The organism is Verrucomicrobiia bacterium (genome assembly GCA_036268055.1).
GTDB lineage: Bacteria > Verrucomicrobiota > Verrucomicrobiia > Limisphaerales > Pedosphaeraceae > DATAUW01.
In genome coordinates, this window is sequence record DATAUW010000018.1 from 115,343 (window position 1) to 230,685 (window position 115,343).

General features: G+C 54.8%; 79 protein-coding genes and 2 tRNA genes (2 of these 81 running past the window's edge). 47 read left to right on the forward strand and 34 right to left on the reverse strand.

The annotated features are described in order from the left end of the window. Window positions 1–1,047 carry the 3' portion of an NTP transferase domain-containing protein gene (locus VH413_13105; GenBank protein ID HEX3799629.1) on the forward strand. Its footprint begins 252 nt before the window's first position, so only the last 1,047 of its 1,299 coding nucleotides appear in the window; its start codon lies beyond the left edge, outside the window; it ends in the stop codon at window positions 1,045–1,047. 9 nt (window positions 1,048–1,056) lie between these two features. Further along, window positions 1,057–2,643, forward strand: a complete 1,587-nt coding sequence (locus VH413_13110; protein ID HEX3799630.1) for a hypothetical protein — start codon at window positions 1,057–1,059, stop codon at window positions 2,641–2,643. 36 nt (window positions 2,644–2,679) lie between these two features. On the opposite strand, the gene VH413_13115 is transcribed toward VH413_13110, so the two are convergent. Further along, window positions 2,680–3,873, reverse strand: coding sequence for an alginate lyase family protein (locus VH413_13115; protein ID HEX3799631.1), 1,194 nt, complete (start codon window positions 3,871–3,873; stop codon window positions 2,680–2,682). Window positions 3,874–4,084: 211 nt separating this feature from the next. Between VH413_13115 and VH413_13120 the strand changes: the two genes are divergently transcribed. The 6 genes from VH413_13120 to VH413_13145 are packed head-to-tail and all read left to right on the forward strand — an operon-like array spanning window position 4,085 to window position 11,044. Then, window positions 4,085–4,357, forward strand: a complete 273-nt coding sequence (locus VH413_13120; GenBank protein HEX3799632.1) for a WXG100 family type VII secretion target — start codon at window positions 4,085–4,087, stop codon at window positions 4,355–4,357. 4 nt (window positions 4,358–4,361) lie between these two features. Continuing rightward, a complete protein-coding gene (locus VH413_13125; protein HEX3799633.1) occupies window positions 4,362–4,913 on the forward strand; it encodes a hypothetical protein in 552 nt (183 codons plus the stop codon). Further along, entirely contained in the window at window positions 4,910–5,122 is a 213-nt protein-coding gene (locus VH413_13130) for a hypothetical protein (GenBank protein ID HEX3799634.1), read from the forward strand. The genes VH413_13125 and VH413_13130 overlap by 4 nt, the downstream gene beginning before the upstream one ends. Next, on the forward strand, window positions 5,115–9,002 hold the full coding sequence (locus VH413_13135; protein ID HEX3799635.1) for an FtsK/SpoIIIE domain-containing protein: 3,888 nt from the start codon (window positions 5,115–5,117) through the stop codon (window positions 9,000–9,002). Before VH413_13130 ends, VH413_13135 begins: the two co-directional genes overlap by 8 nt. 33 nt (window positions 9,003–9,035) lie before the next feature. Further along, a complete protein-coding gene (locus VH413_13140) occupies window positions 9,036–10,865 on the forward strand; it encodes a hypothetical protein (GenBank protein HEX3799636.1) in 1,830 nt (609 codons plus the stop codon). A gap of 23 nt (window positions 10,866–10,888) precedes the next feature. Then, on the forward strand, window positions 10,889–11,044 hold the full coding sequence (locus VH413_13145; GenBank protein HEX3799637.1) for a hypothetical protein: 156 nt from the start codon (window positions 10,889–10,891) through the stop codon (window positions 11,042–11,044). 11 nt (window positions 11,045–11,055) lie between these two features. Here the strand turns inward: VH413_13145 and VH413_13150 are convergent, their stop codons facing one another. The 6 genes from VH413_13150 to VH413_13175 all read right to left on the reverse strand — a co-directional run bounded on the left by VH413_13150 (window position 11,056) and on the right by VH413_13175 (window position 15,381). After that, window positions 11,056–11,586, reverse strand: coding sequence for a hypothetical protein (locus tag VH413_13150; protein HEX3799638.1), 531 nt, complete (start codon window positions 11,584–11,586; stop codon window positions 11,056–11,058). 77 nt (window positions 11,587–11,663) lie between these two features. Beyond that, a complete protein-coding gene (locus VH413_13155) occupies window positions 11,664–12,092 on the reverse strand; it encodes a YraN family protein (GenBank protein HEX3799639.1) in 429 nt (142 codons plus the stop codon). 3 nt (window positions 12,093–12,095) lie between these two features. After that, the gene (locus VH413_13160; protein HEX3799640.1) at window positions 12,096–12,797 is read right to left on the reverse strand and encodes a ribonuclease HII; all 702 of its coding nucleotides are present in this window, start codon (window positions 12,795–12,797) and stop codon (window positions 12,096–12,098) included. 116 nt (window positions 12,798–12,913) lie between these two features. Further along, the gene (locus VH413_13165) at window positions 12,914–13,978 is read right to left on the reverse strand and encodes a tRNA-dihydrouridine synthase family protein (GenBank protein HEX3799641.1); all 1,065 of its coding nucleotides are present in this window, start codon (window positions 13,976–13,978) and stop codon (window positions 12,914–12,916) included. Next, window positions 13,975–14,493: a dual specificity protein phosphatase family protein gene (locus tag VH413_13170; protein HEX3799642.1), complete on the reverse strand. Its 519-nt coding sequence runs from the start codon at window positions 14,491–14,493 to the stop codon at window positions 13,975–13,977. The genes VH413_13165 and VH413_13170 overlap by 4 nt, the downstream gene beginning before the upstream one ends. A 30-nt stretch (window positions 14,494–14,523) precedes the next feature. After that, entirely contained in the window at window positions 14,524–15,381 is an 858-nt protein-coding gene (locus VH413_13175; GenBank protein ID HEX3799643.1) for an MnmC family methyltransferase, read from the reverse strand. A 225-nt stretch (window positions 15,382–15,606) separates the two neighbouring features. Here VH413_13175 and VH413_13180 point away from each other — a divergent pair, with 225 nt between their 5' ends. Further along, window positions 15,607–17,010, forward strand: coding sequence for a sigma-70 family RNA polymerase sigma factor (locus tag VH413_13180; GenBank protein HEX3799644.1), 1,404 nt, complete (start codon window positions 15,607–15,609; stop codon window positions 17,008–17,010). Between the two features lie 23 nt (window positions 17,011–17,033). Here VH413_13180 and VH413_13185 read toward each other — a convergent pair whose 3' ends face one another. From VH413_13185 to VH413_13195, 3 genes are all read right to left on the reverse strand, one after another. After that, window positions 17,034–19,091 carry a carboxypeptidase regulatory-like domain-containing protein gene (locus VH413_13185; protein ID HEX3799645.1) on the reverse strand — a complete coding sequence of 686 codons (2,058 nt, stop codon included), beginning with the start codon at window positions 19,089–19,091 and terminating at the stop codon, window positions 17,034–17,036. Window positions 19,092–19,243: 152 nt separating this feature from the next. Then, on the reverse strand, window positions 19,244–22,675 hold the full coding sequence (locus tag VH413_13190) for a leucine-rich repeat protein (protein ID HEX3799646.1): 3,432 nt from the start codon (window positions 22,673–22,675) through the stop codon (window positions 19,244–19,246). A gap of 368 nt (window positions 22,676–23,043) precedes the next feature. Then, the gene (locus tag VH413_13195; GenBank protein HEX3799647.1) at window positions 23,044–23,859 is read right to left on the reverse strand and encodes a hypothetical protein; all 816 of its coding nucleotides are present in this window, start codon (window positions 23,857–23,859) and stop codon (window positions 23,044–23,046) included. A 38-nt stretch (window positions 23,860–23,897) separates the two neighbouring features. Here VH413_13195 and VH413_13200 point away from each other — a divergent pair, with 38 nt between their 5' ends. From VH413_13200 to VH413_13225, 6 genes are all read left to right on the forward strand, one after another. Next, window positions 23,898–24,041, forward strand: a complete 144-nt coding sequence (locus VH413_13200) for a hypothetical protein (protein ID HEX3799648.1) — start codon at window positions 23,898–23,900, stop codon at window positions 24,039–24,041. Between the two features lie 127 nt (window positions 24,042–24,168). After that, a complete protein-coding gene (locus VH413_13205) occupies window positions 24,169–24,747 on the forward strand; it encodes a CbrC family protein (GenBank protein HEX3799649.1) in 579 nt (192 codons plus the stop codon). A 2-nt stretch (window positions 24,748–24,749) separates the two neighbouring features. After that, window positions 24,750–25,100: a hypothetical protein gene (locus VH413_13210; protein HEX3799650.1), complete on the forward strand. Its 351-nt coding sequence runs from the start codon at window positions 24,750–24,752 to the stop codon at window positions 25,098–25,100. Beyond that, window positions 25,090–25,392 (forward strand): contact-dependent growth inhibition system immunity protein, encoded by a 303-nt coding sequence (locus VH413_13215; GenBank protein HEX3799651.1) that lies wholly within the window; start codon window positions 25,090–25,092, stop codon window positions 25,390–25,392. Before VH413_13210 ends, VH413_13215 begins: the two co-directional genes overlap by 11 nt. Before the next feature lie 72 nt (window positions 25,393–25,464). After that, the gene (locus VH413_13220; GenBank protein ID HEX3799652.1) at window positions 25,465–26,619 is read left to right on the forward strand and encodes an acyltransferase; all 1,155 of its coding nucleotides are present in this window, start codon (window positions 25,465–25,467) and stop codon (window positions 26,617–26,619) included. Window positions 26,620–26,663: 44 nt separating this feature from the next. After that, complete coding sequence (locus VH413_13225) at window positions 26,664–27,401, forward strand: GDSL-type esterase/lipase family protein (protein HEX3799653.1); 738 nt, start codon at window positions 26,664–26,666, stop codon at window positions 27,399–27,401. Between the two features lie 68 nt (window positions 27,402–27,469). On the opposite strand, the gene VH413_13230 is transcribed toward VH413_13225, so the two are convergent. Continuing rightward, complete coding sequence (locus tag VH413_13230) at window positions 27,470–28,558, reverse strand: aminotransferase class V-fold PLP-dependent enzyme (protein HEX3799654.1); 1,089 nt, start codon at window positions 28,556–28,558, stop codon at window positions 27,470–27,472. Window positions 28,559–28,733: 175 nt separating this feature from the next. Here VH413_13230 and VH413_13235 point away from each other — a divergent pair, with 175 nt between their 5' ends. Continuing rightward, window positions 28,734–30,011: a TIGR03790 family protein gene (locus tag VH413_13235; GenBank protein ID HEX3799655.1), complete on the forward strand. Its 1,278-nt coding sequence runs from the start codon at window positions 28,734–28,736 to the stop codon at window positions 30,009–30,011. A gap of 16 nt (window positions 30,012–30,027) precedes the next feature. Here the strand turns inward: VH413_13235 and hpnA are convergent, their stop codons facing one another. Further along, the gene (hpnA, locus tag VH413_13240) at window positions 30,028–31,035 is read right to left on the reverse strand and encodes a hopanoid-associated sugar epimerase (GenBank protein HEX3799656.1); all 1,008 of its coding nucleotides are present in this window, start codon (window positions 31,033–31,035) and stop codon (window positions 30,028–30,030) included. Between the two features lie 126 nt (window positions 31,036–31,161). Between hpnA and VH413_13245 the strand changes: the two genes are divergently transcribed. The 5 genes from VH413_13245 (at window position 31,162) to VH413_13265 (ending at window position 34,389) form a co-directional block, all read left to right on the forward strand. Next, on the forward strand, window positions 31,162–31,578 hold the full coding sequence (locus VH413_13245) for a hypothetical protein (GenBank protein HEX3799657.1): 417 nt from the start codon (window positions 31,162–31,164) through the stop codon (window positions 31,576–31,578). A 43-nt stretch (window positions 31,579–31,621) separates the two neighbouring features. Then, window positions 31,622–32,737: an S-methyl-5-thioribose-1-phosphate isomerase gene (mtnA, locus tag VH413_13250; protein HEX3799658.1), complete on the forward strand. Its 1,116-nt coding sequence runs from the start codon at window positions 31,622–31,624 to the stop codon at window positions 32,735–32,737. Between the two features lie 74 nt (window positions 32,738–32,811). Then, window positions 32,812–32,886, forward strand: a tRNA-Cys gene (locus tag VH413_13255). A 172-nt stretch (window positions 32,887–33,058) separates the two neighbouring features. Further along, on the forward strand, window positions 33,059–34,108 hold the full coding sequence (locus tag VH413_13260; GenBank protein ID HEX3799659.1) for a tyrosine-type recombinase/integrase: 1,050 nt from the start codon (window positions 33,059–33,061) through the stop codon (window positions 34,106–34,108). Between the two features lie 14 nt (window positions 34,109–34,122). Then, window positions 34,123–34,389, forward strand: coding sequence for a hypothetical protein (locus VH413_13265; GenBank protein HEX3799660.1), 267 nt, complete (start codon window positions 34,123–34,125; stop codon window positions 34,387–34,389). A gap of 8 nt (window positions 34,390–34,397) precedes the next feature. Here VH413_13265 and VH413_13270 read toward each other — a convergent pair whose 3' ends face one another. Genes VH413_13270 through VH413_13280 form a run of 3 tightly spaced genes read right to left on the reverse strand, consistent with a single transcriptional unit; the run spans window position 34,398 to window position 37,864 of the window. Next, window positions 34,398–34,736, reverse strand: coding sequence for a hypothetical protein (locus VH413_13270; protein ID HEX3799661.1), 339 nt, complete (start codon window positions 34,734–34,736; stop codon window positions 34,398–34,400). After that, window positions 34,675–37,524, reverse strand: coding sequence for a MobF family relaxase (gene mobF / locus VH413_13275; GenBank protein HEX3799662.1), 2,850 nt, complete (start codon window positions 37,522–37,524; stop codon window positions 34,675–34,677). The genes VH413_13270 and mobF overlap by 62 nt, the downstream gene beginning before the upstream one ends. A 25-nt stretch (window positions 37,525–37,549) precedes the next feature. Continuing rightward, window positions 37,550–37,864, reverse strand: a complete 315-nt coding sequence (locus tag VH413_13280) for a hypothetical protein (protein ID HEX3799663.1) — start codon at window positions 37,862–37,864, stop codon at window positions 37,550–37,552. Between the two features lie 1,396 nt (window positions 37,865–39,260). Between VH413_13280 and VH413_13285 the strand changes: the two genes are divergently transcribed. The 9 genes from VH413_13285 (at window position 39,261) to VH413_13325 (ending at window position 55,234) form a co-directional block, all read left to right on the forward strand. Further along, window positions 39,261–40,976 (forward strand): DNA cytosine methyltransferase, encoded by a 1,716-nt coding sequence (locus VH413_13285; protein HEX3799664.1) that lies wholly within the window; start codon window positions 39,261–39,263, stop codon window positions 40,974–40,976. A gap of 27 nt (window positions 40,977–41,003) precedes the next feature. After that, window positions 41,004–43,625, forward strand: coding sequence for a DrmE family protein (locus VH413_13290; GenBank protein ID HEX3799665.1), 2,622 nt, complete (start codon window positions 41,004–41,006; stop codon window positions 43,623–43,625). A 1-nt stretch (window position 43,626) separates the two neighbouring features. Next, complete coding sequence (locus VH413_13295; protein ID HEX3799666.1) at window positions 43,627–45,399, forward strand: NERD domain-containing protein; 1,773 nt, start codon at window positions 43,627–43,629, stop codon at window positions 45,397–45,399. Continuing rightward, window positions 45,396–48,800, forward strand: coding sequence for a helicase-related protein (locus VH413_13300; protein ID HEX3799667.1), 3,405 nt, complete (start codon window positions 45,396–45,398; stop codon window positions 48,798–48,800). The genes VH413_13295 and VH413_13300 overlap by 4 nt, the downstream gene beginning before the upstream one ends. Before the next feature lie 3 nt (window positions 48,801–48,803). Then, window positions 48,804–50,693 (forward strand): DUF1998 domain-containing protein, encoded by a 1,890-nt coding sequence (locus VH413_13305; GenBank protein HEX3799668.1) that lies wholly within the window; start codon window positions 48,804–48,806, stop codon window positions 50,691–50,693. 4 nt (window positions 50,694–50,697) lie between these two features. Continuing rightward, the gene (locus tag VH413_13310; GenBank protein HEX3799669.1) at window positions 50,698–51,111 is read left to right on the forward strand and encodes a very short patch repair endonuclease; all 414 of its coding nucleotides are present in this window, start codon (window positions 50,698–50,700) and stop codon (window positions 51,109–51,111) included. 422 nt (window positions 51,112–51,533) lie between these two features. Further along, entirely contained in the window at window positions 51,534–53,543 is a 2,010-nt protein-coding gene (locus VH413_13315; protein ID HEX3799670.1) for a hypothetical protein, read from the forward strand. Window positions 53,544–53,546: 3 nt separating this feature from the next. Beyond that, window positions 53,547–54,176, forward strand: a complete 630-nt coding sequence (locus tag VH413_13320; GenBank protein ID HEX3799671.1) for a hypothetical protein — start codon at window positions 53,547–53,549, stop codon at window positions 54,174–54,176. Window positions 54,177–54,178: 2 nt separating this feature from the next. Next, window positions 54,179–55,234, forward strand: a complete 1,056-nt coding sequence (locus tag VH413_13325; GenBank protein HEX3799672.1) for a hypothetical protein — start codon at window positions 54,179–54,181, stop codon at window positions 55,232–55,234. On the opposite strand, the gene VH413_13330 is transcribed toward VH413_13325, so the two are convergent. After that, a complete protein-coding gene (locus VH413_13330; protein HEX3799673.1) occupies window positions 55,206–56,483 on the reverse strand; it encodes a hypothetical protein in 1,278 nt (425 codons plus the stop codon). The genes VH413_13325 and VH413_13330 overlap by 29 nt on opposite strands. A gap of 95 nt (window positions 56,484–56,578) precedes the next feature. On the opposite strand from VH413_13330, the gene VH413_13335 reads away from it, so the two are divergent. Continuing rightward, complete coding sequence (locus VH413_13335) at window positions 56,579–56,923, forward strand: hypothetical protein (GenBank protein ID HEX3799674.1); 345 nt, start codon at window positions 56,579–56,581, stop codon at window positions 56,921–56,923. Window positions 56,924–56,975: 52 nt separating this feature from the next. Here VH413_13335 and VH413_13340 read toward each other — a convergent pair whose 3' ends face one another. Genes VH413_13340 through VH413_13355 form a run of 4 tightly spaced genes read right to left on the reverse strand, consistent with a single transcriptional unit; the run spans window position 56,976 to window position 60,669 of the window. After that, window positions 56,976–57,824 carry a plasmid partitioning protein RepB C-terminal domain-containing protein gene (locus VH413_13340; GenBank protein ID HEX3799675.1) on the reverse strand — a complete coding sequence of 283 codons (849 nt, stop codon included), beginning with the start codon at window positions 57,822–57,824 and terminating at the stop codon, window positions 56,976–56,978. Between the two features lie 23 nt (window positions 57,825–57,847). Continuing rightward, complete coding sequence (locus VH413_13345) at window positions 57,848–58,735, reverse strand: ParB N-terminal domain-containing protein (GenBank protein HEX3799676.1); 888 nt, start codon at window positions 58,733–58,735, stop codon at window positions 57,848–57,850. Next, window positions 58,732–60,279, reverse strand: coding sequence for a recombinase family protein (locus VH413_13350; GenBank protein HEX3799677.1), 1,548 nt, complete (start codon window positions 60,277–60,279; stop codon window positions 58,732–58,734). Before VH413_13350 ends, VH413_13345 begins: the two co-directional genes overlap by 4 nt. Window positions 60,280–60,312: 33 nt before the next feature. Further along, window positions 60,313–60,669, reverse strand: a complete 357-nt coding sequence (locus tag VH413_13355) for a hypothetical protein (GenBank protein ID HEX3799678.1) — start codon at window positions 60,667–60,669, stop codon at window positions 60,313–60,315. 172 nt (window positions 60,670–60,841) lie between these two features. Between VH413_13355 and VH413_13360 the strand changes: the two genes are divergently transcribed. Continuing rightward, the gene (locus VH413_13360; protein ID HEX3799679.1) at window positions 60,842–61,753 is read left to right on the forward strand and encodes an EamA family transporter; all 912 of its coding nucleotides are present in this window, start codon (window positions 60,842–60,844) and stop codon (window positions 61,751–61,753) included. A 56-nt stretch (window positions 61,754–61,809) separates the two neighbouring features. Next, window positions 61,810–62,895, forward strand: a complete 1,086-nt coding sequence (locus VH413_13365) for a hypothetical protein (protein HEX3799680.1) — start codon at window positions 61,810–61,812, stop codon at window positions 62,893–62,895. Window positions 62,896–62,905: 10 nt separating this feature from the next. Here VH413_13365 and VH413_13370 read toward each other — a convergent pair whose 3' ends face one another. Next, window positions 62,906–65,368 carry a hypothetical protein gene (locus VH413_13370; GenBank protein HEX3799681.1) on the reverse strand — a complete coding sequence of 821 codons (2,463 nt, stop codon included), beginning with the start codon at window positions 65,366–65,368 and terminating at the stop codon, window positions 62,906–62,908. 96 nt (window positions 65,369–65,464) lie between these two features. After that, window positions 65,465–66,403, reverse strand: coding sequence for a tyrosine-type recombinase/integrase (locus VH413_13375; protein ID HEX3799682.1), 939 nt, complete (start codon window positions 66,401–66,403; stop codon window positions 65,465–65,467). Between the two features lie 572 nt (window positions 66,404–66,975). Here VH413_13375 and VH413_13380 point away from each other — a divergent pair. From VH413_13380 to VH413_13390, 3 genes are all read left to right on the forward strand, one after another. Further along, window positions 66,976–67,200 (forward strand): helix-turn-helix transcriptional regulator, encoded by a 225-nt coding sequence (locus VH413_13380; GenBank protein HEX3799683.1) that lies wholly within the window; start codon window positions 66,976–66,978, stop codon window positions 67,198–67,200. A gap of 283 nt (window positions 67,201–67,483) precedes the next feature. Beyond that, complete coding sequence (locus VH413_13385; protein HEX3799684.1) at window positions 67,484–67,837, forward strand: helix-turn-helix transcriptional regulator; 354 nt, start codon at window positions 67,484–67,486, stop codon at window positions 67,835–67,837. After that, complete coding sequence (locus VH413_13390; GenBank protein HEX3799685.1) at window positions 67,834–69,141, forward strand: HipA domain-containing protein; 1,308 nt, start codon at window positions 67,834–67,836, stop codon at window positions 69,139–69,141. Before VH413_13385 ends, VH413_13390 begins: the two co-directional genes overlap by 4 nt. Window positions 69,142–69,633: 492 nt before the next feature. On the opposite strand, the gene VH413_13395 is transcribed toward VH413_13390, so the two are convergent. The 3 genes from VH413_13395 to VH413_13405 all read right to left on the reverse strand — a co-directional run bounded on the left by VH413_13395 (window position 69,634) and on the right by VH413_13405 (window position 72,027). Next, a complete protein-coding gene (locus tag VH413_13395; protein ID HEX3799686.1) occupies window positions 69,634–70,716 on the reverse strand; it encodes a zonular occludens toxin domain-containing protein in 1,083 nt (360 codons plus the stop codon). 110 nt (window positions 70,717–70,826) lie between these two features. Further along, window positions 70,827–71,378, reverse strand: a complete 552-nt coding sequence (locus VH413_13400; protein ID HEX3799687.1) for a hypothetical protein — start codon at window positions 71,376–71,378, stop codon at window positions 70,827–70,829. Window positions 71,379–71,388: 10 nt separating this feature from the next. Continuing rightward, window positions 71,389–72,027, reverse strand: a complete 639-nt coding sequence (locus VH413_13405) for a hypothetical protein (GenBank protein ID HEX3799688.1) — start codon at window positions 72,025–72,027, stop codon at window positions 71,389–71,391. Between the two features lie 94 nt (window positions 72,028–72,121). On the opposite strand from VH413_13405, the gene VH413_13410 reads away from it, so the two are divergent. Continuing rightward, the gene (locus VH413_13410; GenBank protein HEX3799689.1) at window positions 72,122–72,589 is read left to right on the forward strand and encodes a hypothetical protein; all 468 of its coding nucleotides are present in this window, start codon (window positions 72,122–72,124) and stop codon (window positions 72,587–72,589) included. Between the two features lie 206 nt (window positions 72,590–72,795). On the opposite strand, the gene VH413_13415 is transcribed toward VH413_13410, so the two are convergent. Then, entirely contained in the window at window positions 72,796–73,668 is an 873-nt protein-coding gene (locus VH413_13415) for a nucleotidyl transferase AbiEii/AbiGii toxin family protein (GenBank protein ID HEX3799690.1), read from the reverse strand. Beyond that, the gene (locus tag VH413_13420; GenBank protein HEX3799691.1) at window positions 73,665–74,279 is read right to left on the reverse strand and encodes a type IV toxin-antitoxin system AbiEi family antitoxin domain-containing protein; all 615 of its coding nucleotides are present in this window, start codon (window positions 74,277–74,279) and stop codon (window positions 73,665–73,667) included. Before VH413_13420 ends, VH413_13415 begins: the two co-directional genes overlap by 4 nt. Window positions 74,280–74,400: 121 nt before the next feature. Here VH413_13420 and VH413_13425 point away from each other — a divergent pair, with 121 nt between their 5' ends. The 3 genes from VH413_13425 to VH413_13435 all read left to right on the forward strand — a co-directional run bounded on the left by VH413_13425 (window position 74,401) and on the right by VH413_13435 (window position 76,831). Further along, window positions 74,401–74,769, forward strand: a complete 369-nt coding sequence (locus VH413_13425; GenBank protein ID HEX3799692.1) for a hypothetical protein — start codon at window positions 74,401–74,403, stop codon at window positions 74,767–74,769. A gap of 106 nt (window positions 74,770–74,875) precedes the next feature. Next, window positions 74,876–76,381 carry an SDR family oxidoreductase gene (locus VH413_13430; GenBank protein ID HEX3799693.1) on the forward strand — a complete coding sequence of 502 codons (1,506 nt, stop codon included), beginning with the start codon at window positions 74,876–74,878 and terminating at the stop codon, window positions 76,379–76,381. A 362-nt stretch (window positions 76,382–76,743) separates the two neighbouring features. Then, window positions 76,744–76,831: transfer RNA gene (locus VH413_13435), tRNA-Leu, on the forward strand. A gap of 350 nt (window positions 76,832–77,181) precedes the next feature. On the opposite strand, the gene VH413_13440 is transcribed toward VH413_13435, so the two are convergent. Both VH413_13440 and VH413_13445 read right to left on the reverse strand, forming a co-directional pair. Further along, window positions 77,182–78,198 (reverse strand): AraC family transcriptional regulator, encoded by a 1,017-nt coding sequence (locus VH413_13440; GenBank protein ID HEX3799694.1) that lies wholly within the window; start codon window positions 78,196–78,198, stop codon window positions 77,182–77,184. Window positions 78,199–78,252: 54 nt separating this feature from the next. Then, entirely contained in the window at window positions 78,253–79,134 is an 882-nt protein-coding gene (locus tag VH413_13445; protein ID HEX3799695.1) for an oxidoreductase, read from the reverse strand. 505 nt (window positions 79,135–79,639) lie between these two features. Between VH413_13445 and VH413_13450 the strand changes: the two genes are divergently transcribed. The 4 genes from VH413_13450 (at window position 79,640) to VH413_13465 (ending at window position 89,065) form a co-directional block, all read left to right on the forward strand. Continuing rightward, window positions 79,640–82,915, forward strand: coding sequence for a sugar-binding protein (locus VH413_13450; GenBank protein ID HEX3799696.1), 3,276 nt, complete (start codon window positions 79,640–79,642; stop codon window positions 82,913–82,915). A 19-nt stretch (window positions 82,916–82,934) separates the two neighbouring features. Further along, on the forward strand, window positions 82,935–84,014 hold the full coding sequence (locus VH413_13455; protein HEX3799697.1) for a substrate-binding domain-containing protein: 1,080 nt from the start codon (window positions 82,935–82,937) through the stop codon (window positions 84,012–84,014). 894 nt (window positions 84,015–84,908) lie between these two features. After that, window positions 84,909–85,787, forward strand: a complete 879-nt coding sequence (locus VH413_13460) for a type II secretion system protein (GenBank protein ID HEX3799698.1) — start codon at window positions 84,909–84,911, stop codon at window positions 85,785–85,787. A gap of 50 nt (window positions 85,788–85,837) precedes the next feature. Next, entirely contained in the window at window positions 85,838–89,065 is a 3,228-nt protein-coding gene (locus VH413_13465) for a LamG-like jellyroll fold domain-containing protein (protein HEX3799699.1), read from the forward strand. Window positions 89,066–89,467: 402 nt separating this feature from the next. On the opposite strand, the gene VH413_13470 is transcribed toward VH413_13465, so the two are convergent. Beyond that, window positions 89,468–90,682, reverse strand: coding sequence for an aminotransferase class V-fold PLP-dependent enzyme (locus tag VH413_13470; protein HEX3799700.1), 1,215 nt, complete (start codon window positions 90,680–90,682; stop codon window positions 89,468–89,470). Between the two features lie 190 nt (window positions 90,683–90,872). On the opposite strand from VH413_13470, the gene VH413_13475 reads away from it, so the two are divergent. Continuing rightward, window positions 90,873–94,415 (forward strand): protease pro-enzyme activation domain-containing protein, encoded by a 3,543-nt coding sequence (locus tag VH413_13475; protein HEX3799701.1) that lies wholly within the window; start codon window positions 90,873–90,875, stop codon window positions 94,413–94,415. A 752-nt stretch (window positions 94,416–95,167) separates the two neighbouring features. Here the strand turns inward: VH413_13475 and VH413_13480 are convergent. Next, window positions 95,168–96,079: a type II secretion system protein gene (locus tag VH413_13480; protein HEX3799702.1), complete on the reverse strand. Its 912-nt coding sequence runs from the start codon at window positions 96,077–96,079 to the stop codon at window positions 95,168–95,170. A gap of 113 nt (window positions 96,080–96,192) precedes the next feature. Beyond that, window positions 96,193–100,956 carry an immunoglobulin domain-containing protein gene (locus tag VH413_13485; protein HEX3799703.1) on the reverse strand — a complete coding sequence of 1,588 codons (4,764 nt, stop codon included), beginning with the start codon at window positions 100,954–100,956 and terminating at the stop codon, window positions 96,193–96,195. A gap of 341 nt (window positions 100,957–101,297) precedes the next feature. On the opposite strand from VH413_13485, the gene VH413_13490 reads away from it, so the two are divergent. Beyond that, window positions 101,298–104,726, forward strand: a complete 3,429-nt coding sequence (locus VH413_13490) for a glycoside hydrolase family 76 protein (GenBank protein HEX3799704.1) — start codon at window positions 101,298–101,300, stop codon at window positions 104,724–104,726. A gap of 249 nt (window positions 104,727–104,975) precedes the next feature. Next, window positions 104,976–113,285, forward strand: coding sequence for a lamin tail domain-containing protein (locus tag VH413_13495; GenBank protein HEX3799705.1), 8,310 nt, complete (start codon window positions 104,976–104,978; stop codon window positions 113,283–113,285). Here VH413_13495 and VH413_13500 read toward each other — a convergent pair. Together VH413_13500 and VH413_13505 are read right to left on the reverse strand one after the other, a co-directional pair. Beyond that, the gene (locus VH413_13500) at window positions 113,282–114,709 is read right to left on the reverse strand and encodes an FAD-dependent oxidoreductase (protein ID HEX3799706.1); all 1,428 of its coding nucleotides are present in this window, start codon (window positions 114,707–114,709) and stop codon (window positions 113,282–113,284) included. The genes VH413_13495 and VH413_13500 overlap by 4 nt on opposite strands. A 34-nt stretch (window positions 114,710–114,743) precedes the next feature. Next, window positions 114,744–115,343, reverse strand: partial view of a protoglobin domain-containing protein gene (locus VH413_13505; GenBank protein ID HEX3799707.1) — the 3' portion only. 12 nt of this gene lie beyond the right edge of the window; the window shows 600 of its 612 coding nt (coding positions 13–612); its start codon lies off the right edge, out of view; its stop codon occupies window positions 114,744–114,746.

The window sequence follows — 115,343 nt, forward strand, 5'->3', positions numbered from 1 at the left end:
TTCAACGAAATCCAGAGCACCGATGCCGACATCTGCGTGATGCTTCTCTGCACTTCACCGTTCATTCAGCAGAGCACCATCGAGAAGGCGATTGAGATTCTCAAGACCGACTCGCGCTACGATTCCGTCGTCGCCGTTCGCAAGGAAAAACAATATCTCTGGCAGCAGGGCCACCCGGCGTATTCGCTCGACCGCATTCCCAACAGCATTGATTTGCCGGACACGACCGTTGAAACGATGGGCCTCTACGTCATGCGCCGCGATGCCGTGCTGCAACTCAAACGCCGCATCGGCAACAATCCTTATCTGCTCGAAATCGAACCCATCGAAAGTGTGGATGTGAATTGGCCGCGCGATTTTGAACTTGCGAATCTTATCGCCGTCGGCCTGCGCGAACAGGAACGCCGCCTCTTCAACAACCTGAAATTGCAATTCAATAGCCCGCTGCTTTCCGACGTGCTGGACGATCTTGGCATTGACGGCGTGCTCTCCAAGGATTTCAAACTCAACCTGCCGCAATCGAAAGTCCTTGGCCGCGCGAAGACGATGCAGATTGACAGTTGCAAGGACGACGAGGATTTCAAAAAAATTTACGACAGTCTCGCGCTTTACGATCACGTGGTCTCGAATGATGTCGTCGTCGTCGCGAATCACGCGCCGAACTTTGCTTTCTTTGGTGAACTCAACGCGAATCTGGCCATTCGCGCCGGTGCGGTCGGCGCCATTATTGACGGCGTCACTCGCGATACGCGCGATACGGTTGGCATGGGTTTTCCCGTGTTTGCCAAGGGACACTACTGCAAGGACACGCGCAAACGTGGCGTCGTCACTTCGCGCAATCGCACGGTGTTGATTGATGAAATCAGCATCCACAAGGACGACCTGATTTTTGGCGATACCGATGGCATCGTCGTCATTCCCAAGCAGCACGAGAAGGCCGTGCTTGCCGAAGCGCTCAAGCGCCGCAAAAACGAATCGTCCATCCTGCTCGCCATTGCCGAAGGCATGGAGACAAATCAGTTGGTAAAAGAATTCGGCCTATTTTAATCCAATAAAGTGACGCCGAACATTTGCCTGGCCTTCAATTATCTCTTGTGGACTGAGCCCACGCGCCAGATGTGGACCAACCTCGCGCGTCATCTCGAGGAATTCGATTTTCAACTCGTTCTGCTAAGCACCGCTCCGGTGGAAAGCCCGCTGCCTTTTCCCGTGCTGCCTATTCCATTTTTGTTGCGCGATTATGCCACGCAATTTCCCGGCGCGACCGTCGAAGGTGGCCACTATTCGCCCGGCGATTGGGACATCGCCTGCGCGGACAGCAGCCGTTCTCATGGCGCTTACCCGCCCGCCGAAGCAATTCCCGGCTTGCAAGTTTGCCGCAGCGTCCTGCGAACCATTTTAAAAACTTTGCAACCCGGCTTCGTGCTGACGTGGGATTCCACCTCGCCACTCGCGCGCGTTGCACATGGCCTTTGCCTCGAAGCGGGCATGCCCGTGCAAAGCCTTGAACGCGGTTTGCTGCCCGAGACTTTGATGATTGAAAGTCGCGGCATTCAGGGCCACTCGGACTTGCGGACTCACTGGCTCGCGCAGGAAATTTCCGCCGCCGAGCCTTCCGCCTACGAGCGCGTGCGCAGCTTCTACGTGAATCGCAAGCCGCAGAAATATCAGCAACCGGAATTCAACGGCGGCGGCGCGCAGTTGCGCGAAGAATGGAAACTCGGCGCGAAGAAAGCGGTCATGTTTTTCGGACACTATGATCCGTGCGGATTAACGCCCGCCGACGGCGCGCAACGCCGCTATCATTCGCCCGCGTTCGCGTCCACGGAAGATTTGCTGATGAGCCTCGGCGCGCTCCTGAAAAATTCCACGGACTGCGCGCTCATTTTCAAGCCGCATCCGCTTGATAAAAATCCCTACGCAGCCGCCGCAGCGCAAGGCACGCGCATCGTCAACGATGTGAATGTGCATGCATTGATGGACCTCGCCTCCGTCGTGGTGGCGCAATTTACCACGCTGCAATTTGAGGCGGCGCTTTACGAAAAACCAGTTCTTCTGGCTGGCCGTAGCGCGTGGTGGGGCCGGGGTGCTACTTACGAAGTGGCGCGGCGCGAAGATTTAGGCTCGGGGCTGTTGGCGGCATTGCGCGGCGAGGATTGGGCCGCGCGCTCCGCGAATGCCCGAGTCTTTCTCACCTGGATCATGGAGCACTGGCTCATTGGCTGTTCGAGTGTCGTGCCGGCGCGGCGCAATCTCTCCGAGTTGGCAAAATTTTTAGCAACGACTTCGCTCGAAGCGAACGCCGACACTTCCGCTGAAAAACGGGTGGCGTCGGCGCAAAAACAATTTGAATCGTGGCGAACCATTGCCATTGCATCCACGCCGGTTGCTTCCGAAAGTTCCGAGGTTCTTCGCGAACGCGCCGAAGTGTTGCGCCAGCTTGCTTCATGGGAATCCGCCGCGGAAATTTATCGCACGCTCTCCAATCAATTTCCCGACGATTTGGAAATCTGGCAAAAACGCATTGAATGTGCCACGCGCGCCGGCCAAAAATTCGTCGCCGGACTTCTGCGCGGCGATGCCCTGCGCGCGCATCCTGAATGGGCGGACAAACTGGATAACGTCATTCCGACTCGCGGATAATCGGCGATCCAATCCGCGACTTCTGCGGCTTAGTAATTACTTAGAATTTCCGATCCAGAGTATCGGCTGAGTAATGGCAATGTTGCGTTGAACTTCTGCGTTGGTGGGGTCCGGCGGCAGTTTTTTCCACAGCGTCAAATATTTTTCCTCGTCGAGTTTCAATCCGGCAAAGAGCAGACACGGTTCGCGCGACGGCCAGCTATCCCACGCCATCACGTCCGGCTTGTAGGGCCACGCAGATTTGTCGGCGAGATACGGATAAAGAAACGCCACGGCCTTCGCGATGCCGCGTCCGTCCGGCAAGCTATATAGCCAGAGATCTTCTTTGCTGGTCGAAAGCACCTGGCAAAGCGTGGCCATATTATCCAGTTGAAAAATCGAATAGGCATAAGGCTTCGTGCGTTTGAGTTCCGCCGGAAAACTTCCATCCGCCGCCATTTGTTTCGCCACGAACGCCTCCTTATACTTCTGCCGGCATTCCGTCATTTTTTCCTCGTCGCCCACAAATTTCGAGAACACCGCGAGTTGGAGATAGAAGGCCACCGCGTGATTGTTGAGCGTGTTCGCCTCGTCATGGCCATTTTTGCTCGTGGTCATCCACGTGCTGTAATCAGTGAACCAGCTTTTGAGCCCGTCCAAAACATCCCGTGGAAATGCCGGTGACGCGCTCAAAGCCTCGATGGCCACCGGCACCTCGATCAGATGCAGTGTATCAATAATGCCGATGCCGCGCCCGGTGGAAACACCCGGTATCGCCTGCGCATAATTCAAACTCGGATTCATGCGCGTTTTTGGATCGATAAAAAACACCCGCAGCAACGCCGCCGCCTTCGCCGCGTAACGGTCGTCGCCCGTGATCTTGTAAGCGGCTCCCAGCGCGGCCACGGCGTCGCGCAACTGCATAACGCATTTCCGATGCTCGATAAAATTTTCGGGATTCGATTGCCCGTCGCGCTGAATGTACGGCAATCCATTCGACTTTGACGGGTCGGGCCACCAATAATCGCCATTGGAATAAAAGTCGTTCGACCCGCCCTGGCTGAGCTTCGCCGGGAACGCCGTAATAGTGATCGGCTCCAGCGCGAGGGCATTCGTGGCGGCGGCAAGGATGCGCGCGCGTTCGATGTCCGCCACGTTCAATGTCGGCAGCGCGGCCCGTGTCATTGGAGACGCCAGCCAAAAAAACAAAATGCAGCCCAGCAGACGCGCAACCTTTGAGAATGACTTCATAATTATTAAACTATCATTGGATGGGAATGGTTGGCAATCGTACATGTGCCGTCCTCATCGCGAATGCCGCCCAAGGCAGCCCTGCACGGCAAATTTTAAACCGAGAAAATGTGGGAAACGGTTTGCGCAGCGGCCAAAAAGCGGGCAAGTTAAGGCAAGCCGGAGACGCGATAGCAGGCAAACGCTTTTCCGGCAAAGAGAAAGCATTATTATGGCGCAGGCAATAATGGATCCGGAGGAGGTGCGGCGGTTCGCCCAGGAATTGAAAAAATTCAACGCCGATTTACAAAATGGCATGGCGTCATTGCAGGCGCGGTTTTCCGCCCTCGGCGATACGTGGCAGGACCAGGAGCAAGTCCGCTTCGCCGACGAATTCAAGACGACAATGAAGGCGTTAAAAAAGTTCATCGAGATTTCAAATCAGCAAACCCCCTTCCTGTTGCGCAAGGCGCAGCGCATTGAGGAATATCTGAACCAGCATTAGCCGCATGGCCACGCGCGTCAATGTCACCTCGGTCGAGGCCATCGAAGATTTTCGAACGAGCCTGATCATCTATTTGAGCAAGGCGAAGCCCGCGCTGGAAGAAGTCGCCGCCGAGGTGGGCCGCACCCGCGTCTGGGTGCAATACACGCAACGCTCGCATTGGGACGGAATTTTTAAACGCAACGCGCGCGAGTTGGAGGAGGCAAAGGCGGCGTTGTTCAGCGCCAAGATGTCCAACCTGCGCGAAGTTTCCACCGCGGAACAAATGATGGTGGTTAAGTGCAAACAGCGGATGGAGGCGGCTGACATCAAACTGCGCGTGTTGAAAAAATGGGACCGGGATTTCGATACGCAAACCGAACCGATCTCGCGACAGTTGGAAAAACTACATTCCATGTTGCATGAGGATTTGGTCAATGCGGTCGCGTATCTCACCCAAACCATCGCGACACTTCAGGCTTACGCCGACATGGTTGCGCCCACATTGGATGGCCCGCCGCCGGAAACAAAACCTCCCGGCGAAAGCGGATCGGGCAGCGAAGGAGGCCTCGCATGAGCTTGCGAAATAACGGCACGAGTCTGGCGATGATGACGAAAGAATTGATCGGCCGCTGGAAAACCACCCGGGAATATTGGAAGGACGCGAAGAGTGAGGAGTTCGAGAAAAAGTACATCGAGGAGTTGCAGGCGAGCGTGGACAATGCCGTCGTCATCATCGAGCAGCTCGACAAGATCATAAACAAAATCAGGAAAGACTGTGAGTAACCATCAAGGGGTAAAAAAGACACTGGTGCTGGTGGAAGACCTGAAAGCCGTGGTGAGCGATTTCGCGGCCCGCGAGGAAAAGCTCGACCGCGATCTGCGCGTGAAATCTGGCCGCGAACGCCAGCACAATGAAGAAGAGGCTGCCGAGGAGGCGCGCCAAACCGCCGCCGAACGCGACGCGGCGGAATCGGAATTTCAAGCGGAGAAAGATGCGATCGAATCGCGTTACACCCAGTGGAAGGCGCGCATCAACCGGGCGCGCAGTTCGAGCAAGGAGCAAACGTCCGAGCGCATCGAGAACCGCACCGGCACGCGCAAGTATGAGCTGCAAAAATTGCTGATGGAGACGGAGCGCAGCCGCGACGGCGCGTTCGCGCAAACCGCCGCGCGTTTCCAGGATTTCAATACGAATCTCGCGACGGAGTTGGTGAATTTGGAAGCGCTGGAGCGGCGCGCGCGAAATTCCTTGCGCAGTTATTTCAAGTTTTCCTTCATGCTCGCGCGCGCGAAAGAAAAAGCGGAAGTCAATCTCGCGCCGGATGAGGAACAGTTGTTCGCCGAGATGCGCGCGTTGCTGGCGAAAGCGTCGGAAGATTTGAAACGGTTTCGCTGGCAGCCGTTTTCAATATTGTTTCGATATTTGCCGGTGTGGCTGTTGCTGCCGTTGTGTGCCACGCCAATGGTGTTGCAGCGTTTCGGCATCGGTTCGCTCACGCACGACGGGGCGATGGGCGCGTCCATCGGCGCGGCGGTGGTGGTGCTGGTGCTTTATTTCGTCGGGCAAAGCCAGGGTGATAAACTCGCCAGCGGAATCGCGACCGCGCTGGGCAAGGCGCGAAAATTATACGCCGCGTGCCTCGAAAAGTCCGACACGCATCATCAAAGCGAACTTGAGCGGTTGCAAGGCGAGTTCGAGGCGGCGACGCAGATGATTGACGATGATTTGAAACGGACGTTGAAAGAGGCCGGCAGTTTGCGCGGGACGTTCCGTGAAAAAATTGATGACAAAACCGTGCGCATCACGGCGACGAATGAGCGCATCCGCAAAGCCCGACTGGCGAAAGCGGAAGACAAGCACGCGCATCGGGTGGAAGTGGTGGAGAAAACCATCGCCGCGCGCGAAGGCGCTTTTGGCAAAATGATGGATGTGCGCAACGCCGGTTCCAGCGCCGAGCAACAACGCATCTGGCAGGAGTTGGAAAAGGAATGGCTTGAGCGGACACAACCGATTTACGCGGCGCTCGCGGATTTAAAGGCGGACTCGGAAAATCTATTTCCGCCGTGGCAGGAAAATTGGCTGAAGAATTGGACGCCGCCCGCAAAGTTCGAGCACGCCGCAAAATTCGCGGACCTGCAAGTGGATGTCGAAAAATTGAGCGGCGCGATTCCGAAAAACAAGCGGCTCGCGCTGCCCGGCCCGGCCCGTTTTGATGCGCCCATGCTGCTTACATATCCAGACCAGGGTTCGGTGTTGTTCGAGACCAACGGCGGCGGCACCGCCAAGGTCATTGACGCGCTGAATAATATTATTTTGCGTCTGCTCGCCTCCGCACCTCCGGGGCGATTGAGCTTCACGATCATTGACCCGATCGGCCTTGGCCAAAATTTTGCCGGCGCGATGCATCTCGCGGATTACGGCGAACATCTCATCAACAGCCGCATTTGGACGCAGCCTTCGCAGATCGAGCAACGCCTTGGCGAGTTGAACGAGCACATGGAAAAAGTGATCCAGATGTATTTGCGCAACGAATATGAAACCATCGCGCAATACAACGAAGCCGCCGGAAACATTGCCGAGCGTTACCAGATTTTGGTGATCGCGGATTTCCCGGTGAACTTCAGCGAGCTGGCGGCGAAGCGGTTGATGAGCATTGCCACGAGCGGCGCGCGTTGCGGGGTTTTTACTCTGATTCATTGGGACCATCGCCACCCGGCCTTGCAGGATTTTATGCCGGACGAATTGCGCCGCAACAGCGTTTGCGTGACGGTCAAGGGCAACGATTTATTTTTCACGAACAAACCATTGCCGGGAACGAACCTTCAACTCGACGTTCCGCCGCCCGCGGAACTGGCGACCGAATTTATTCACACCGTCGGCAAAAACAGCCGCGACTCCAGCCGCGTGGAAGTTCCATTCTCGCAGGTCGCCCCCACCGACGACAATTTGTGGAGCGAAGACACGACGAGCGAGATGCGCGTGCCCATCGGCCGCACGGGCGCGACGAAATTGCAATATGTCGCCATCGGGCGCGGCACGCGGCAACACGCGCTTATCGCCGGTAAAACCGGTTCCGGCAAATCCACGTTGTTTCACGTGATGATCACGAATCTCGCGTTGTGGTGCAGCCCGGAGCAGGTGGAATTTTATCTCGTGGATTTCAAGAAGGGCGTCGAGTTCAAATGTTACGCCGCGAAACGATTGCCGCACGCGCGCGTAGTGGCGATTGAGAGCGATCGCGAATTTGGCCTGAGCGTTTTGCAACGCGTGGATGACGAATTGAAACGGCGCGGCGATATGTTCCGCAAACTGGGTGTGCAGGACATCGCCGGTTACAAGCGCGCGGGCGGAAAAGAACCGGTTCCGCGCTCGCTGCTAATGATTGACGAGTTCCAGGAATTGTTCGTCGAGGATGATAAGATTTCGCAGAGCGCGAATCTGTTGCTCGACCGCATCGTACGCCAGGGCCGCGCGTTTGGCGTGCATGTCATTTTGGGTTCGCAAACTCTCGGCGGCGCTTACACCGTGGCGCGCACGACGCTTGGGCAAATGGTCATCCGCATCGCGCTCATGTGCAACGAGGCCGACGCGTATCTTATCATGGACGACAGCAATCCCGCGCCGCGCCTGCTCACGCGTCCCGGCGAAGGCATTTATAACGACATGGCCGGCGCGCTTGAAGGCAACAGTCCGTTCCAAACCGTGTGGCTCTCCGATGAAATTCGCGACAGCTATCTCGAAAAAGTGCGGCAACGCGCGGTGCAGGAAGGCATGGGGCACATCGGGCCCATCGTGTATGAAGGCGATGCGCCGGCGGACATCCGCGAGAATCGTTTGCTTCAGCAATTGCTCGAAGTTGAGGCCGTCAAACCGCCGTCGTCGCCACGCATCTGGCTCGGCGCGCCCAATTCCATCAAGGGTCCGACCGAGGCCGTGTTCCATCGCCAGAGTGGAAATAATTTATTGATCGTCGGCCAGCGCGAGGAAGCGGCGCTGGGAATTCTCTCGCTTGCGCTGGTTTCGCTCGCGGCGCAATATCCCGTGGGCGCGGCGAACTTCATCGTGTTCGACGGCACGACGCCGGGATCGCAACAGCGCGAATTTTTGGAACGCATCACGCGGGCGATTCCGCATCAGGTGACGCTCGCCCGTGGCAGCGATCTTGGCGAAGTGCTCGGCAATCTTTCCGCCGACCTGAAAAAGCGCGTTGAGGAAGATCATGGCAGCGGCGCTCCGGCGACGTTTGTGTTTTTCCACGGGTTGCAAAAGTTCAACAAACTGCGGCGCGAAGATGACTTTGGATTTTCGTCCGGTGACGCGTCGGCAAGCCCGAGCGAATTGCTCAACGGTATTATCACGGAAGGCGCGAGCTTGGGCATCCACCTGATTGTGAGTTGCGACACGTATAACAACGTGAACCGGTTTCTCAGCAAGAAGGCGTTCAGCGAATTCGAGATGCGCGTGTTGTTCCAGATGAGCGCGAACGATTCGGCGAACCTGTGCGACAGTCCCCGCGCCAGCATGCTCGGCTTGCATCGCGCCTTGTTCTACAATGAACAAGAAGGTTATCTCGAAACCTTCCGGCCATACGCGTTGCCGGACGGCGATTGGGTTGAGCAGGCCGAGAAAAATTTGCGGCGGCTGGTGAGTTCGGTAAGCTGAGCCGGTTAGGAAAATTTCGTTTCAACACACTCTATGAGGATATTTCGAATTGTATTTTTGTGGGCTTGCGCGGCGGGCGTTTGTTTGGGCGCGGAACCCAAATCGCCGCCAAGATTTCCCCCAGTCGGAATCGCCGTGCCCGATGATGTCCGAAACGGACTGGAAACAGGCGCCGCCGCGCTTGGGAAAAATATTGAGGAATTGAAAAGTTCGCTGGTGTCGAAACCGGAGTTGCTTGAACTGTTGCCGGACGTGCAGATTTATTATAACGCCGTCAAATATGCGCTCGACGACACGATGTTTTACAAGACGAACGAATTTGGCGTCGCGAAAAAGCTGCTCGAACAAGGCGAAGAGCGGGTGCGCGATTTGCGCGAAGGCAAAGCTCCGTGGACAACCGCGACGGGACTGGTCGTGCGCGGCTATGTTTCCAGGCTGGATGATTCGGTGATTCCGTACGGGTTGGTCGTGCCGGCGACTTACCATGCAGGCGAGACGAATGGGCATCGGCTGGATATTTGGTTTCATGGACGCGGCGATCAACTGAGCGAAATCAGTTTCATCAACGATCGGCAGAGGAATCCGGGCGAATTCACGCCGACGAACACGTTCGTGCTGCATCCGTACGGGCGTTATTGCAACGGCTTCAAATTTGCGGGCGAAGTGGATGTGTTCGAGGCATTGCAGGACGTCGAGCGGCATTATCCGATTGATACGAACCGGATTTCCGTGCGCGGGTTTTCGATGGGCGGCGCGGCGACGTGGCATTTCGGAGTTCATTACGCAGGCCAATGGGCGGCGGTCGCGCCCGGCGCGGGCTTTGTCGAGACGGCGATTTTCTCGAAGGCGTTTTCGAAGAATCCGCCGCCGACCGATTACGAGCAGACGCTGTGGCATTATTATAATGCCACCGATGACGCGGGGAATTTGTTCAACACGCATGTGGTTGCTTACAGCGGCGAGATTGACGGGCAGCGCGCGGCGGCGGAATTGATGACGAAGTACATGGCCGAAGAAGGCATGATGCTCACGCATATCATTGGGCCAAACACCGCGCATAAATACGAACCCGAGGCGAAGAAAAAAGTGGCGCAGTTGGTGGATGCCATCGCGAACGAGGGGCGTGATCCGCTGCCGAAGCAGGTGAAGTTTACGACGTGGAATTTGCGCTTCAACGAAATGGATTGGGTGACGGTGGATGGGATGGAGCACGAATGGAATCGCGCGCGGGTGAATGCGGAAATTGTGGACGATAAAAAAATTGCGGTGACCACGACGAATGTATCGGCGTTCACGCTCGCGATGCCGGAGGGACTTTGTCCGCTGGCCAAGGGCGAGAAGCCGCTGGTGGAGGTTGACGGCGAAGCGATCAAAACTGTGCCGGTGCGAAACGATCTTTCGTGGACGACGCACTTTCAAAAAATGGGCGGAAAATGGGAGTTGGTAAAAAATGTGGATACGATCAGTTTGAAAAAGCGCCACGGTTTGCAGGGGCCGATTGACGATGCGTTCATGGATTCGTTCATCATGGTGCGGCCGACTGGTGAACCGATGAATGAAAAACTTGGCGCGTGGGCGGCAGATGGATTGCATCACGCGGTGGACGAATGGCATCTGCAATTTCGCGGCAACGCGCGGGTGAAGGATGATAGCGAGATCACGGCGGAAGACATGGCGTCGAATAATTTAATTTTGTGGGGTGATCCCAAGAGCAACAAATTGCTGGCGAGGATGGTGAAAAAATTGCCGATTCATTGGGATGCAAATGGAGTGCAAATTGGCGCGGCGCACTTTTCGGCGGACGATAATGTGCCGGTTTTGATTTATCCGAATCCGCTGAACCCGAAACATTACGTCTGCTGAATACGGGTTTTACGTTTTGCGAAGTGGGGCGTCCGAGCAATGCGTTGCAGGTGGCGAAGCTGCCGGATTATGCGGTGGTGGACATCAATGTGCCGATCGAGTCGCGGATTCCGAATGGGGTGAAGGCTACGGGATTTTTCGATGAGCAATGGCGGTTGCCGGCCGCCGATGCGAAGTAATCTTCTCGCGACTAAAACTGATCTTCTTTTTCTTTGAAGAGGATGTTGAAGGTCGTTAAAGAGCCGTAGCAGCGGGTGAGGTATTGTTGCATCTCGACTTTTTCGCCGTCACTCAATTTTTCGTGGGCGTTGATTTTTTGTTCGAGGACGCGGAGTTGGTTGCGGACGCCGACGATTTTGTGGAAAAAAGTTTCGAGCGGGACTTCCTTGGTTTGCAGCGTGGGATCGGATGGGTGCAGAACGAGGCGTCCGTTATGCCAGCGCGGACCTAATTGGGAGACGGAGGAATCCGATTTTTCGACGCCAAGGCGGTCGAGCGCGCGGTCAAGGATACTTTCGATAAATTGTTTGAGCGGGACTTCGGCATCGCCAATTTTCACGGTGGGCTCGGGAACGGAAATTTCGGCAAGGCGCGGATCAATGGTGCGAAGGATATTTCCAAAACGGATGTCGGCAGAGCCTTCAGAAACTTTTTCGACGATGCCCTCGCCATGATGCGGGTGGGTGATCTTCATGCCGACAGTCAAAATGGGTGTGCTCATACTTGAGAAAATAATACGCGGTTGGATGGACAGAAGCAATTTTTACCGCGGAGACGCGGAGGCGCGGAGAGAAAGAATCAGAAATAATTGTACGGCTTGGACATTGGGAAAGTATTGGGCAGGTGGCGGACTTCTTTGACGGCGCTGTTTTCGAGGACGACTTCGACGATGTCGAAGCGGATTTTTACGGCGGGATTGTTTAGCAGGCGCAGGTAATCCAGGGCGGCTTGGGAAAGGAGGCGGCGTTTGCGGGCGTTGACGGCGGTGGAGGCGCGCCCGAAGGTTTCGGAGGAGCGTGCTTTTACTTCGACGAAGACGAGGCAATCGGCGTCGCGGAAGATAAGGTCAATTTCGCCGCGGTCGGACTTAAAATTTGCGGCGAGAAATTTGAGGCCGAGTTTGCGGAGATGTTTTTTGGCGGTGCGTTCGCCGATTTCGCCGTGACGCGCACGCAGGGATTTTTCAGCTTTACCGCGCCAAAATTGGATGCGCGCGAGGATGCTCATGCTTTAATCGAGCAGAGGCGCGCCATCGAGAGCGTCGGCATCGAATAATTCCAATTCGACGGGGGTGACGCGGAAGGGGGAGAAGCTGCGGCGGTGAATCGGGCACGCACCGTGTTCGGCGATGGCGGCGAGGTGTTGCGGTGTCCCATAGCCTTTGTGCTCGGCGAAACCATACTGGGGAAATTGTGCGTGATATTCGTGCATCAAACGGTCACGCGTGACTTTGGCGAGGACGCTGGCAGCGGCGATGGAATAGCTGCGGGCATCGCCTTTGACGAGCGGGGTGTTGGGGATGCGCAGGGATTTTACGGGGCGTCCGTCAACGAGGACGTGTTGCGGCGCGGGTTGAAGTTGCGCGAGGGCCAGGTGCATCGCGCGATGGGCGGCCTGGAGAATATTGATTTGATCTATGATGTCCACTTCGACGACCGCGATGCCGTAACGAATTTCGGGATGCGTGGTGATCGAAGTGAAATATTTCTCGCGCTGTTCTTCGGTGAGTTGCTTGGAGTCGTTGAGGCCGCGGAGTTTTTTATCGAGGCCGGGCTCGAGCCATTGGTGCGGGAAGATCACCGCGCCAGCGACGACGGGACCGGCGAGCGGGCCGCAGCCGGCTTCGTCCACCCCGGCAACGAGGGTGGTGCCCTGAGACCAAAGCTCGCGCTCGAAGTTTAAACGGTTCCAAAATGTGGCGCTCTTTGCCATGAGTTTTTGCCGGTATTCAAGTTATCGTGCTCGCGAGGTGAGGCAAGTGATTTTTAACCGCGGAGGCGCGGAGATTGGAAGTGGAGGTGGATGGATTTTTTTTGGGAATTCGTGTTTTACAAATGTTCACCGGCCATGACGTCGGTGGATTTTAGGTCGAGGGCGTAGGGTTCGAGGGGCATGAGGTGATGGTGGCTGAGATGGGCTTCGCAGAGGTGGAAGAAGTCGGCTTCGGTGGTGACGCGGCGGATGTCGTGGAGGAATTTCCCGGTGGGTTCGATGCCGAGGCCGATGTAATTCAGATATTTTTTCATTTTCTGAATGTGCGAATTTTCGGTGATGCCGGCGGGGCGAACGGTTTCATAAAGTTCGCGGATGTATTCGAGCACTTGAAAACCGGTGGGGATGAAAATCTTTTCGCCGCGCTGGTGCTGGCGGATTTGCTGGAAAAGCCACGGGTTGCGGATGACGCCGCGACCGATCATCAGGCCGTGCGCGTGGGTGAGTTCCAGGACTTCTTCGGCCTTCGCGGCGGAATAAACATTGCCATTCGCGAGCACGGGGCAGGGGACGGCGGCGACGGCGCGGGCGATGTAATCGTAATGAACTTCGCTGCGATACATTTCTTTCACGGTGCGGCCGTGGACGGTGAGGAGATCAATGGAATGTTTCGCGAAGATGGGGAGGAGTTCGTCGAAGACTTCCGGTGAATCGAAACCGATGCGGGTCTTGACGGTGAACTTGATGGAGACGGCATCGCGCAAGGCGCCGAGGATGGCATCCACGCGTTTGGGTTCGCGAAGCAAACCGCCGCCGGCGCATTTGCGATAGACGACGGGCGCGGGACAGCCGAGGTTCAGGTCAACGGCGGCGATGGGATATTGCTGGAGTTCGCGCGCGGAGCGGACGAGCGAGGGGATGTCGTTGCCGATCATCTGCGCGACAACGGGGCGGCCGGTGGGATTTTTGGTGATGGACTCGACGATCCATTTTTCCAAGTGCGAAACGGCGTGGACGCGAAAATATTCGGTGTAATAAACATCCGCGCCGCCGTAACGCGCCATGAGTTTCCAGAACGCAAGGTCGGTGACATCCTGCATGGGGGCGAGCGCGAGCAAAGGCTCGGGGCGCGTGAGGAATTGTTGAAATTCGGCGATGCCGCTGGAGGGTGCGGGGTTCATGCGGCGGGCGGCGGCGGGTTGCGGGAAAGTTTTTCGAATTGTTCGAGAAAAATAATTTGCGAGGGCGTTTCGACGGCGGAAGCTTCCGTCTCACGCATGGAGGCAATGGCTTCGGCGGCAGATTTTCCGCGATGAATCAAATAGCAGGCGATCATGGTGCTGGTGCGCCCCACACCGGCCTGGCAATAAACGGCAACGGGTTCGTTGCGCGCGAGCGAGGCTTCGGTGAACACGAGAAATTCGCGGACCTGGTCGAGCGTGGGCGGATAGCCATTTTCGACGGGGAGGCAAATGAAATTGAAACCGGCGGTTTGGAAAACCGAAGCGTCGCCGGGAATATTCAGGAGGCAGACAACGGCGCGGATGCCGACGCGATGAAGCAGCAACAGCTCGTCGAGATGCGCGCGCAACGGGCCGCCGCCGTTGAGGCGCCGCTCGGGATCAATGTACGGAATTCCCATGCCGCCGATGACGTTCTCGATGGCCCACCACAAATTGGAGTAATTGGAATTCATCCGGCCGCGACTGTGCCGCGACTGGATAGCTTACTTGAACTGCGGGTGTTGGCGCAACTTTTCCCACGTGGCTTCGGCGAGGGGCGACTGGCGATAGATGGGTTCCCAAAGCGGTTCGGCGCTGGTGGATTTGCGGACGCGCGCGAGCCATTTTTGATCGAGCGGTTCGGTGATCAAAGATAGAGTGTTTGCGGCAATGGTGGTTTCTTCTTTCTCACCGGTAGCGTGGCCCGCTCCGACGTAAAAACCGGCGAGCAAAAGGGAGACGCGGACTAAATTGCTGCGGGTGTAGGTCGGCAAGGCGCAGGGGCGAATGGGATCGAGATGGCGGAATAGATTTTCGAAAAGCGGTTCGGTCCACATCGTGGGATTTTTTGCGGGCGAGAAGGCGTCGAATAAAATTGCGTGGGGCGGATTAGTGCGGAGTGCGGAATGCGGAGTGCGGAGTAAAGAGGGGAAATCGCCCAAGTGTAAGTTCCAGGTTACTTGGCGGTTGCCGTCGGTGAAGGTGTGGTGATGGTTTTTGAGAAAGGCGGCGACGGGTGGTTCGTAATCGGTGAAGTAGCCAAGGGCTTCGGCATTTTCGAGGGCGAATTGGAGCGGTTCGAGCGTGTGGTCGAAGCTGATGATGCGAAGCGGGCAATGGGTTTCGCGGGTGGCGCGGAGAACGGTGAGGACATTCGCGGCGGCGCCGAGGCCGACGTCCCAGATCACAAATTCGCCGGTGTGCGCGGTCATGCGCTCGACGAGACACAGTTGTTTTACGTAGAGCGCCTCGGCTTCGGCGGCGGGACCGATGACGGGGTGAAAGGTTTCGCGTTCGGCGAGCGAGTGGACGCTGTGGACGCCGTTGACGAGTTTGACGATGCGATAGCCGCTGGAAGACACACTTGAGGATGATTGACTCGCCCGGGAAATACCAAGCGAAAATTTTTTGAGGGGGGATGAACGCTTTGGACTCATTTATGGTGTTTAATAAAGTCACGGCTTGCGAGTACGCTCGCCCTCCCATTCAAGAATTCGGCGGTCATAGACCGCCGCTACAGGTTAAAGTTGATACGTGATTGAAATTTTTTGTTCGGTTTTGCGGCACGGCGGGGATTTACTTTGGAAATGACAATGGAGAGCCGGCAATTACTTGCGGAGTATGTGCGAACGGGTTCGGAAACGGCGTTTCGCGAATTGGTGGCGAATTATCTCGGCCTGGTGTATTCGGCGGCGTTGCGGCTCACGGGCGGAAACACGCATTCGGCGGAGGAAATCACGCAAACGGTGTTCATCGGCCTGGCGCAAAAGGCGCGAACGCTTTCGAGCGAAGTGATGCTCGGGGGGTGGCTGCATCAATATACTTTTCACGCGGCGACGAAATTTGTGCGCGCGGAGCGTCGCCGGCAAATCCGCGAACAGGAGGCAGGCGAAATGAACGCACTGACGAACGGCGCGCCGGAGGAATGGCGGAAGATCGAGCCGATTTTGGACGAGGCGATTTTGGAATTGGGCGATGAAGATCGCGCGGCGATTTTGTTGCGATTTTTTGAGCAGCGGGATTTTCGCGCGATTGGGGCATCGCTCGGCGGCAGCGAAGACGCGGCGCGGATGCGGGTGAACCGGGCATTGGATAAGTTGCAGGTGGTTTTGAAACGGCGAGGGGCGGCATTGTCGGTTGGGGCGCTGGGCGCGGTGCTGGCGGCGCACACGGCTTCGGCGGTTCCCGCGGGGCTTGCGTCGGCGGTGGCGGGCGCGGCGTTTGCGAATGTGGGCGGTGGGGTGAGCACAATCATGATTAAACTTATGGCACTAACTAAACTTCAAACGGGGATGATCGGGGCGTTGGTGGTTGCGGGCGCGATGACGCCATGGGCGATGCAACAACATGCGAAGTGGCGCGAGACAGACGCGGCGTTGCAATCGCAGAACGAAAAAATGGGAGCGCTGGTTGACGAGAATGCGCGCTTGTCGAACCAGATGGCGCTGGCGAAGGATTCGCGGGGATTGTCGCAAAAGGAATTGGATGAGTTGATGCGGCTAAGGAACCAGACGACGGCGTTGAACAAACAGTTGGCGGCGGCGAAGGTGACGCCGGTGGCGGCGGGAACAGGCCAGACGAACGTGGCGTTGAGCCCGGAAGAGGAGGAGCGGCAGAAGGCGATCGAAGAATTACAGACGATAGAGAAAATGGATAGCGCGAAGAATTGGCTGCTGGCGTTTATGATGTATGCGAACGATAACCAAAACCGGCTGCCGGGTGATTTCTCGCAGGCGACGAATTATCTTTCAAAGGACAAACAAATGGAATTGCTGCTGGCAACGAACCAGTTCGAGGTGCGTTATGGCGGGCCATTGAACACGTTGAAGGACCCGAGTTCGGTGGCAATTTTGGAGGAGATCACTTCGCCGGGGGCGACCTTGAAGACCTACGGTTTTGCCGATGGCCACGTGGAGGTAGTTAAACGGGCCGACGGCGATTTTAAAGGATGGGAGGCGCAACGCCTGACCGTGCCGCCGAGTGGGCAGTGATCGTAGTCGTGATGATTTGCAGGTTATTTTGGTTTTCGCCGCGTGCGTCCTGGCTGGCCGGAGGTGATTTTGATGACCACATTTTGGTCGCCGCCCTGGGCTGAAAGGCTTCCGAAATGTCCTTCATAAATGGCGCTAAGATGCACGGGCCCGGCACTGACTTGTTCGAATTCAAAATGACCTTCGGGATCAGTTTTGACAGAATGAGCGGTTTGGCCTTCGCCGGAAATGTAAACACTCGCGCCGGCGAGAGGGTGATCTTTTGCATCCACGACGCGGCCGGAGAGTTTTAGGTTTGCCGGTTTGAGGACCAGGTCCAGTCTGATAGCGTTGGCTTTAGTCTGGGTTTTGGTGAAATCTTGAGTTATCGAGCCGTAACCTTTCGCGGAGATGTTCAGGCCGTATTCGAGACCTTGCGGAAGAGTCGTGAACATGAATTGTCCATCGGCATCGGTTTGCATGGGGATCTTGTCAAAATCGGTTGAAGAAGTTCTAAAAGTCCCGTCAGAAGAATCGTTCATGCTGAGGGTCAAGCCGACCCGTGCGCCGGCAAGGGCGTGGCCGTGGTTATCGTTCACCTGGCCGGAAAGCGTGAGGGCCGATTTCAAAACGAGGTCTTGATTCGTGGTTGTGGGCTTGAGCATGGCGACGGCGGCCAGGTTGTTGGTCCAATCACGGGCGATCAGGCTATAAATTCCAATCGTGCCGCCGATGCCGGTGGGGTTCCAAGTGAGCTTAAATCTTCCGCGCGAGTCGGTGCGAGCCTCGCCGCCGTAGGCATCTACGGTCACGCGAATATTGGGGGCGCCGTCGCCTGATGGAGTGCGGACGACGCCGGTGAGAATTTTGGGCGGGGTTAATTCGATATGGCTGTGGTTGATTTCTGCGTTGGCGACGCGCGCCTGTTCCTGTGCGGGAGTCCACGCGGCTTTCATGGCGGAATAATGGTACTCACCCGATGGCAGCCGGAACCGGGCCAGTCCGCGCGCGTCGGTGGTGATATTGGCTTGAAAATTTCGGTTGTCGGCGGCAACTAAAGCGCCCGCGAGCGGTTTGTGATTGGATTTATCGGTTACTTTTATTTCCAAAATGCCACCTTTGACGGCGGGAATTTCAACGCTGGTTTTTTGTCCGGCCTGGACGGAGACATCCACGGCATCGGCTACCCATTTGGGCATCGGGTCACGGACAGCGCCGACGTGGGCAATGACTTGATAGGGGCCGGCGCCAACATCGCTGAAGTGGAAGGTGCCATCGGCAGCGGATTTCACGGGTTCGCGGCCCTGGTCGAATGAGTAGGTGGCTTGCTGGCGGCGGAGCCAAATGGTCGCGCCGGCCAAAGGTTGGGCGGTGGCTTGAATGAAAATTTTCCCCTGGATTTCGCCGCTGGGTTCCATGACGAGCTTGACGCCGCTTTGACCGGACTGACATTGGTTGAAGTCGAGGCTGCCGGGATCGGGAGTGGGTTCGCGCATCGCGAGGCCGGTTTTGGTGACGGTCAAGTTGGCTCCGGCGCCGGTGGGCAAACCTTCGAGGCGGAACCGTCCGTCGCTTCCGGTGCGGGTGTGGAATAATTCGTGCGCGGGCTGGCCGGAAAGAATATCGAGACTGAAACGAGCTTCGCCGAGCAAGGTTGTGCTGGTGACCTGGGACGTCCAAACGTCAGCGTCGGCGATGGGTTGATCGTGTTCGTCCACGACGATTCCCTCGATGGTCGCAGGCTTGGTGACGGTGAAAACGAGGGGAAGATCGTCGGGGTCCAATCGCCATGGGGTGCGCCAGGTGGGTGCAAGGGTTGGAGCGCGGACGAGGAGAATGCTGCCTCCGGGTGCATAAGAAAATTGGAACACGCCGTGGCTGTCGGTGTGGGTCGTCCCTTTCAATTCCAATTCGGCAGGAAGAAATGAACTGATCATTGAATGGCGATAAATTTCGATGGAGGCATCGGCGACGGGATGGCCCTGGGTATCCACGACGATGCCGGAAGCGGAGGAATTTTGCGGCACGCGGTTGGTGGTGCAGCCGCTGAAGGCAAGAACGAGTCCGAGCAGCCCTAATGGGAATAATAAACGCCAAGTCATTCTGATAATCCGACGCTTTCCAGTTTTGATTCGATCAAAAATGGGAGCGGTTGGATTGCTTATTCATAGCGTGATGGGACTCACGGCACAAACCTAATTTGGTTTGGTTTTTCTGAGAACCTGGCCGGGTGTGCGAGTCGCAATTTATGTGGTCATTGGGAAATTATGCGATAGTAGCGTCCCGGACTGTTCGTTAGCAAAGGTTCACTGAAGGAGAATGAACCGTTGGTCAGCGTGTTAGTCTGGACGGGAATCCAAACCGGGTTAGTCAGGTTAGTGGTGGCTTCGACGACGGCGGAGGTATTGGTTGCCCACGAAACGAGGAAACCAAATCCGTTGCTTTGCACGCCAAAATTCGCCGAGTTATTTAGAATGATTGGATTTGGTAGATACCACGGCGCGGTGGGGACACCCGCGTAACTATTGCTCCAACCGATGGTGCCGGGCAGGTAATAAACCGTTGTGGCGACATCGTTCGTGAAGGCCGTCGAATCGGCGACGGGAGCGTTGCCTTGAAAATCCACGGTCGTCAAGCTGAAGCAATTAGCAAAAACATCCATCGCGAGGTTGCTGATGGTTGGAGGAATGATGAGGTTGGCAAGGTTCGTGCAACCTTCGAAGGCGTCGCCAGCAAGATTATTGACACTCGCGGGAACAGTATAAGAACCGGCCAAGCCACCGGGAAATCGGATCAAGGTAGATTGATTTTTGTCGAACAGCACGCCGCCCACGCTGCTATAAACGGAATTGCTTGAATCCACATTTATCGCGGCCAAGCTGGAGCATCCGAGGAAAGCGTCCGGTCCGATGGTGGTGACACTGGCGGGAATAGAAATGGTTGTGAGGTGGCTGCAACCGTCGAAAGCCTGTTGTCCGATATTGGCAACATTCGAGCCGATTGTAATTGCGGAGAGGGCCGTGCAATCATCAAAGGCTTCCAGAGCAATGCCAATCAGGCCGGGCGGAAGCGAGACAGAACTAAGATTGCTGCAGCCTATAAAAGTTTGCTCGCCAATCACGGTGATGCCGTGGCCGATGATCGCATTAGTCAGCCCCACGCAACCTTGGAACGCGGCCTGACCGATGGAGGTAATATTGTCGGGAATGGTTATGCTGGTCAGGTTTGTGCAATTAGCTAGAGCGGTGGGACCGATGCTAGTCACGTTAATGGGAATTGAGATGCCGGCAAGACTGGAGCAAGAGCTAAATGCCGACTGGCCAATGCTGGTGACGCCCTGGCCAATGACGACATTGGTTAGCTTGGTGCAAAAAATAAACGCAGCAGCTCCGATATTGGTGACGGTATCGGGAATGTAAACGCTGGTCAGCGCGGTGACGTTTTGAAAGGCGCCAATGCCGATGCTGGTCACCGGCAAACCCGTAATCGTGGATGGAATGATCACCGCTCCACCGCTGCCAGTGTAGTGCATAATGGTGATCGTGTTTTTATTAGTCGCGAAAGTGTAGGGGTAAAACGGGTAAACGAGCGCTTTGGCAAAATAAGCGGAGGGTACACCGCCGGCGGTGGTAAAATTGCCTCCGACATAAAGCTGGCCAGAATTATCAAATATTAGAGAACCGACGGTCAGCCCACCAAAACCGGGGTTGGCACCCGCCACGCCGGAGCCCAGAGTACTCCAGGTGGAACCATTCCATTCGGCCACGGCGCTGACAGTCACTCCACCGGCTATAGTAAAACCGCCGCCAGCGTATAGATTGCCCGTGGGATCAAAAGCCAGAGCATAGACAAACCCGTTTCCGCCGGAGAGTCCAGTGCCGAGACTGGACCAGGCCGTGCCATTCCACCTGGCGATTGAGCCGGCAGTCACTCCGCCGGCGGTAGTGAAATTGCCCGCTGCGTAAAGATTCCCGTTCACGTCGAAATGCAGGGCAAAAACTCCCGCCCCTCCCGTTAATCCGGAGCCGAGAGCTGACCAATTTGTGCCGTCCCATTTGGCGATTGAATTGGCATTGGTACCATTGATCGCGGTGAAATTGCCCGCCACGTAAAGATTTCCATTGGTGTCGAATTGCAGGGAAGTCACCGAAGCAGATCCGCCGGAAACGCCGGTGCCTAAGGGGGCCCAATTTGTGCCATCCCATTTAGCAATGCCTTTGGCACTTAATCCGCCAGCAGTTGTGAAGATCCCGCCGACATAAAGAATCCCCGCCCGGTCAAGGACCAGTGCAGAAACCGGACTGCCAAAAAGACCACCTGCGACTCCTGAGCCAAGGGGAAACCAATTTGTGCCATCCCATCTGGCAATATGATTCGCGCTGATTCCTCCGACACTGGTAAAATTTCCGCCGACATACAAATTCCCCGCGCCATCCGAAACCATGACTGCATTGCTGGTATTCAGGCCGGAGGTGAACGGTGACCAGTTGGTTCCATTCCATTGCCCAAGGTAATTGGGCGATGTGGGGGTTGAAAACGTCCGGTTTCCTCCCACGGCATAAAGTATTCCGGCTTTATCGAAGAAATTCAAAGAAACTACGCCATTCACGCCGCTACCGAGAACGAAAGCGTTGGTGCCATTCCATTGCGAGAGGTTGTTAACGAGCATTCCATTGGCAAAAGAGAAAAGTCCGCCGCTGTAGAAATTGCTGGAAGCCGAAACGGCCAACGCGTAAACGGTTCCATTCAATCCGGAGCCGAAAGACGACCAACTGCTGCCATTCCATTTCGCCAATGAATTTGCCGGGACAGAGCCGGCACTCGTGAAGGCTCCTCCCACGTATAGATTGCCGGTGGCATCGCATCCCAGGGCGCTAACCCCGGCGTTAACGCCCGAGCCCAGGGCCGACCAAAAAGTGCCATTCCATTTAGCGATTCGACTCGTAAACACCCCACCCGCGGTAGTAAAAGTTCCGCCCGCGTACAGGTTTCCAGAGTTGTCCCGAGTAAGGGCGGAGACGGTCCCGTTCATGCCGGACCCGAGGCTTGACCAGACAGCGCCGTTCCAAACGGCAATTTCATTGGCGGTGGTTCCGCTGGCATTGGTGAAGGCGCCCCCGGCGTAGATGTTTCCCGAAGGGTCCGACGCCAATGCGGCCACGCTGCCTCCGCTAAGGCCAAAACCCAAGGCCGACCAGGTGGCGCCGTTCCATTTGGCAATATTGCTGGCATTCACTCCTCCAGCGAGGGTAAACGTGCCGCCCGCGTAAAGGTTTCCTGAATTATCAAAAGCCAGGGCGGATACATTGCCATTGAGCCCGGAACCAAGCGTTGACCATTTGGTTCCATCCCATTTGGCAATGTGGTTGGCACTGCTACCGCCGGCGGTGGTAAAATTTCCGGCCACGTACAAGTTGCCGTTGGAATCACAGATCGCGGCGTTGGCCTGACTGTTGAGGCCGATGGTCAAAGCTGACCATTTAGTGCCATTCCATTTAGCGATTTCGCCGACGTTGGTTCCCCCGGCGGCAATAAATGTGCCACCCACATAGAGGTTGCTGGAAGAGTCGAGCGCGAGCGCCAATACTGAGCCGCTGGTTCCCGGCGATTGACCCAGATTCACCCAATCAGCGTCAGTGAATGCGGCTCCCTGGGCAATATGAACCAGCGTTGCTTGAAAAATCAAAATGCAGAGCCAAGGGAAGGCGCGAAAGAAATACGCCGGATACCGCCGGTGTTTGGATGATAACCGAGTTGAAGCCGCCAAAACTCCTCGCAGAATTTTCATTCAGGTTAGGCTAACTAATGGGTTGGTTGAGCGTCAATTGAAATGAGGCCTGTCCCGTCAAATGTGGCGGTTATGAGACTTGGCCCATTCTTTTTGGGTCTTATCAAAGAATGGGATTGCCCGGTATTCACCACTATGCGGGAAGCCGATGAATTTGCGGCGCGCGACCAGTGTGCAGCCACTAAAGTGACGGACAAATCCAATTAATCCCAACGGATATTGTAAACGCTAAAAGCCTGACGAGTGCGGTGGAATAAATCTGCAGCTTAAAGTACGTGGCCGAAATAATCTTTGAGGTTCTTTTGGTTCACACCGTCAATCGCATTCCACCAGCAGGCGGGATAGTGCATGTCCACGAATCGGCGATCGGGAAGTTTCTGTTGGCTAACAGCAATGAACTCGTCGCTGAATCCGCGGTGCTCGGATGTTTCAAGAATTCCGCAAAAGCCGAGTATCGAAATGATTATATCACGTTCTGCCTTATTGGATTTAATTACTTTTTTGAAATGCGAATGCAGGGTGGCGCTCGTTACTTTGGGCGGCGCCGCAACGATGCTATTGATGAGATTGCGAAATATTTGAATGTCCTCCGGCGTTGGGACCGCCACATTGATCGCCAAGAAGAGATTAAGGTCGAACGCAGCATAGATCACGTCATTATGTCTGACGCCGCCCCACTTAAGCCGTTCAAAATTTAAAATATTGAGGTCTTGTTCGCGTTCGTTCAAATACAGGCCGCATAGGCCGCAGCGTTTGTCATGTTTTACCGGTTCATGAATCGGCAGATGTTGAAAGACTGCGTAGCTGCCGAGAGCGGATCGCCATTCAAGCCGCCGAGTCGAGAGGCTCGCGAGAAACGCATCAACCACGCGGCGTCGGGTCAGTTGCTTGATGGTGCTTGAAAGGTCCTCTACCAGTTTTTGATGATCACGCGTGCCCGACTCAAACATCACACCTTTAGATTTTGCGTATTTGAAATCTTCCGGAGAAACGACCCAAAGCGGCTGTGGTTTCCAGCCTTGCGGAGACCAATATGAGTCGCAGAGAATTTTCAGGGCTCGTGCATCTAAGTGGGTGTTCATGTTGATATGCGAAAAATTGTAGGCACGCGATATTATTTATGAAATGGAAAAATCCTACTGTAGCAGGCTTCTGCTGTGAGGCGGAATTTGCCGTGCAGGTATCTCAATGGGCAGGTTCAAAAGCCCTCAACCTATTGAAGGTTCTTTCGTCCCATGCGGGACTCGAATTAGAAGCGAAATAAAACCCAGCCATAAATGGCTGGGCTAAGGTCTTTCGTCCCTGCGGGACTGCGGCGGCGGCAAGTGCTTTACCTCGGGCAGTGCAAGATGCGCCCGATCGCTAAAGCCGGATGAGTTTTAAATTGAGCGATGAAATTTAAGAGACTAAATTGCGCATTGCGTGTGATGATTTTACCGTCGTTCAAATACCATCCAGATCCAATCGCCACTGGCAGCATTAGGCATTCAGAGGCTGAGTGTAAGTGCTGTCATCAGCAGCGTGGTTACATCTATGTGGGTCCAATTTTTTCGATTGAAGAGCTAGATGAGCGTATTTGTCCCTGGTGTATTGCCGACGGTTCGGCACATGTTAAGTTTGATGTGGAATTTACAGACGCCAATGGTGTGGGGGGAAATTCCAAACTGCCCGTGCCTGAATCGGTTATTGAGGAGGTCGCGTTTCGGACGCCAGGATTTTCAGGATGGCAGCAGGAGCATTGGCTGGCTTGCTGTGGCGATGCAGCGGCATTTGTTGGTCGAGCGGGTTGGGCGGAAATTGAAAGTTGGTGGCGTGATGCCGTTGCATCCATTCAGAAGGATGGCGGGATGACGGATGGAATGGAGTGGCAGATTTACCTATCTGCGCTAAATAAAGAGGGCAGTCCGACGGCATATATTTTCAAATGTTTGCATTGCGGCGGCCATCTAGGTTATTCAGATTGTCATTGAGTGTGAGCGCACTTACCGACAATGAGTCATGGATGATTGATGCGGGAGACGACGTCATTCAGAAGGAGCGGCGCACTGGCATTGCCAGCCTGTCGGCGGTAGAAAGGCTGATTGACTGCCTTTGGGTGGCGGATTGTGGAATGCGCAACGCGGGCGATTTGGAAGCGGCCCGCGATGTGGATGCTCACTTCCAGACGGAGGCGGCGCAGCTTTCAAAAGAAGCGGGTTTGCGGGCAACGCACGAGGCATTCGCGCTTTCGAGAGAGAGTTTGGAACGCGAGTATTTCGGCAGGTTTGAGGGGATTTGTGATGAGATTCGAGGCCGCATTCGACGTGATTGTGATGAAGAATAGGCCACAGAATAAAAGTACAACCACCGACTTTGTTTCTCTCACGGACATTCTCGGACCGTGGGTTGAGCCGGATTGGGACAGTGGATTGATTCGCCGTTGCAAAGAAGCGTGGAATAAACCCCTTCGCGATCTATCGAGAGAGGAACTAGCTACCTTGTTGCGACAGAGATTTGCCGTCGAACATCTTTTACCAATTGCGATAAAGAAACTAGAGGCTCAAGATGATGATAGTACTGAAATGTTTGATGGGGAGCTTTCGGAGGCGATTGCGTATGCGAGCAAACCTGCATAATAGCTCTGGAGGCCGGGGCGCAGCTTTGCTATCGAATTGACCTTCAAAGAAGGGACGTTATGCTCGGGTTGGATGAATGAATCGCAAAAAGCCGCCTGCCTGCCTTTCGCGGATTCTCCCTTTGGTTCCACTCCGAAAACAAGTGCGGTTCCACCTTCAAAGCTGATACAATCACCAGGAGACCGTTCCCTGGACCAGTGGCGCGGACTGGCTTTGGTGTTGGTTCTGATCTCTCATGGATTTCATTATCCGGTGGATCGCGTGCCCGGGGTGGGCCGCGCCGGGGTGAACTTGTTTTTTTTCATTTCCGGCATTTTGGTGTTTCGCTCGTTGAGCAAGGGTCCGGAGCACTTCTGGCAAGGCGCGAAGTTTTTTTGGAAACGCAGGTTAAAACGGCTCATTCCCGCCAAATATTTTTATTTGATTTTTATCGCGATACTGTTGCTTCTGCTGCCGGCAACTCTTGCGCCGCGTGAATTCGCGCATTCGTACTTTGATGGATTACCCAGTTCTTTCCTCTATTATCGCAATTATTACATACCCACGATGGCAGCTTACTCGCCCGCGACGCATCTTCCGGAAAATCTCGCCGGCCACCTTTGGAGCCTGGCTTGTGAAATGCAATTTTATCTCCTGGCGCCGCTGATCTTTTTCCTGGGTGGCCGCGCGTTGGCGCGGCGATTAATGGTGTTCGGACTCATCCTGATGGCGATGCTAGCGGCGGGCGCCGCAGTACTGGGGAGGTCCGATTATAATCCTTATACGTTTCAAGTGGCAGCGTGGCCGATGATGGCTGGTTTTTTTTTTGCATTTCTTCACGTCTCGTTCCCGCAATTCATTCAAAGGCTTGGGCCGGCGATGGTGGGGATCGGAATATTTTCTTTCGCAGCTCTTACGATCGCGCTTCTCTCGCACCCGGCCAGCTATACCATGCATAAACAGGTTGTAGTCCTGGCAGGCACGCTATTCGTGGCGGGATGCACGGGCTGTTATGTGACGGGAATCGCGCCACGCAATCTCTTCGGCGACATATTTCATTACCTCGGCAATCGCACGTATTCGATCTACCTTTGGCAGCAACCGCTGACCATCGGGGGGCTCATGGCTGGCGTTTTTCATCCGTGGGGGGCGCTGCTGGCCATCCCGATCGGCGCTCTTAGTTTTCGCTATTTTGAGCGGCCTTTTATGTCCAAATTTAAAAAGCCCCAGGATGCCTCCCGCCGGTGAACAAGCGCCCACACTCGCGACGGTTGCTGATTTGGACTTCAATTGTGCTCGGACTGTTGCTGTTCATTTCCGGCGTGATGAATGTGGCGCTGGTCAAAGCGGTGCGTTTTTTCTACGCGCGCGAATTGGCGGTCCGCCGCCAGCCGAGGTCATTGCGCGCAGGGGCGCACACCGGCAATCAGTCAGGAATTCGGGTGCTTTTGCTGGGCGACTCGCGCATGGCTGAGTGGCCGGAGCTGCCGGCCAATTATTACACCATCAATGCCGGCGCCCCCGCGGAAACGACTGCGCAGATCCTGCTGGGTGCGCGGGCGGTCCTCGATTCCGAGAAACCCGACGTGGTGGTGATTCAAGCGGGCATCAATGATTTGAAGGCGATTGGGGTATCCCCAGCCGACGCGGTAGAAATCAAAACCAATTGCTTTCGTAATCTCTGCGAACTGGTGGCGCTCGCCCGTGAACGCCAGGCGAAGGTGATCCTTACGCTGATACTTCCGGGCGGCAAAATTCCCATTGCGCGAAGGTTATTTTGGTCAGAGGAGGTGAATCGCGCGGTCATAGAAGTCAATCAGCAACTGTCACATCTATATGGCGGCCAGCCTGGAATCGTCATTCTGGACTTGCGAAAAGTTCTGGCTGACGACAATTCGGCCACGTCATTGTTAGACAATTATCGCGATGCGCTGCATCTCAAGCCTGAAGCATATCAAAAACTGCAAGCGGCACTTTTAGCTTTATTGGAACAGCCGCGTACGCCGGCAAAGGAACCGGCTAAGAATTAAGATTATCTCGAAACGTCATCCCTGAGTGAGCACCAAAACATCCTGGCAAATCCGAGCCTCTTATCTCTTTACAACTGCTTCATCGCATTATCCAGGGCGGCGTAGAGTTGGTTCATGGTGGCTTCGGTTTCGTCGCCCATGTTGGAGAGGCGGAAGGTTAGGCCTTTGATTTTGCCGTAGCCGCCGTCTATGAGGAAGCCTTGTTCTTTGACGAGTTTTTGGAGTTTGGCGACGTCCACGGTGCGGCCACCGGGTTTGGCGCCGTTGTTGACGCAGGTGAGGGTGACGGATTCAAAGCCTTTTTCGGGATACAGGGTGAAGCCGTGTTTGGCGGCCCACGCATGGGTCATTTGGGCGAGCTTGGCGTGGCGCGCGAACCGGGCGTCGAGGCCTTCAGCAAAGAATTCGTCGAGTTTGGAGCTGAGGGCGTAGATATGGCCGATGCTGGGGGTGCTGGGGGTCATGTGGCCTTCGGCATTTTTTTGGAATTCGATGAAGTCGAAGTAGTAACCGCGGTCTTTGACGGTGGCGGCTTTGGCCAGGGCGGCGGGTGAGGCGGCGAAGACGGCAAGGCCGGGGGGCATGGCGAAGGCTTTTTGCGTGCCGGCGAGGAGGACGTCTATGCCAAGGGCATCGAATTCGATTTTGGTGGCGGTGAGGGAGCTGACAGCATCCACGATGAACATGACGTCGGGATATTTTTGCTTGAGGGCGGCGATTTCCGCGAGGGGACTCATGACGCCGGTGGAGGTCTCATTGTGGATGAGGGTGAGGGCGTCGAACTTGCCGGTGGCGAGTTGGGCGTCCACTTGTTGGGCGCGGATGGGCGAGCCCCATTCGGCTTTGAGGCCTTCGGCCGATTTGCCGCAGCGGAGGGAGACGTCGAGCCATTTGTCGGAGAAGGCGCCGCACATGCAGTTGAGGACGCGTTTGGTGACGAGGTTGCGAATGGCGCCTTCCATGATGCCCCAGGCGGAGGAGGTGCTGAGGTAAACGAGTTGTTTGGTGTAGAACAGGGATTGCAGCTGGGGCTGCATTTTGGCGTAAAGGTCTTTGAAGCCCTGGCCGCGGTGGCCGATCATGGGTGAGGAGAAGGCGCGAAAGGTTTTTTCGCTGACTTCGACTGGGCCCGGAATATGGAGTTTAACGTGTGCCATAAGTTTGTGAAATGTTTCACAAGCGGGGATTGAACGCAAGTGATTTTCGGCGGTGGGTGAGTTTGAAGGTGTTTTGAACCGCGGAGTCGCGGAGACGCGGAGGAAAACGGCATCCCCGATTTTGGTTTTTCAAAAGTGTTGGAATGGGCGGGAGGACTGGTTAGTTTGCGGAGGAATGAGCAACCACACTTTGAAGGACAGAGGGGCGAAGATTATTTTCGCGGCGGCTTCGGTTTTGCTTTTATTTTCGTGGAGCAGCGGAGCGGCGGATGTGAAGAAGCGGACGGCGGATGAAGTCCTGCTGGTGGTGAATACGGAGAGTCCGATTTCGAAGGCGATTGCGGACGACTACGCTGGCAAGCGCGGGGTGAAAAATATTTTGTCTCTGCAATGTGCGGACTCGGCGGTGAGCCGGAAGAATGAAACGATTTCGCTTTCCAATTTTGTGCGCGAGATTGAGGCGCCAATGCGCGCGTATTTAGCGGCGCACAGCGGAATTAATTTCATTGTCTTGACGAAAGGTGTGCCGATCCGCATCACGGGTTCGCCATGGGGAAGTTGCGATGAGCATAGCCGCGAGCCGGAAAATATTCGCGGGCATCCGTCGGTGGATAGTTACCTGGCGGCGATGGACTATACGAATCTGCCCGGCGCGCTGAAGATTGACATCACGGGTTCGGGAGCGATCGGGTGTGCGTATTCAAATCGTTATTGGAATGCGACGGAACCATTTTCGCACGCGAAATTCGGCGGCTATCTCGTGACGCGATTGGATGGTTATACCGAGGCGGATGCGAAATCACTCGTGGCGCGCTCGCTCGAGGCCGAGAAAAATATCGGGGAGATTTTGAAGCAGGGAAAAGTGTTGCTGGACGTGGAACCGGTTTTTGGTTTGGGTGACAAAGCGACGCAACCGGGGCCGATCACGAATGTGGTCATCCGCACGGAATCGGCGTGGAGCGAATTCAACGCGGACATGCTGCACGCGAACGACGTCCTGACCAGTCGCGGCATTCCCGTGGAGTTGGACGTGACGAAAAAGTTCATCGCGGGCCGTTCCAATTTGCTAGGGTATTTTTCGTGGGGCAGCAATGACGAGAAGTCGTGGCAGGGAAATGAATTTTATTCGCCGGAAGCTTATCTCTCGCTTTACTTCGCGCCGGGCTCGTTGTCGGACACGGCGGTATCAACGAGTGCGCGGACATTTTTGCCGACAAAGGGCGGGCAATCGCTGATGACGGATTTGATCGCACACGGTTTGACTTGCGCCAAGGGTTATGTGGACGAACCGGAATTGCAAGGCATCGCCTCGCCGACGATTGCCCTGGGCCGCTACACGGAAGGTTACACGATGGCAGAAAGTTTTTATGCGGCGTCCCATTTTGTTTGCTGGGAGGACGTGGTGATCGGCGATCCGTTATGCGCGCCGTATTTTGGCCGCGCGGAAAAATAATTTTTCGCGGGACGAATTATTTCGCGTAGCCGTTGACACGAAACCATTCGACGGCATCGGCGAGCGCCTGACGCGGCGGAGTTTGGGGAAGGCCGAGTTCCTTGATGGCTTTGGCGGGATTAAAATACATTTTGTAAAATGCCATGCGCACGCCCGCGAGCGGAGCCTTGGGCGCCTTGCCGGTCAATTTGGAAATGCCCTCGTCCACGTATGCCGCGCCGAGAGCGACGCCATAAGGAATCTGCCATTTCGGAGCGGCAATGCCGGTGAGTTGGTTAAGAATCGCGAAGGCTTCCTTCATGCTGAGATTCCCTTCCGCGTGGCCAAGAATGTAACGCTCGCCCGCGCGGCCTTTTTCCGCGGCGAGAATATGGCCGATGGCGACATCGCGAACGTGAACCCAATTCAATCCCGTGTCCAGATACGCGGGCATCTTGCGATTCAGAAAATCCACGATGACCTTGCCGGTGGGCGTGGGTTTCACATCGCGCGGGCCGATGGGCGCACTGGGATTGACGATGACGATGGGCCAGCCCTGCGACGCGAGTTTGAGCGCAATTTGTTCAGCGCGCCATTTGGAAATTTTATAGTGATTGGTTAATTGCTTTTCTTTGACCAGCGCCGTCTCGTCAGTGGGAGCGCCTAACTGACCGCGAAATTCCCTAGGCAGGCCCACGCATCCGACCGTGCTCGTGTAAACGATACGCGAGCAACCGGCGCGAATCGCCGACTCGAGAATATGCCGCGTGCCGTCCACATTTGCCGCATACATCGGCGCGTAATCGCGAAGCCAAAGATGATAGCTTGCGGCAACGTGAAAAACCCAATCGCAACCTTTCAGTGCGTCCACATAAGTATCAGGCTGGCTGACATCGCCGGTAACGCGCTCGAAATCCACTCCATTCAGGCCGCGCAAATCCGCATTGGGCCGCAACAATGCTTTCACGCGATGCCCGCGCGCGGCTAATTCGTGAACGAGATTCGCCCCGACAAAACCCGAGGCGCCAGTGACAAAACAATTCATAAATCAATTCGGCATTTTGGGAACACTACGAAAATATTAAAGCGCAAGCTGCGGGCGAAGGCGAATGAATTTGAACGGATGCGACCTTGACTTGCGTGGCGGAGTTGAGAAACATCGCTTTGATTTATGCCCGAGAAAAGCCGTGCGAAAAAAAAGTTGAGCCGCAATGAACAGCGCGAACTGGACATCCGCATCGGTTTCATGGAAGGGGTGGTCAAGCGCGATCCGGGTTACGTCGAGGCGCTGCAAATTTTGGGGGACGATTACACCAGGCGCGGAAAATTCGTCGCCGGTTTGAAGGTGGACGAGCAGCTCTCGCAACTGCGGCCCGTGGACCCAATGGTGCAATACAATCTCGCTTGCAGTTATTCGCTCACCGGAAATTTTAACCAAGCCGTCGCCGCGCTCGAGAAAGCGTTGAACCTCGGCTATCGTGATTTCAAATGGCTCGCGCAGGACCCCGACTTGAATGACCTCCGGCTGCATCCGCTCTATAAAAATATCCGCGCCAAAGTCCGCCGTCTGCAAGCCAAACGGGATTGATTTTTAACTTATTTAATTTGATGAAGAACCAAGGATCACGTTCATGAATGTCGCCATTCGTGGACGCACGCAACATTATCGCACCGTCGCATTCGACGCGGAAAAAAATCAAGTGTTGTTGATCGAGCAACGCCTATTGCCGCATGAATTTAAGATCGTGGCGATGCGCGATTTTCACGAAACCGCCGCGTCCATCAGAGACATGATCGTGCGCGGCGCGGGCGCCATTGGTGCCACGGCAGCATACGGTTTGGCGCAAGGCGTACGTGCCTTTCACGGAAAAAATTTGCGCACCTTTCAACAACACACGGAAAAAGTTTATCAGACATTGAAGAACGCGCGGCCCACCGCCGTTGATCCCGTAAACGCAATGAATGATGTGCGGCGCGCGATGTCCGCCGGCCAAAGCGTCGAAGAACAGCAGGCCCTCGCGCTCGCCGCGGCGGAGGAATTCGCGCAAGACGATGTGCGGCATTGCGAAGAGATCGGCAAACACGGCGCGTCGCTGGTGCGTTCCGGGATGCGCTTGCTGACCCATTGCAATGCGGGCTGGTTGGCGTTCGTGGACATCGGCAGTGCGACGGCTCCGATGTATGCCGCGCAGGCGCAAGGAAAAAAATTTCACGTCTATTGCGACGAGACGCGTCCGCGTTCCCAAGGCGCAACCCTCACCGCATGGGAACTCGCGCAACAAGGCATCTCACACCAGATTATTCCAGACAATGCGGCGGGACATTTGATGCAACGCGGCAAAATTGATTTAGTCATCGTCGGCAGCGATCGCACGCTGGGACGCACCGGAGAAGTTGCAAATAAAATTGGCACCTACACCAAGGCGGTGTTGGCCAAGCGGCACGGCATTCCATTTTACGTGGCGATTCCGTTATCCACCATTGATTGGAATATCCGCAGCGGCTTCGACATCCCGATCGAGGAACGAGACGCCAGCGAAGTGCTCGGCGCCTGGGGCCTGACGCGCGGCGGACACCGCGAATACGTGCGCGTGGGAAATCCCGGCAGCGGCGCATTCAACGCGGGCTTCGACGTGACCCCGGCGGAATTGATCACGGGAATTATTACGCCCGCAGGAATTTTCAAACCGCGAGAATTGTGGAAACAGCGAAAGAAACTTGGATTCAGTGAAAAACGTGGAGCGTGAGACGACCACGCGCTCGCAGCAGAAAAAAGTTAGACTTGCGTGAACGCGCGGCTCAATTATCTTAGCGCGAGGCGGGCGGGGTAGCCAAGTGGTAAGGCACGGCTCTGCAAAAGCTGCATTCGTCGGTTCGATTCCGACCCTCGCCTCCAATCTGAACCGCGTGTGCGGCAAGGATTTGGAAATCTTCCACACGCGAGTGCCAGCAGAAGTGCCAGCAAAAAAGTATCCGGGCAGCTTCTGACATATCAGTGGTAACTCGCCCACTACCCGCTAACCGGGTCGTCATCAATCGTCGTAAACTCATCGCTGCGAAAAACAGTTATGAGACAACGATACAGACTCTATCGCCGAAAAAACGGTGGACGCTACTACGTCCACGACGACGTGACCGGCAAACAGGAAAGCCTCGGCACCAGTGATCGGGCCACCGCCGTCAGGCTGTTCCATTCCAAAAACGAGGCGGTTCAACAGCCAGCAGTAAATTTGCAAATCGCCCGCGCCTATCTTGTCGCCAGCGATCCGCAGATTGCCACCCGCAACTGGCAGTTCGTCATGGATGAAATGGTCAAACTCAAAAAAAATGAGACCCAGCACCGCTGGCAGACCGCCATCAAGGACAAGGCGTTCAATATCATCCGGCATCTGCCAATTTTGGAAACGAGGCCGGAACATTTCTTGCGCGTGCTCGAAACCGGAAAAGTTTCAACCAATGTCTATTTGCGGCGTATCCACAACTTCGCCCTGGACATGACGTGGCTGCCGTGGCCGGTCATTGTGAAACGGCAGTGGCCGAAAGTTCAGTTCAAGGACAAACGCGCCATCACTTGGGAGGAACATCAGGCCATCGTCGCCCGCGAACTGAATCCTGAACGCAAGGCGTTCTATCAACTCGCGTGGCATCTGGGCGCATCACAAACCGATCTGGCGTGTCTCGAAGCGGAAAATATTGATTGGGAACACAACGCCATCAGTTTCGCGCGCAGGAAGACCGGCTCCATTGCCATCATGCGTTTCGACGACGACATGGCGGAAATTCTCCGGGATCTGCCGGGGAGCGGTCCACTGTTTCCGTATTTGCGCACGGTTCGTTCCGGCGACCGAGCAACGGAATTTCACCAGCGTTGCGCTGGTTTGGGCATCAAAGGTGTCACCCTGCATTCATATCGGTATGCGTGGGCGGAACGCGCCAAGAAAGCCGGTTATCCTGAACGGTTCGCGCAAGAGGCGCTGGGACACAACAGCAAGGCCATCCACCGCGCGTATGCACGTCGGGCGCAGGTGGAACTGCCGCCATTGAGCGAGTTTGAACGGATGCGCACCAAGTTCGCGGAAATGTCCAAAGCCCTTGAGCCCATTATGGCCAAGGCATAACCAGAGGAAATCACATGAATTTGAATCCTAAAGTGCTCGACCCCGTGTTCCAGTTTCTCGATGGGATCATCGCGGAATATGGAGACTATCTTTTTCTCGCGTTCGTCTGGCTGTCCCTGCTCGTGCTGGCCTGGGTGTTCAGCGGCGGGTTGCGCCGGAAATTTCCCAACCAGCCGCATGTTAGGGCTGGCATCGGCATCGTCATACAGCCACCGGGACCACAACTAACGCCAATCATATTTCACGAACACCATTCGGATTGTGATGACAGCGATGTTTAGAAAACTGTTTAACCAACGCCATCTCGTTCGGCATCTTTTACTATGATTTCCAGAACGACCGGTTGACCTTCCGTGATGAGACTTCGATAGCTGCTTGGCAACTTGGTGAGCAACGACAATTCCATCCGCTGCATGACCGTCTCAATCCGCCGTAAATGGTGCCCGCGAATCGAAACCTCGTGAGCGGCGAAGACCAGCTTGAGAATTTGCTCGCCTCCACCACTGGTCAACTCCGCGAACATGAACTGATCGTGCGGTAACAGCAGCGAACGCTCTGGCGTAACCTCAAGGCGTAATGCCTCGGCTTGTGGGTCGCTGGCCCAACATTCGGGTGACTTTGTGCTCATGTTTGTGCTTGGGTTGATGACGGCGGGCCAGTTTCAGACGACAAATATTGTCGGCGGCTCGACGACCAAAACGAAGAAGATAACCATGCAATCTATTCCAAAGCAGAAGACGTCCTGGCGGAACAGAACCGGCCGCAAATTCCATCGCCAGTGGTCGGTGCCCGGAGCGGCGGATGTTTTCGCGAAGCTGTTCCTTGTCCGGTGTGAAAATGCGAATGCCCCGCCGCCCGCGTGAAATGCTGACATACCATTGCTGGGCATTCGTGGCGGCCTTGATCGTTGAGTCCGAGAACAAAACATAATCCACGGTCTTGCCTTGCGAACCGTAGGACGTGACGGCATAGCCGGGCAAAAATTCACGGTAGCTGGCATCCAGCACCCGCCCATCGGCCAATTTGATTTTCCCATCCGCGCCGACTGACTTGACCGTGACCAGTTCACCATTGGTCACGCGGCCACCAGATGCCAGCTTGCGATGAGCTTTCAGATGCAACCGGTCGTTTTCGGCCACCTTGGTATCCTGTGGACGGCAGACGGTGATTTTGTCGAGCACCTTGTCTATGACCGTGACAAACCGCCCATCCACTTCCACCAGCAGGCTGGTCTTCACGATGCCGCGTAATTTTCCGATGGCACCAGCCTGGGCTTCACGCACCTTTTGATTGAAGACAATCACGGCATCGGACGGGTAAAACTTTTCGTCCCGTTTCTGCGCTTTGGTCAAATCAATCTTTTCAAATGTTTGAACCGTCACATCATTCGGGCCGACCAGTCCCTTCGATTTCAGTTTGTCCCGCACCTGTTCATTGACGCGGTGGACCTCGGCCCAGGTCTGTGACACCACCACGGCGGAAACATTTTTCTCCGCCAGGCCAAGATATTCATCCGCCAACTTGTCGGCTTGGTCACCGACACTGCATGACACCACCACGCCCATTTTGTCGAGTTGTGAAAATGACTCATCGAATTTGCCGGATGCGGCCAGTTTGACCGCTTGCCGGTATTGTTTGATATGCTCGCGTTCATCCACGGTCTGACCTCGTGCCGGGTCCTGCCGGCGGATGTTGTGCAACTCGACTGGCCTGCCGCCCGCATATCGCTCAATGGCCAGCAACGCATCCGAAGCCTCGACCGCGCCGTGCTGGCGCGTGTCGCCCGACAGAATCAGCCTCGCATTCTGCTCACGCACCAGCCGGATCAATTCCAGCATTTGCTTCCCGCCAATCTGACCGGCTTCGTCCACGATGACGGCAGCGCCTTCGGCCAGTTCACGTTGCATCAGGAAATTAGCGACGGTCGCCGGTGACGGAAAGCCCGCCCGCTCCATGTCCACGACCTGCTGGCGTTGGGGCGCGAGCACCACCACCTTTCTGCCCGCATCCCGAATCTGATCGGCCAGTTCACGTAGAACGAAACTTTTGCCCGTGCCAGCGCCGCCCCGAAAAATTGACACCCGGTTGGTGTTGGAAACCAACGCACCCAATGCCTGGCGTTGTTCCTCATCCAGTTGAGGATTGACCGGACGCGGATGCCAGATCAGAGGATGACAGTCACCAAAACCGTCCTTCGCGATTTGGATTATTTCTCCTTCACGCATTAGATGCTCTTGCGTCGTAACCTTGCCGGGATGCTCGTCGGAGCGCAGATAATCGCGACGGCTCGTAAAGGCTTGAATGTCCGCAATCGCGACCTCCCGGCCTCTGGCGTGTTCCAGTGCGTGACGCCATAGCTCATGCTCGTGGACGACCGACCGCCGCTCAAATAGATGTTCTTCGGCCCAAGCCACGGACTTTTCGGCCAGATTTTCAGCCGCATCGGTAACGACCGGCTGGCTGCCGGTGAGACGGCGAAGCGATTCTTTTTCCGGTGAACTCATCTGGCCGTCCCAGATTGCTTGCAGCTTTTCCAAACCGATGTCCCGAATTTTTCGCGCCCGCTCCTTGTGCGCGATGTTCTCACGAATCGCCGCTAGGTTGCCATCGGCCTTTTCCGGTTCATGCTCCAGTAGTTCGCTCGTTTTCCGGTCAATCTCGTTGTGCCGTTTGGAAAACTTGTTGAGCAGCTCAGGCGAGATGCCCTTGATTTCAAAATCACCACGCGGCTTGTTTTCGATTTGATAGCCGAATTTAATCAGCGAGCGCGCCAGTTCATGGTAATAGACGTTTTCCACAAACTTTTGGGCCATGAGCATTTCGTAATTTTGCAACGCCTTCCATTTTTTCTCGACCGGGTCGAACGTGGCGTTGAACAGGATGCAGTGACTATGCAGGTGCGGGTCCAGCGCCCGCGAAGTCTCGTGCTGGAATACCGCCGCCACGATGTTGCCGGTGAGCCGATCACCGCATTCACCATTTTTGCGCACCCGTGTCGCGGCGAATGATTGCACCTGACGCAATGCCTCATTCACCGCCTGCTCATGCGCTTCCACCATCCGGGGATCGTCGCCCGCCAGTGCCGCGATGGAAACCGACTTGGCCGGTGAAAAGGTGAAATCATAAAACACCCGACGGTTGCTGTTCTCATGTTCCTGCCCATCGTGTCCGATGTCCGTGCGCGTGGTGTTCTGGCGCATCGTCAATTTCTCGCCCGTCTTTGGATGCAGATTTTCACACAGGCGAACGAACTCTTCCAGGTGGGTTACGCCACTTAGCCCCAGGTCTTCCGCTCCCTGTCCAAACCAATGTCCAGGCACCTGCTGACCTTCAGTATAATAATCGCCGACGGACAGATGCTCTTTGAAATACTGCCTGGCATCTTTCAGGCTGAATTGGGGTTTGATGGCGAGCATTGCAAAAAACGGGTTCTGGCCCGCGTCACGATTCTTGCGCTGTCAAAGCTGCCCGGTTCGAGTGGCGGCATTTGCGATTGTTTTTGTCATTCCAGTGCTGGCAGATGTATAGCGTCGCGCGTGATAGCCACGTTTCATCCTGCCGTAGTACAGCCAGCTTCACGGCGGCAAAATACTTGTCGCTATTCGGTTTTGGACGGCCCAGCGGTTTGAGCAGACCCGCCTTGATCAGCAGCGTGATGTGGTCCGGCTCAAAGCCGAGATAATCAGCGGTCTGCGAGCGGTTCATCCGAGCCGGCAGCGTGGCGAGGTTTAATAGTTCTTTGCATTCGTTGTTCATACGGGCGCGATGGTTAAATTCCTTGGGGCACAGGCAGCCAGTGTGCCGCACATTGGAGGTCCCAGTGGTGATTGAAAATAATCATTGAGGGCAGGTTGGCAGAATATTGCTGGGTGCGGGTGTATGTGATACACGAAATGCGTTTGGCCGATGTTTTTTCATCCGGCAACCAGCTTGACCTAAAAAGTTCCCCGTTTTGTGCAATCATTGAACAAAATACAACCCCACTATTTGTCCAGAAAACGGTGTAAACACATTGATTTTATTGGCGATCCCCGCTTATAACCCGGCAGAATTTGAATTTTGCGTCACAGTTTCAGCAGCGCAATCCTGCTGACCGGCGCTTTGACTGGCCGGCTTTCCTGCGGCACTCGGAAACCGGCCAGACAAATCGCCGCAATGCAAACCTAGACGGTCGCGCACTCAACAGGCGTTCTAAAACCGCGCTCAACTCCGCCGTCGTCCGTTCATGCCACTCCCGACCCGCTCCGTTTCGCTACCGGTTTCAGAACGCCCGTTCAGTGCTTGGTCATCGCGAACCACAGTCCGCCACAGCAATTTTCCATCAGGTACGAGATGCACACCTTCGTGCTTTCAGGACTGCAAACTCTCATGCGAGCCACGATGCCAACCATGCCGCCAACTTTCGTACTTCGTCAGACGCTTCGTACGGTGCCAAGTGTATGTAAACTTCCTCGTCAATCATCGTGTCGCTCGCAATTACGCAGGTTCATGCCAACTCAAGTGCCCACACAATTTTGTGCGGGTTTGAGAGTGGACGCCTCACCCCTTGCTTCGACAAGGCGACCGTATCCGCCGAAAATCCGACTAATCGCCACGGAATGTCCGCTTATCAGCCGCCGGAATTTCCGCGCCACATCCGGCGGTATGTCCGGCGAAATATTCGCCCAATTGCCGGTTAAAAATCCCGGCATTGTCTCGGCAGACACCGGGCCAATTACCGGCAGCGTTCGAGCTATGTCCGGGCAGAATCCGGCTATCACCGGAAGGCTATCCGGTAATGTCCTAGATGCGGCCGGGAGAATGCCAAGCTGTGTCCGGGCAACTGCCGGGCAATGTCCCGGCGTTGACCGCGCTTCAGACCGCACAAAGGCCACGAATTTTCCGTGTCCACGATTCGTCCCTGTTCGCATTCGCGTCTTGGCTTCGGTCAGCCCGCGACCACGCCCGCAGTCAGTCCATGTCCAGTCCGCGACCTGACCGCGACCGCGATTTTGTCCGTGGCCACGTCCAGTCCACGTTCGCGACTTGACCGTGACCGCGAACCGACCACCGTCAGCCCATGTTCTTGAAATGTCCGCGTCCGCGAATCCGCCACGGACCATGATTATCCACGAAATTTCGTTGTCCGCATTGAGTCCGCCGGAGGTCAAAATTGTGCCTGGCAACCAGAATCGGCTTTGGTAGTATGTTGCCAACCTATATCATAATGGAATCCATGCGTCCGAAAACAGCCAGCCGATTGACCAGTCTCGATCTGTTTTGCGGCTGTGGTGGGTTCAGCCTTGGGATGCAGCGCGCCGGTTTCCAATGTCTGGCGGCGATAGACTTCAACCCGGAAGCCGTTACCGTTTTCAAACATAATTTCCCGTCAGTGCCGCAGGTCTTGGAAAAAGACCTGACCAAATTTCCCCCTGCACATCTGGCAAAACTTCTCAGTGTAAATCACGTTGATGCGATTGTGGGAGGTCCGCCCTGCCAGGGCTTCAGCACAGTGCGACAGGTGGACGGCGCAAACAACGGCGTCCGGCTCGTCGAAGACCCGCGCCGTTATCTTTATCAGGAGTTCCTGAAATATGTTGAGTTTTTCCAGCCCAATGTATTCGTGATGGAAAATGTTTTGGGCATCCGTTCGGCATCCGGCGGCGAATATTTTATCCGGGTGCAAAAAGAGGCGCGGGCGATCGGATATCGCGTTCATGCCCAGGTTGAAGATTGTGTTGAACTCGGATTGCCTCAAAAGCGCCGCCGTCAACTTTTCATCGGGACACGCCTCAATCTGCCGGATTATTTTCATTCGGCCATCAAACCTGCGCCGCGTGCCTGCGACCATCCGCCGTTGTGGGAAGCCATTGGTGATCTGCCGCCGCTCAAGGCCGGCGAAGGCGAGGAAACGACCGAATACGACATGGAGCGTCGCAAAGCTCATGTGGAGCGATATGGCAGGCGGTTTCTTTATGAAGTGCTGGAAGTGCAGCGCACGACGAAACTAACCGCCCACCGCGCCCGCCCGCACAGCGAGCGCGATCTGCGCGACTTTGCCTTGCTCAAGGAAGGCGAAAACTCCAAGGAGGCGATGGAACGCGGCATCGAGTTTGAGTTTCCATACGACAAGGAAACATTCAAGGATCGTTACACAAGGCAACATCGCAACGAATCTTGTTCAACCATCGTGGCACACTTGAGCAAAGATGGCCTGATGTTCATTCATCCGACGCAGAACCGCTCGTTGACGCCGCGTGAAGCCGCGCGAATTCAGAGTTTCCCGGATTGGTTCGAGTTTCCCATCGCGCGCACGCATCAGTTCCGCGTCATCGGCAATGCCGTGCCACCGCTGGTCAGCGAAGCCATTGGTATCGCAGTAAAAACCTACTTGGAGAATGCCATGAAAAAGACAAATCAAATCAAATTCCTCATCGAACCGTTGCCGAAGGACGACAAGCAAGCGCTGGAGTGGTTGCTGCGTCTCGTTCAAGCGACAGACAATAAAACTTTACGCAAAGTTACAACGGACGAGTTCAAGCGCGGGTGGTATTCCGTCGGTTTTCTCTATCCGGGACTTCATCCGGATGGAGCGCTGGAGCACGGCGCGGAAACATCGAGCGAAATTGTTAATCATGCTGAGACTCGCAAGATCGAGCCTCGCCTGATTGCGCCTTATTATGTGGAAAGCGGCTGGCCCGTTGTTCTAGCGCCAGTTGTCAAAGAAGCTTGGCGACGATTCGAGGCCGAAGAACTCAAGGACGACGAGTTTTATTGCAGCGAGGCAGTCGCCGCCGGAATGGTTTATCGGTGTCCCGATTTGGCAGACGGGGTTCGCGAAGAACGAGACCGCCTCAGTCGGGAACATGGAAAGGCGACAGCGGCCTGAACCAGCCAATCCAAATGGGACACGGAGATGGAGGAAATAATCAAACAACTTTGCGAAAGATTTCCTCTTCTCTCTCGGCTAACCGTCACCCAAGCTGGAAATAATTCCATCCCGGAGTCGCTGCCGCCGTTCCTCGGCTTCCTGCTGGCGGTCATGGATACTCCCCCTAGCCAGCCTTTGTGTTTCGTCCTTCCACGGCGCGGCGATGTGGCGCGACTTGGCATTGTGCTTTTTGCCTTGCATCGTTTCATCAGGAAACAGAAGCAACTCACCCATGCTTATGGAGCGACAAATTTCAGCAAAGGCGACAATGTTCGCGTCCACCCAGGCAAGCAGGTCTTTCGCTACGACGGTTTTGACGAAATTTCTCCTGAGTTTATCTGGCTCAAGACGGTGGATGGGACTGGCCGATGGCAATTTCGAGCCACTGAAATTATCCCTCGCCTCGAAAGGACAACTCGGAAGACACCGATTGGCCGTCTCAATTCGCCAATTCCGTCCCCGCCGCCAGCACCACTGGACGTCTTGTTGGAAACCTCGACTTTTGGGAATCTCAGTCTCCTCCAAAATGAAGTGGTGCTCTTGGATTCTCAAAGCGGTTTCGCCGATTTCGCCGATACCGTTGCATTTCAACGGGCGTCGTTAATGCCCGACATGCCTTCGCTCAAGGCTTTGTTGCCATTCGGTGAACTATCGCCACCGTTTTCATCTAAGCAAGCATGGCTGAAGAAATGGGACGACCGAAATCCCGCCGGAGAGCCGCTGGTTGCGATAACACATTCCGCAGAATTGTTGGCGAACTACTGCATTGACGCTCCTGCCAAATCGAAACTCGTGGTGATTAACGGGCTTTCCCGGCTAAAGCATCGTCAGTCTTACGATGACGCCGCCGAGAGCCAGAGGCTGGTCTTATTTGCCAGCCAGGATGAGGAAGAGATGATAAATACCTTGGGGCAAGCGCCAATCCCCTGCAAATTCTGGTGGCTGTCCGCTGCCGAAATAAACGCCGGCGGTGGGTTGGCTGGTGCAAATGGTTCACCCGGTCTGGTCAACAAGGTTGTGCGTTGGGCGAACAACCACGAACGATTGGATATAGAATCTGTGCCGTGTGAGAATCAGGAGTTGGAGACGGTCTGCATCCGGTTGGAGGAATTACGCGGGCAATTGAGCGATGACGAGAATGATCCTTTGACGAAACTGACTTCCCTGGCGTGGCGCATGCTGAACGACGCATCCGCCATCGTTCGGCCTCTCACCGTTCTCGAACAAAAGAGATTTGCAACTCAGGTTGGGAGTCTGCGCGCCGAACTTAAAAACAATGTCTGGCTGAAGCCCGAGAGTGCGAAAGTTCTCAACGACATTGCCAGTGCGATTGAAGCGAGCCTTTTGGCCGATGCAAAACTTGGACTCAGTAAAGGTGCAGCACTTTATCGGGTTGTGAGAGAATCGCAGACAGCACGATTGAAGTGTGCCCTGCTCGCCCGCAACGAGAACCAGATTGAAGAACTCAAACTGTGGATGCGTCAGCGCAGCATCTCCCTGGAGACATATTCGCCCCGCACATTGCCGGAAGACAGCGTCTTTGACCGCCTAATCTGTATATCGTGGCCTGGTTGGTATTCTCTAAAACAGATCGCTGATATACTCGTTGCCCCACGCATCACCGTCCTCGCATATCCATTTGAAGGCCGTTGGTTGAGTCAGTGTAAACGCCGTCTGCGATTGTGCCCGGACGTCCCCACAGTTACCGCAGCGGAAAAAACGGTTCTGGTTGCCACTGACAAGAGCACTCCCGCAATCTGGCTGGAAGACAATGCGACGAAAGCGTCACCGCCCTCAATGGTTTCGACAGACACGGGAATCTGGCATTTTGAGCAACGACTTCGCGCGGCTCGGAAGGGGATTGCGGCCTCTCCTGCGGTTGTAACTGATACTGTTCCGGCTCGCTATGTAAGTTTTATTGGAGACTGTTACGCCTTCCTGACCGAATCCCATAAGTTGCCTGTTGCCACGGCCTTGGTTTCCGGTAGTGCCCGCGCCAATCAAAAACTCCCCGAGCGCACCGTTCTCGACATCAAGCCCGGCGACTTCATCGTCTTTCCAGAATCAGGCAACCGTGAGTTCGTTCTGGAGGTCGCCGACAAGAGAATCGGCCCACCCGCATCAAAACTCAGAAAACTTGCCCGCAAATGGAAGGCCGCGCTCCAAAATAGCGGCCTGTCACCCGAACAGTTTTATCAGCAAGCCAAGAGCTTCAACCGCCCTCGTCATATCGCAACAATCCGCTATTGGTTTGCTGATAATTCTCAAATAGGCCCGCGTGAAAAGGACGACTTGGTGTTGATTGCTCTCGTTACCGGCGATAAAGAGCTTGAATCAGAAACCGACGATGTCCGGCTGGCAATCGAAAGCTTGTGGAGCGCTCATCAAAGTGCCGGAGTTAAATTGCGCGATGCGTTGCTACAAAAACTGCCGCAGGTGATGGGGCAAGTGGAAGAAAACGGAACGCAAGTGGATCTCGACGAGCTTGGCTCTGCCTGGATTGTCCAAGTTGATGCCATTGCATCTAATGACGAACTGCGAGGCCGCAGTGAAATAAATCGGCTGCTCCGGGAGCGGCCAACATTCAACTCAGTTCTGCTCGTTTAACATGGCAAAAATGCTGCCTGCACAATTCGACACTTCGACTGCCAGCGCAGCCGAGCGCAAATTGTTCGACTTGTTAAAAAACGATCCTGACACAAAAGACTGGATTGTATTGCACTCGCTCGGACTGTCCCGACGGGGGAAGAAGCCATACGGAGAAATTGATTTTGTCGTGTTGATTCCTGCCGAGGGGGTTTTTTGCTTAGAAGTCAAAGGTGGACGGATTGCATGTCAGAACGGTGAGTGGGCGACAACCAATCGTTTCGGCCAGACGGAAAAACTCAATCGCAGCCCGTTTCTTCAAGCGCGCGAAGGAATGTTCGCACTTCGTGACGCTGTCCTGAATCGCGCTCCAGCCGGTTTCCCGACAGGACTTGTCTTTGGTTATGCAGTGGTGATGCCTGACGTATCTTTTTCCGCTCAATCGCCCGAATGGGAATTATGGCAGGTGATTGACCATGACGTTTTGAAGAAATCCATTTCCGGTGCGCTTCGCCGTGTCGCTGGCGAACAACGCAAGCTCCACCCGAAAGCACCAGCCACAGAACCAAATGCTGCCTCACTTCGCGTCCTGCAACAACTATTGAGGCCGGATTTTGAAGTCGTTGTAACGCGCGGCACGCAGATCGAGGAAACCGAACTGCAATTGCTTCATCTCACCGAGGAGCAGTTTGTCATACTGGATACGCTTGCAGATAATGAACGCTGTCTCGTTGAAGGAGCGGCGGGCACAGGCAAAACAATGCTGGCATTGGAATACGCACGCCGTTCCGCCATCGCCGGGCGCCGCACGCTCCTGATTTGTTTTAATCGCCTGCTCGGTGACTGGCTTGATCGCCAGGTCGCTGAATCCGGGCACGCGAAAAATCTCACCGCCGGACGTTATTTCAAACTGTTGCGAGATGTCATCGTTCATTCGTCCCTCGCATCCGAATTTCAAGATCAAGAAAAAAGCGGACAAACGGCGCAGCTTTATGAAAATACTTACACTGATTACGGCAGGCTGGCCGTAGAGGAACGTAACGAGCCGTTTGACGTGATTGTAATGGACGAGGCGCAGGATTTACTGCGCCCCGGCGTGCTCGAAGTTTTGGATTCGTGGATCAAAGGCGGGTTGGTCGCCGGATGTTGGGTAATTTTTGGTGATTTTCAGCGCCAGGCAATTTTCAGTTCAACAACTGGTGACGAACTCAAGGGGTTGGTCAAAAAATCTGCACCCGAATCCGCCAGGGGGCGGCTTATCCTGAATTGCCGTAATACGAAAAACATCGGCGAGGAAACGGCGTTGCTGTCCGGGTTCACATCGCCACCCTATCGCATGGGACAAATCGCAGGTTTGCCGGTTGATTATCGCTATTACCAAACGGCAGAAAGTCAGAAAGCGGCTTTGGCCGAAGTTCTGAAACGGTTGCTCGCTGATGGAATCAAAGCATCGGACATTGTGGTGATCTCGCCATTGAAACTTTCAAACTCTGGCGTGGCGGGTGTTAACGGCGGCGATTATTTTCGTGTCATCGAAATCGGCGAATTACCTGCCAAATCAAGAATTCCGGTGATACGCTTTGCCACAGCGCAGGCTTTCAAAGGAATGGAAAGCACTGTCGTCGTATTGTGTGACGTTGAGAAGATTGGTGATGCAGAGCCGCAATCGCTACTTTATGTGGCGATGTCCCGCGCCCGGTCGCAACTCACGGTGCTTGTGCATGAACAGGCCAAACCGTCCATCAGTGAATGCGTGCGCCGCAAATTACAGGAAGGCTGGAATAAAAATCCATGAGCAACACCGCCCAGGTGCGTTCCGATATTGTCAGCTTTCTCCGACGCGAGCTGATCGGGCCAGACCCGCGCCCCGAACATGCACACCTAAACGTCGGCGAGGAAATTTTGCGACCTCAAGACCCTCCTCGACTCCGATATAGTGCAGGCGTCCTGTTCCCCGGCACTGCTCGGGTTGAATTGCAGGATAACGCCAGCCCTGACGAGGTCGAATCAGCCACGAGCGGTCCGCCTGAAGGGCCGGAAGATGAGGAATCCAAAGACGCGTCATCAAGCGGGGTTTCGGCTGATGCCGATAGCACGACTGAACACGAAGTCAATCGGGCCAATGAGTTTCTGCCGAGTGCGATGGGGTTGACGGCTTTGGTGCGCCTGCCGAGGCGGTTAAAAGTGACCGCGCGTGCCGGAAGTTATGAGCGAAAGGCGCAACCGGAACTTGGAAAACAGGACAAGGAAGGAAAGTGGCAGCCTCATCACTGGCGGAAACCGGTCGTCCCCGAAGCTGTGGAGATTGACTGTTCCACCTTGAATCCCACCAAGCCACTGACGAAAGAATTTCCATTGGCGATTGATAATCCTGATTTGAAGCTTTCACTCCACATTTACAGCCGACCTTACGCACATGCCGAGGATGCCGCGAGGGATCGCATCGTCACCTTTACCCTCATTAACCGGACACAAATGTCCGGCAACAGTCCCAAAGACAGCGAATGTTTTTTTCAGTGCGAATTTACCGTCGAGGATGCGGATGGCGGCTCATGCTTTCTCGAATATCCTGAACGGGAAGGTCTGGAAGACGACAAAGAAGACCAGTCGCTTCGACTGCTATACCGGCATCGCAAGACTTTCGCAGTTGGTCACGGCTGCGCAGCATTGTGGCCGGACATTGGAGCGGCGGCAGTCAACCAGATCAAAACCGACGCACTGCCCACCTACGAAATAAAACCCATCCTGCCGCGCGCGATTGCTGACCTTGAACTTTCAATGCAGCAGCTTTCAGACAAGGACGATCCGGCTGTCGCTCAAATCTGCGGACGGCTTGCCGAAGAATACAAAAAGTGGATTGAGCAACAAAACACCGCTGTGCAGGCGGCGGATTTTCCGACGGAGTATCGGCCGGCCGCCCTCAAACACCTGGAGGTTTGCCGCCAATGTCATCAGCGGATCGTTGATGGCATTGAGTTGCTGCAAACGGACGCGGACACGCGGCTGGCTTTTGCCTGGATGAACAAGGCCATGTTGGAACAACAGCTTCATTACGACCTTGCGTCAAACCAACGCCGCACCTGGGTCGCAAATGCTGGAGTGCTTTCCCTGGAAAAGTCTTACACCCCACCCAACGCTAATAATCCACCAAAAGGCAAAGGTCTGTGGCGACCCTTCCAGCTTGCGTTCATTTTGATGAACCTTCGCTCCATCGCACAGCGCGAGAGTTCAGAGCGCGACATCGTTGACCTGATTTGGTTTCCGACCGGCGGCGGCAAAACCGAGGCGTATCTCGGTTTGACAGCATTTACGATTTTTCGCCGCAGGTTGCTCAATGTTCACGATTCAGGAACAACCGTGCTGATGCGCTACACATTGCGGCTGTTGACAACTCAACAGTTTCAGCGCGCAGCCTCGCTCATCTGCGCTTGTGAATTGATCCGACGAAACAACGAAGCGCGTCTTGGTGTGACGCGTATCTCGATTGGCTTATGGGTGGGACAAAGCGTAACTCCGAACAAGAACGCGGAAGCGGTGTCGGCGCTGAATACACTGCTGAAGAACGGAAAGCCAAACCCGTTTGTCATTCTGACATGCCCGTGGTGCGGAGTTGAAATGGGGGCGGTTGAGCTTGGTAATTCGTATCGCGGGAAAGGCTATCGCAAGGACGGAAATCAGGTTGTGTTCCGATGCGAAGACCCGAATTGCGAGTTTCGCGATTCGCGCGGCCTGCCATTGCTCGTTGTAGACGAAGCGATTTATGGCGAACGCCCGACACTCCTCATCGGCACAGTGGATAAATTTGCCATGCTGCCTTGGAATCCCGACGCGCGCAGATTGTTTGGCCTCGACAATTTGATGTACGTCTCGCCCCCCGACCTCATCATCCAGGACGAACTTCATCTGATTTCGGGTGCGCTCGGTTCAATGGTTGGGATGTATGAGGGTGCAATTGATGCACTTTGCCGCCACGAACATAACGGCAAGCGGTTGCCTGCCAAAATTGTTGCGTCCACTGCGACGATTTGCCGCGCTCCGCAGCAGGTTCACTCACTTTACGCACGGGACGTGTTTCTGTTTCCGCCGCAGGGATTGCGGGCGGGCGATTCATTCTTTGCCGAGGAAGTCAAAGAACGCGAAGGCAGACTTTATGTGGGCGTTTTTGGTTCGGCCCTTTCGTCTCATGTGACCGCGCAAGTCCGCGTGATGTCGGCCTTGCTTCAAGCTGTCAAATGTGTTCCTGCGCCGTCGCCCGATGCGCTCAATCCTTATTGGACGCTCATGGCTTACTTCAACAGTCTGCGCGAACTCGGTCATGCCGCCACACTCATCCGTGCTGACATTCGCGAACATCTCAACGCCGTCTGGGACAGACTGAACATCCGCAAACCGGCAAAAGAATCGAACAACCCGGATTTGCGACGATTCATCAATCGAGATTTGGAACTGACGAGCCGTATTCAAAGCAGCGAAATTACGAACGTACTGCAACAACTTTTCAATCCGTATCCGGGCACGGACGAGCGACACCCCGTTGACGTCTGTCTTGCCACGAACATGATTCAGGTCGGTCTTGATGTGCCGCGCCTTGGTTTGATGACCGTGGTGGGGCAGCCGAAAACCACTTCGGAATACATTCAAGCCACGAGCCGTGTCGGTCGTGATGTGAAAGGACCGGGGCTGGTTGTGACGGTGTTCAATCCAGGCAAGCCCCGCGACCGTTCGCATTTTGAACATTTTCGTTCATACCATCAAAGCATTTACCGCTGGGTCGAGCCTACGAGTGTTACACCGTTCGCCGTGCCGGTGCGCGAGCGTGCATTGCACGCGCAGCTTGTGACACTGGCGCGCTATTGGGGCGATAAGGCAATGCGCGAAAATCCCAACCCGCCCCCGAATGATCCACTATTCAAACGGATTCGTGACATTCTGATTCACCGCATCGAACAAGTGGATGCAGGTGAAAGCGCCGCCGCTGATTTAATGCTCACAGAACTGATCGAACGCTGGCGTCGGATTCAACCGCCGATTTACGGACACTTTGGTTCGCCACCACAAGAGACGCCCTTGATGTATCCGAGCGGCACAGAGCCACGCGCCATTTGGGCGAACCGTTCCAAAGCTACGCCGTCCTCGATGCGCAATGTAGACTCCGGTTGCGACGCCGAGGTCATCTCTCAATTTCAACAACCCTGAACCATGCCAGCCTTCAAACCCATCCGCCGCAGTCAGCTAATCTCTCCATTCGGCATCGGAGCGATGGTGGATTTTCCGAAGGACGAATCCCTCATGCCTGCTGGTCTTGATGCCTGGCCGCGCGCAAAGGAGGAATGCCCGCCCGAATCGGGCTGGCTAATCCGCGAAGAACGTCTTGAAGCGCGTCTGAGCAGGCCAGGGCAACCCATCACTCACTTTCGGATGCCGCCAGATCATCGTGAGCCGGATGGCGGCGCGCAATTTGCGAATCAGAATGTGCCGTTCGTGCGCTTCCCGCGCTGGCAGTATTGTCATCATTGCGGTGGGATGGAAATGCTTTCGCCATTTTCATCCACACGCCAGCGATGCAGTGGCCGACCATACGAGCATCAAAGTTGTGAAAAAAGAGTGCCGAACCGGCGACCTTTTCTGATTCCGGTCCGCTTCCTTGCCGTTTGTGACTTGGGACACGTTCAGGATTTTCCATTCATGGAGTGGGTGCATCGGGACACGCCACCCAGCGCAGATTGCAGGCTTCGTCTCCGAGCGGGTCGTTCATCGGCAGGACTGTCAGGCATCACCATTGAGTGTTCCTGTAAGCAGAAGCGCAGTCTGGGTGACGTGTTTCGATTTGATGATAAAACAGGAGGGCCGCTTTCGACGCAAATCAACTCGCTCTGTAAAGGACTGCGCCCCTGGCTGGGCGACATGGATGCGGGGAGCACGCCGTGCGGCCACCACCTTCGCGTTCTTCAACGCGGAGCGAGCAACGTCTATTTTTCGCACATCGTCAGTTCGATCTATCTGCCTCTTTGGGCGGAGGAAATCAGCGGGGACATCACAGCCGTGCTGGAACAGCCACATTTCTGGGCGCTTTTCCAACAAAGAACTGTGGGCGGGAAAATTGATCCGATTGTCTGTCAGACCGTGGCAAGTATTACGGGCGTAGATTCCGCCAAACTGGGAATTGCAGCTGAACGCAAACTCCAAGGCGGCATAGAAGCGCGCGCATCCAGCGCCACCGGAGATGAAGAAGATTTCCGCCGTTCAGAGTATCAGGCCATCTGCGACGGGAAAGTCGGCCCTCAAAGCGAACTTTACGTTGAATGCGCAAAACTCACGGACTACGAGCCGGACGTCACAAAATTCTTCTCACGCATCCGGCTTGTCCATAAACTCCGCGAAACTCGCGCGCTCGCTGGTTTCACCAGAATTCTTCCTCCCGACGGTAATCTGGCCAGCGACCGCCTCCAAGGACTCAAGCTCGACCAGCAAATTGACTGGCTGCCGGCCATCAAGGTTTATGGAGAGGGAATCTTTCTGGAGGTCAATCCGGATGAAATTACAAAATGGATAGCAACCGTGCCAAGCTTGCGCCCAGAATTTGTCCGACTCGTTGCCCATTACAACGCGGCGCGCACGGCACGACTTCAACCGAATCGCAACATCACCGCAAAGTTCATGCTGCTTCACACACTGGCTCACGTGCTCATCAACCAATTGAGTTTTGATTGTGGCTACGGCAGTGCGTCACTCCGTGAGCGCCTTTACTGCGATTTCAGCGATCCTTCCCGGCCAATGCACGGATTTCTGATCTACACCGCGTCCGGCGACTCCGAGGGTACAATGGGCGGATTAGTGCGACAGGGAAAACCAGGGCGACTCGAAACCACACTTCGACGGGCGCTCAAGCATGCAGCATGGTGTTCTTCCGACCCTGTATGTATCGAGAGCAAAGGCCAAGGGTCTGATAACTCTAATCTCGCCGCCTGTCATGGGTGTTGCCTTTTGCCCGAAACCTCATGCGAAGAAGGCAATCGGCTTCTTGATCGCGCTCTGTTGATTGGCACTCCCAACCAACCGGCTCTGGGATTTTTTAGCAAACTGCTTTAGGACGATGGCTGACGTTTTCACCAAAGCCAAACGCTCGCAAGTCATGTCCTGCATTCGTGGGCGTGGAAACAAGGAAACCGAAATCGCGCTGGCTCGACTGCTCCGGCAAAATCGGATTCATGGCTGGAGGCGACATTTTTGTATATTCGGCAGACCGGACTTCGCTTTTCCAAAACAAAAACTAGCAATGTTTGTTGACGGCTGTTTCTGGCACGCCTGCCCGAAACATTTCAACATGCCGGTTAACAATCGGGCATTCTGGAAGAAAAAACTCACAGCAAATAAACTCCGCGACAAACTGGTCGCAAGAACACTCCGCTCCCAAGGTTGGCGGGTGCTGCGGATTTGGGAGCACGACCTTGTGCGTAAAAAAATTTCAAGACTTCCGCCACGCATTTTACGCTCGCTGAGAAAATAGCAAAACCATCCGCGCTGGCGAGTGCGGGCGATTGACTCCGCTCATTTCGCTGCGTCAATCCACCGCACACGCCGCGACGGTTGTGGTTCACCGGCGGTCCGTGCGGCGTCCCGTCGCGTTCGACGGAAAAGCTATACGCTTGTTCCTCCAGCCGCTCTGTCCAGCCGCACCGACCGCATTTCAATTTTTCATGACACGACGCATGAAACTCGTGTATATGAAGCAAATTCAATCGTGTATTGCCAGATGGCTCAAACGGGGGATCAACCAGCAAGCTTGCGAAAGCTTGCCTAAAATACGCGGGGAGCTACGATTCCCGCCATTATGCATAGCAGAGGCTTTTTCCGGCCAGAACGCACGAACATACCCACCCGAGAAATCATCGCCCAATCATTCGAGAAGGAGTGATTGGGAATTTAGCCATGGCCAACACAATCATTCGATTTCCGGTCCTGAAGCGACTCAAAGTTTCAGGGTACCAACTGTTCCCCGGGACCGACGGGAAAGGCATAGACCACACTTTTGAGGGCGGCGTTACCGTGGTCGTCGGCATCAATGGGCTGGGAAAAACGACCATGCTGAATATCATCCTCCGGTCGCTCCTCGGGTTCAACGAGCCGGCCAAGTTTGATCCTTACGACCCGGCGGCGGGTTCACATAAGATGGTGGAGAAAGAGACGGAATATTTTTCTTCCCGAACCACCAATCTGGCCAAGGATGCGCGCGTTGAAGCTGAGTTCGCCTTTGGCTCCGACCGGTTAAAGATCATTCGGCATTTGGATACCCTCGCCATTGAAGGACTCTTCCTGAATGATAAACCCATTACCGGTGAGCAGGATGAGTTGCAACACGAGATTGTGAAAGCCTCGGGGTTGGCGACGCTCTATGACTTCTTTTATGTCGTCCGTTCCTTTACATTTTTCCTCGAAGACAAGGTGTCTTTAATCTGGAACCCGAGTGGCCAGTTTGAAATTTTTCGCATCCTCTTCTTCGATCCTACCAAGGCCAAGGAATTCGCCGAGTTGGCGGACAAGATTAAAAGAAAAGATAGCCGATACCGTAACCTGCGGGTTTATTACAACAAGGCCATGGAGGAGTTGAAACGGACCGAGGCTCGCACGGGAAACAAATCAACCGCGACGGAGGAGTTGCGACTCAAGCGTGTTGACGTCAACCAGCTTGAAGAGTCGGATGCAGATGTCCGCCGAAAACTGGAAAAAGCATTGCTGGGCCGGACCATGATTTTGGAGCAGATTCAGAAGACCCGCCTTGAGCTGGAAGAGGATCGCCGCCAACAGGAGGGGCTATTGGATAGCTTTTTCTCCCGAGCGTTTCCCGACCTGCCAGCGATTGTATCCAACATTCTGAACCACCTAGATGGTGATCATGGGTGCCTGGTCTGCGGAACCGCCAACCCAAAAAAAAGGCATAAGTTCCGCGATTTGGCAAAACAGGGTGTTTGTCCATTCTGCGAAACAAATAATATCCGAACCGAAAAGGTCGGAGCTTTGACCGCTCGTGCCGAAGGCGAAATTAATGAAATTGAAACCCGGCTACAGGGCAAAAGAAAGAACCTGTCCGCCCTGGAGGCAGGGCTGACAAAGTCGATTGAACTGGTTGATGCCTTGCACGAAGAACGTGCTACTATTAGTTCCAGACTGATCGCCGCCCAGGGTGAACTGGAGCAGTTAGAAGCAAAACTGCCTCCATCGCAGGAGGAGTTGGATAAGAAGCGGAAGCAACTCGATAGCGAGTTGCGGGAGATGAAAAATCTCCGCCTGGAAATCGTAAAGGAAACCAAACGCTACTCAACCCTATTGGGCGAGGGCCGGAAAAACATCGAGCGACTGGCCACCAAATTGACCAAGAGTTTCCAGTTCTACGCGGGCGCGTTTCTCGCTGAAAAATGTAATCTATCCTATCGCGAGGAAAAGCGCCGTTTGGGTGAGGAAGGAGAATTGTTAAGCTATCCCAATTTTCATGTGAACATGACCTCGGCGGTTTCGCCCAAAATGGGGACGCCTCGGAAGGAGGATACGCAGGTGTCCGAATCCCAAAAGGAATTTGTCGATCTTGCATTTCGTATGGCCCTGTTTGACGCCGTGCGGCAACCCAAGGATGGCGTCATGCTGGTGATTGAAACGCCGGAAGCCAGCCTTGACAGCATATTCGTGAAAAAAGCCGGGGATTTGCTTCGCAAATTTGGTGAAGATGGCAAGGGCGAGCCAAATGTGATTATTGCTTCATGTAATCTGAACGGCACCGATATCGTGCGGTCCTTGTTGGGGGTTGACGCCTTGGGTAAGGAGGCTGTTAAAAAAGAAGTCCAAAAAAAAATTATCAACCTGCTGAAACTGGCCGCCCCCAATGCCGCAGTCAGGGAAGATGGCAAAACCTATCAGGCAGAGCTGGACAAGGCCTTGTCAAAATAGCCGATGCTCGTTTTTACTACCAGAGTCTGGCTTGTGTTCCTAGTTGATGCTGCCTACCGGGCCGGCCTCAATCCGCTCTCGAAGCGGCGAGTGCATCGGTTGGTGTTCTTGTCCAACTGCCTCGCTCCCCTGTTTCAGGCTACACCGAACACGGCTCAAATTGTTAAATACAAGCACGGGCCTTTTTATCCACTCATTCAATGGGAACTGGACCGATTGGCCACCATGGGCGTCTTGACCATCGACAACCTTAAATATACCAATGACGAAAAAGGCTGGTGGGTAAGCGCCGATTACGGAGCAGGCCAGATGATGAACCCAGTTCTCACGCACTGCCGCCAAAGTGCCTACGGGCAAAGGCTCGGGGATTATTTGAATGAGGTGGTTGCTGGTTTCGCGTCGCTCCGCGGGGCTGCCTTGGACGAGGTCGCGCTTCGTGACGAGAACTACAATCAGCCGGGTGCAACCGCTGACTCCTTCATAGATTTTTCTGAACAGGAAGAAAACTTCTCGCTCCGAACTGCCCGCGCATTCCGGGATGTGCTGCCGGCGAATTTGGTTCCAACCCAAAAAGAGGAACTCTTTTTATACATGCGCTTCCTTGAAGCGTTGGTAGCTAAAAAGACCAACTGACCATGGCCACCGATACATCAAAACTGGAGCTGATGAAGGAAGTGGCTGTGACCAACCTGAACAGTATCCCCTCTGCGAAAAGCGGTGACCCGCGCGCCTTTATCGAGGCCGCTGTCAGTTTGATCGGCCGTTGGTGGAATCTTCGCTCCCGTTGGGATACCATTGCGCCGGGTTATTGCGCGCTTGTTTTGGATCATGAATTTGCTGCTGCCGGCGTGCCTTCCGGCTTCTCCGAGAAACAACTTTTCCGTGATGCGCCAGACCCCAATCTTGGCGGCCACATTCATGTATCCGATTTTTCTTTGAGTCGTGTTTTTCGCGACCAAGGCGGACATACCGACGCCGATTCGATTTGCCGTCAATTGAAGATCCTCAATCTTTGCAAGGCTCCATGCGTGTTATTTGACCCGAAAACCGGGGTGATGCTGGCGGCGGAACAGGGGGTTTCTGGTCCGATTATCCCCTCCCAACTGTCTGCATTCGATGGCAACCTTACTGTAACCAACATCGACAACCTCATCAATGGACTTTATAATTCAGCCCTGAAGTTTCCGGAAACATTTCCTCACATCTGGTGGAAAAAAGAGAAATTCATTCCCATTTTTCAGGCCGAGAAGCTTTATCAAGGGCTTTTATACATTCATTTGAAAGGCAACACCCAGGGAACGTGTGTCGTCGTGCGGGAAGACCAGACGAATGCCGGGAGAACTGACCTGACGCTCACTTCGCTCAATCCGGAAATCGCCTTTGTCGTCGAGATGAAGGTTCTTAAGTCATTCTTCTACCAAGCGCTTGGTCTTCCGGTGAAGCCGTTTAGCAAATCCGATAATGAAGATTGGGCGGATAGCGGGGTGGGTCAGGTGTGTGACTACCGAACTGCCAAGCAAGCCAAAGAAGCATTTCTGCTGCTGTTCGATATGAGGAAAAAACACGAACATTTAGGTAAAGTTAGCACTCGCTGCCAAGGGCAATCTGTCCAGTATCGTAAATATGACATCTTCAACGCCACGGCGCGTGATGTCCGGGCTGCTAAGCCAAAACGATCAAAGACTCGTTGAGTTCGGCTCGCCCGCCCTGTTGCGCACTGGCTCGCATGGAGCGCATGGCCTCCGCGCGGCACAATTTAAAGCCGACTGAAGGAGCCAGCTCGGTGAGAATCTTGGCCGTATCAATCATCACTCCCCCATACTTGCTGTTTCCCACGGCAAGGAAGGCCTTGCCTCCAGGGTTAAGCTTGCCTCTGACTTCCTTTAAGATGACTTGCATATCGCTGAAGTAGGCCAGCACCATTTCGGGAATATTGTCATCCCAAAGCTTGCCCCGCCGCCGGCATAGCGCCCGGTAAGCTCGCTTTAACTCCGTCGAGGCCAGCTCATCTGTCGAAAAATCACGCTTTACCTGCACGTGCGACCGGACCGTTTGGTTGCGTAGTGTCGTGTTATCTTGACGTGATGATAGATACCCCAGCATCCACAGTTCGAGATTGTAAATGTCCGTGTAATCGAATGAATTGGGATACGGCGGCGAGAAGATGACCATGTCGACGGGGTCGCATTGCGGGATGAGCTTACGGCTGTCCCCGCGCAATACAGTAAAGTTGGTTCGTGCCGCTGAGGAAAACTTTGCCAAATCCGTGTAAACCATCAGGAAAGCGTCACGGAATTCACGATCTACGTCTGCGCCGAATTTTTGTTTGTTCTCCCAGCCATTGCGATATTTCCGCCCCTTGCCGTTGACGACCACATTGCTCACTGGCACCAACACGGAGCCAAGAATCACGAGCAAGAGCGCACGGTGGGAGTCTGAACTCACGAAGCTGATGGCCTCGCGAATTCCAAGAATGCGTTGCGCGACAGCATGGCTGTAAATCCAACGCGAATCACGCCCGGGTTCCACCAGAGTCTCCGGTGCCTGCTTGAGTAGGGCGGTTGGATCAACTGCCATCTTTCCCGCAACCTCCAAAACATTCAAGTAGTCCCGCTTCAATGCCACCAAGTCATAGGAATTTAACTTGGAGGTAATGAGGTCTGCCAGAAACGGATTCACTTCAATCGTTGTCGGCTGGACGCCGAGCAATTGACAGGTGAGTGCTGTGGTGCCCGACCCACCGAACGGATCCAGACAAGATTTCGGAAACCGGCCCATGCCACGAACACACCCCAAGATGAAATGTGGCGAGAACGCCTCCTTGAATTTGAACCAACGTTGAAAGGGAATTTCCAATGCCGGCTGATTCGACGAGATCGGCGTGGTAAAATCAGATTCCGCAAGCCAGTGCTGCGGCAGGCGGCTTTCGACGCCACACACACTTCTCCGCGGTTGGCTTGGAGTCAATATCACGATGAAATAACTTGTCAGGTACTATGCAAATATGCAACTATTAATTTACATATTTACGAATCATGCGTGTTTATCTGCAATCCAAACAGCTCGGCCAGGCCATCGCAAAAGAGCTGTTTAAGAACGGGAAAACTCAAATATCCGCAGCGAAAGCCCTAAATATTGCTCAGGGGCAGCTCAGCCATCTTGTCTCAGGCCATTTCAAAACGAAGAATGCCTTGGTCCTTCATGTATGTAAATATGCAAATATCAATCCCGATACTTTTAAGTCGGCTGCTCAAGAAATGGGCGAAGTGGACCGCGAGGCAGTTGTCGCCTTGACCCGCGCTTGTGGCGGGCAAAGACGGAAAACCGAAGTAGTAATCCGGGTTCTCCGGGTATTGGAAAGTCTTGCCCCTACTGGTTGAGCAATCGTTGTGAAATTACACGTCCAATTCTAGTGAGCCGACCTCCTCCGGTTCACACCGACTCCGACGTGGCAATCGCTTCAAACTCCGAATAGATTTCCGCGTGGTTGGCGTTCAGATACCGGACGACCTTCGCGTTCTTCAGCAGGTTTTTGATGTAGGTTTGAGCCGTTTGCAGGGTGAACATATTTTCAGTGTAATTGTCCGTGACCTCGTTCAGGTCGCGTTCAAGCGATTCCATTTCGCTTTCCATCCGCGCGATGTCTTCCGCCGACATCCCGGCCTTTTTCTTAGGCTCGTCTGGGTTCACCAGTTGATGATTCGGCGTTCCGAGGACCATCGCTTCGGCGTAGCCGGCCACATAGTTGTTCATCGTCACCATCATTTCGGCCATTTCTATCTGCCGGTTTCCGTTCACGCGCTTGAATTGCCGCAGGGCTTTTGGGCAGATATTTTTGTCCTTCAATAATTCCGCCGCGTCGGGATGGATGCCTTTCAGCAAATTCATAGATGCTTGCACCACCCGCAGCGGCATGTTCAACACCACGGCCAACCGCTCCACGCTGACGCCGTTGTTCACCGCCTTGACGATCATCTTGTGTTCCTGAATCGGCGGCAACCGGCTGATGCGGGCGTTGTAGGTGTAGCACTCGTCATCGGTGGCAATGAGGCAATCGGCTTCCGGTTTGCCCAAATCTTTCAATGCGAAATAACGGAGGTGCCCGTTTTTCAGCATATATTTTCCCGGCGCATCCTTTTGCGGATACACGACCAGCGGTTCCACCAGCCCAACTTCCGGGATGGAGCCAATAATCGCCTTGAACCGATAGGTATCCTTCTCCTCGGCTTTGACCAACCGCATCGGCAAAATGTTTTCCAGCGTCAGCCGGATTTTTCTCATTTCAAATCCAATTTTCATTTCGCTCATGATGCTTGTGTCGTCTGAGGTGAGAGTTTGGCCGAAAGATATTTGGGCATCGTTGGTAATGCTTCCGCCCGTAACAGCGTGTAAAAATTCTCGTCGGCCAGCAGTTTGTTGAAGGCGGTCACGATGAAACCCAGCCTGGCGTCGCACACCTTCGCCTTTTTGATCATCAGCTTTTGTCGCTGGCTCTCCTTGCGATAGGAGTTGATCATGCTTTCGATGCTGGTTTTTGGTTTTAGCCCCGATGTCCCGCCGCCCCGTTGCTTGCCGATCCGCCGCCGGCTCTCCATCAGTCCTTTGACATACTTGAGGGATTTGTAATCAATCTGCTTTTCTTCGTAGGCTTTGAGCAGTTCACGCTGCGTCTCCAGCGTATCTGTCTTGGCAATGTCCACCGCGATCCAGATCGGAATCTTTCCGGTGACAGCAGCCTCCAGCAACCGTTCTTCGCCAGCGTTTTTAAGGCTCGAATATCCGTGGACCAGGCTATCGCTGACATCCAGCTTTTTGCTGATTTGATGGACGTTGTAGCCCAGCGTTTTCAGCCGTTCAATTTCGCGGATTAAATCCATCGGCTTCGGATAGCGCCGCGCGATGTTTTCCACCAGACTGCAAATCAGCAGTTCCTGCCGGGTCAGCTCCTTTACTTCGGCCGGAATCTCTTTATGTCCCAATGCCTTGAAGGCTTCCATGCGCCCCTGTCCGCAAATCAGGTCATATTTGTAGGCATCCGTCTCACTCGCTGGCCGGCGGCTCACCTGTATCGGCACTTTCAGGCCGACGTTTTTGATGTTTTGGACGATGATTTCAAATTTCTTGGGGTCCCGATGACGGGGATTCACGACGAAAATCTGCTCAATTGGTATCAGTTGCACCTCGTCGCTCATGTGAGTTCCTCCAGTTTCACCCGCTCCGCCATGCCAAAAAACGCCTCCAGCGTGTCAAATCGGTAGGTGTCCAGATGGATGCCGTTGGCTTCCGCCACCCGCAGGTTTTCCCAGGTAATGTCCAGCGCCGGCAAAATATAATAGTCACGGATGCCTTCATTCGTGGCGTCCATTCGCACGGCAATCGTGATGTCCGGCTGCGCACTCGCATCCAGCCGGATTAGCCAGCGCGACGAACCCGCGCCGGTTTGGGTATGTCGGCACAACACGATGGACACGCGCATTTCACCGTTCACATCCAGCAGTTCGCTTTGACGATTCCAGACCGCTGACGCGCCGAGGTCGGAAATTTTTTGGACGACATCCGCCACGAGTTCCGGGTGACGTTTCCGCAGCCGCCGGTTTTCCTCGATGAAGCTGTAATCAATGCCGGGATCATAGCCAATCAGCCGGTAGGCGTTCACCAGCGTCCCAAAACGATGGCTGAATGCTGTGCTCGATGGCAGTCCTTCGGCTTCGTCAATCAGGATGCCCGAAATCCGCCCGTGCATTTTCAGCAGGGTGCGGAGCTTTTCCAGCATTTCCTCATCCGTCAATTTCTGGCTTCGCGCCAGGATGATTTCCTGCGCCTGGCAGAACAGTTCCGGCTCGACGACTCCCTCAAATGCGCCGTCCGCCCGAATCCATTTGTCCGGCGGGTTGTTCACGTGTTTCTTCTTCAGCTTGCACGAAGTCCGGTGATACACATTGTTGCCGATGTATTTTTCGTTGGTGAGGATTTGATGCACCGTCGCCCGGTTCCATTCCCGCCCAAAATCCGTCTTCACACCTTGCGCGTTCAGGATGGTCGCAATCTCGGATTCAATTTTCCCTTCGCCGATGAACGCCTGGAAAATCCAGCGGACGATTTTGATTTCATCTTCCGGGCCACGCACCAGCACCACACGGTCGGTCTGGATGCTTTTTTGCTCGCCCATTTTCAGCATCGACTTGCGCACGCCGGTCTGGTCAATCAGCATCCGCCGCAGGCCAAACCCGGCCGTCCCACCTTGCTTGTATCCCAACTGGATCAGCCGGCACGCGCCTTGAAAAACCTTGGTTGAAAGCTCCCGACTGTATTCCCCCGCCATCGTCCGCTTCATGCTTTTCATGACCGTGGACATCGGGCTGCCATCGTTCTCGAACTGTTCCGCGCAGTAGTGAACCGACACGCCCGCCCGGCGGCAGATGTATTCGTAATACGCGCTTTCATCGGCATCCTGAAACCGTCCCCACCGGCTCACGTCATAAACGAGGATGTGCGTGTAATGTGCTTTACCCTCCTGGACATCGCGGATCATCTGCGCGAGCGAGTCGCGCCCTTGGATGTTCAGGCCGCTTTTACCCTCGTCGGAATACTCCTTTACAATGCCAAGCGTGCGGCGCTTGGCGTATTCGCGGATCACGTCCATCTGGTTGCTGGTCGAATATTGCTGATGCTCCGTGGACATGCGCACGTACACGGCAGTGCAGTTTAACCAGCTCTGTGACTCTTTCCGGCTCATGCAGCATTTTGTCTGATTCGTTTCATGGTTTCGTTACGCCTCCCAGCCAAAAAACTGGAAAGTATTTGTCCATGATGGCAGAAGTGCGCGAGCGGCAACGATGAAATCTTTGTAGCGCAATTTAACGTCGGCGGAATAAGGGAAATGTGCGTTTCCAATAGTATGGATGGGCCTTGCGCCAGGCGCGGACTCGCTCAACCTCAACCGGTCCGCCCCTAGCTTTCGATTCCCAGGTTTTGCCAACCATAGTTTCCGGTTCAAAATCTTGCTGGCTTTTTGGCAACGTGGCCGCGTGCAGAACCGTTGGTGATGATGATTGCGCGGATCGGTGGTGAACAAATGTTTGGAAGTAAACATCTGCGACTGCTGCCGTTCCGGCGTGCGTTTCATATCACACACCACAGCAAATCTCCACGCGCCGAACCGGCAGGGAAAATGGCTCTCACGCCGTCAATGTAGTGCGCCCTGCCGCCCGTGCCTGGCCCAAGCCAGGCTTCGGGAAGCGACGCAACATTTATGAACAGTTTCTTTGCATTGTTGAAAGAGACGATATTATTCTGCCGTGCCGAAATACTTGATTGGAATAGCCAGCGCCTTGCTCTCGCCGATTCAAGATGCTTGGGCGGTCATCCTCGACAGTTATTTTTCCAATCGGATATTTCAACGGATTACGGCTCTGGTTTTTTTGTCGTCAGCATTTAACGTTCTTGTTCTTCCCTTCGTTTGGCTTGGCGGACATCCACATCTTCTTCCGCTAAAACTTGTTGGAATAATAGTCGCAATATCCCTGATAGAAGTGCTTTATCAGTACCCCTATTATTGGTCTTTTCGCAAAGCAGACACTTCAGTCGTCACCTCTTTGTTTTCATTCGGGAAGATAATTGTACCAGTCCTTGCGTACTTCATAGTTCGGGAAAGATTAAGCGTGGTCCAATACGTCGGATATTTTGGTGTCACTGTTTGTGCCACCCTTCTCGCGTTCGATTGGAAGAAGTTTCGACCTAATCAGGCCGCTTGGCTCATGTTGGGCGTGTCTGCAATGCTTTCTCTTCAGCAGGTGCTATACAAATATTGTTTTGAACACGGGGCAGATTGGGTGACGGTTCTTACGTGGTGTTCTATTGTCCAGTTTTCGCTTGCGGCGATTGTTTCACTACGACCAACCACCCGACGCGATATCGTGAGGACAGCCAAGTCCACCAGATACATAGTACCGCTAGTGTTTTTGATGCAACTGCTGACTTGGGGTGGAGAAGCGACTGCATCGTATGCGCTTTCATTAATTCCAGCATCAGTTGCTTCTGGCATCGATAGCACTCAACCAATATTTGTTTTAGTGTTCGCGGCGCTATTTGTGAAGAAAAAGCCCGATCTGTTTCGAGAACATCTTGAAGGCGGCTCTCTTTTGAAGAAAATCCCTTTGTTTGTGCTTATGGCGATTGGCGCGGTTTTGGTGGCATTGGGTGGGAAATAGCGGGGATCCGCACGTTCGTTTCGCCTGCTGTACGACGGATAACTGAAGATTATCCGATGATTACCGCAGCACGTTCCCCCGCGTGGTTTCGCGAGGCACTCGCTATCGCTGATGACCTCAGGGATACCCTAGGAGTCCTCCTGGTTGCCAATTTGAAAGGACGCACGACTCCGATTGATGACTACGAGACCGATTCGATTGCCACGGAATTCCTTTCTGACAAGGAATTGGACGATTTTATCCAAGGATTCGAGCGAGCTGGCATATACTGTGAAGTGGTCGTGGACGAAGGGGGGTTCGTGAAATGGCTTAATGAAGGTCATTTCCAGTTCGGACGACCACGCCCAATCATCTACAACGTGACCCAGAACGGAACCGGCCCGGCCCGATTTTCCTTGGTCCCAGGACTATGCCGTCTGCACCGCCTGCCGCTTGTGGATTCTGACGCGTACACTGCGGCCCTCGGCCAGCACAAGTACCACTTCATCTCACTTCTGGAGCACTTCGGCCTGCCCGTAGCCCGCTCCTGGTGGTTTACCAGGCATGGGTGGTGGCCAGCCCGGCCTCCGACCGGGTTAAGGGTTATCGCAAAGCCCACCTTGGACTCGGCCAGCGTTGGCATCCACGGGGACAGCGTATCGTTTGTCGATGCCGGCCTTGAGACCCGATTGACATCGCTAGCCAAGAGTTTCCGCCAGGCAATTACAGTTCAGGAATTCATCCCCGGGTTTGAAGTTGAGGTTCCGGTGCTGGAAGCGCAGGAACCGAGAGCCTGCATGGCCGTCGGGATCCAACTCGAAGGTCGCAGGAATCTCGGAGATTCGTTCTTGGTGTACGACGATGTATTTGCAGATGGTTACGAGTTTTACGATTTTTCTGAAGAAAATGACGAAGGTGCTTCCCGAATTATGGCCATTGCGCGGCAAGCGCACGTGGGCCTCGGGTTTACCGGCCCATCCAGAATAGACTTTCGTGTGTCCGCCACAGGCGACATCAGAATAATGGAGGTGACCTGTAAACCACACCTGACTGCCCACACCAGCTTCGCCTACTCATTAGCCTCAATGGGCCATCCTTATCATGACCTGCTGAAATTTCTTGTTGGATCTGCGGCCCAACGTTTGGGCATACGCTCGAAGTGATCGAGCGCGATCAATCCACTGACCAGAACTGGATGTCGCTTAGAAGAAAGCCCCGGCCATAGAATTCCCAGTGCTTCCCGAGCTTAGCCTGTGACGAGCCGAGAAGGATTCTGTCCAAAGCCTCGATCCCCAGTTTTTGGGCATCGCCGATCGCGGCACCGAGAAGTCCATGGCGCTCGCGAATTGTCTCTCGGATTGTCGGATATAGACCATCTATCAGAGGAAGGCATCCCTCGTATATTTGCTTTGCGGACGCGCTATCGCCAGTTAGCGCGGTCAATGCGGCAACATTATTACCAATGAAGTACTTGTGATATGGATCGCAAGGGCTGTCCGAGGAGAGCAGCCTGTAGCAGTCTTGAAGCCGTCTTTTCGCATCCTCTACCTGGCCAGCATGCGCCAGCAGCACCGCATAGTTGTTGGCGATCAGGAGGCTGTCCCCCGAAGTGGGCGGTTCGATCTGCACCTGCGACAGAATGCGGACGGCCATTTCTGCGGAGAGCTTGCCGCTTAGAAAGCCGGCCAAGACAAAATTGTTGATCGGGATTTCAAGGGACGGCCACGGTAATGCATGCCGATTCACTAACGCATCCAGTTCCTCAGCCCGGCGAACCGCGTCTTCAAAGCGAGCAGATGCAAGGAGATTCGCCACCAGATTATTTAGCGTATAATAATATTGTATTGGATGACGTGGCAGGTCGTTCGAATGAAATGAACCGAAGAATTCCAAAGCGTTCTCCAGCCGTTGTGTGGCAACCGGCAGGCGATGAAGCGGTTCCGAGCGTCTCCGCAACACGTTAAGTGCGTATAGTGCCCAAGGATCAACCCTCCTCCGTGCATAGTAGTATTTCGTGAGGTCCTCCTCAAGTCGTGAGGCTTCCTCCATTGCGTTGATTTCAACCAAGCTAATCATTCGAGCTTGGGCAATTCGGGACCAGATCTCGCCCTCCTCGTCCTTGAGCCGATCCCAAGGTTTGAGCAGCGCTGCCGATTCCGCGAAATCCTTCACCCGGTGCGATTTGAGGCGAATCTGGGCTTTGAGATAGTCCCGCTCCGCCAGGAGGGCATCTGGGAGGAACGCCTCAATGGAAGCAACGGCATCCATCGCCTCGCCGAGCTTGTCGGTCTCAAATGCATCGTATGCGCGGCACATCTGCGCCAAGAAATCCTTGATCAGCCCCCAAAACGCGGTCTGGAACAAAGAGTTTGGCTCCGGGGTCAGGCTCTTCTGCCGCCTCGCATGGAGGGCAGCCAGGGCGTAGCAGGTCAACGCTTCCTCAAGGCGGTCGGCGAGAATAAGGTGGTTCCATCTTCCTTCGTAGTCGCCAGGCCTCATGATGCGCAGGCACTCCGCATACTTTGCGTGATATTTCCGGTGTTCCGATCTCCCAGAGCGGTGGAAGTAATCATGTAGAGTCCCGCTCTGGAACTGGACCATCCCTCCCAGAAGTGTCAGCAGTCTCGCGTCCGTCGCTGCTGTGAGGGCGGCTTGCAATTTTTCGGCCGTTTGCCCCGTCAGGCATTGAGCGTCATCAAGGGTGAAAGACCGCCCAAGAATTGCGGCAGCGGACAGAATTGGATCCAGTTCGGGCGCTTGCCGAACGAGCGAGTGCATCCGGTTGCTCAGCAGGTTCGCGAAAAGTCCATCGAAACCGTGAGCGTCCTTTGTCAAATTGGTATCTCGAAGATGCACGCTGAAGTCGTGGAGCAGATCAAGCCTGCCATCCGTTGCCTCATACAAACCATCAACCTCCTGTTCTTTCATCTCGGGAAAACCGAACGTGCGTAAAGCGGTCGACATTTCGGCGCGAGCAATGGGGTGAATTTGAAAGACCTCAGTTGGAACCTTGCATTCATCCAGCAGTGTGCTTAGCCGGGGAGGAGGAGTTTCGCGTACGCCAAAAAGGAGCTGAACATCAGCAAGCGCCGGATAAAGGTCCTGTAGATGGGATGAAGCGATCAGCGCCAGCAAATCCCAGGAGGCTGGGTCCCAGAAATCCATGTGATCCAAGGTAAGGAGAAGACGCTTTTTTTGGGCCACCGCTTGGATGACGAACAGAAGATCCTGCTCCTCCTTGCTCAGGATGATGGCTTCACGTGCAAGCGAGTTTCGCCGGAAGTGTAACAAATCGTCAAGTAGATGGCTTGTTGCGGACCCGAACATCGGAATAGCACCGGATGCATCTTTAACGCTCTCTTTGAGGATCTCAACCCGCGCCAGATCTTTTGCCCCAGGGGTCGCCAGCGTGAGCCATGGAAACAGTTTTCGTTGCGAGGCGAAGGAGTCCCCTCTTGCCTGCAAGGAAGCCTTTCGGGTGGCTTTCCACTCCTCCGCCACTTGATCAAGCGTCCAGCTTACCCCGGTGCCAGGAGCACCACACACAACGATCGCGATTTTGCCAGTGGTGGGCGCTTTGGACGCCATTCTGTCGATGACCGCCTGCTGCCCGTTCACGCTTTCCAAACGAAGCATAATCTTCAGTTATCGATGATACTGCCAGTGTTTTGGCTCGACGGCAATCGTTTCCGGATTTGCATTTTTGTATAAAAGGGCCGCGTTTGTTGAAGGTCAAATATTCATTTTGTTCCGTGGATGGCAACGAGCCAGTATCCTTCGCTGGCTGCGTGCGGTAACATGCACGTATATCGTTGTTGTCGTAATGGAACTGTGGCCAAGGAGACGTTGGATATGCCGGAGGTCTGCGCCATCCTCCAAGAGCAATGTTGCAACTGTGTGTCTCAACATGTGGGGTGTGATGCGACGGTTTCCCGCGTTGGCGGAGGTGTGACGGCGCAGGACAGCGCGTATTGATTGATCAGACATACGTGATCCTCGACGGTTCACGAATACTGGATCGTCCAAACCGGCCTCGCTGGATTTTCTCACCGCAATTTGGGCATCTAATGCGTGGCGAAAAGCATCACACACAATGGGAATTTCTCGTTCGCGATTGCCCTTGCCTTGGACTGAAATCGAAAGCCTTTGAGTATCGATGTGACCGATATTTGTTGCAACGACTTCGCTCACGCGCATGCCAGTGGCAAAAAGTAATTCCACGATTGCCGTATCACGAGTTTTCCGTTGCATCGCCTTTGGGCTTGTTCCCGTTTGCTGTCGAGTCGAATTGAGCAGAGACCTGACAGCCGAGCGTGCAATTGTACGCGGCAGGCTCAGACCAACCTTAACTTCGTTACGCAACCCAGCAATTATGTTGGTTGGGGTTTTTTCGTACCGTTCAAAACTAGCAAACATTGATTTGACGACCGCCAACCGCCGGCGGACTGTTCGGGGCTTCGCATCTGTCATGCTTCCGAGCCAACAGCGGACGCTATCGCGATTGACCGTTTGGATCTGAACGCCGGTTTGGCTCTTATTTGCCAGGAAATTCAGAAAATGATCCAAATCGTGCCCGTAAGCTTTGAGTGTGTGTGGACTGAGTTTGCGGTGGTCCGTGCAATGTGCCAAGAACCATTCGATTCCCAAATTGAGTTCTGTCGATTCATTCATATTCCCATCGAGATTATCAAGTTCGGGTGTTCCAATGCGAGGCGGCGAATTCTGTCAAGACCGACTTTCACGAACCAGCGATTGCACGCATTTTTGTCCATGATGGCAGAAGTGCGCGAGCGGCAACGATGAAATCTTTGTAGCGCAATTTAACGTCGGTGTAATAAGGGGAATGTGCGTTTCCAATAATATGGATGAGCCTTGCGCCACGCCCGGACTCGTTCCACTTCACCCGGTCCGCCCCATAGTTTTCGATTCCCAGGTTTCGCCAGCCATTGTTTCTGGCTCAAAATCTTGCTGGCCTTGCGACAACGTGCCCGGGTACAGAACCGTTGGTGGTGGTGGTTGCGGGGATCGGTGGTGAATAAATTTTTGCAGGATAAACATCTACGACTGCTGCCGTTGCGGTGTGTGCGTTTCATATCGCACACCACCGCGCGTCTCCACGCGACGAACCGGCAGGGAAAAATGGCTCTCAACCGCAGGAAGATTTTAGCAGCCGCGCTTGGCGCGGCTCAAATTACGCCCCATTGGGCCGTTCTGGTCAATGAGGAAGTGCGCCCTAATAGGGCGTGCCACGCGACGCCAAAATTCACGCGCAACTGAAGAAATTCGGCGCGAGTGTCCGTCGCGAACGGATCGTCAAGGGCATTACACAGGAGAAGCTGGCCGAACTGGTTGATTTGAACATCCGGTCCGTGCAGAAAATCGAAGCCGGACAAATCAATGTTCTGGTGACAACAACGATGCGGATTCAGCACGCGCTGGACTGTCCTTGGGGCAAGTTGATGTCATGAGCCAATTTTGGCTGTTTGCATTTGCATACCGAGCGTGCCTCGTGCCTCTATTATATGGCTCGCTCCCGCCGTCAAGGTAGTGCGCCCTGCTGCCCGTCGCCTCCACCTTGACTGCGTTCGCTCCGCCAAGGGATGGCACTTAGGAATCACGCTCGGAGTCTGCATGTCTGGTTTTGAAACTTTGCCGCAGGGGCTATAAAAGGAGGTTTTCATGCGTATTTAACGCTTCTTAAATGATGCTTTACTTGACATTTTATGATTTAGGCATCATATATGAAGCGTTATGAAAATAATCAAACAAGCGACTGATGTTGGTATCCTGACCGAAATCGGCCAGCGGCTGGCCCGCCTGCGGCTGGAAAAGAACCTCACCCAAGTCCAGTTGGCGGAACAGGCCGGTGTCTCAAAAAGCACGGTGCAGCGGCTGGAATCCGGCGACGTGTCCCCCCAGTTGTCAGGCTTCATCCGCGTGTGTCGCGTGCTGGATTTGATTGAGCGGTTTGATTTGCTCGTGCCCGAGCCGGTGACCAGTCCGGTCGAACAATTAAAACTGGACGGCAGGCGGCGCAAACGTGCCTCCGCACCCAAAGCCCAGAAACCTTCTGCGAAAAAATGGCAATGGGGGGATGAACAATGACTCTCGCGGAAGTAAAACTTTGGGGACGGACCATCGGCGCGGTCTCATTGGAAGATGGCGGTCAATTCGCCGCCTTTCAGTATGATCCCGCTTTTACCCGGAGCGGCATTGAAGTTTCGCCGATCATCATGCCGTTGAACGAGCGCGTGTATGTTTTTCCTGATTTGCCGCCAAAAACTTTTCACGGTCTGCCCGGTCTGCTCGCCGATTCCCTGCCGGACAAGTTCGGCAATGCGCTGATTGATACCTGGCTCTCCACCCAAGGCCGAACACCCGAAAGTTTCAATGCGGTGGAGAGGCTTTGCTACACCGGTCCGCGCGGCATGGGCGCGCTGGAATTTGCACCCGCCATCGGCCCGAAACCGCAACCAGCCAAACACATCGAGATTGATGCGCTGGTCAAGCTGGCCTCGGAGGTATTAAGCCATCGTAAGAATCTTAAAACCACTTTTGCCAGCGAGAGCCGGAAAAATGCGCTGAACGATATTTTGCGCGTAGGCACTTCTGCCGGCGGCGCACGCGCCAAGGCTGTTATCGCCTGGAACCGGGAGACCAATGAAGTGCGCTCCGGCCAGATCGCCGCCGGAGCGGGATTTGATTATTGGCTGCTGAAATTCGATGGCGTCACCGGCAACAAGGACAAGGAACTGGAAGACCCCAAGGGCTACGGCGCGATTGAATACGCCTATTATCTGATGGCGAAGGCGGCGGGCATCAACATGAGCGAATGCCGTTTGCTGGAGGAAAACGGACGGCGGCATTTCATGACCCGGCGTTTTGACCGGCTTGCAGGCGGCGAGAAGCTGCACATGCAATCGCTGTGCGCGCTCGCCCATTTTGATTTCAACCAAGCGGGCGCGTATGCCTACGAACAGGCGCTGCTCATAATCCGCCAGTTGAATCTCCCGATGGCCGACGTGGAGGAACAGTTTCGCCGGATGGCGTTCAACCTCATCGCCCGCAACCAGGACGACCACGTCAAGAACATCGCCTTCCTGATGGACAAGACCGGACGCTGGTCGCTCGCGCCCGCCTTCGACGTGACTTACAGTTACAATCCCACCGGTAGTTGGACCGACCGCCACCAGATGACGATGAACGGCAAGCGCGACGGATTCACGCTGACCGACTTTCGCGCCTTTGCCAAGATTGCCCTGATGAAACGCGGTCGTGACGAGGCCATCCTTGCCGAAGTGCTCGATGCCGTGAAAAAATGGCCGGACTACGCCGAGCAGGCGGAGGTGACAACCGACTGGCGCAAACAGATCCGGCAGAACCACCGCCTGGATTTGCCCGCCAAATAAAAAGTCAAAGCGATGAATCCAAAAACATCATTCCAACAGCCATTGAGTAATCTATATACTTCGGATTTATTTCAAATCGCAAGTTGATGATCCGCCTGCCGAGCGTTGAAAAAAGTGCCAGCAAAAGTGCCAGCACAGACCCTTTTAGCAGGGTAAAAACCGATAGAAAAAGATATGGCCGGATATGGGTTGACAATTAACGCAACTCGTTTATAGTCAAACAGTCAGCGATGCCATAGACGATTGATTTCGAGTGGCTTGTGGAAGACGAGACTCGGTCGATTCCGACCCTCGCCTCCAATTCCATCTGCATGAGCAGAAGTGGTTTAGGGGGATAGGGTGTCCAAACGGACACCAAAACGGACACCACTTTTCCAATCCGTCACAATCCGTGTTGAATGCTGGCACCATCTGCCAAGTATCATTTAACGCGTTGGAGGCGGCTTCATTTACCGTCGTGTAGCCATGACCAACATGAATACACGTTACCGTTTAATTTTCCGTGGCCTTCGCGGCGGGATGTATTATTCCGTGGACAAGACCACGGGCAAGCGCACCAGGCGCAGGCCGCGAAGGTTGTGGCAGCGGCGCGGAACGAATCCGCTCAGTCGGCACATTCACTGGAAGTTGAGCGATGGGATGAACCGCATTCGTCGGGGCAAGACCCATGCCTTTGGAAATGCCGCCGGAGAAACTGCGCACCGCGCCGCCGATGGCTTTGCCAGTGAACTCGGTAAAAAGCCGTGGAAAATACCAGGCCAGCAGTCCGACGCCAACGAGCGCGAGGACATAAACCGACCAATGACGACCTTTCTTGCGGGAATCTTCAGGCAACAATTTCCCCGACAGGCCGACCCCGGACATCGTGTTGTAAACTTTGTGATATTCGCGATCCTCCAATTTCATCCAGCCGGAATTCACCGGCTTGTCATTGCGAACCGGCATTTGAAAATACGTGTGGAACCGAAAACGCCGGGGCAGTGAAACGCCGAGCCATAACCGGGCTTTGCCCATGTTCTGCAAATAAATCCATTCCGTGGCGTTGCGCCGGAAGTTTTTGTCCACCTTTTCTGGGTGTTGCGAGATGAGGAACAGGTCATCATTCAGTTTGCGCAACTGGCTCATGTAAAACTCGACCCGGTTGCCGATCTTGGTCCAGTCCCGCGCCGAGAAGAACAAATGCACTTCGTCAATGATGTAAAAACAGCCGATGCCCGAATACCACTGGCCAGATTCGGCGTTGCGAATGTCCAGGTTCGTGACCGTTTCCGTCGAACCATCGGGACGCGACCGCTGCATTTCCGGCAGCTTTACACCACCCGGCAGGTAACGCCAGAACTCGAAAACTTCTTCACGCGTGAGCAACCGGAACCGCTTGAGGGTGTCCACTGGCTTTTCAACGTATTTCTGACACCATTCCTGGAATGTCAAAATGCCCTCTGCTGCCTCCGTGTAAATCGGCAGGTTTGTGACGACGAAACGGTTTGACCGCGCCATTTCTTCACAGGCGGCGCGAGTCGCAAACAGCGATTTGCCGCCACCGATGGAGGCTGAAATGAAAGTGATGTCAGCCATGCAAATGCCCTCCAAAGAGAATCCAATATGTCAGGTCAGACAGCACCCGCCAGAGCAGGTAACAAGTGCAGACCAACAGGACGTAAAGTACGAATAAAGGAACGCGCATATTATTCTTGGATGGCGGGTTGAAGGCCGCGACGAATCATGTAGATCGCAAACAAAAGGAAGGCGGGACCGACGCCGAATTCAAACCCTTCGACCACGTCGGCCACCTGCTGACTGGGTGAAGGCCATGCGCTTCCGCTCGAAGGCGGGACGAATCCGAATTGTGAGGCAATATTCGAATCCCGATACTCCGTCCATTGCATCGAGTAGCTGCCCGAACTCGCATCACCCGACCCGATCAAAATGATCCAATCGTTGGTCGTTGTGTCGGGAACATCGCCATTTTGCTGCTGGTAGTACGGAATGTCATAAGGTCCATTCGTGATCGAAGCGGGGTCATAAGAGTTGACCAGAGCCGTGGAGCCAGTTGGAACCATTGCTTGAAATCGTCCGCCTATGGGGAGAGTGAGCGATTGCGGGGCAAAATTTGCATCCTTAAATTGCAGTACCACCTCGTTTGTCCAACCGTTGAGGACATACATCTCGCAAAAGACCGTCTGACAGTTTGCAGCCAACACGCTGCCGAGAAATAAAATTGTCAAAAGAATTTTCATGGCGCTCCTTTCAATTGACCAGCCAGAGGATCAAAACCCGGATTCCCAAAGTCAGCGGAATCCCGATGAGATAACGAAAAGTCACGTAGCTCCAAAACGCTGAAATCCAAACATCCATCGGCATCGCCAGATTGATCATGTGCCACATCGGACTGCCGCCCAGGGAAGTGACGCCACCAGCGAAGCTGGCGATCAAGCTATGCGAATTGGTGAAGTAAGCCGCGAGTGCCACCGGCACACTCAAGAGCAACGCCGAGATGATGACGGCGTAGCCCACCGCACTAACCGCCGACGCATTCGTTCCTGCAATTTCTTCCGTGCTGCCCTGCACTTGCCGTTGTGATAGAACATCGGCCACGGCTTTTTCGCCGTAGCGCAACATGGCGAAAAACAAACTGATGCAGGTGCACCATGCGATACACTGACGGACGGGTGACCAGTAGCCCGCCAGAAATCCCATGCCGATGGTCATGGTTCCCAGACCGGCTATGGGGATGCTCAGGCTGTCGTCTGAACCAGCATCCACGGAAGGTTGTGCTGGAAGCCCGCCGACCGCCGCATTCCAGCCGTTCGTCAGATTGCCTGCCGCCGTCGCCGCCTGATCCTGGGTGTTCGTCAGTTGCGGTTGATTCGTCAGGTTGGTCAACAAAAGGGTGTTGGTATAAATGCCGCCCAGCCATGAGTTGTTTGAGGAAAGCAGATTTGAAGTCGTGTTGCCCTCGGCAAGCCGACCGAAAATTGATATGAAACTGCGCCGAGCGAATCGGAGATTGGAAACTGCGAAATTGCTGGCGTTGCTTCGCGAGGAAACACCCCGATTCTTTGAACTGGCGGAAGTGGTAGGCAAGTGGGTTTGGATTCAATTCACTGAAAAACAGCCAAGCGATATTACGCGAGTTTTGGCTGAACTTGGTTTCCATTGGAACAATACCCGCCAGACATGGCAGCACCCTTGCGGAACGATGCCCCTCGAAGGAGCGAAGCGCGAGCTTTACAAAATGACAGGATGTTCCTCTAATCCTATATCGAACGATATGGGAATGCATCGCTCTTCAATGCCGGAAGACATCCGCGAATTGCTGGAGTTAATCCGCGCTGGGAAATTGTTTGCGCTGCAAGAATGGATTAAAGCTGGGAAGCGACTCGACGCTCCTGAAATTGAAGGGGGACAGGTTTTGCAACTGGCAGTCGACACCGGGTTTCACATATAGTCGAACACCTCCTTCGAGCGGGAAAGTGGAAACCCGCTTGGGTGGGGAGAGGCGGCAAGTAGCGGTGCGGTTTCTTTTTCGGGAATCCACATACGCTCCCGCAATTGCCGATTTTCCTCCCGAAGTCGTTCGCATTCCGCAAGTGCTTCAGCAAGCTTTGGGTCGGGGGATTGGGATGCGCTCATGGTTGAGTTCGCCTGGCGGTATCACAGATTCAGCTTACTGAAGAATTGCGCCACTACGCCAAAATGTTTCTCCATGTCAGGTTCGAGGCTGCATTCCGCCGCCATCTCTGAAAACGGACCAGACCATGCGAGTGGCGGTGGTGAAAGTGTGGAAGGAATATCGTGCGTCTTGCGCCGTTGAAAGGTTTCACGAATCGCTTTCGGCAGTCTAGTCGTATCCAGTTTGGTGTGTTCGATCAGAAGAACCAAATCAATCAGATCTTTAACGCGGGTATTTTCCCGGCCCATTCGCGGCAAAGTATAAGCATGGATTTTCTCCGCGAATTGTTCTTCTGGTGAAACCGCCGAAAACTTTCTGCTGTCAATTCCCGCAAACCCAAGCCAATCCCGACCCGAAAGCATTTCGTAAGGTTCGCGCAGAACATCGCCTGTGCTCACATCCAGATGGAATTTCGCAAAAGTTCGCCCTGCCAGTCGCGCATCTACAGGAAACCGTGCGCCGCCGTACGGTGCAGCGTCCAAATCTTGCGTCGCGTCGCCGAAAATAAATGTGAAAAAATCATGCAAGTCCGAGTTTCCCGCTTCGCGCAATGATTCCAGCACCTTAGACACATTGCCCTCCCAATCAGCCGAACTTACAGGAAGCTTCCTCATGGCCAGGTCAATATCGCGTGTCGTCCGCGCAGTTTTCAGGCGTAGTTCCATTGCGTAACCGCCCTTCAGCAACCACGGCGCATTCGGGATCGCGAATAAGCGGCAGAGCAAACGGTCAAAGGCGGCTTGTCGCCGCAGACGCTGAAGGTCGAAACTTTCGTCCTGTGCTATTTTTTTCAGACGGCTTTCCAATGCGACGCGAAAGGCAGTGGCGGAAGCATATTTTCGCGGAGGCTTCATCCTTTGTTCGCGGTAAGCAGGTCATCAAACCATTTCGGAAGATTTTTTTTGCGACGCAGTTCTGCCATGTCTCGAATAGTAATCAGTCCACGCTTTCGCCCTTCCGTTAGCGCTTGTTCAACAATGCCGCGCGAGACAGCTTCAGCCGCGACCAGATCGATGATGGTGTAGAGAGGTCGAGTCACAGCAAACCCCTGCCGTTGCTCAACATCCTCCTCATCGAGGTTCCCTCGGTGTAGCATCAGTACTTTCGGGGTTTCTGCATTTCGCCGAAACGCGATTGGAACAGTCATGTGCAGTTTCGCCGGATTTACATCCGAGAGTTCATGGATGCTGAGAGCAGTTTGATGGGAATAAACACCTTCTGGCTCGCCAGCGCGGTTGCGTGACCAGAGGGCGTAAATGACAAGTTGTTCTTCTGACGATTGAGGGAAACGGGCCAGTCGGTAAATTCCTCGTTCGACTCGCACCCAATTTCCAGATTTAGCGTGATGCGCCTGACTGCCAAGCTGGTAACCCGCATCGGCCGCCTGCTTGGCGGTGAAATAGCCCTGCTGGCCTTCGGCAATCTCGAAGAGAGAGTCAGTAGCGGTTTTAGCTTGAATACGCACCGCACGAATATACAAGTAATTTGTATAAACGTGCAACAGTGGATTTCTGACAATTCTGCAACAATAGCTGCACTTTTCCACTTGAAAGGGCATCGAGCTGAGGGACAATCTCAACTCAGCAATGAGCGAACAGTCCAAGAGAATTTCCCGGCAGGAACTATACGAAAAGATTTGGATAGCGCCGCTGAAAAAGGTCGCGGAGGAGCTTGAAACTACGTACGCCGAGTTGGCTCGACTTTGCGATCAACTGAATGTCCCGAAGCCAGCGCACGGCCATTGGCAGCGACTCAAGCTTGGTCTTCCTATCGAAGTGTTTTCATTACCCGAACCGACGCCTGGAATGGCCGTAGAGGGAATGCTTAAACCGAAAGGGTTGCCGAAAAATAAGACCATAGACGCCATGACCCTAAAATCGGGGGCGTTCTCTTTAGTTACGGCGCACCAAACCAATAGTATCGTTTTGGATAATTCGTCCATTGGGGATCGCTGAATTAAGACGAACCGCCGACCAGAACATTGGTAGCTATCGGAGTCCAGGTGGAACTGGATAAATAAAAAACTCCGAAAGTGCCAAGTTCTTAGGTACACTCACCCCGATGCACGATTCCGATGCGAATAACGATTTAACCCTGCAATTAAAGGCAGCAACCGATCTGCTTGAAAAGGTGGCGATTGACCGCACCGCGCTGGACAAGCTCTCTGAGACCGACCGGGCGCGTCTTTTTTCTGCGGCACAGAAAATCTTTTTTCCTGATTATTCCGAGCGCCGCCGCCAAGTCAAAGCCACGTTCCGCGCTCGTAAAGCAGAAAGGGCGGAACAGCTTCAGTCCAGACTCAATCAAACCGGCATCCGCGCGCTGCGCCGGGAAAAGGTCTTCCTGACCCCGAACGTGTTTCCGCCGGCAAATTTCAAACAGCACGAGGTCATTGATGATCCCGACTTTCGCGAAGCCATCGAACCGCGGCATTGTTACGTCTGCAAACAGGATTACACCACGATCCACCATTTCTATGATCAGTTGTGTCCCGCCTGTGCCGCGCTGAATTTCCAGAAGCGCACCGAGACGGCAGATTTGAAGGGGCGGGTGGCGCTGCTCACCGGTGGACGGGTGAAGATTGGGTATCAAGCGGGCATCAAGCTTTTGAGAGCCGGGGCGGAGCTGATTGTATGCACGCGATTTCCCCGAGACGCAGCCTTGCGCTATGCAGCCGAGCCAGATTTTAAGGACTGGTGTGACCGGTTAAAAATCTATGGTCTCGATCTGCGCCATACACCCAGCGTGGATGCCTTCACTCGCCACCTGCTTGAGACGCAACCTCGTCTCGATTTCCTCATCAACAATGCGTGCCAGACGGTTCGCCGTCCGCCGGGGTTTTATGAACATATGATGGCGGCGGAGAAAGGTCCGGTTGAAGCCATGCCCGGCCCGGCCCGCAAACTTCTCGGAGATTACGAGGGTCTGCGAAGTTACAACCCGCTTCCCGAGACTGTGGGAATCACCCGCGCCGCAGAGTTGTCCCAGGTCGTGCTTCTGCCGGAAGAAGAGGCGGCAAAAAAGGAACTGTTCCCTGAAGGAAAGCTCGACCAGGATCTTCAACAGATAGATCTGCGCGGCCGCAATTCCTGGAGGCTGACGATGTCCGAGGTTTCGGCGGTGGAATTGCTTGAGGTTCACCTGGTGAACGCCGTTGCGCCATTCATACTGAATGCGCGGCTGAAACCGCTCATGCTCAGGTCTCCGGAAAGGGATAAGCATATCGTGAACGTCTCGGCAGTCGAAGGCCAGTTCTACCGCCGGTGGAAGACGACCCGGCATCCGCACACGAACATGGCCAAGGCTGCTCTGAACATGATGACACGCACTTCAGCCGCCGACTATCAAGCCGACGGCATCCACATGAATGCGGTGGATACCGGGTGGGTCACCGACGAAGATCCAATAGAGATTGCTGCGCGCAAAATCAAAGATCATGCGTTCCATCCGCCACTGGATATTGTGGACGGGGCTGCGCGGATCGTTGATCCGATTTTCGCTGGATTCAATACCGGTCAACCTATCTGGGGGAAGTTCCTAAAAGACTATCGAGAAACGGATTGGTAAACAATTCGACAGCCTCAAGGGTTGTGATGATTACCGATGCCGAGTGGTGACCGTTCCGACCGATGTCTTCATCAAAAATCTTGAATCAATTATTTGCAGTGCCGTAGCGAGAAATGAAAATCAACCCTTGTTTGTTTTCGAAAGGCCAACGGGGCATAGAAATTGCGGTTGCGGCGCTAAAGCCCTCGAATTGGCCGCTTGCGAAGATCCTGAACCTTCTGATAGGTTGCCTCTGCATGCGAACGATGCTTATGATTATGACTGGACTGTTACCTAGGGTGCATCCAGTTTCCTCTTGCCACAGCGGCACGAAGTCAAGGTGCGGTCGCCGACGCATATTTAAGTGGTTTGTGATCAATGCCGCCGGTGTGGCGAAATGGCAGACGCACAGGACTTAAAATCCTGGGACCGTAAAAAGTCGTGTCGGTTCGAGTCCGACCACCGGCACCAAACTAAAGCAGTTGGAACTGCGCGGTTTGGAACCCCTTCACATGTGAGTGCCAGCAGAAATGCCAGCAAACGGCTGTTCTGCTGGCGTGGATTCCGATGCCGTTCCGCTTTCTTAAAGGAGCGTTTGAATCGGGCTTGGCAGCGCAACTGCTGACGCAATATGGTCGGAATCCAGTGGCCTAGCCGCTGGTCGAGGCAACACTCTGAAAGCGATCTGCACAAGGGCAAACTAAAAAGAGCACCAAGGAGGTTTGCGCTGATGGGAATATAGTCCCCGGCAAAAAACGCGGGGCAAAAAGGCTTGAGGACCGTTGAGGACGTGGAGACGACATTAATTGAAATTTTGTCCTTCAACGTGCCGCTGCGCGCTTCAACGACCGCCAGTGGCCGGGTGTGGCCCCCTCCCAGTTTTTGAAAGCGCGATAGAAAGAATTCGGATCATCGTAACCGAGCAGGTAAGCGGCTTCGTTGATTTCCATCGAGGATTGAGTGAGGTATTGGCGTGCGAGTTCCTGCCGGGCTTCGAGCAGCAGTTGACGAAAGGTGGCGCCTTCATCGGTGATGCGGCGTTGCAAGGTGCGCGCACTCATCCCGAGTTCCCTGGCCACGAGTAAAATGTCCGGACGATTGCCTGAGAGCAGACGTTTTAAAATCCACTTTACCTGATCGCCGACCTTGGTTTTAGCCTTTGTCCCTTCCAAAGCCTTTTCCAGTTGCGGATTCAACATTTCCAAGAGATCGGCGTTGTGGGTCGCGAACGGCAGGTCGAGGTCCGCAGCGTTAAGAACCAGCGCATTGCGTCGCAAGCGGAATCTCACCGGGCATTTGAAAAACTTCTCGTGGACGCCACTCGACTCCGGCGCACGCTTTAATTCCACTCGCTTGGGCCGAAGCTGGGTCTGGGTACCGCGGCGACCAAGCTCGACGAATGACGCGAATATAGCATCTGTGAGCAGCGGCGGTATGTCACCATCGGGATACAGCCAAACCGTCTCGATGATGCACTCATCTCCCTTGGAGGTAAGATGAACCTCTTCGGGACAGCAGAGTTGCTTGTATCTTGCGACGCGTTCAAGCGCATCCCGGTAATTGCGGGCGTGAAGCGCGGCGAGGGTTCCCGGATGGTAATGTTCAGGTTCGAGTTGGCTCGCGAGTTTCAAGCCTGCGGCGGGGTCGGGATTGAGTTCACCGACCGCGCGCCAAAGGGCGAAGAACTGGGCGGTGGTCACAAGGTTCTTCACGCCATCGTAAAGGCTGACCGGCAGCCGACTTTGGCGTAGCACCGTCGCCGGCGTGAGTCCGAGCTTTTTCAAGCCGTGCCAGAACGCGTTGGCGGCTTTGAATTTGTCCGAGACTTGAGAAGGCATGTTGCAAATATAGGGATAGATGTGGTGTTTGGAAATCGCCGATGTTTATTTCCATCAGGCTTTGCCGAGGACTTCCAAAACTGCGGCGTTAGGGACAGATGCTGTTACCCCGTCGAAGTCTGTTGATTGAGTTAGCGATGCCCAGCGATCCAACTCATCGAGACTTTGCTGGTAGCCACGGCGGCCCAGGGCCATCGCGTCATTGCCAAGTGGCAGTCGCAACGGCGGCATTGACCGGTTCGCGATCTGTAAAATGGCGGCGGCGCCTTTGCGGGGATCTCCCGGCTCATGTCCCGTGTGGGCTTCCATGTGTTTGCGCATGACACCGACGGTTGGGGCGTAAGCCGCGATGGGTGTGGCGTAGGCCATTGAGTTGCCCGCCCAATCGGTGCGGAACCCACCCGGTTCAACGATGGTGAGCTTAAGGCCCAACGGCTTGATCTCTTGCGCGAGCGATTCGCTGAAACCTTCCACGGCGAATTTCGCAGCGTTATAGCCCGACAAGCCGGGCACGCCGATGCGACCGCCGATGGATGTGATCTGAATGATATGTCCGTGGCCCTGACGACGAAGGATGGGAAGGGCCGCGCGCGTGACGTGGACGACGCCCCAGAAATTCGTGTCCATTTGGGCGGCGAATTCATCGGGCTTCATCTCTTCAAATGCGCCTGAGAAACCATATCCGGCATTGTTAACGAGAACGTCAATCCGGCCGAAAGCTTCGATGGCAAAGGCGACTGCTTTTTCCGCGTTCGTGGGCGAGGTGACGTCGAGCTTCACGGGGCGAATTTGTGAACCATAGCGTGCCACGAGATCGTCGAGTTGTTCGGGCCGACGGGCCGTGGCGATGACGCAATGACCGGCCTCAAGGACCGCTTCGGTAAGAGCACGGCCAAAGCCGCGCGAACTGCCAGTAATGAACCAGATGTTTTTCATATTCGTTTTTGTTTGTCATTCCCACCGGACCATCCGGCGGTATTGACACGAATAAACTACCTCAACCCGTCACGCATGTAACTAGCACGAGGCGCCAAATGACTCGCAGGATGCGCCAAATTTTTTTAGGAATATAAACCGGGCGGAAGCTAGTCTGTTTCGCGGACAGATTCGGCCTCTTGTCGCTTTAGAAGAATTCAGGAGTGGCCGGCCATGACGTCCACAAATTCACGGTAAGAATTAACGCTGACACGGAACGCTGTTTCAGCATTGAGGAAAAAGTCTTCCGAATCTGGCCAACTACTGGCAAAACTATCAGCAGAAGTGTAGTAAAGTGTTGGTTCTGGTAGTGAAAGTGTTTGCTTTCAACTATCTGTCACCGGCGGGTCGCGAGTTTGAGTTACACAAGCGCAGAGTGATTGCTCGCCAAAAGCAACTTGCCGGTGTTAGAGTATCGCGCGTGAATATTCGATACCTCTCAGGATTATTCTTTGGGATCTTGGTTATGGCTGCGTTTCCTTCTTCGGCGAGTGAACAGGCCGAGTGGCATAAAATGGAAACCATTGTGCCCAATGGTTATTTGTGCCGGCACATTGATCATCCGCTCACGATAGATGGTGACTTGAATAAAGCGGATTGGGCACAAGCCGCGTGGTCCAGCAATTTTGCAGATATTTCCGGCGCGGGCAAGGCGGCTCCGCGGTTCCACACGCGCGCGAAATTATTGTGGGACGAAAATTATCTTTATGTGGCCGCGCAGATCGAGGAGCCGCACGTGTGGGCGACCATCACGAATCATGACGAGGTGATTTTTCAAGATCCGGATTTCGAGGTCTTCATGGATCCCAAGGGCAGCACGCATAATTACTATGAGTTTGAAATGAACGCGCTAAACGCCGGTTGGGATTTGCGGCTCGACAAACCGTATATTGACGAGGGACGACCGCACAACGAATGGAATATTCCCGGCTTGAAAACTGCGGTCAAGGTGCAGGGCTCGATCAATAATCCGGCGGACGTGGATCAAGGTTGGACGGTGGAAATTGCGTTTCCGTGGAAAGTTCTCGGTGAATACGCGCGTCATCCGGGAGCGCCGAATGAAGGCGAACAGTGGCGAGTGAATTTTTCTCGCGTCGAATGGCAGATCTCCACGAACAACGGCATCTACAAAAAAATTCCCGGTGTGTCCGAGGATAATTGGGTTTGGTCACCCACGGGAGTTGTGGACATGCACCGACCGGAAATGTGGGGCCTGGTGCAATTCACGCGCGATTCAAAAAATAACGGCGATCCCGCTTTGGTTATTCCCGGTAAATTCGCCCGTGACGCGGCTTTGGATATCTATCATGCGCAACGGGATTTTTGGCGGGAGCATTCTCGCTGGGCGCAAAGCTTAAACGAACTTGGCTGGAAGACGAACAACTTGCCGGCGGGCGTGGAATCGCCGGAACTCACTCCCACGGCGGATGGCTACGTTTGCGCTGTGTCGTTTGGGGACACAACCAACCGGCACGTTTGGCGAGTGCGGCAGGATCGGTTGCTGGCATTGGACGAACCGTTGCCGCTCGAAACGGAAACATTCGTTACCCATGCTGGGGAAGTTCACGGCGATGCCGGGCGGCGTGCGGCGTGGTTCCTAGTGGACAATATGCCGATGCACGATCGCAGTTGGTTGAGTGAAGAATTTCTGATGACCAATCTCGACCTCGCGTTGCAGGCGCGCAAAGAATTTCCCTGGGCGCAAAAAATTCCCGAGACGATGTTCTTGAATGATGTTTTGCCTTACGCATCGCTCGACGAGCCTCGCGATGAGTGGCGCCCGAATTTTTACCACATGGCGACCAATTTGGTTCGCGATTGCAAAACGGCGACGGACGCCGCGCAAGTTCTGAACCGCGATTTGTTCAAGCTCATCAATGTTCATTACAACGTCACGCGCAAGCGCAACAATCAAAGCCCGGCGGAGTCCATCGCGCAGGGCAAGGCGACTTGCACCGGCCTCGCGATCATCCTCGTGGATGCCTGCCGCGCGGTGGGCGTGCCGGCGCGAATCGCGGGCGTCGCCCAGTGGGCGCAAAAGGAAGGCAATCATACGTGGGTGGAATTCTGGGACGGCGATTGGCATTTCCTGGGCGCGGATGAATACGACAAGGCAGGCCCGGACAAAGGTTGGTTCAACGGCGATGCCGCAGTGACCGTCGCGGGCACAAATTTTCTTAATCAGATTTATGCGACGAGTTGGCGGCACACCGGAACTTATTTTCCGATGTCGTGGGATTTGGATTCGCGCGAAGTTCCCGGAGTCAAGGTGTCTTCGCGATACGCGTCGCTCGTGCCGCCAGCGAACCCGGCTTTTAAAGTTGTGCACGTCCGGCTTCGCGAGCGGGATGGCCGATCGCGCGTCGTGAGCAAAGTCGAACTTCGTTCCGCGTCGGATGTTTTGATGTCCACTGAACAAACGCGTCCCGAAACCGCCGACCTCAATGACATGCCCGAATTCAAGTTGCCCGACGAAGCCGTAAGCGTCGCCTTTCGTTTTGTGCGCGGCGCGGAAGTTCGGGAAAAAATTATTCCCTGCGCCGCGTGCGCGAGGTCGCAGACCTTTGATCTCGCGTGGGAAAGTCTCGCGCCGGTGTCCACGAATATTCTGGTGGCTGAAGCGTGGCTGGAACATCCACTGACGGAGCGTGGAGCCGTGCCGGAATTGCAACTGACCCGCGCCGAATCACAACGACTTTCGATCTTCGCCTGGGAAATGGTCAAGCAAGCTGAAGCGAAGGACGCCCAGGTCGAATTGTCCGCCAAACAAATCACCATCGGCGATAATCATTTGAAATGGATGGAAAAAACTTTTGGCGACGCGCCCTTCGGCAAACGGACGTTGTGGATCACACTGCACGGAGGCGGGCAGGCGACCACCGAGGAAAATGATCGTAATTGGAAAGGCTACTGGGGACGATACGAATTCCCCGCCGGCAGCATCAACGTAGCTCCCCGCGCGCCGGTGGACGCGTGGAACATGTGGTTCGTCAAACCGGTGGATGACTTGTTCAACCGATTGATCGCGGACATGGTGACGCAACGCGGCGTGGATCCCAATCGTGTTTATTTGATCGGCTATTCCGCCGGCGGCGATGGAGTTTATGGACTGGCCCCGCGCATGGCGGATCGTTTCGCCGCGGCCACCATGTGTGCCGGGCATCCAAATCAGACGACGCCCGAAGGCCTGCGCAACCTGCCGTTTTTTCTCTACATGGGCGGCGAAGATTCAGCCTACAACCGCAACATCGTCGTCCGGGAATTCAGCGCAAAAATGGACGTGCTGCAAGCGAGCGACCCCTCGGGATATTTTCATCGCTGCACCGTTTATCCCGGCCTCTCCCACAACATGCAAAATCGCGAATCCGAGGCAATCCCGCGCATGGCCGCGCATTCGCGCGCAGTATGGCCTCAACGCGTTGTCTGGAAACAAGATGCAGATGTCGCGCACCGCCGTTTCTACTGGCTGGAGCATGCCACCGATCCCATTCAACCAAATCAAATTTTCGCTGCGCACGTTGACGGGCAAACCATTCAGATCGAACAGCCTGCGACCGGCGCCCTCGACCTGAGACTCTCGGACAATTTGGTAAATCTGGACGAACCCATCGAAGTGACCGCCGGTGGCCGAAAAATTTTTGAAGGCAAAGTTTCGCGTTCACTCGCCGCGATTGCCACATCGCTTGCCGAACGCGAAGACCCCGAAGGCATCGCGCCCGCCCAACTCCACGTGGCGTGGTAAAATTATTTGACCCGCACGCATGAAAAACCGGCCTGAACGAACCAGCCTGGTGCGCAAGACCGCCATTGCGCTGATGAAAGAAATCGAAGACGGCAGCCTTGCTGGAAACCTACCCGGCGAACTCCAGCTAAAAGAGCAACTGGCGATTGGCCGCGACACCTTGCGGCTGGCGTTGAAGCTCCTCGAAAAAGACGGCTGGCTCACCGCGCCGCGCCAGGGCCGGCGCCGTGCCGTCATCCCTCATCGCGTGGCGTCGCACAAAACCTCCGAGCAACTGCCCGTGACCTTTCTCTCGCCCTATGCGGTCGTGGACCGGATCGTTCTTCTCGAATTGGAAGACCTGCAATTACAACTCAGCGAGCAGGGGCGCAGCCTCCGGTTTCTGTCCTCGCGCCTCTTTCACCTCGCGAACCCGGAACATCAACTGGAACAACTCGTTCACGAACATCCGTCCGCCGCGTGGATCCTTTACATGAACAGCGAAGCGATGCAGCGCTGGTTCGAGAAAAAAGGCATTCCAACTTTCATTTACGGCAGCCCCTTTGCCGACGTGAAATTGCCCTATGTCGTCAACGATTGGGAAGCCGCCGCTTTTCACGCGGGAATCCAACTCGGACGAAACGGCCATCGCGTGGTCGCCTTGTTCCGCAGCGAACAAAATTATCCCGGCATGATCATGTGCGAAAAAGGCTTGCGGCGCGCCTTGGCGAGCCTCGAGCCCAAAGGACGCCTCTTGCTTTTCTATGACGATCAAACGCCTCAATCGGTGGCCCGTTCCCTCGATAATGCGTTCGCCTCCAAACAACAACCCAAGGCCTTGGTCTTCACCAGTTCATCCCAGGTGCTGACGTGTTTGTCGTGGCTGGTCTCTCGCGGCATTCGTTCACCGAATGATGTCTCGCTGGTTTCCCTGCCGAGCGATAGCTGGTTTGTCGAGTTGCATCCACCCTTGTGCCATTACCAATGCAATTCCCGGGTCTTCGCGCGCCATCTCGCCGTGCGCGTCATGGAGTTGATTGAAAGTGGCCGGGTAAGCCGCAAGTCCGTCCGCGTCCGCCTCGAATATGTTCCCGGCGCCACCATCGGCGCCGCGCTTTGACCATCTGAACAAGTATTGCTTTGTAGAAACCAAGGAATTCTCAATTTGTCCGGACGTGAAACTGAAGTGTGTTTGGGGGAGCGCACGCGTCCCGCGTGCAGTGTTTGGCGTCCCGCCAAACACATTTCCCATCTTTAATCTGACGTTTATCATGATCTCTACAAAACAAAGCGGGTCTCCAAACATCGCGACGCGTCTTCTCCCTCTCCGCCGCCGCCAGCGGGGGAGAGGGCCGGGGAGAGGTGGTCTTTGGTCTCTATAGAAAACACGGAATTCCCCATTCATTCGTGAGTGCAACCGAAGTAGGTTTTGGGGAGCGCACGCGTCCCGCGTGCGGTGTTTGGCGGGGCGCATCCGCGCACTGCCGAGATAAAACCCTGCAGCGCGGCCGCTCGCAGCCCCGCAGGGGCAACTGATATCCTGGCGCATGGTAGGGCTGCGCGGCAGCGCAGCCGTCCTGCCATTTGGGGGCAGTGTCAAGATGCGCCCTGTTTGGCGTCCCGCCAAACACATTTCTCGCCTTTATCTCTAATGTCATGATGCTTTCTACAGAGCAAACAAGTATCAACTTGTTTTATTTTAAAACAAGTTGTTTTTTTTTGAACGCGGATGAAAAAGGAGTAGCGTAACTTTATTGTGAATTTCTACTAACCAGCCGTTTCTAATCGTTCCGAAAACCTTTGGGTTTGCCGGATGGACTTTAGAGATCTCTGAACGGTTGGTGGTAAAAGTATTCTTTGCGGCAGAGACCTGCTTTCTAAGTCGTTGAATTGGCAGGCTGATGTAATATTGCAAAGTATCTCGCGATTTCATCATCGCGGGCCGCTATACGCTGTAGTTTCATATAAAATGAAAGTCCACTGTTTCATTCCACCTTCAGGTTGTAACCCGGTTATGAAGCCGACCACCCATAGCCGTCACGAAATGAGTATGCCTGCGGACGGAACTTCAAATTTTCAAAGCCCGAGCCGTAACTCATCATTTTTTCGCGGCCAGCGCTCCGCCTTTACCCTCATTGAGTTATTGGTAGTTATCGCGATTATCGCCATCCTGGCCGGGTTGCTGTTGCCCGCCCTCGCCAAGTCCAAGCAAAAAGCCCAGGCCATCCAGTGCATAAATAATTCCCGGCAAATGATTTTCGCCTTGCATATATATGCGGGCGATTTCGCAGACGGCCTCCCGAATAATATTGGCGGAGACACCAGCATGAACAGTTGGGTGTATGGCGAATTGTCTTGGTTAAACTCCAGTGACAATACGAATTGGGTCAAAATGCTTCAGGGCCAGATGGGCCGTTATACTCAAAACTACCAAATCTATCATTGTCCGGCCGATAAGAGCATCGCTCCCGGAATGACCGCTCCGCGCGTCAGAAGTATTTCCATGAACTTTGCGTTCGGGAATAAATCAACCACTTTGCCGGTCATCAAGACCTATGACGATACCTGGCCCAACTTTCTTAAAATGTCTGATGTGCGAAATCCGTCCCTGACTTGGGTGTTCAATGATGAGCATCCCGACAGCATTAATGATGGTTTTCAATGCACTCCCGATGCTGACGCCGAAACCAATGTTTGGGGTGATTTGCCGGCTTCCTATCATAATGGCGCTGCGGGTTATGCGTTTGCCGATGGTCACGCCGAAGTTCACAAGTGGGTCAACACCGCTAATACCGATCAGCCCGTCCGTCAATCCTCTTCGTACCTGCCGCTTACAGTAACTGGCGTTAGGGATGACATCATTTGGGTCGAAGCCAGAATTTCTCCGCCCTGACCACCAACCCAGTCTTTTCGGAAAGCCAACCAACCAGCACTCAGAAACCTATGCGAAAATACCTGTCAACCTGCCTATTGATAACCGCGCTCGCCGGCGGCGCGGCCAACGCCCAATACTCCAACGCCGTGGTAGCCTTAAGCCCCGTTGCTTATTGGCCTCTCAACGAAACCGTCCAGCCTCCCGCGGCCTTTGTCGCGACTAACTCGGGTGTGTTGGGAGCAAAAGCCAACGGCTACTATAATAATCCTTACTATCCCGTGGGCGACGGCACTTACGGCCAGCGAAATCTATTCAATGGACCGCAAACCGGCGTCACCAGTGATGGCGATGCCTCGGCTGGCTTTGCTGGCGGTGTAAACGCCAATGATAATAGCGGTTACCTGCTTATCCCGCAGATCAATGGCGACTTGAATGTCGGCAATGCCTTCACGGCGGAAATATGGGTGATGCCGGGAGGCGGAGATCCCAATGACACAACCGGCGGAAGTTTTTCCAGTTCAGAATGGGCCGGCTTGATCAAAATCGGCGGCGGTGGATTGTTTTACACGGAAAATGGTGACGCCTCCGGGAATACCTACGGCTTCACGCTTTCTATGGCCGGTGTGAATACTCTTGGTTTCCCGGTCGGCTGGTATGGCGGAGTGCCTTATACTGGTCCCATCCAATTGCAAACCAACGCCACCTGGGTCGTTGATTTCTTCGGCGGCAATAATGGCAACACGCCTTCGCTGGAGTTCGATGTTCCTTTCCTCGAACCGACGCCCACTTGGTTCCATCTCGTCGTTACCTATGATGGCACCAACGCCAATTTTTATACCAACGGCGTTCTGGCGGCCACCACGGTTCCCGGCACACCGCAATCCACCAATAGCGTCTGGGCAGCCAATCAGTCGCCGATCACCAGCGCCTCTGGCGCCTATCAGTTTGCTGCGGTAAACGGCAAAAATTTTGCGCCGGACACGATCAATCCTCTCTGCATCGGAAATATCAACGAGAGCTTTTCCATCATCAGTCAAGGCTTTCCCGCGGCGAACGCCATCGGCTTCAACTGCCAGGTGTTCAATGGTTCCGTAGATGAAGCGGCGGTTTACACGAACGCTTTATCCGCCGCCGCCATCGCCAAACATTATGCCGATGCCACGGCCTCGAACACGAACCTCTATAAAGCCGATGTTCTTAGCTCCAATCCCATCGTTTATTTGCGGTTTGATGAACCTGCTTATACAACGCCGGACAGCAGCACCTTCCCCATCGCCGCCAATTACGGAAGCATGGGCTCAGCGGGCCAGGGTCTGTATCAACCGGGAACCATTGCGGCAACGCCGGGCGCGCCCGTGGCTGGTTTCGGTGCTCAAAGCGTAGCTGTCGAAGTCAATGGCTTGGACGCTGCGGTGGATGTCGGGCAGGGGACTCTATCAGGTTCCCCCCTTGATCCGACGGGCACAACTCCCTTCTCAGTGGCGGCCTGGTTTCGCTCCAATCCCGCCGATTGCTACGGCCGGTTCCAGACCATGATCGGACGCGGTGATTCTGGCTGGCGCTTTTCGCTCGATAACAGCGGTCATACCCGCTGGAATCCCGGCGCGGGTCCTGAACTGAATAGCACGGTGAACTACAACGACGGAGCGTGGCATCAAATCGTCGGCGTATCCGACGGTTCTACCGCCACCATGTATGTTGACGGGCAAGTCGCGAGCACCCAGGGCGGAGTCGGAAATTTGGGAGGCACATTCCAGGATCTTCTGATTGGCGGTGCTCCGGACTATACCACCAGTGACCGGAACAGTTCCCAGCAGCGCTATTTCCCCGGCCAAATTGCTCAAGTGGCGTTTTTCCCCACCGCGCTTACCTCGGGCCAGGTGCAGACGCTTTATAATGCGGCTGACATCCTGCCGTTCATCACTCACGAACCTGTCGCCTCTATAACCATCGGTCAGGGCAGCAGCGGATCGCTCAGCGTCACGCCCGGCGGCACGGCTCCGTTTGGTTATCAATGGTTCCAGGGCAGCACCAAGCTATCGGAAGTTCCTGGAAATATCGTGGGTTCAACCAACCAGACTTTGGTCATCACCAACGCAATCTTGGCCAACGCCGGCAATTACAGCGTGGTGGTATCCAATGCTTATGGAGCCGTCACCAGCAGTATTACGGTCGTTACCATCAGCCAGCTTCCCACGATCCTCTCGCAGCCCACGCCCGCTTTTGCGACTAATTATGTCGGCAATCAGATCACGTACAGCGCGAATGTCGCCGGGGCCGCAACTTTGAAGTATCAATGGTATAACGGAACGAATGCCATTAGTGGCGCCACCGCCTCCAATCTGGTGGTTACCACCGTTGCGGGAACCAGCAAATACGATTTGGTCATCACTAACAGCGTCGGGGCAGTCACCAGCAGCGTAGTTACTCTGGTGGGTCAAACCTTTGTCCCGCCGCCTTCTGGATTCGTGGTGAACTTCGCGGTTCCGCAAAATAACGTCGCCACCAATGTCTATGTCGGCCAGGGCGCTTACAGCGATCCGGGCAATAACGTCTGGAACCCATTCCCGGCGGCTTCCGGCACGGCCACGGCTCCGGCCCTTTCTTCCACCAGTAACCAGACCTTGGTCACGGCAACCCTGACTTACGGCTTCAACAATGGCGCCACCGCCAATACCACTCAGGGCACGCCATCCTACCTGCTCGCGTTTGAGGATGCCGTCAATGCCGGCTCCCCCGGTATCGGCACTTCGTTGCAGCCGGAAGGCCAGATCCAGTTTAAAGGTCTCCCGCAAGGTTCTTATACGATCTATCTCTATGCGGGCAACTACGATGGCAACCGCGGTTCCATCTTTAGCATCAACCCCATCAATGGCGGCGTGGCCGACGGCGGCACGAACGATGCCGAAAACGGTTCCGTCATCGGCGGCAACGCCATCGCCAATGGCACTTGCACCTTCGCCGAAGGAGATAATTATGTCTTCTTCCGGGGAGTGACACCTGATCCCACCGGCCTCGTCACTGTGACTTATATCTCCGATACCAACGCGATCAGCGGTTTCTCCGGTGAAGCGCCGTTCGATGCCGCGCAAGTCATCGGCTCCACTGTGACTCATCCCACCCTGACCGTTCAGCCTTCAGGCACCAATGTCGTGATCACCTGGAGTCCAACCAGCAGCATCCTGCTCTCATCCACGAATGCCACCGGACCTTATGCGGTCGTGCCCGGCGCAACCTCCCCATATACGACTAATACCTTGAGCAAACAACTCTACTTCCGCGTGCACACGCCATAGTAAGTCGTCTTTCCAGGGCCGGTGATTGCATAAGCAATCACCGGCCTTTTTTATTTTCCCGGCTTGCCTTCGCCAATTACAATCCGGGCACGGAAGTGCGCAGCTTGACACTGTTCTGAAACGCAGGAGGCTGATTTTTATTCCCGGGGAGCGCACGCGCCCTCGCGTGCAGTGGTTGGCGCCCTCGCCAACCACATTTCCCATCTTTATTCTGATGTTATCATGATCTTACAAAACAAAGCGAGTTCCCAAACACTACGCCGCTTCTTCTTCCTCTCCGCCGCCGAAAGCGGGGGAGAGGTGGTCTTAGCAAAAAAACCGCCGCGAAAGTCAAAAGCCAGGCTGCTCTAGCCTCTTCCACTTCGCGAAGGCGAGGAAGATGAATACTTGGCTACCGAAACGCTACCCCAATTCCGCCGTCAATGCGTTGGCAAGAATTTTGTATTGCGGCAGCGAATTATATAACTGCGCGGAAATCCGCAACAGACGTTGAGGATGAACCGGCCACGGCATGAGCGGCACTTCGATGTGATGTTTGGTTCGCAGCGCGTGTTGCAAAGGATATTCGTCCAACGGCCACGGCGGCAGCGGCTCGGGCGGCGCAGCGGGCAGGGGAACGCATGCGAGTGAGCCAATAAACTCCGCGGGACAAGGCTCATTGACCTTCAAAGTTTCACAAAGAAGCTTTCGCGCCGCCAACGCCAATTCGCGATTGCGGGCCATGACCGCCGGCCAGCCGCCGGGCAAAGCCGCATCCATAAAACGAATCGCTTCCGGCACGCTCAAAGCGGCGGAAAAATCCGAAGTTCCCTGCCAGCAAAACTCGATCAGAAATCGCGACCGATCTTTGCGCCGCGAATTCGCGCCGTGACTGATCGTGAGCGGACGAATCTCTTCCCGTTTGTCCGGCCGCACATAGAGCAGGGCAACGCTTTTGGGCGCGCAAAGCCATTTGTGACAGTTACCCATATAATACGCCGCGCCCAGTTCCTGAAGTTTCAAGGGAACCATGCCCGGAGCATGCGCTCCGTCCACCAGCGTATCCACTCCGCGATTATTGAGTTCCTTTACAAGTTTGACAATGGGAAGAATGATTCCCGTCTGGCTCGTCACGTGGTCTATCAATACGAGGCGCGTACGCTTGGTCACCGCCTCCAAAATCGGAGTGATCAATTCATCCGCGCGAGAAAAAGGAAACGGAATGTTCACCACGACCACTCGCGCACCCGATCTTTCAGCGACGAAGTCCAGGGCATTGCGACTCGCATTATACTCCTGATTCGTCACGATAAGTTCATCCCCGGGACTAAACTTCAACGAGCGCAGAACCGTGTTCACCCCACTCGTGGCATTGGCCACAAAAACCACGTCTTCAACCGGTGCGCCAGCGAATTGAGCCATCGCCGCGCGGGCCGTGTCGAGCTGCGTTTCCAATTCGCGGACGAGAAATTGCATCGGCGATTTCTCCAGCCGCATCCGCCACTCGTTTTGCGCTTCCAATACCGGCTTCGGGCACGCCCCGAAAGCGCCGTGGTTCAAATAAATGATGTCCGGCGACAAAGCCCACAGGCCGGGATTTGCCGCGGGCAAATCAATGGATGGATAATCGTTCGACACCGGTTGAACTTAATCAGAAGCGCCCCAATGATAAATCACAAACGCATCCCAACTTGTTTTATTATCAAACAAGCGGTTTGAACTTCTTGAATTGCGTCGGAAATGATGGTTTAATGATAACTAGAACCAATGTTTCCGTTAAGCGCGCCGAACCAGCCGCCGCCATATTTTTTTGATCTTCAATACCTTTATGTCACGCAGATTTGTTTCCCCCTCTAGTCGCATCGAATGGTTGTTTCGCGGCTTCGCCATGGCGATGGTGTTTCTGTTTGTATCCGCCGCCATCGCCAGTGCCACCGACCTGAAAATAATTCCCGGCCATGTCCCCAAAGGTATGAATGGCGTCGCCGCCGTCTCCCATCTGCCTTCGACCAATCGGCTGCGCCTGGTCGTGGGATTGCCCCTGCGCAATCAGGCGTCGCTGGACAATTTATTGGTGGAACAACAAGACCCAACCAGCACAAATTTCCATCGCTGGCTGAAGCCCGAGGAATTCGCCCAACAATTTGGCCCCACCACCGAAGATTATGAAAAAGTGGTTCATTTTGCGGAATCCAACGGACTCGTGGTGGAAAGCCTCACTTCCAATCGCATGTTGGTGGACGTCCATGGCGAAGTCACTAATATCGAAAAAGCCTTTCATCTAGGTTTGCACGTTTACCCGCATCCAACCGAGAACCGAAATTTTTACGCCCCGGACACCGAACCCACCGTTGACGCCAGCGTTCCCATCCTCCACATCAGCGGCCTGGATAACTTCATCCTGCCGCATCGCTTCGGTGGAGGAATAAAACCCCTGGACACCAATCCAATCGTTGCCTACGCGACCGGTTCGTCCCCCGGCGGATTTTTCATGGGCAAGGATTTTCGCACCGCTTACGTCCCGGGCGTGACCAACACCGGCGCCGGCCAATACATCGCAGTCGTGGATGTCGGCGGCCCTTATTATTCAAAAGACGTTTACCTGTATGAGACCAACGCCGGCCTCTCAACCAACACCGTCGTCACAAACATCTTACTGTCCGGCTCGACCGGCATCCCCGTCGGCAACACCGCCAACGAAGGCGAACAAGTCCTCGACATTGACATGGCCATGTCCATGGCCCCCGACGCCACCATCTTGAACTACGAAGGCGAAGCCCACGACGTCTTCAACCGCATCGCCAGCGACAACCTCGCGAAACAAATCACCCTGTCCTACGGCTTTGGCATTGATGCCACCATCATCCAATATTTTCAACAGTTCGTCGCGCAAGGGCAGGCGTTCAGCCAGGCCTCCGGCGATGGTGGCGCGGATTTGGACGGCGGCACTGGGTTAACCGGCGTGCCCTACGCAACCATTGTCGGTGGCGTTTCCTTGACGACCTCTGGCGCGGGCGGCCCGTGGCAATCCGACATCACCTGGGGCGGCAGCGGCGGCGGCGTCAGCGGTTACGGCATTCCCACTTGGCAGCAAGGAGTAAGCATGGTTAGCAATCTCGGTTCAACGAACTTCCGCAACTACCCCGACGTCGCCATGCCTGCCATCAACATCTTCACCGTCTATGAAAATGGCACTCTCATCGGCGGAACCGGCGGCACCAGTGCCGCTTCGCCATTGTGGGCCGGATTCATGGCCTTGGTCAATCAACAGGCCGCATCGCTCGGTCAGACTTCTGTTGGCTCTCCTAACCCGGCGATCTACGCCATCGGCAGAGGACCTCTCGCCACTTACACGAAAGCCTTTCACGACATCACCAGTGGCAACACATTCAACAGCCAAAACCCAACCAAGTATCCGGCCGTTTCCGGTTACGATCTGGCGACCGGTTGGGGCTCGCCGACCGGCAGCAACACGATTAACGCGCTCGTCGGCACTGGCACGAATGACTTCACGTTTTATATCTTGCCGGGCGTTTTGAATATCGTGCCGGGCGGCACACTCGCCGCAACGATCCCGGTCACGCGACCAAATGGCTACAACGGCACTATCTCCTTCGCAATTTCCGGATTACCTACAGGTGTTACCGCGGTGTTCAATCCGGTGGCCACTACAAGTTCAAGTCTTCTGACCTTTTCAGTCGCGCAAACGGCGTTGCCCGGCACCAATTCGATCACTATCACCGGCACATCCGGCGTCTTGTCTCACACCGTCAAACTCAACCTCGCAATCGTGTCGCCGATTCCCGGGTCAACCCCGGTTAATCTCTCATCGCTTTACAATCGCGTGGGAATTTGGTCAGACGGGCGAACCTTCAGCGGCGGTGTGGACAATGTGGGATACGCTTTCTCCGCGAATTTGGTAAGCGCTTCGCCAAGCTGGAACGGCTTGGTTTTTAATCTTGGCCCAGCGAATGCCCTCGACGTGGTCAGTTGCAGTTCGCAAGTCGTCACGCTCCCCGCGGGAAATTTCACCTCGCTGAACATCCTTGGCACAGGTGTGGAAGGCACGCAAACCGCGCAGACCCTGACGGTGACTTATACGGATAATTCCACCACTAAGTTCACAAATAGCTGGAGTGACTGGGCCAACCCGCAACATTTCGCCAGTGAGACACAAGTGATCAACATGGCCTACCGCAACAATGGCAGCGGAAGCAAAGACCTTTTTACGTCGGTCAATCTTTACGGCCACAGCTTTGCGCTCGACGAAACCAAGATAGTAAAAACTGTCACGCTTCCCACCAATGCGAATGTCATCGTGGCAGGAATCGTACTGGCGAACGAACCGGCTGCTGTCTCGCTGGGTTTGTATTACAATCGCCCGGGCATGTATTCCGATGGCGTGACCTTTACCAATCCAGCTACAGGCGGGGCTGACGGTGGCGGAGCCGCTTATTCGGCGACGTTGCTGACTGGATCACAAATCTGGACGAATACGCCTTTTAATTTCGGCCCGGCCAACACCAACAATATTATCAGCACCGCCGGACAAACCATTCTTTTGCCCAAAGGCAATTACTCAATCCTGCGGATGATCGCCAGCGGCGTGCAAGGCAGCCAGGCTTCGCAGACTTTCACCGTGACCTACGCGGACGGCACGACCAACAGCTTCCTGCAAAGTCTGAGCGACTGGTTTTCGCCGCAAAACTTTTCCGGTGAATCGAAGGCCATAACCATGGGACATCGCAACAGCAGCAACGGCACGGCGGACAACCGGACGTTCTATTTCTATGGCTACTCGTTCAAGTTGAATAACGCCAAGGTGGTTCAAAGCTTGACACTGCCGAGCGATGCCAATGTCCTCGTTGCTGCCGTGAGCCTGGTTCCAAATTGGGCCCCGGCCTTCAAGGTGAATCCCTTTATAGAATCCGCAATCACCGCCGGACAAAGTTATTCCGCGACGATGGTCACAAATGCCAGCGACCTTAATGGCGACGCGCTCACCTATGCCAAGGTCAATGGCCCCAGTTGGTTAAATGTGGCCACTAGTGGTTTCCTCTCGGGCACGCCGCTCTCTTCACAGACTGGTAACAACACATTTCTTGTCAGCGTGATTGATTCCGGCGGGATGTCGAACACGGCCACGATGACCATCAATGTGCTTCCCGCGCCAGCCATCGTTTCCGGGTTCACGAGCAATACGAATGGCATCTCCATGAACTGGACTGGTGGCATTGGTCCTTTCCAGTTGCAGATGTCAACCAACCTGGCGCCGGGATCCTGGATAAACGTGGGCAGTCCAATTTCCTCAAATACTTTCATCATCCAACCCAACGGACCGGCGGCATTCTACAGAATCATGGGAAACTAGTACGAGAATAGAAGTGATACAACGATGCGCAGGGGCAACTGATATTCTAGCGCATGGTAGGGCTGCGCTGCCGCGCAGCCGTCCGAAGTCCCGCAGGGACGACCGAACTTAGCCCAGCAATTTATTGCTGGGATCTTATTCCGCTCTCAATCCAAGTCCCGCGAGGGACGAAAGAATTTTCCTCAGACGGTTGAGCTTTCACCTCAATTTTCCCCAGCAATCCCACTCGCCCAACGCTTCTCATTAACCATGTCGTCTTCAGTTGGGGGACCCTCGTCGAAAACAACTCATCTCTATATCGGGCGCAGCGAGGCGAGCCCAGGCGAGCATCATATTCTCACCGGTGCTTTCACTCTCCTCGTCAAAAGTTTCCTCCAGCAATTTGCTGGCTTGGATTCTTTTGAACCAAATCCCGCTGGGACAACTGATATTCTAGCGCATGGTAGGGCTGCGCTGCCGCGCAGCCGTCCGAAGTCCCGCAGGGTCGGCCAGGATTAGCCAGCCATTTAGGAGACTAAGAGTAAGTGCAATCGCAGACCAAGTCGCATCAGGGACGAAAGAAAATATTCTGCGCGCCGCAATTCGTGAACGAGAATTTTGCGGCAGGGTTCTTTCGTCCCTTGCGTCTCTGCTGGAACTGAAGTACCAAAAGCCTTTATCTGACGCTGCATCCTTTATGGATATCGTCTAATTAAAAAAGCCAAGCCGTATAAGGCTTGGCTTGTTCCAACGAAATTCAGGACTGCCAAAGGCTAATCGAGAGCTGAAGTCCGCTGCTGCATCCAGTTGACATCCACCGCACTATCATTTGCCTTTTGGCTGTGGTTACCGGTTCCGGTGTTGAGCAGGATGGTGCTGCCCTTCCACCGATGAATTTCAGAATGTCCATCGGCAAAGGAAAATCCTGCGCCACCGTTGTGCCAACTGGCGGGAAAATCTATGATGTCGGCCTGAGGACCGGTAGATTGCATTTGAACTGCAAACATGGCGTCATTGATGCTATAAGGATTTTCGTCGAGCAGTACAAAAAGCATGGAAGGTCCCGGGAGGTGTGTGTCAGAAATCTTTCCATACGTATGCCACGGAGCCGGGCAGCCATTACCGACATTCATGTCGGTCAGCCACTGCCCATTCACAGCACCACCGGGTGGCGAACACTTGAGCGCGATCGGGGTAGTCCCCACCGCCTGGCTCATGGAAATGCTCCGAACGCGATCGCCTTCGCCCGGAACCGTACTTTTATCCGCCGGGCAGTGGAAGACGCCAACAGATTTTATATAGGATGCGAGCATGCAACGGGTCGGATCCAGAAGCGCGTTGCTGTTGGTATTGTCAGGATTGGTTGCGGTAAAATCCTCGTTCATGTTGCACCATGAGGGAATTCCAGTCCCGGGAAAATTATAGGGCCAACTGTCAGCATTATCGCCGCCATACAAGTGAAAGCACATCATCACTTGCCGGGTATTGTTGATGCAATAGGTTGCTTGGGCTTTTTGTTTGGCTTTGGCCAGCGCCGGAAGCAGCAACCCCGCCAGAATCGCTATGATGGCGATGACCACCAGCAATTCAATCAGAGTGAAAGCGCCTCGCCGGCTGGCGGACTGGATTGGATAGGAGATTCGGTTATTTCGTTTCATACGTTTTTCAATAAGGGTTTTATGCATTTCCCTAGTTGTTCCCGTCCGAAGTAAGTTTGTTAATAAAACAAATTTTCAATTTTGAAATGGGGCCGGAGTGTTTATGCACTCCGGCCCCGATTTATTAATGTCCGCCAGTATTAAGGCAGCACCAGTTGATAGAACTCTTGCGAGCCCGTCACCGGCACTGTGACTTGATTCATTCCGCTCACCGTCGTGACGGCGTTCGTGACGTTCGACCAGCTTGGCGAGGTCAGGCTCGCGCTCTTTTGCAGGACGTAACCGCCCACACCCGCCGGCCAGGTCAGGTTCAGATTCGTGCCGGACGCAGTTGCCGACAGATTCAGCAAGCTGATGAATTGGAAGTTGCTGACTTGCTGGGTGGCGAAGCTTCCGCCGTCAGCGCCAGTGAATCCGACATAAGCCGTGTTTGCACCTACCGTTGACGGCACGTTAATGCTGGCCGACGTCGAATAGGAGGTGCCGGCATTCGTATCCTGCAAGGTCAGCGATGCTTTCCCATTAAGATAAGTCAGCGTGGTTGCGATGACATCTCCGCTCGAGATAAGCACGGGTGAAGGGAATGTATTCGGCCCAATGGCGCCGTTGATATCGAATGCGATACCCACACCGCTGGCCACACCGCCGTAAATGTTGAATTCAAGTTCAACACTGGGGATGATAGTGTTGAGGGCCAGGGTTCCACCACCAGCACCCAGCGCAGAAGCTCCGCGAGGATCGTTCTGGATGACAAACCCGATGCCGTCCGCAGGATTGCCGCCCCCGCTATCAGTCACTTGATAGAGCCAGCTTGCCTTGAAGCCGCCCACATAAACCGGGAAGCTGAAGAAGCTGCTGTTCGCCTCGCTGCCAAGGCTGGAGGTCAACTGGATCACGTTGGGAGCCACATACAAACTGGTTCCGCTGGTGCCCTGAGAGGTCCAGCCCGATCCTAGCCCATTGAATCCAAGCACCGGCAATACCGTAACTGCCGCTGTCGTTGATGCGGCCGTGCTGCCACCGTTGTTGGTGTTATTCACCAGGACTTGATAATTCCCGGAATCGCCCAACTCAGTGTTGAGGATCGTCAAGGTATTGCTTGTGGAACCAGAGATGCGGGCATTATCCGAAAGATTGGTTCCATTGTCCTGCCATTGATAGGTCAACGGCGGGCTGCCGCCGGCCGTCACCGACAGGACGAGTGGGTATCCCGAATACACGGCATACTGAGGTTGGAGATCCGTTTGGATCACCGGCGGGCCGCTAACCACGGTCAAAAACACTGGGGCAGTGGCAACCGAGCCAAAGGAATTTGACGCTACGAACTGGTAGTAATTTCCGTTGAGGCTCTGCGAAATATTCGCAAGCGTGAATGTCCCGTTGGTTTGTCCGGCTATCGCCGTGGTCGGATTAGCGCCATCCGAGTGATACCACTGCATGCTGAGCGGCGCTGTGCCGTAAGCTGAAGCCACAAAGGATATCGTGCTGCCTTCGGATGCCGTGATATTGGTCGGTGATATGAGGAGTCTCGGAGCTATGCCCGCCGCAAGGAAGTGGGCCTGCACCTGATTGGAGGTCAAGGCGTAGTTATAAAGCGAGACTTCGTCAACTGAACCTGAGAGTTGATCGCTCGGAGCAAACGCATTGGTCGTGGAACCGTTGCGCCAGCCGATAGTGAAACGGTTGGTGGGAGCATTATCCGCCAGGACGCCCATGCCGTTGGTTGGCAGTGGCACTAACGCAGCGAGTTGGCCGTCAACCCACAGATATTGACTTTTGTTGGGTTCGTCCAACACGGCAACGACATGATGCCAGTTTCCATCAGCATTTTTACTGTTGGCATTCGCGTTATGGGCCGCTCCGGCCGCGTCGCGGAAATAGAAGCGGAAGGAATTGGACGTGCCACCGGTATCAATAGCGAACTGTTCGCCACCGCCACCGTAGCCAAGGCAAACGATTCCCGCGCCGGCGATTTGGGCAAAACCATTTCCAGTTTGAAGAGGGTTGACCCAGGCTTCAATCGAGAAGGTACCGTCCTGGTTGGTAGGCTTCGCGAAGTTGATGCCTTGCACATCAGTCACGTAGCTGAAGTTCGTGTTCACCGTGCCGAACGCCGCTGCCGTGTCGGAATCGTTCGTGCTGTATCCTGCAACTCCGATAACGGCGTTGCTATAAACACCGTCGTGGCTTCCGACATAATCAATGGCCGCAATGCCATTATTACCGGCTCCATCATCAGGGGTTTCATCCAGCCGGAAATAGGCAATCGGATGGTCAGCCACGATGGCGTTGGCATACAAGCCGACCGGCGCGATGATTGTCAGATTTACAATCGAACTGGTGGTGACACCGAAGACGTTGCTAACCACAACATCGTATGTTCCTTCGTCAGCCATCGTAATGTTAGCCTTGCTGTAAGTGGCGTTTGTGGCGCCGGTTATTTTGGTGGTCGAATTTTGATACCATTGATAGGTGATCGGAGAAGGGCCATTGGCGACTACGCCAAACGAGAGCGTGGCCCCGGCAAACAAGGTCTGAGATGCCGGGAAAGGCTGGGTCGTGATTCCCGGCGCGATCGGGGTCAAGCTGCCGAGGAACTGAATTTCGCCTATCTGCAAGCCAGCCGCCGTCGTATTGGTCTTGGTGTTATTGAAAGTGACGCGATAGCTCGTGTAGCCAGAGGTATTCGCGAAATCAACTTCCTGCAACACATCGTTGGTGACGTTGATTGCCGAAACAGTGTCGAGATTGCGCGTGTCCGGCAAAGCCAAAGCTTGATCGGGCACAATCTCCGTCCAGTTAGTGCCGCTGTCGTTGGAACCTTCCAACATGAAATCCGCTGGATCGCTGGCCGCCGAGTTGGCAGTCGTATAAAACCGCAGGGCATACACGATGGAACTTCCGACTGCCGGCGTGATGACGAAGCTGACTGGGCCGTCGAACGGAGCAATGTTGGTTCCCGAAGTTCCGTAGTTCAAGTAAGGAGCCAAAGTCCCGTCAACCAATGAGGACGCGGTCTCGCCAGCGGGAGAGGCAAACACTTCCACGTCGGAGATCGAATCGCCAATCCGCGCAATATTCGTGCCGGTCGAATGCAGAAGGGTAAGCGGAGCAGGGGTGCGAAGCTGGACATTGGTCGTCACCGAATTAGTCACCAGGCAGGTGTAATACGCGACATCGCTCGCACCTACATCTGAAATAGTCAGGTTAGTTGTCGTGACTCCGCTGATAGTCGAGCCGGTGCCGGTGCTGCCGTCGCTCAGATTACTAAATGGACCATTGGGGCCGGGGCCTTTCTGCCATTGGAATTGCGGCGCCGTGCCGAAAATGGTGGCAACGCCGAATTGGGCCGTTTGACCCGCATACACATTCTGCGCGGCTGGAACTTCCAGGGGCGAGAGCGTCACCGCAATCGGATCCGTCGTCGCGCTAACTGCGAGAACGTAAGTGGTCCAATTCGCGCCGCCAGCCGAGAAGTATTTGCAGACGATGTTAGTGATCGGGCTCGTGGTGTGCAGCAGTTGGAATTGCGATTCAAAAATGCGGGGATCCAGGAACGGAAGATTGGTCACATTTTGAAGCGAACGGGCGGCGTTGAAATTCGCACGGCCATTCGCGCCGTAAGCGACGACCACCGGAACCCCCGCGCTGACGGTGCCATTGTTGAACCAATCGAAACCGAAGAAGAAGTTCGTTTCGTTCACCCCGTCCGCGTGTTGGAGAATGATGACGTTGGTCATCACGTTTGCCGCACCGATGGAAGCGCCGGCGGTCAGGAGCGAAACAGCGGTATAAGCCGCAGGCGTGATCGGGGTGATGTTCGCGATCTGATGATTCGTATCAATCAGCGTGGACATCGGACCCTGATAGCTGGGAGCCATCTGATATTGGCGCCCGGTCGAGATGCTGGTCAGGATGGAATTATGCGCCGGGAAACCGGAGAGGGGATGGTTGGTATCCCAGCCGACTTCGAACCAGGTATTGGCGCCCGCGCCGCCGGAACTGATGTTCGTTCCGTTATCCATCGTGGCGTTGTAAGGCAGCGGCAAAGGAGTTTGCTCGATGATGGGGTCGCCATCATAGCCGGTGACGGTGATGGGACTGAATGCCCCACCCGTGCTGCCGCTCATTGCAAAAATACAGCAACGACCGCCGTCATGATAGGTAAAGGAAATACTGGTCACCGGACTGGCCGTGTCAGTAAGAGGAATGTCCAACGACCAGAGAACGCACTGACTCACATTGCCGGTATTACCGTAGGCAGTGGTCGTGGCGCGACCCAGGGCGGAAAAAGCTTCCACTGGAACCAGCGTCGTGTTGTCCTGGCTGCCCGTGTAGGCGCCAGTCGTGCTATTAAATGCTCCGAACCAATCCGGTCCAATGATACCGTTGGTTTCAGACGTGCCGTCTTGATGGTTGACCACACAGGTCATGCCGCAAGGGCCGTTGCCGGCGGAAAGCAGCAGCGACAGGCTGCTGTAGGCGGCAGGCGAGGGGACAAAAAACGAACCGGTCGTATAGTTGTTCGTAAATCCCACCGGAATATTGGTATAATTGCCGATGAACACGGCGCAATTTCCCACATACGTCGGCGGCATCTGATACACGTGATCCGCTTTAAACCGGTTAGTAGCCAGCGTCCCGGGGTGAGGCAGGCCAAACGGGTTAATGGTCGTGGCGTTTAATAGATCCAAGCCGAGTTCAAAAAATGTATTTCCAGTTTGAGCTGGGCCGGCGTCCATGGTCACCGTGATCGCATTTTGCGAGGGCAGCGCCGGGTAGTTACTTTCGATCACGATATCGTAGGTAAAACTACTCGTAGTTAGTGGAACAGGTGAATAGCCGGCGTAGGTTTGGGCCGAAGCGCCCAACAATACGGCGCAGGCACTTAGTAGTTTGGACAATTTGATTTTTGTCATAGCGGTTGCGTGTTTCTCAGCAGGGACTAATGGATGGGTCTGAGTTGTTTTGGTTAAGGATAAGCATCGTAACTACTTACTGCTTCGATCTTTCTTTCAGCCAGATTTGCGGATTTCTGCCTGTTTCTAAGGGATTGAAATACAGTTACCAAAGTAAGTCTCCATTTGCAAGGGAAAATTTTTATTACACGCCTTTTACAAGCTATGGAAAACCCAGTACCAAGTTACATAAATCGGGTCTGAAAAACCTAAAATCGGGTCACGTCGGTAGGTAGTCTTTCGGATTGCGAGCAGGGATATTTTATGTTACAAGTCAGGGCTATCCGATGACCGCGCAACTGTTCACGAAACAAGCTGGTATTTGTCTTGCCGTCATGCTTGCTTCCGGCCTAACGGCGGTTGCGGCTTTTTCACCGATCGCTTTGACCGGCGGCAGTTACAATCAGGATGTCGTCGTCGAACGAACCGCGCCCGCCCCGTTGATCGCCGGTGGATATACCACGGCCTCAATGGACAGCGGAACGGGAAACTCCGCCACCAGTTGGTATGAGCAGGGCTATAACGTGAGCAGCCCAACCACCGGATTGCCCCACGCTGGCGCGACTTTCACTCACCAAAGCGCAGCCGATCACCATTATATCATGGCGCCGAGCTATGCCGCCCCGGATGCAGTCCTCATTGATTCCACGATTTCTCGCGCGACTCTCACGCTCACTTCGCCCGCCGCATATAATAAACTCTCCTTTTTGGAAAGTGGCGGACACAACGGCATCGTCTTCACTTATACCGTCCATCATCAGAGCGGCGCTTCCGAGACTGGCAACGGAACCATCATTGACTGGTTCAACGGCGCCAATCCGGCGTGGACGGCGAACGGGCGGGTGGACGTTGGCACCTTCGCTTTCAGCAATGTCAGCGGCAACGATCCCCGGCTTTACTCATTGGACATCATGCTCGCGAACAGCGCATCACCAGTCACGAGCATTGATTTCTCTTACGTTTCTGGCACCGGAGAGGGAGCCATCTTCGCCGTCAGCGGTTCCACCACGGCGGATTTCAATCCGATTGCGGTGACCGGTTTCAATGAAGACATCGTGATCGAAGCCACTGCGGGCGCATCGGGAAATCTTTCAGGATACACGACCAGCACAATGGACACCGGCAATGCCAACACCGCGAATACCTGGTACGAAAATGGTTTCGTCCGTACAGCGCCCACGACCGGTCTGCCGCCCGCCGGTTCCATTCTTACCAACGTCACCGCGCCCGATCATCTGTATGTCATGGCTCCGAGTTACGCCGCGAAGGATGCCCTGCTGCTGACGTCGAATGCCCCCACCGGCAACTTCGTTCCGGTCACACCGGCGAGTTATTCGGCGCTCTCATTTCTGGTGAGTTCCGGCAACGGCCCCGTCACCGTTGGCTACAGTCTGCATCATGCGAATGGCGTCATTGAAAGCAGTTCCTTTGCGGTTCCGGATTGGTTTTACGGAGCGCCGGTCGCTTTTTATGCCAATGGCCGCGTGAATGTCAGTTCCAAAACCGTGGATTCCATTAATGCCAGCAATCCCCGGCTGTACGCGATTGACGTGCCGCTGTCCACGACGAGTCCTGTCACTAACATCGCGTTCACCTGGCTCTCGGGCGGCAGCAGTTCCAGCGCGGTCCTCTTTTCCGTCAGCGGCGGAACGTCCACGCTCTTGCTCGCGCGGGACGATTTCAACATGAACACTGGCGCGGCCGTCCAATCTCTCCAGCAATGGTACAACGCCAGCGGCTTGTGGAACACCACCGGCTGGTGGAATTCGGCAAATTGCATCGAGGCGGTCGAAAACGACATCGCCGCGAACAACGATTTGCAATACCTCGCCATCCTTACCAATACCTTCAACTTGAATTCTGGCGGCAATTTCCTCAACGATTATTATGACGACGAAGGGTGGTGGGCGAATGCCTGGATTCACGCGTACGACCTCACCGGCAACGTAAAATTTTTGAACATGTCGAAGACCATCTTCGCCGACCTGACGAATGGCTGGGACCTTTCGACCTGTAATGGCGGCATCTGGTGGAGCAAGGACAAGACATATAAAAACGCCATCGCCAACGAGCTTTTCCTGCTCACGGCGATCCGGCTGCATCAACGCACTCCCGGTGATGCCGGCGTCGGCAGTTATTTTTATTGGGCCACCAACGAATGGTCGTGGTTCCAGGCCAGCGGCATGATCAACGCCCAGCATCTCATCAACGACGGCTTGAATTCTTCCTGCCAAAACAACGGCGAAACCACCTGGACTTACAATCAAGGCGTCATCCTTGGCGGCCTTACAGATTTATACAAAGTGACGGGCGATTCAAATTATTTGAACACCGCCATTTCCATCGCCAACGCCACTATCAGCACGCTCGTGAACAACCTCGGCGTGCTCGAAGAGCCTTGCGAAACGGGCGGCTGCGGCGGTGGTGATGTTCCTCAATTCAAAGGCGTCTTCATGCGGCATCTCGCCTATCTTTATGACGAGACGCGTTCGACTTCCTACTACAATTTTCTTCATCAGAATGCGCATTCGATTTGGTTCAATGACCGAAATGTTTTCAATCAACTGGGCTTGAAATGGTACGCCGCTCCCGACGCCGAGGACGCCGCGCGGCAAAGTTCGGCGTTGATGTCTGTCAGTGCGCTGGCCGAACCGGTTACGACATCGCTCCCGTTCGCGAAAGGTTCCGGCGATCCGGCATTCAGCCATGCGCTTGGGTTCGCGAATGGTTCGCTGGGATGGTCATGCAATCCCAGCAATACCGCCGCGCCGGGGCTGCTTCAATACGGCCCATCCATTTCCTATTTGTCCGCCGGTATGCACGCGGCACATTTTCAAATTGCCGTGGACGCCTTGAGCAACTCGCCCGCAAATCTCGCCCAAATTTCTGTGCTCGACGACACAAGCAATACGACTCTCGCCAGCGCAAATGTTTCGTGGAACGCTTTCGCCGAGACCAATCGCCCGCACGATTTTGTTTTGCTTTTCACGAACTCAACCACGCTCGACCCGCTGGAGTTTCGCGTGTTCTGGAACAACCTCGCCGGCGCGCCGACCCTGATTTTGAGTGATGTGACGGTGGATGGCTTGGTGAATTGGACGGCGGCAAACCTCACGCATGACACCGGACGCTTCGATGGATTCAAAGGCTGGGAGGCGGATCCAATTCGCGATAAAGCATCGGCATTTCTGGTGCGCGGACCTGGCACGAAAGAAATTCCCACCGGCGATTATGTTGCTCAATTTGAATTGCGGGTGGACAACTTCAATCTGGATAATTCTACTGTGGCTGCCATCTCCGTATATGATTTGGACCACGCGACAGTGATGGCTTCGGCGAACCTGACGCGCAATCAATTCGCGAACGTGCGTTACCAAACTTTCTCCCTGAATTTCAACGCCGTCGCCGGCACGCATTACGATTTTCGGACTTTCTGGTATTACAGTCCGAATGCCCCGCGCCTCACCCAGCGCAGTGTGATGTTGCGCCCCGGCCCGATGAGCTTTTTCACTTCCACGCAGGCCACCAATGGAACGGTCACGATGTCTTTCACCGGCGTGCCGGGCACGACTTATACCGTCGAAGCCGCCGATAATATTTCTAATCCGCAATGGTCGCCCCTTCAAACTGTCACTGTTCCGGCGGCGTTGGGGAGTGTGGAATTCACCGACGCGATTTCCTCATCCAATCGCTTATACCGGTTGAAGCATCCTTGACGAGATAGTAAGTGCTGTCAGCCCACTTATAAGTCGCGGCGGCACATTTATTACAAAATTATAATCAAATTAAAGGCAGCAAGTAGGAGAAAGAGGCTGACTTTCTCACTGAAAGATGCCATATATAACTCAATGACCCCTCCGTTTGCTGTAATCTCCATTTCGCGGTCACCGGCTCGTAACTTGTTGTTCGCGCTCACCGTTTTCACTCTATTATTTTTACGCGCGCCAAAAATAGTCGCCGCCAACATGACGCCCGTTGCGATGACCGGATTCAACCGCGACCTCGTCATTGAGAATAGTACGCCCGGCCCACCCTACAGCGCCGCCGCGCTGGAATTCAGCCCGGGTGAAGGAAATGGCTACTATCAGCATGGCCTTCCAAACTACACCGCCGGTTTGCCTGCGACCGGTTTGTTCACGAGCGCCATCGGTGACGGCACTATGTTTCAACTTCAGCCGTACACCACAAACAATGCTTTGGTGCTTAGCAGCGAGACCGGCATTTCCTCCGGCACGTTGACGCTTTCAGCGCCCGCGACTTACCTTCGTATCGCGGTCATCGCCAATTCTGCCAATGGCAACAGTTCCGGCGCGGCCACCATCACGTTTAAGTTCAGCGACAACAGCACTATCACGGGCACTTACTTCGCGCCCGATTGGTTCAACAACGTGACGAACGTGGCTCTGGCGGGAATGAACCGCATCGGCATCAGCACCGGTTCGGAAAGTGGCGGAGGGACCAACCCTCGGTTTTATCAGACAACCTTCGATCTGAACGCGATGCTCGGTGCGGCCAACCAGCCACTGGTGAGCATCACGTTTTCAATGCCCTCCGTGGCCAAGTCCACTGGCATCTTTGCCGTCAGCGGTGAACTGGCAACCTCGATGCTCACTCCGCCCGTCATTGTGAGCCAGCCCGCCAGTGTTCAAGTCAACGAATTGTCGTCCGTCAATTTCAACGTCTCCGTTACCGGCAATCCCGTTCCTTCCATTCAATGGTACAAAAATGGATCGGCGATCCTAGGCGCGACGAATCCGGTCTTCAGCATCGCCGCCGCGTCGTTGTCGGATGATCAAGCGAAGTTCCAGGCCGTCGCCGCTAATTTCTTCAGCAACCATACTTATACCGCCACCAGTACTCAGGCCACGCTCACCGTTGTTCCGGTGATGAAGCCGATTATAGTGAAAGGTTTCAATCTCGACGTGGTCATTGAGAATACTGCGGGAGCCGCGCCTTACCAAAGTTATGCCCAGGAATTAAATCCGAACGAGGGCAAGGCCTTTTATCAAAACGGCCTTGCCGGCACGAGTTACGGGATGCCGCTGAATGGTTCGTTTCTCAGTCTCATTGACGGCACGCAATTCCAGTTTCAGCCTTACACAAATAATAATGCGCTCGCGTTGAGTTCGGACACGGGCATTTCCTCCGGCACGCTGACGCTGACCACTCCGGCCGTCTATGGCCGGATTGCCTTGATCGCCAATTCCGCCAGCGGCGGTGGCAATGGCACGATGTCCTTGCAATTTTCCGACGGCACCACGCTTGTGACCAACTTCTACGCGCCCGATTGGTTTAACAATACCGGCTACGCGCTGGGCGGCGTCGAGCGCATCAGCCTGTCCACCGGCGCGACTGACGGCATGGCGGGGACCAGCACCGAAGACCCGCGGTTTTATCAAACCACGATTGATTTGAATGCCTTGTACGGCGTGACCAACAAGGGACTTGTCAGTCTTTCCTTTGATCAAGTTGCGGGAACCGGCGCGACGGCGATCTATGCAGTCAGTGGAATTCTTGCGCCGCCATCGCCAGCGGTGATCGTATCGCAACCTTCGCCTGCCAGTGTGATTGAACTTTCCCCGGTGAGTTTCACTTCTTACGCGGGCGGCAGCCCCGCGCCAGCCGTGCAATGGTATAAAAATAATAACCCAATCGCCGGGGCGACAAATTCCATTTATAACATTCCATCCGCCGCGCTCGCGGACAATCAATCCAGTTTTTACATGGTTGCGGCCAACCTGATCGGCAGCACGCATTACAGCGTCACGAGCAGTGTGGTGACGCTGACCGTCATCGCGGATACCAACTCCCCAATTTTGCTCAACGCAAATTCGCTCGGCTTGAACGAAGTGTTGCTGGCATTTAACAAACGCATCAGCATCGCGACGGCGACGAACCTTGCGAACTTTTCAGTTTCCAGCACGAACGGTGCGCTTGCCATCTCTGCCGCGAACCTCGACAACTCACAAAGCAATATCCTTCTCTCCGTGAGTCCGATGGTTGATGGAACTTCCTATTTGGCCACCGTGAATAATCTGCAAGACCAGACCGCGGCGGGAAATGTGATCGCTGCGAATTCTCATGCCCAGTTTGTCGCCAGTGTTTTCACGCCGGATGCCATCGGCAATCCTCCCTCAACCGGCGGTGAAGTGCGAACGCCAGGTGGCTTGACGGTTTCGGGCAACGGCTCGGACATCGGCGGCACCAACGACCAATTTCAGTTTGGCTACGAACTCATCACCGGCGATTTTGATGTCAGCGTGAAACTTTCCAGCCTCGGCTTGTTCGACCTTTGGGCAAAAGCCGGTTTGATGGCCCGTGCGACCCTCGCGCCGAGCAGTCCGTTCGCGGCCTCGCTGGCGACGCCCGGCATGAATGGTTCCTTTTTGGAATCGCGCCTCGCGACGAATGGCCCATCCACCACCGCTGGAAATTTTCCTGTGAATTATCCCGACACTTGGCTGCGATTGAAACGCGCGGCAAATGTCTTCACCGCGTTCGCCAGTTATGACGGACTGACCTGGACTTCGCTCGGCGCGGCCACGATTGTGATGTCGAACCAAATCTATCTCGGTTACGCGGTCAGCAGTCACAATTCGGCGCAATCTACCACAGCGCAGTTCTCGAATATTTCAACCGTCCCCAATACCGCGCCCACCGGCACCATCGTGAATCCCAGCGAAACTCTCGGCCCGTGCAGCCGCAAATCGGGAATCGTCTTTTCAGAGATCATGTACAAACCGGCGGCGCGCACCGACGGCAACAATATTGAGTTTATCGAACTTTATAATTCTAATCCCTGGTTCTTCGATATCAGTGGCTATCAGGTGACTTGCGCGGACATGAATTACACATTCCCGCCCGGCACGGTGATGAGCGCCGGTTCATTCCTCATCATCGCCGCTTCGCCGTCGGGCATTCAAAATGTCTATGGCATCACGAATGTCATGGGACCGTACACCGGCAGCCTGAAAAAATCTGAGACGCTGGAATTGATTGATGAACATGGCGCGGTATTGCTGACCGTTCCGTATTCGAATTTGAATCCATGGCCGATTGGCGCGGATGGTGAGGGCCATTCGATTGTGCTGGCGCATCCGACTTACGGCGAAGGTGACCCCCGCGCCTGGTCCATCAGCGATGCCGTCGGCGGCTCGCCAGGAACGCAGGAAGCCTTTCGCCCAAGTCCCTTCCGGAATGTGGTGATCAACGAAATCCTGCCTCACTCCGAAAATGTGAACGTGCCGCAATTCATCAAACTTTATAATCACAGCGCGGCGCCGTGCGACATCTCGGGCTGTGTGCTGACGGATGACGCATCGGCGAATAAATTCACCTGCCCGCAGGGAACCATCATTCCGGCTTCCGGTTTTATTTCATTCAACCAATCCCAACTCGGTTTCACGATGAACGGCGGTGGCGGCACGGTTTATTTCATCAATCCCGATCACAGCCGCATCTTGGATGCGGTGCAATTTGAAGCGCAGGCGGACGCCTCCTCCTTTGGCCGCTCGCCCGATGGCGCGAATGATTTTTACCGTCTCACCACACCCACCCCCCCCACAAATAACAGCAGCATCCTGATCGGCAACATTGTCATCAACGAATTGATGTACGATCCGATTACCGAAAATGACGACGATCAATACATCGAGCTTTACAACCAGGGTTCCAACAGCGTGAACCTCGGCGGTTGGCAATTTACTTCGGGAATTACGTTCACTTTTCCAACGAACACAATCATCCCCGCCAATGGGTATCTCGTAGTTTCGCGCAACGTGACGAATCTGCTGGCGAAATATTCCAACCTGAATTCCGCCAACACCATTGGTAATTACAACAGCAAACTTTCGCACAACGGCGAGCGGGTCGCGCTGGCGATGCCGCAAACTTTAAACGGCTCCAACACCATCTATGTCGTCGAGGACGAAGTGACTTACGGGATCGGCGGACGCTGGGGAGAATGGTCTTCGGGCGGCGGCAGCAGTCTTGAATTGCTGGACGCGCATTCCAACCATCGCCTCGCCGCCAACTGGGCCGATAGCGATGATACGCAAAAATCCGCGTGGGTGAATATCGAAACCACCGGCGTGCTGGACAACGGCGCGAACTTCGAATCCAGCATCATGCACGCGCAAGTGGGATTGCTCGATGTCGGCGAATGCCTGGTGGATAACGTCGAAGTGGATGACACCAACGGCGTCAATTATGTTTCCAATCCCGATTTTGAAAATGGCCTGACAAACTGGGTCCCGCAAGGTTGTCATGTGCGTTCATCGCTCGAAAACATCGGATTCGCCGGAAGCCATTCGCTCCATGTCCGCAGCAGCGACCGCATTTTCACGGGCGATAATTCCTGCCAGGTTTTGTTAAACGCCAACACGCTCGGGGCTGGGAAGATGGCGACGCTGCGATTCAAGGCGCGCTGGATTCGCGGCTGGCCGGAAGTATTGTTGCGCTTGAATGGAAACTGGCTGGAAGCAGCCGGAGCGCTTCCCATTCCAGCGAACCTCGGCACGCCCGGCGCTGTCAACAGCCACGCAGTCACCAACGCCGGTCCCGCCATTTACAACGTCACTCACTTTCCGACGGTTCCCGCCGCCGCGCAGAACGTCGTCATCACAGCCAATATCCACGATCCCGACGGCTTGCAAAATTTGACGTTGAACTATCGCATTGATCCCTCGACGAATTATGTCGCGGTTGCCATGCACGACGACGGCACCGGCGGCGACGCCATCGCGGGCGACGGTATTTTCAGCGCCACCATTCCCGGTCAATCGGCGAATGTCGTGGCGGCGTTTTACATTTCCGCCACAGACAAGTTTGGTGCAGCCACGCGTTTTCCATCCTTGCTCCCGGACAATTCCCCGGTGCGCGAATGCGTCGTGCTATTCGGCGACGGCAATCCCGGCGGCAGTTTCGGCGTCTATCATTTGTGGCTTACCCAAACCAACTTCGCGCGGTGGACCGCGCTGGGGGATTTGAGCAATGAAGGAAACGATTGCACGTTCGTCAACGGCTCGCGGGTCATTTATAATATGCAGGGCCGCTTTGCCGGCAGTCCCTTTCATCAGGAATTCAACACGCCCAATGGCAACCTCTGTCATTACAAATGGGTTTTCAATGACGACGATAAATTTTTGGGCGCGACCTCATTCAACAAAATCCATCAGCCCGGCAACAGCCCCGGCGATGATCTCACGCTCCAGCGCGAGCAGACTTCCTACACGTTTATGCGCGCCCTCGGCGTCCCGTGGCTCAGCCGCCGCGATGTCGCCGTCTATGTCAATGGCAACCGGCGCGGCGCGCTCATGGAGGATTCGCAAGCTCCCGATGGCGACATGGTAAAGGAATATTTTCCGAACGACAGCGGCGGGTTCCTCTACAAGATGCAGCCGTGGTTCGAATTCGCCCCGACGCTTTCCGGCAGCAGCTTGGGTGAAAGCGCGGAATCGTATTGCAACATCCTTCCTTACACGACCACCGGCGGCATGAAGAAAACCGCCCGTTATCGGTACATGTTCGAGATGCGCCGTACTCCGGATTCCGCGAGCGACTATACGAATGTGTTTTCGCTGGTGGACGCGGCCAATTCATCCACCACGCCAAATTATGTCGCCAATATGGAGAACATCGCCGACATGGAAAATTGGATGCGCGTTTTTGCCGGCAATCACGCCGCTGGCAATCTGGATTCATTCGGCTCCGAGATCAGCCAAAATCTTTTTGGCTACATTGGCACAGCGGGCACGAAATATTCTCTGATGATGTGGGATTTCAACATTGATCTCGGCGGCCCGGAATCATGGCTGCCCGGGCAAAATCTTTTCAATGTCGGCACGGTGGACACCAACATGGCCGCCATTTATAATAACCCCACGTTCCGCCGCATGTATTGGCGCGCCTTGCAGGAATTGATCAACGGGCCGCTCAACGTGGCCAACACCGCGCCGCTGGTGAATGCAAAATATCAGGCCTTCATCAACAATGGCGTTACCGCTCAGGATCCCGGCACGACCATTCTCCCGTGGATTGCCCAGGCGCAAGTGAGCATCGCCGCGCAACTCGCGGTCGAAAACGCCACCAACTTCGCAATCAATCCTCCCGTCGTAAGCAACGACGTGGCCTACGTGACCGGCGTCGCGCCCGTGAATGTGGACACCGTCCTGATTAATGGCGAGCCGTGGCCGATCACGTGGACGACCGTCACGAATTGGGTCGTTGCTGTTCCTCTGAAGCCGGGCACGAATCAGTTGACCGTCGTGGCCGTGGACATCCACGGCCAGCCGATCTCCGGCACGGGCAGCACGATCAATGCGATTTACACTGGGTCTGCCGCATCGCCATCCGGCCAGGTAGTGATCAACGAAATCATGTTCGATCCTATCGTTCCCAACTCCGCATACGTCGAACTCTATAACAATTCCAGCAACCTCGCTTTTGATCTGTCCGGCTGGCAATTACCCGGCATCGGTTACACGTTCCCGGCGGGTTCGCTCATCCAATCGAACAGCTTTCTGATGCTGGTGGCAAATCGCCAGGCTTTCGCAGGCGCTTATGGCGCGACGATTCCCATATTCGATACCTTTTCCGGCACATTGCTCCCGGCACAAAACCTGAGCCTTCTCCAACCCAACGGCGGAAGCAATCTCGTCATCGCCGAAGTGCAATACGAAAATATTGCGCCTTGGCCCGCGGACACCTCCGGTACCGGCAAGTCTTTGCAACTGGTGGATCCGCATCAGGACAACTGGCGCGCGGGAAATTGGGTCAGCGGCTCGCCGACTCCGGGCGCGCGCAACACCGCGTTCGCCGCCATCACTCCGTTCCCACCACTGTGGATCAACGAACTCGAGGCCAGCAACGTCACCAGCATTGTCAACAGTGCTGGCAATCACACTCCCTGGCTCGAACTTTATAATCCCGGCACGGCGGTCGTTTCTCTGAAGAATCTCTATCTCGCCAGCAATTATAATAATTTGACGCAATGGGCGTTTCCCTCGAACGCGGTCATCAATCCCGGCGAGTTCAAAATAATTTTTGCCGACAGTGCAGTGAATCTCTCCACCACCAATGAACCGCACGCCAATTTCACGTTGTCGAATCCTTCTGGCTCGCTGGCCTTGAGCCGCCTTTACAACGGCCAGCCGCAAGTGCTCGACTACGTGGATTATACGAATCTCCCGGCGAACGAATCCTACGGTTCGGTTCCTGACGGGCAAAGTTTTGTCCGCGAGCAATTCTTTGACGCCACGCCGGGCGCTCCCAACAATGCTCTCGGGCTGCCCGCGCATTCGTTCATTTCGTATTTGAGCGCCGGAACTATTTATTCCCAAAATTTTGATTCGTTGCCCGACCCCGGTTCCACCTCCGTCAACACCGCCAATCCGGTGACCATCAATGGCACAACCTATTCGCTGGCCAACCCCTTCGACTTTGCTTTCCCTGCGCTCGCCAGCGGTAGCATCGGCGGTCTCGGCGATTCCGCACTGGCCGGTTGGTATGGCATGGCGGACCCAACCGCGAGTGTCGGCACGCGGTTCGGCGCGACCGATGGTGATCAAACCACCGGCGGTGTTTTAAGTTTCGGCTCGCCGAATAGTCTGAACCGCGCCCTCGGTTTGCTCGCGACCAGCACCACGGGGTTCACCGGCTTTGCCGCAAAAATAGTCAACCAAACCGGCGGCCCGCTCGATTGCATCACCGTGAATGTCACTGGCGAAGTCTGGCGGCAATCAAATGTCCCCAAGACGCTGCAATTTCATTATTACATTGATGCGGGCGCTTTAAATTCCTTGACCACCAATGCCACCGCATTTCTCCCATCGCTGAACGTCAGTTTCCCCACCGTCGCAGGCGATAGCGGCGGCGTTGCGGTTGCTGGCACGAGTCCGGCCAATCAAAAGGCCCTCTCCGTCGTTGATCAGGTGATCACCAACTGGCCCGCTGGCGCTGCGTTGTGGCTGGTTTGGGAAATGACCGATTCGTCCGGCAAAGCGCAGGGATTGGGAATTGACGACCTCAGCTTTTCCGCGACGACTGTGCAGTCCATCGTTTCAAAATCATTCGCGGTCCAAGTCTCCGGCACCAACGCGGTCTTCTCATGGCAAGCTCCTGCGGGTCCGAAATATCAAATCCAATACACCTCCGATCTCGGCAGCACGAACTGGACGACTCTCGGCGATCCCGCGTCGGGAACCGGCGGCAACCTCACCGTGACGAACGCCGCCACCAATCCGCAAGGCTTCTACCGCCTGATGATTGTTCCTTAAGCGCAGTCATCAACGCTCGTCACATTTTTTGGCGCGGACGAAAACAGCGCGACTAGCCCCTCGGTTAAAGTGGGATGGGTAATGACGGCGTCCCGCACCACCGTATAAGGCAACTGCGCGATCATCGCCATCTGAACCGTGCCCATGATTTCGCCCGCGCCGAATCCAAAAGCTGTAAATCCCAAAATGCGATCGCTCTTCGAATCAATCAACGCTTTCATAAAACCACGCGTCTCCGACAGCGTTCGCGTTCGCAACACTGAGGTCATCGGAATTTTGAACAGGCGGTAATCAATGCCGCCTTGTTTGGCATCGGTTTCAGCGAAACCGATGCGTGCAAGTTCGGGATCGGTGAACATGCAGAACGGCACCTGCCGCCCCGTCGTCACTCGCTTACCGCCCGCGAGGTTGTCACGCACGATGCGAAAATCATCGAAAGCGATATGCGTAAAATGCGGACTGCCCGCGCAATCTCCCACCGCCCAAACCCCGGGCGCGGTGGTTTCAAGACGTTCATTTACTTTCACGTAGCCTCGGTCGGTCAATTCCACACCCGCCGATTCCAACCCGATTCCACTGGTGTTCGGCGTGCGGCCACTCGCGACCAAAAGATGCGTTGCCTCAATGATGATCTCCGCACCATTTCGATTCGCGTGAAGCTTTATTGACTCGCCCGATTTTCCTTCGACCCGCGTGATGCGCGCATCGGTCACCACTTCGATTCCTTCGTCTTTGCAAATTTCGTGCAGCGAGTCTGTCACGTCCGAATCTTCGCGATGCGCCAGCCGAGGGTTTCGCTCAACGATGGTCACGTTGCTGCCAAAACGGCGCATGGCCTGGGCAAGTTCGAGCCCAATATAACCGCCGCCAATAATCACAAGATGTCCGGGAAGATGATCCAGATCGAGCGCCTCGATATGCGTCAGCGGATTCGATTCGCGCAGTCCTGGAATCGCTTCAACCGTCGCGCGGCTTCCCGTGCTGATAACCACATTGTCTCCTTGAAGGACGCGCTTGCCGTCATCGGGCAGTGTGACCTCAATCGTCTTCGGGCCGGTGAAACGTCCCGAGCCAATCACCAATTCCGCGCCGCTCGATTTGAAATTCGCGAGATGCATGTCAACAAGACCAGCGACCATCGCCCGCTTGCGGTCGCGCACCGAGGGCATGTGGATACGGCAATTATCCTTGGTGATCCCGAATTCACCGCTTCGCCAGAAATAGGAAGCGACCTTCGCGCTGTGGATGATATTTTTGCTGGGAAGGCACGCGATGTTGGGGCAGGAACCGCCGATGTATTTTCGCTCGATCGCCGCCACGCGCTTTCCCTGTTTCGCCAAAGTCCAGGCAAGGTATTTGCCGCCTTCGCCCGTGCCCAGCACGACGAGATCATATTTTTCCGGCTGAGACGTCTTTTTTTTCATGAAGTAATTGGTTAAGAACGCTTCTTGGATTTGATCACCATTCATTGGGCGCTTGGCGTGCGTCCGTGTAAGGCGCTGCCCATAACGCCAACTGAAGCTGCAGCGACCTGCACCACGCCTGATGCATTTTTTCCACCTCTTCAACGGAATTTCCCTTGGCCGCCAGGTAAGGCTTGATGGTCTCGTTGATGACCGCCATGAAGGCGACGATGTCGCGCAACGGCACATGCGGAGTGGAGCGGACGCCGTCGGTTTTATTCTTCTTCAGCGAAGTATGGCGCAACGCAATTTCATGCTGGTAATTCAACCAGTCCTGATCGTAGGGCCGCAGGCACGTGTCGAGAATCCACTGTTGAAACCGAAGATTGCTCTGTCTCAAATATTCTGGAATAGCGTCTCCTTCGGGTGTGCGCGAATGCCGCGCGAGATGCGGGATGCTCGCGATGATTCCGCTGCGCCAATGCTCAACAATTTGCCGGGTTTGATCACCCAGCACCTTTCCCGCGAGTTGTAAATAGCGCTGATTTTCCTCCGTGAAACCGACGCTGATTTTGAGTTCCTCAAGCTCACGCATTGAGACCGGCGATTTGGCGACCGCTTCGGTCCCGTAGGAGTACCCTGGAATATTTTCGGA

Excerpts from the sequence above, each read along its gene's own strand:
- mtnA (HEX3799658.1), top strand. The coding sequence starts at position 31,622 with ATGAATGTCGCCATTCGTGGACGCACGCAACATTATCGCACCGTCGCA.
- VH413_13170 (HEX3799642.1), bottom strand. The coding sequence starts at position 14,493 with ATGAATTCCAATTACTCCAATTTGTGGTGGGCCATCGAGAACGTCATC.
- VH413_13455 (HEX3799697.1), top strand. The coding sequence starts at position 82,935 with ATGAAAAACCGGCCTGAACGAACCAGCCTGGTGCGCAAGACCGCCATT.
- VH413_13400 (HEX3799687.1), bottom strand. The coding sequence starts at position 71,378 with ATGAAAATTCTTTTGACAATTTTATTTCTCGGCAGCGTGTTGGCTGCA.
- VH413_13315 (HEX3799670.1), top strand. The coding sequence starts at position 51,534 with ATGGCCAACACAATCATTCGATTTCCGGTCCTGAAGCGACTCAAAGTT.
- VH413_13445 (HEX3799695.1), bottom strand. The coding sequence starts at position 79,134 with ATGAAAAACATCTGGTTCATTACTGGCAGTTCGCGCGGCTTTGGCCGT.
- VH413_13450 (HEX3799696.1), top strand. The coding sequence starts at position 79,640 with ATGGCTGCGTTTCCTTCTTCGGCGAGTGAACAGGCCGAGTGGCATAAA.
- VH413_13350 (HEX3799677.1), bottom strand. The coding sequence starts at position 60,279 with ATGAGCCGGAAAGAGTCACAGAGCTGGTTAAACTGCACTGCCGTGTAC.
- VH413_13320 (HEX3799671.1), top strand. The coding sequence starts at position 53,547 with ATGCTCGTTTTTACTACCAGAGTCTGGCTTGTGTTCCTAGTTGATGCT.
- VH413_13370 (HEX3799681.1), bottom strand. The coding sequence starts at position 65,368 with ATGCTTCGTTTGGAAAGCGTGAACGGGCAGCAGGCGGTCATCGACAGA.
- VH413_13460 (HEX3799698.1), top strand. The coding sequence starts at position 84,909 with ATGAAGCCGACCACCCATAGCCGTCACGAAATGAGTATGCCTGCGGAC.
- VH413_13340 (HEX3799675.1), bottom strand. The coding sequence starts at position 57,824 with ATGAGAAAAATCCGGCTGACGCTGGAAAACATTTTGCCGATGCGGTTG.
- VH413_13290 (HEX3799665.1), top strand. The coding sequence starts at position 41,004 with ATGGAGGAAATAATCAAACAACTTTGCGAAAGATTTCCTCTTCTCTCT.
- VH413_13295 (HEX3799666.1), top strand. The coding sequence starts at position 43,627 with ATGGCAAAAATGCTGCCTGCACAATTCGACACTTCGACTGCCAGCGCA.
- VH413_13310 (HEX3799669.1), top strand. The coding sequence starts at position 50,698 with ATGGCTGACGTTTTCACCAAAGCCAAACGCTCGCAAGTCATGTCCTGC.
- VH413_13265 (HEX3799660.1), top strand. The coding sequence starts at position 34,123 with ATGAATTTGAATCCTAAAGTGCTCGACCCCGTGTTCCAGTTTCTCGAT.
- VH413_13200 (HEX3799648.1), top strand. The coding sequence starts at position 23,898 with ATGAAATGGAAAAATCCTACTGTAGCAGGCTTCTGCTGTGAGGCGGAA.
- hpnA (HEX3799656.1), bottom strand. The coding sequence starts at position 31,035 with ATGAATTGTTTTGTCACTGGCGCCTCGGGTTTTGTCGGGGCGAATCTC.
- VH413_13115 (HEX3799631.1), bottom strand. The coding sequence starts at position 3,873 with ATGAAGTCATTCTCAAAGGTTGCGCGTCTGCTGGGCTGCATTTTGTTT.
- VH413_13300 (HEX3799667.1), top strand. The coding sequence starts at position 45,396 with ATGAGCAACACCGCCCAGGTGCGTTCCGATATTGTCAGCTTTCTCCGA.
- VH413_13165 (HEX3799641.1), bottom strand. The coding sequence starts at position 13,978 with ATGAACCCCGCACCCTCCAGCGGCATCGCCGAATTTCAACAATTCCTC.
- VH413_13260 (HEX3799659.1), top strand. The coding sequence starts at position 33,059 with ATGAGACAACGATACAGACTCTATCGCCGAAAAAACGGTGGACGCTAC.
- VH413_13440 (HEX3799694.1), bottom strand. The coding sequence starts at position 78,198 with ATGCCTTCTCAAGTCTCGGACAAATTCAAAGCCGCCAACGCGTTCTGG.
- VH413_13305 (HEX3799668.1), top strand. The coding sequence starts at position 48,804 with ATGCCAGCCTTCAAACCCATCCGCCGCAGTCAGCTAATCTCTCCATTC.
- VH413_13235 (HEX3799655.1), top strand. The coding sequence starts at position 28,734 with ATGAGCAACCACACTTTGAAGGACAGAGGGGCGAAGATTATTTTCGCG.
- VH413_13230 (HEX3799654.1), bottom strand. The coding sequence starts at position 28,558 with ATGGCACACGTTAAACTCCATATTCCGGGCCCAGTCGAAGTCAGCGAA.
- VH413_13215 (HEX3799651.1), top strand. The coding sequence starts at position 25,090 with ATGAAGAATAGGCCACAGAATAAAAGTACAACCACCGACTTTGTTTCT.
- VH413_13195 (HEX3799647.1), bottom strand. The coding sequence starts at position 23,859 with ATGAACACCCACTTAGATGCACGAGCCCTGAAAATTCTCTGCGACTCA.
- VH413_13160 (HEX3799640.1), bottom strand. The coding sequence starts at position 12,797 with ATGGCAAAGAGCGCCACATTTTGGAACCGTTTAAACTTCGAGCGCGAG.
- VH413_13375 (HEX3799682.1), bottom strand. The coding sequence starts at position 66,403 with ATGAATGAATCGACAGAACTCAATTTGGGAATCGAATGGTTCTTGGCA.
- VH413_13140 (HEX3799636.1), top strand. The coding sequence starts at position 9,036 with ATGAGGATATTTCGAATTGTATTTTTGTGGGCTTGCGCGGCGGGCGTT.
- VH413_13385 (HEX3799684.1), top strand. The coding sequence starts at position 67,484 with ATGAAAATAATCAAACAAGCGACTGATGTTGGTATCCTGACCGAAATC.
- VH413_13345 (HEX3799676.1), bottom strand. The coding sequence starts at position 58,735 with ATGAGCGACGAGGTGCAACTGATACCAATTGAGCAGATTTTCGTCGTG.
- VH413_13395 (HEX3799686.1), bottom strand. The coding sequence starts at position 70,716 with ATGGCTGACATCACTTTCATTTCAGCCTCCATCGGTGGCGGCAAATCG.
- VH413_13325 (HEX3799672.1), top strand. The coding sequence starts at position 54,179 with ATGGCCACCGATACATCAAAACTGGAGCTGATGAAGGAAGTGGCTGTG.
- VH413_13185 (HEX3799645.1), bottom strand. The coding sequence starts at position 19,091 with ATGACTTGGCGTTTATTATTCCCATTAGGGCTGCTCGGACTCGTTCTT.
- VH413_13280 (HEX3799663.1), bottom strand. The coding sequence starts at position 37,864 with ATGAACAACGAATGCAAAGAACTATTAAACCTCGCCACGCTGCCGGCT.
- VH413_13415 (HEX3799690.1), bottom strand. The coding sequence starts at position 73,668 with ATGAAGCCTCCGCGAAAATATGCTTCCGCCACTGCCTTTCGCGTCGCA.
- VH413_13120 (HEX3799632.1), top strand. The coding sequence starts at position 4,085 with ATGGCGCAGGCAATAATGGATCCGGAGGAGGTGCGGCGGTTCGCCCAG.
- VH413_13180 (HEX3799644.1), top strand. The coding sequence starts at position 15,607 with ATGACAATGGAGAGCCGGCAATTACTTGCGGAGTATGTGCGAACGGGT.
- VH413_13355 (HEX3799678.1), bottom strand. The coding sequence starts at position 60,669 with ATGAAACGCACGCCGGAACGGCAGCAGTCGCAGATGTTTACTTCCAAA.
- VH413_13475 (HEX3799701.1), top strand. The coding sequence starts at position 90,873 with ATGTCACGCAGATTTGTTTCCCCCTCTAGTCGCATCGAATGGTTGTTT.
- VH413_13495 (HEX3799705.1), top strand. The coding sequence starts at position 104,976 with ATGACGCCCGTTGCGATGACCGGATTCAACCGCGACCTCGTCATTGAG.
- VH413_13465 (HEX3799699.1), top strand. The coding sequence starts at position 85,838 with ATGCGAAAATACCTGTCAACCTGCCTATTGATAACCGCGCTCGCCGGC.
- mobF (HEX3799662.1), bottom strand. The coding sequence starts at position 37,524 with ATGCTCGCCATCAAACCCCAATTCAGCCTGAAAGATGCCAGGCAGTAT.
- VH413_13335 (HEX3799674.1), top strand. The coding sequence starts at position 56,579 with ATGCGTGTTTATCTGCAATCCAAACAGCTCGGCCAGGCCATCGCAAAA.
- VH413_13155 (HEX3799639.1), bottom strand. The coding sequence starts at position 12,092 with ATGAGCATCCTCGCGCGCATCCAATTTTGGCGCGGTAAAGCTGAAAAA.
- VH413_13365 (HEX3799680.1), top strand. The coding sequence starts at position 61,810 with ATGATTACCGCAGCACGTTCCCCCGCGTGGTTTCGCGAGGCACTCGCT.
- VH413_13490 (HEX3799704.1), top strand. The coding sequence starts at position 101,298 with ATGACCGCGCAACTGTTCACGAAACAAGCTGGTATTTGTCTTGCCGTC.
- VH413_13430 (HEX3799693.1), top strand. The coding sequence starts at position 74,876 with ATGCACGATTCCGATGCGAATAACGATTTAACCCTGCAATTAAAGGCA.
- VH413_13425 (HEX3799692.1), top strand. The coding sequence starts at position 74,401 with ATGAGCGAACAGTCCAAGAGAATTTCCCGGCAGGAACTATACGAAAAG.
- VH413_13270 (HEX3799661.1), bottom strand. The coding sequence starts at position 34,736 with ATGAGCACAAAGTCACCCGAATGTTGGGCCAGCGACCCACAAGCCGAG.
- VH413_13500 (HEX3799706.1), bottom strand. The coding sequence starts at position 114,709 with ATGAAAAAAAAGACGTCTCAGCCGGAAAAATATGATCTCGTCGTGCTG.
- VH413_13390 (HEX3799685.1), top strand. The coding sequence starts at position 67,834 with ATGACTCTCGCGGAAGTAAAACTTTGGGGACGGACCATCGGCGCGGTC.
- VH413_13125 (HEX3799633.1), top strand. The coding sequence starts at position 4,362 with ATGGCCACGCGCGTCAATGTCACCTCGGTCGAGGCCATCGAAGATTTT.
- VH413_13410 (HEX3799689.1), top strand. The coding sequence starts at position 72,122 with ATGAAACTGCGCCGAGCGAATCGGAGATTGGAAACTGCGAAATTGCTG.
- VH413_13205 (HEX3799649.1), top strand. The coding sequence starts at position 24,169 with ATGAAATTTAAGAGACTAAATTGCGCATTGCGTGTGATGATTTTACCG.
- VH413_13220 (HEX3799652.1), top strand. The coding sequence starts at position 25,465 with ATGAATGAATCGCAAAAAGCCGCCTGCCTGCCTTTCGCGGATTCTCCC.
- VH413_13245 (HEX3799657.1), top strand. The coding sequence starts at position 31,162 with ATGCCCGAGAAAAGCCGTGCGAAAAAAAAGTTGAGCCGCAATGAACAG.
- VH413_13480 (HEX3799702.1), bottom strand. The coding sequence starts at position 96,079 with ATGCATAAAACCCTTATTGAAAAACGTATGAAACGAAATAACCGAATC.
- VH413_13150 (HEX3799638.1), bottom strand. The coding sequence starts at position 11,586 with ATGAGCACACCCATTTTGACTGTCGGCATGAAGATCACCCACCCGCAT.
- VH413_13130 (HEX3799634.1), top strand. The coding sequence starts at position 4,910 with ATGAGCTTGCGAAATAACGGCACGAGTCTGGCGATGATGACGAAAGAA.